This is a genomic window from Klebsiella sp. HMSC25G12 (assembly GCF_001807705.1).
In the GTDB taxonomy this organism is placed as follows: domain Bacteria; phylum Pseudomonadota; class Gammaproteobacteria; order Enterobacterales; family Enterobacteriaceae; genus Klebsiella; species Klebsiella variicola.
In genome coordinates this window covers 1-115,099 of the sequence record NZ_KV789804.1, presented here as the reverse complement: position 1 = coordinate 115,099, position 115,099 = coordinate 1, and the positions used below count along the sequence as shown (strand labels likewise).

General features: G+C 57.7%; 105 protein-coding genes, 1 tRNA gene and 1 pseudogene (1 of these 107 cut by a window edge). 34 read left to right on the top strand and 73 right to left on the bottom strand.

The window, feature by feature from the left end:
* A protein-coding gene (rsuA, locus tag HMPREF3096_RS03130) for a 16S rRNA pseudouridine(516) synthase RsuA (RefSeq protein ID WP_023298006.1) crosses the window boundary here: on the bottom strand, positions 1–512 show its 5' portion. The gene continues 208 nt to the left of window position 1, outside the view; only the first 512 of its 720 coding nucleotides appear in the window; it begins with the start codon at positions 510–512; its stop codon lies off the left edge, out of view.
* A gap of 146 nt (positions 513–658) precedes the next feature.
* Here rsuA and HMPREF3096_RS03125 point away from each other — a divergent pair, with 146 nt between their 5' ends.
* Positions 659–2,416 (top strand): DEAD/DEAH box helicase, encoded by a 1,758-nt coding sequence (locus HMPREF3096_RS03125; protein ID WP_070544287.1) that lies wholly within the window; start codon positions 659–661, stop codon positions 2,414–2,416.
* A gap of 136 nt (positions 2,417–2,552) precedes the next feature.
* On the top strand, positions 2,553–2,837 hold the full coding sequence (gene rplY / locus HMPREF3096_RS03120) for a 50S ribosomal protein L25 (protein ID WP_008804000.1): 285 nt from the start codon (positions 2,553–2,555) through the stop codon (positions 2,835–2,837).
* A gap of 58 nt (positions 2,838–2,895) precedes the next feature.
* Here rplY and HMPREF3096_RS03115 read toward each other — a convergent pair whose 3' ends face one another.
* On the bottom strand, positions 2,896–3,783 hold the full coding sequence (locus HMPREF3096_RS03115; protein ID WP_008803999.1) for a LysR family transcriptional regulator: 888 nt from the start codon (positions 3,781–3,783) through the stop codon (positions 2,896–2,898).
* Positions 3,784–3,886: 103 nt separating this feature from the next.
* On the opposite strand from HMPREF3096_RS03115, the gene HMPREF3096_RS03110 reads away from it, so the two are divergent.
* Positions 3,887–5,173 (top strand): serine hydrolase domain-containing protein, encoded by a 1,287-nt coding sequence (locus HMPREF3096_RS03110; protein ID WP_012541013.1) that lies wholly within the window; start codon positions 3,887–3,889, stop codon positions 5,171–5,173.
* Positions 5,174–5,193: 20 nt separating this feature from the next.
* Here HMPREF3096_RS03110 and HMPREF3096_RS03105 read toward each other — a convergent pair whose 3' ends face one another.
* Complete coding sequence (locus HMPREF3096_RS03105; RefSeq protein ID WP_038421545.1) at positions 5,194–5,790, bottom strand: NUDIX domain-containing protein; 597 nt, start codon at positions 5,788–5,790, stop codon at positions 5,194–5,196.
* 81 nt (positions 5,791–5,871) lie between these two features.
* On the opposite strand from HMPREF3096_RS03105, the gene HMPREF3096_RS03100 reads away from it, so the two are divergent.
* Positions 5,872–6,633 (top strand): DeoR/GlpR family DNA-binding transcription regulator, encoded by a 762-nt coding sequence (locus HMPREF3096_RS03100; RefSeq protein WP_023323040.1) that lies wholly within the window; start codon positions 5,872–5,874, stop codon positions 6,631–6,633.
* A gap of 19 nt (positions 6,634–6,652) precedes the next feature.
* Here HMPREF3096_RS03100 and yejK read toward each other — a convergent pair whose 3' ends face one another.
* Positions 6,653–7,660 carry a nucleoid-associated protein YejK gene (gene yejK / locus HMPREF3096_RS03095; RefSeq protein WP_008803995.1) on the bottom strand — a complete coding sequence of 336 codons (1,008 nt, stop codon included), beginning with the start codon at positions 7,658–7,660 and terminating at the stop codon, positions 6,653–6,655.
* Between the two features lie 186 nt (positions 7,661–7,846).
* Here yejK and HMPREF3096_RS03090 point away from each other — a divergent pair, with 186 nt between their 5' ends.
* The 4 genes and pseudogenes from HMPREF3096_RS03090 to HMPREF3096_RS31830 form a co-directional block, all read left to right on the top strand.
* Positions 7,847–8,074, top strand: a complete 228-nt coding sequence (locus HMPREF3096_RS03090; protein WP_004195346.1) for a YejL family protein — start codon at positions 7,847–7,849, stop codon at positions 8,072–8,074.
* 18 nt (positions 8,075–8,092) lie between these two features.
* Complete coding sequence (gene yejM / locus HMPREF3096_RS03085; RefSeq protein WP_008803994.1) at positions 8,093–9,853, top strand: LPS biosynthesis-modulating metalloenzyme YejM; 1,761 nt, start codon at positions 8,093–8,095, stop codon at positions 9,851–9,853.
* Positions 9,854–9,929: 76 nt separating this feature from the next.
* Positions 9,930–10,006, top strand: a tRNA-Pro gene (locus tag HMPREF3096_RS03080).
* A gap of 188 nt (positions 10,007–10,194) precedes the next feature.
* Positions 10,195–10,290: pseudogene (locus tag HMPREF3096_RS31830) on the top strand (AraC family transcriptional regulator); the annotation flags it as partial.
* 12 nt (positions 10,291–10,302) lie between these two features.
* Here HMPREF3096_RS31830 and HMPREF3096_RS03075 read toward each other — a convergent pair.
* The 6 genes from HMPREF3096_RS03075 to HMPREF3096_RS03050 form a co-directional block, all read right to left on the bottom strand.
* The gene (locus HMPREF3096_RS03075) at positions 10,303–11,091 is read right to left on the bottom strand and encodes a pyrroline-5-carboxylate reductase family protein (protein ID WP_070544286.1); all 789 of its coding nucleotides are present in this window, start codon (positions 11,089–11,091) and stop codon (positions 10,303–10,305) included.
* Positions 11,092–11,298: 207 nt separating this feature from the next.
* Positions 11,299–11,838 carry an L-2-amino-thiazoline-4-carboxylic acid hydrolase gene (locus HMPREF3096_RS03070; RefSeq protein ID WP_070544284.1) on the bottom strand — a complete coding sequence of 180 codons (540 nt, stop codon included), beginning with the start codon at positions 11,836–11,838 and terminating at the stop codon, positions 11,299–11,301.
* Between the two features lie 4 nt (positions 11,839–11,842).
* Complete coding sequence (locus HMPREF3096_RS03065; RefSeq protein WP_022065447.1) at positions 11,843–12,685, bottom strand: transporter substrate-binding domain-containing protein; 843 nt, start codon at positions 12,683–12,685, stop codon at positions 11,843–11,845.
* Entirely contained in the window at positions 12,675–13,427 is a 753-nt protein-coding gene (locus HMPREF3096_RS03060; protein WP_046881765.1) for an amino acid ABC transporter permease, read from the bottom strand. Before HMPREF3096_RS03060 ends, HMPREF3096_RS03065 begins: the two co-directional genes overlap by 11 nt.
* Positions 13,428–13,436: 9 nt before the next feature.
* Positions 13,437–14,135: an amino acid ABC transporter permease gene (locus HMPREF3096_RS03055; RefSeq protein WP_070544281.1), complete on the bottom strand. Its 699-nt coding sequence runs from the start codon at positions 14,133–14,135 to the stop codon at positions 13,437–13,439.
* 8 nt (positions 14,136–14,143) lie between these two features.
* A complete protein-coding gene (locus tag HMPREF3096_RS03050; protein ID WP_008803988.1) occupies positions 14,144–14,884 on the bottom strand; it encodes an amino acid ABC transporter ATP-binding protein in 741 nt (246 codons plus the stop codon).
* Between the two features lie 333 nt (positions 14,885–15,217).
* Between HMPREF3096_RS03050 and HMPREF3096_RS03045 the strand changes: the two genes are divergently transcribed.
* The 4 genes from HMPREF3096_RS03045 (at position 15,218) to eco (ending at position 17,810) form a co-directional block, all read left to right on the top strand.
* The gene (locus tag HMPREF3096_RS03045; RefSeq protein ID WP_004102265.1) at positions 15,218–15,427 is read left to right on the top strand and encodes a YdgH/BhsA/McbA-like domain containing protein; all 210 of its coding nucleotides are present in this window, start codon (positions 15,218–15,220) and stop codon (positions 15,425–15,427) included.
* Between the two features lie 70 nt (positions 15,428–15,497).
* A complete protein-coding gene (locus tag HMPREF3096_RS03040) occupies positions 15,498–15,686 on the top strand; it encodes a hypothetical protein (RefSeq protein WP_008803987.1) in 189 nt (62 codons plus the stop codon).
* 348 nt (positions 15,687–16,034) lie between these two features.
* Positions 16,035–17,144, top strand: coding sequence for an AI-2E family transporter (locus HMPREF3096_RS03035; RefSeq protein WP_012967534.1), 1,110 nt, complete (start codon positions 16,035–16,037; stop codon positions 17,142–17,144).
* 174 nt (positions 17,145–17,318) lie between these two features.
* Complete coding sequence (gene eco, locus HMPREF3096_RS03030) at positions 17,319–17,810, top strand: serine protease inhibitor ecotin (RefSeq protein WP_046881768.1); 492 nt, start codon at positions 17,319–17,321, stop codon at positions 17,808–17,810.
* A gap of 65 nt (positions 17,811–17,875) precedes the next feature.
* Here the strand turns inward: eco and mqo are convergent, their stop codons facing one another.
* Positions 17,876–19,510 carry a malate dehydrogenase (quinone) gene (gene mqo, locus HMPREF3096_RS03025; protein ID WP_012541003.1) on the bottom strand — a complete coding sequence of 545 codons (1,635 nt, stop codon included), beginning with the start codon at positions 19,508–19,510 and terminating at the stop codon, positions 17,876–17,878.
* 358 nt (positions 19,511–19,868) lie between these two features.
* Here mqo and HMPREF3096_RS03020 point away from each other — a divergent pair, with 358 nt between their 5' ends.
* Positions 19,869–21,029 carry a SulP family inorganic anion transporter gene (locus tag HMPREF3096_RS03020; RefSeq protein ID WP_072125767.1) on the top strand — a complete coding sequence of 387 codons (1,161 nt, stop codon included), beginning with the start codon at positions 19,869–19,871 and terminating at the stop codon, positions 21,027–21,029.
* On the opposite strand, the gene mgtE is transcribed toward HMPREF3096_RS03020, so the two are convergent.
* From mgtE to HMPREF3096_RS02990, 6 genes are all read right to left on the bottom strand, one after another.
* On the bottom strand, positions 20,992–22,428 hold the full coding sequence (mgtE, locus tag HMPREF3096_RS03015; protein WP_012541001.1) for a magnesium transporter: 1,437 nt from the start codon (positions 22,426–22,428) through the stop codon (positions 20,992–20,994). The genes HMPREF3096_RS03020 and mgtE overlap by 38 nt on opposite strands.
* 155 nt (positions 22,429–22,583) lie before the next feature.
* Complete coding sequence (locus HMPREF3096_RS03010) at positions 22,584–24,227, bottom strand: multidrug ABC transporter permease/ATP-binding protein (RefSeq protein WP_008803981.1); 1,644 nt, start codon at positions 24,225–24,227, stop codon at positions 22,584–22,586.
* 74 nt (positions 24,228–24,301) lie between these two features.
* Positions 24,302–24,955 carry a DNA oxidative demethylase AlkB gene (alkB, locus tag HMPREF3096_RS03005; protein ID WP_008803980.1) on the bottom strand — a complete coding sequence of 218 codons (654 nt, stop codon included), beginning with the start codon at positions 24,953–24,955 and terminating at the stop codon, positions 24,302–24,304.
* Complete coding sequence (gene ada / locus HMPREF3096_RS03000; protein WP_008803979.1) at positions 24,955–26,019, bottom strand: bifunctional DNA-binding transcriptional regulator/O6-methylguanine-DNA methyltransferase Ada; 1,065 nt, start codon at positions 26,017–26,019, stop codon at positions 24,955–24,957. The genes alkB and ada overlap by 1 nt, the downstream gene beginning before the upstream one ends.
* Positions 26,020–26,092: 73 nt before the next feature.
* The gene (gene apbE, locus HMPREF3096_RS02995; protein WP_008803978.1) at positions 26,093–27,145 is read right to left on the bottom strand and encodes an FAD:protein FMN transferase ApbE; all 1,053 of its coding nucleotides are present in this window, start codon (positions 27,143–27,145) and stop codon (positions 26,093–26,095) included.
* Between the two features lie 103 nt (positions 27,146–27,248).
* On the bottom strand, positions 27,249–28,340 hold the full coding sequence (locus HMPREF3096_RS02990) for a porin OmpC (protein ID WP_008803977.1): 1,092 nt from the start codon (positions 28,338–28,340) through the stop codon (positions 27,249–27,251).
* A gap of 770 nt (positions 28,341–29,110) precedes the next feature.
* Between HMPREF3096_RS02990 and rcsD the strand changes: the two genes are divergently transcribed.
* Both rcsD and rcsB read left to right on the top strand, forming a co-directional pair.
* Positions 29,111–31,768: a phosphotransferase RcsD gene (gene rcsD, locus HMPREF3096_RS02985; RefSeq protein ID WP_022064826.1), complete on the top strand. Its 2,658-nt coding sequence runs from the start codon at positions 29,111–29,113 to the stop codon at positions 31,766–31,768.
* A 15-nt stretch (positions 31,769–31,783) separates the two neighbouring features.
* On the top strand, positions 31,784–32,434 hold the full coding sequence (gene rcsB / locus HMPREF3096_RS02980) for a response regulator transcription factor RcsB (RefSeq protein ID WP_004201684.1): 651 nt from the start codon (positions 31,784–31,786) through the stop codon (positions 32,432–32,434).
* A gap of 45 nt (positions 32,435–32,479) precedes the next feature.
* Here the strand turns inward: rcsB and rcsC are convergent, their stop codons facing one another.
* Positions 32,480–35,320 (bottom strand): two-component system sensor histidine kinase RcsC, encoded by a 2,841-nt coding sequence (gene rcsC / locus HMPREF3096_RS02975; protein WP_012967528.1) that lies wholly within the window; start codon positions 35,318–35,320, stop codon positions 32,480–32,482.
* A 131-nt stretch (positions 35,321–35,451) separates the two neighbouring features.
* The gene (gene gyrA, locus HMPREF3096_RS02970) at positions 35,452–38,085 is read right to left on the bottom strand and encodes a DNA topoisomerase (ATP-hydrolyzing) subunit A (RefSeq protein ID WP_012967527.1); all 2,634 of its coding nucleotides are present in this window, start codon (positions 38,083–38,085) and stop codon (positions 35,452–35,454) included.
* A 146-nt stretch (positions 38,086–38,231) separates the two neighbouring features.
* On the opposite strand from gyrA, the gene ubiG reads away from it, so the two are divergent.
* The 4 genes from ubiG to yfaE all read left to right on the top strand — a co-directional run bounded on the left by ubiG (position 38,232) and on the right by yfaE (position 43,076).
* Positions 38,232–38,960 (top strand): bifunctional 2-polyprenyl-6-hydroxyphenol methylase/3-demethylubiquinol 3-O-methyltransferase UbiG, encoded by a 729-nt coding sequence (gene ubiG / locus HMPREF3096_RS02965; protein ID WP_008803973.1) that lies wholly within the window; start codon positions 38,232–38,234, stop codon positions 38,958–38,960.
* A 344-nt stretch (positions 38,961–39,304) separates the two neighbouring features.
* Complete coding sequence (gene nrdA, locus HMPREF3096_RS02960) at positions 39,305–41,590, top strand: class 1a ribonucleoside-diphosphate reductase subunit alpha (RefSeq protein WP_032730837.1); 2,286 nt, start codon at positions 39,305–39,307, stop codon at positions 41,588–41,590.
* Between the two features lie 101 nt (positions 41,591–41,691).
* The gene (gene nrdB / locus HMPREF3096_RS02955) at positions 41,692–42,822 is read left to right on the top strand and encodes a class Ia ribonucleoside-diphosphate reductase subunit beta (protein WP_004140835.1); all 1,131 of its coding nucleotides are present in this window, start codon (positions 41,692–41,694) and stop codon (positions 42,820–42,822) included.
* Positions 42,822–43,076: a class I ribonucleotide reductase maintenance protein YfaE gene (gene yfaE, locus HMPREF3096_RS02950; RefSeq protein ID WP_002913017.1), complete on the top strand. Its 255-nt coding sequence runs from the start codon at positions 42,822–42,824 to the stop codon at positions 43,074–43,076. Before nrdB ends, yfaE begins: the two co-directional genes overlap by 1 nt.
* A gap of 93 nt (positions 43,077–43,169) precedes the next feature.
* Here yfaE and glpQ read toward each other — a convergent pair whose 3' ends face one another.
* Both glpQ and glpT read right to left on the bottom strand, forming a co-directional pair.
* Positions 43,170–44,237, bottom strand: coding sequence for a glycerophosphodiester phosphodiesterase (gene glpQ, locus HMPREF3096_RS02945; RefSeq protein WP_032730838.1), 1,068 nt, complete (start codon positions 44,235–44,237; stop codon positions 43,170–43,172).
* 9 nt (positions 44,238–44,246) lie between these two features.
* On the bottom strand, positions 44,247–45,593 hold the full coding sequence (glpT, locus tag HMPREF3096_RS02940; protein ID WP_002913019.1) for a glycerol-3-phosphate transporter: 1,347 nt from the start codon (positions 45,591–45,593) through the stop codon (positions 44,247–44,249).
* Between the two features lie 271 nt (positions 45,594–45,864).
* Between glpT and glpA the strand changes: the two genes are divergently transcribed.
* Genes glpA through glpC form a run of 3 tightly spaced genes read left to right on the top strand, consistent with a single transcriptional unit; the run spans position 45,865 to position 49,911 of the window.
* Entirely contained in the window at positions 45,865–47,487 is a 1,623-nt protein-coding gene (gene glpA / locus HMPREF3096_RS02935; protein WP_032730839.1) for an anaerobic glycerol-3-phosphate dehydrogenase subunit A, read from the top strand.
* Positions 47,477–48,736 carry a glycerol-3-phosphate dehydrogenase subunit GlpB gene (gene glpB / locus HMPREF3096_RS02930; protein ID WP_032730840.1) on the top strand — a complete coding sequence of 420 codons (1,260 nt, stop codon included), beginning with the start codon at positions 47,477–47,479 and terminating at the stop codon, positions 48,734–48,736. The genes glpA and glpB overlap by 11 nt, the downstream gene beginning before the upstream one ends.
* Positions 48,733–49,911 carry an anaerobic glycerol-3-phosphate dehydrogenase subunit GlpC gene (glpC, locus tag HMPREF3096_RS02925; protein WP_032730841.1) on the top strand — a complete coding sequence of 393 codons (1,179 nt, stop codon included), beginning with the start codon at positions 48,733–48,735 and terminating at the stop codon, positions 49,909–49,911. Before glpB ends, glpC begins: the two co-directional genes overlap by 4 nt.
* Before the next feature lie 28 nt (positions 49,912–49,939).
* Here the strand turns inward: glpC and yfaU are convergent, their stop codons facing one another.
* The 7 genes from yfaU to HMPREF3096_RS02890 all read right to left on the bottom strand — a co-directional run bounded on the left by yfaU (position 49,940) and on the right by HMPREF3096_RS02890 (position 57,342).
* Positions 49,940–50,743 (bottom strand): 2-keto-3-deoxy-L-rhamnonate aldolase, encoded by an 804-nt coding sequence (gene yfaU, locus HMPREF3096_RS02920; protein ID WP_012540990.1) that lies wholly within the window; start codon positions 50,741–50,743, stop codon positions 49,940–49,942.
* 14 nt (positions 50,744–50,757) lie between these two features.
* The gene (locus HMPREF3096_RS02915) at positions 50,758–52,047 is read right to left on the bottom strand and encodes an MFS transporter (protein ID WP_032691232.1); all 1,290 of its coding nucleotides are present in this window, start codon (positions 52,045–52,047) and stop codon (positions 50,758–50,760) included.
* Positions 52,048–52,089: 42 nt separating this feature from the next.
* Complete coding sequence (rhmD, locus tag HMPREF3096_RS02910; RefSeq protein ID WP_008803964.1) at positions 52,090–53,295, bottom strand: L-rhamnonate dehydratase; 1,206 nt, start codon at positions 53,293–53,295, stop codon at positions 52,090–52,092.
* A 10-nt stretch (positions 53,296–53,305) separates the two neighbouring features.
* Positions 53,306–54,091 carry an IclR family transcriptional regulator gene (locus HMPREF3096_RS02905; protein ID WP_008803963.1) on the bottom strand — a complete coding sequence of 262 codons (786 nt, stop codon included), beginning with the start codon at positions 54,089–54,091 and terminating at the stop codon, positions 53,306–53,308.
* Between the two features lie 205 nt (positions 54,092–54,296).
* A complete protein-coding gene (locus HMPREF3096_RS02900; protein WP_032730843.1) occupies positions 54,297–55,493 on the bottom strand; it encodes a nicotinamide mononucleotide deamidase-related protein YfaY in 1,197 nt (398 codons plus the stop codon).
* Positions 55,494–55,595: 102 nt separating this feature from the next.
* Positions 55,596–56,138, bottom strand: a complete 543-nt coding sequence (locus HMPREF3096_RS02895) for a YfaZ family outer membrane protein (protein ID WP_004201712.1) — start codon at positions 56,136–56,138, stop codon at positions 55,596–55,598.
* Between the two features lie 274 nt (positions 56,139–56,412).
* Complete coding sequence (locus tag HMPREF3096_RS02890) at positions 56,413–57,342, bottom strand: Rpn family recombination-promoting nuclease/putative transposase (protein ID WP_032730845.1); 930 nt, start codon at positions 57,340–57,342, stop codon at positions 56,413–56,415.
* 137 nt (positions 57,343–57,479) lie between these two features.
* Here HMPREF3096_RS02890 and nudI point away from each other — a divergent pair, with 137 nt between their 5' ends.
* A complete protein-coding gene (gene nudI / locus HMPREF3096_RS02885) occupies positions 57,480–57,905 on the top strand; it encodes a nucleoside triphosphatase NudI (RefSeq protein WP_023298028.1) in 426 nt (141 codons plus the stop codon).
* A 55-nt stretch (positions 57,906–57,960) separates the two neighbouring features.
* Here nudI and menE read toward each other — a convergent pair whose 3' ends face one another.
* From menE to HMPREF3096_RS02850, 7 genes are all read right to left on the bottom strand, one after another.
* Positions 57,961–59,337: an o-succinylbenzoate--CoA ligase gene (gene menE, locus HMPREF3096_RS02880; RefSeq protein WP_032730847.1), complete on the bottom strand. Its 1,377-nt coding sequence runs from the start codon at positions 59,335–59,337 to the stop codon at positions 57,961–57,963.
* Positions 59,334–60,299 (bottom strand): o-succinylbenzoate synthase, encoded by a 966-nt coding sequence (gene menC, locus HMPREF3096_RS02875; protein ID WP_032730848.1) that lies wholly within the window; start codon positions 60,297–60,299, stop codon positions 59,334–59,336. Before menC ends, menE begins: the two co-directional genes overlap by 4 nt.
* Positions 60,299–61,156, bottom strand: coding sequence for a 1,4-dihydroxy-2-naphthoyl-CoA synthase (menB, locus tag HMPREF3096_RS02870; protein ID WP_032730849.1), 858 nt, complete (start codon positions 61,154–61,156; stop codon positions 60,299–60,301). Before menB ends, menC begins: the two co-directional genes overlap by 1 nt.
* A gap of 14 nt (positions 61,157–61,170) precedes the next feature.
* Positions 61,171–61,929 carry a 2-succinyl-6-hydroxy-2,4-cyclohexadiene-1-carboxylate synthase gene (menH, locus tag HMPREF3096_RS02865; protein ID WP_032730850.1) on the bottom strand — a complete coding sequence of 253 codons (759 nt, stop codon included), beginning with the start codon at positions 61,927–61,929 and terminating at the stop codon, positions 61,171–61,173.
* On the bottom strand, positions 61,926–63,596 hold the full coding sequence (menD, locus tag HMPREF3096_RS02860; RefSeq protein WP_032730851.1) for a 2-succinyl-5-enolpyruvyl-6-hydroxy-3-cyclohexene-1-carboxylic-acid synthase: 1,671 nt from the start codon (positions 63,594–63,596) through the stop codon (positions 61,926–61,928). The genes menH and menD overlap by 4 nt, the downstream gene beginning before the upstream one ends.
* 82 nt (positions 63,597–63,678) lie before the next feature.
* Positions 63,679–64,968 carry an isochorismate synthase MenF gene (menF, locus tag HMPREF3096_RS02855; protein WP_032730852.1) on the bottom strand — a complete coding sequence of 430 codons (1,290 nt, stop codon included), beginning with the start codon at positions 64,966–64,968 and terminating at the stop codon, positions 63,679–63,681.
* Positions 64,969–65,103: 135 nt separating this feature from the next.
* The gene (locus HMPREF3096_RS02850; protein WP_032730853.1) at positions 65,104–65,565 is read right to left on the bottom strand and encodes a GNAT family N-acetyltransferase; all 462 of its coding nucleotides are present in this window, start codon (positions 65,563–65,565) and stop codon (positions 65,104–65,106) included.
* A gap of 57 nt (positions 65,566–65,622) precedes the next feature.
* Here HMPREF3096_RS02850 and rnz point away from each other — a divergent pair, with 57 nt between their 5' ends.
* Complete coding sequence (gene rnz / locus HMPREF3096_RS02845; protein ID WP_012967513.1) at positions 65,623–66,543, top strand: ribonuclease Z; 921 nt, start codon at positions 65,623–65,625, stop codon at positions 66,541–66,543.
* 54 nt (positions 66,544–66,597) lie between these two features.
* Here the strand turns inward: rnz and nuoN are convergent, their stop codons facing one another.
* From nuoN to HMPREF3096_RS02775, 14 genes are all read right to left on the bottom strand, one after another.
* Positions 66,598–68,055 carry an NADH-quinone oxidoreductase subunit NuoN gene (gene nuoN / locus HMPREF3096_RS02840; protein WP_008803951.1) on the bottom strand — a complete coding sequence of 486 codons (1,458 nt, stop codon included), beginning with the start codon at positions 68,053–68,055 and terminating at the stop codon, positions 66,598–66,600.
* A gap of 6 nt (positions 68,056–68,061) precedes the next feature.
* The gene (nuoM, locus tag HMPREF3096_RS02835) at positions 68,062–69,591 is read right to left on the bottom strand and encodes an NADH-quinone oxidoreductase subunit M (protein WP_008803950.1); all 1,530 of its coding nucleotides are present in this window, start codon (positions 69,589–69,591) and stop codon (positions 68,062–68,064) included.
* A gap of 301 nt (positions 69,592–69,892) precedes the next feature.
* Positions 69,893–71,734, bottom strand: a complete 1,842-nt coding sequence (gene nuoL / locus HMPREF3096_RS02830) for an NADH-quinone oxidoreductase subunit L (RefSeq protein WP_023340571.1) — start codon at positions 71,732–71,734, stop codon at positions 69,893–69,895.
* On the bottom strand, positions 71,731–72,033 hold the full coding sequence (gene nuoK / locus HMPREF3096_RS02825; RefSeq protein ID WP_002913148.1) for an NADH-quinone oxidoreductase subunit NuoK: 303 nt from the start codon (positions 72,031–72,033) through the stop codon (positions 71,731–71,733). The genes nuoL and nuoK overlap by 4 nt, the downstream gene beginning before the upstream one ends.
* Positions 72,030–72,584, bottom strand: coding sequence for an NADH-quinone oxidoreductase subunit J (nuoJ, locus tag HMPREF3096_RS02820; RefSeq protein ID WP_004201743.1), 555 nt, complete (start codon positions 72,582–72,584; stop codon positions 72,030–72,032). Before nuoJ ends, nuoK begins: the two co-directional genes overlap by 4 nt.
* A gap of 10 nt (positions 72,585–72,594) precedes the next feature.
* Positions 72,595–73,137, bottom strand: a complete 543-nt coding sequence (nuoI, locus tag HMPREF3096_RS02815) for an NADH-quinone oxidoreductase subunit NuoI (protein WP_008803948.1) — start codon at positions 73,135–73,137, stop codon at positions 72,595–72,597.
* Positions 73,138–73,151: 14 nt separating this feature from the next.
* Positions 73,152–74,129, bottom strand: coding sequence for an NADH-quinone oxidoreductase subunit NuoH (gene nuoH, locus HMPREF3096_RS02810; protein WP_002913156.1), 978 nt, complete (start codon positions 74,127–74,129; stop codon positions 73,152–73,154).
* The gene (gene nuoG / locus HMPREF3096_RS02805) at positions 74,126–76,852 is read right to left on the bottom strand and encodes an NADH-quinone oxidoreductase subunit NuoG (protein WP_008803947.1); all 2,727 of its coding nucleotides are present in this window, start codon (positions 76,850–76,852) and stop codon (positions 74,126–74,128) included. Before nuoG ends, nuoH begins: the two co-directional genes overlap by 4 nt.
* A gap of 31 nt (positions 76,853–76,883) precedes the next feature.
* On the bottom strand, positions 76,884–78,221 hold the full coding sequence (gene nuoF, locus HMPREF3096_RS02800; protein ID WP_002913158.1) for an NADH-quinone oxidoreductase subunit NuoF: 1,338 nt from the start codon (positions 78,219–78,221) through the stop codon (positions 76,884–76,886).
* Entirely contained in the window at positions 78,218–78,718 is a 501-nt protein-coding gene (nuoE, locus tag HMPREF3096_RS02795; protein ID WP_002913160.1) for an NADH-quinone oxidoreductase subunit NuoE, read from the bottom strand. Before nuoE ends, nuoF begins: the two co-directional genes overlap by 4 nt.
* A gap of 2 nt (positions 78,719–78,720) precedes the next feature.
* Positions 78,721–80,529: an NADH-quinone oxidoreductase subunit C/D gene (nuoC, locus tag HMPREF3096_RS02790; protein ID WP_008803946.1), complete on the bottom strand. Its 1,809-nt coding sequence runs from the start codon at positions 80,527–80,529 to the stop codon at positions 78,721–78,723.
* An 87-nt stretch (positions 80,530–80,616) separates the two neighbouring features.
* Entirely contained in the window at positions 80,617–81,291 is a 675-nt protein-coding gene (gene nuoB, locus HMPREF3096_RS02785; protein ID WP_002913178.1) for an NADH-quinone oxidoreductase subunit NuoB, read from the bottom strand.
* A gap of 15 nt (positions 81,292–81,306) precedes the next feature.
* Positions 81,307–81,753, bottom strand: coding sequence for an NADH-quinone oxidoreductase subunit NuoA (nuoA, locus tag HMPREF3096_RS02780; protein WP_002913181.1), 447 nt, complete (start codon positions 81,751–81,753; stop codon positions 81,307–81,309).
* A gap of 649 nt (positions 81,754–82,402) precedes the next feature.
* A complete protein-coding gene (locus HMPREF3096_RS02775) occupies positions 82,403–83,329 on the bottom strand; it encodes a LysR family transcriptional regulator (protein ID WP_008803945.1) in 927 nt (308 codons plus the stop codon).
* 876 nt (positions 83,330–84,205) lie between these two features.
* Between HMPREF3096_RS02775 and alaA the strand changes: the two genes are divergently transcribed.
* Both alaA and yfbR read left to right on the top strand, forming a co-directional pair.
* Positions 84,206–85,423, top strand: coding sequence for an alanine transaminase AlaA (alaA, locus tag HMPREF3096_RS02770; protein ID WP_008803944.1), 1,218 nt, complete (start codon positions 84,206–84,208; stop codon positions 85,421–85,423).
* An 81-nt stretch (positions 85,424–85,504) separates the two neighbouring features.
* Positions 85,505–86,104, top strand: coding sequence for a 5'-deoxynucleotidase (yfbR, locus tag HMPREF3096_RS02765; protein WP_002913188.1), 600 nt, complete (start codon positions 85,505–85,507; stop codon positions 86,102–86,104).
* Between the two features lie 45 nt (positions 86,105–86,149).
* Here yfbR and HMPREF3096_RS02760 read toward each other — a convergent pair whose 3' ends face one another.
* The 4 genes from HMPREF3096_RS02760 to yfbV form a co-directional block, all read right to left on the bottom strand.
* A complete protein-coding gene (locus tag HMPREF3096_RS02760) occupies positions 86,150–87,982 on the bottom strand; it encodes an SLC13 family permease (protein ID WP_008803943.1) in 1,833 nt (610 codons plus the stop codon).
* Positions 87,983–88,058: 76 nt separating this feature from the next.
* Entirely contained in the window at positions 88,059–88,718 is a 660-nt protein-coding gene (locus HMPREF3096_RS02755) for a sugar phosphatase (RefSeq protein ID WP_008803942.1), read from the bottom strand.
* A gap of 11 nt (positions 88,719–88,729) precedes the next feature.
* The gene (locus HMPREF3096_RS02750; RefSeq protein ID WP_012540982.1) at positions 88,730–89,224 is read right to left on the bottom strand and encodes a YfbU family protein; all 495 of its coding nucleotides are present in this window, start codon (positions 89,222–89,224) and stop codon (positions 88,730–88,732) included.
* Between the two features lie 87 nt (positions 89,225–89,311).
* On the bottom strand, positions 89,312–89,767 hold the full coding sequence (gene yfbV, locus HMPREF3096_RS02745) for a terminus macrodomain insulation protein YfbV (RefSeq protein ID WP_002913194.1): 456 nt from the start codon (positions 89,765–89,767) through the stop codon (positions 89,312–89,314).
* A 338-nt stretch (positions 89,768–90,105) separates the two neighbouring features.
* Between yfbV and ackA the strand changes: the two genes are divergently transcribed.
* Positions 90,106–91,308, top strand: coding sequence for an acetate kinase (ackA, locus tag HMPREF3096_RS02740; protein WP_032730855.1), 1,203 nt, complete (start codon positions 90,106–90,108; stop codon positions 91,306–91,308).
* A 200-nt stretch (positions 91,309–91,508) separates the two neighbouring features.
* Complete coding sequence (pta, locus tag HMPREF3096_RS02735; RefSeq protein ID WP_012967509.1) at positions 91,509–93,656, top strand: phosphate acetyltransferase; 2,148 nt, start codon at positions 91,509–91,511, stop codon at positions 93,654–93,656.
* Between the two features lie 90 nt (positions 93,657–93,746).
* Here the strand turns inward: pta and yfcD are convergent, their stop codons facing one another.
* From yfcD to yfcF, 3 genes are read right to left on the bottom strand one after another with little or no spacing between them, the layout of a single operon-like run.
* Positions 93,747–94,292: an NUDIX hydrolase YfcD gene (gene yfcD, locus HMPREF3096_RS02730; RefSeq protein WP_012540981.1), complete on the bottom strand. Its 546-nt coding sequence runs from the start codon at positions 94,290–94,292 to the stop codon at positions 93,747–93,749.
* 57 nt (positions 94,293–94,349) lie between these two features.
* Entirely contained in the window at positions 94,350–94,901 is a 552-nt protein-coding gene (gene yfcE, locus HMPREF3096_RS02725) for a phosphodiesterase (protein WP_012967508.1), read from the bottom strand.
* Between the two features lie 56 nt (positions 94,902–94,957).
* Positions 94,958–95,602 carry a glutathione transferase gene (yfcF, locus tag HMPREF3096_RS02720; protein WP_016161591.1) on the bottom strand — a complete coding sequence of 215 codons (645 nt, stop codon included), beginning with the start codon at positions 95,600–95,602 and terminating at the stop codon, positions 94,958–94,960.
* Between the two features lie 190 nt (positions 95,603–95,792).
* Here yfcF and yfcG point away from each other — a divergent pair, with 190 nt between their 5' ends.
* From yfcG to HMPREF3096_RS02705, 3 genes are all read left to right on the top strand, one after another.
* The gene (gene yfcG, locus HMPREF3096_RS02715) at positions 95,793–96,422 is read left to right on the top strand and encodes a GSH-dependent disulfide bond oxidoreductase (protein ID WP_008803935.1); all 630 of its coding nucleotides are present in this window, start codon (positions 95,793–95,795) and stop codon (positions 96,420–96,422) included.
* A 65-nt stretch (positions 96,423–96,487) separates the two neighbouring features.
* Positions 96,488–96,850 (top strand): dihydroneopterin triphosphate 2'-epimerase, encoded by a 363-nt coding sequence (gene folX, locus HMPREF3096_RS02710; protein WP_002913200.1) that lies wholly within the window; start codon positions 96,488–96,490, stop codon positions 96,848–96,850.
* An 18-nt stretch (positions 96,851–96,868) separates the two neighbouring features.
* Positions 96,869–97,762: a TIGR01777 family oxidoreductase gene (locus HMPREF3096_RS02705; RefSeq protein WP_022066031.1), complete on the top strand. Its 894-nt coding sequence runs from the start codon at positions 96,869–96,871 to the stop codon at positions 97,760–97,762.
* Here HMPREF3096_RS02705 and HMPREF3096_RS30765 read toward each other — a convergent pair.
* The gene (locus tag HMPREF3096_RS30765; RefSeq protein WP_004217247.1) at positions 97,742–97,858 is read right to left on the bottom strand and encodes a hypothetical protein; all 117 of its coding nucleotides are present in this window, start codon (positions 97,856–97,858) and stop codon (positions 97,742–97,744) included. The genes HMPREF3096_RS02705 and HMPREF3096_RS30765 overlap by 21 nt on opposite strands.
* Positions 97,859–97,977: 119 nt before the next feature.
* Between HMPREF3096_RS30765 and HMPREF3096_RS02700 the strand changes: the two genes are divergently transcribed.
* A complete protein-coding gene (locus HMPREF3096_RS02700; protein ID WP_022066030.1) occupies positions 97,978–98,505 on the top strand; it encodes a GNAT family N-acetyltransferase in 528 nt (175 codons plus the stop codon).
* A 5-nt stretch (positions 98,506–98,510) separates the two neighbouring features.
* Here HMPREF3096_RS02700 and hisP read toward each other — a convergent pair whose 3' ends face one another.
* From hisP to argT, 5 genes are all read right to left on the bottom strand, one after another.
* Positions 98,511–99,284 (bottom strand): histidine ABC transporter ATP-binding protein HisP, encoded by a 774-nt coding sequence (gene hisP, locus HMPREF3096_RS02695; RefSeq protein ID WP_008803931.1) that lies wholly within the window; start codon positions 99,282–99,284, stop codon positions 98,511–98,513.
* Positions 99,285–99,291: 7 nt separating this feature from the next.
* Positions 99,292–100,008 (bottom strand): histidine ABC transporter permease HisM, encoded by a 717-nt coding sequence (gene hisM / locus HMPREF3096_RS02690; protein ID WP_002913207.1) that lies wholly within the window; start codon positions 100,006–100,008, stop codon positions 99,292–99,294.
* Positions 100,005–100,691, bottom strand: coding sequence for a histidine ABC transporter permease HisQ (locus tag HMPREF3096_RS02685; RefSeq protein WP_004201769.1), 687 nt, complete (start codon positions 100,689–100,691; stop codon positions 100,005–100,007). Before HMPREF3096_RS02685 ends, hisM begins: the two co-directional genes overlap by 4 nt.
* Before the next feature lie 64 nt (positions 100,692–100,755).
* Complete coding sequence (gene hisJ, locus HMPREF3096_RS02680) at positions 100,756–101,538, bottom strand: histidine ABC transporter substrate-binding protein HisJ (protein WP_002913209.1); 783 nt, start codon at positions 101,536–101,538, stop codon at positions 100,756–100,758.
* A 267-nt stretch (positions 101,539–101,805) separates the two neighbouring features.
* Positions 101,806–102,588, bottom strand: coding sequence for a lysine/arginine/ornithine ABC transporter substrate-binding protein ArgT (argT, locus tag HMPREF3096_RS02675; RefSeq protein WP_008803930.1), 783 nt, complete (start codon positions 102,586–102,588; stop codon positions 101,806–101,808).
* 45 nt (positions 102,589–102,633) lie between these two features.
* On the opposite strand from argT, the gene HMPREF3096_RS30760 reads away from it, so the two are divergent.
* Positions 102,634–102,795 carry a hypothetical protein gene (locus HMPREF3096_RS30760; protein WP_012540975.1) on the top strand — a complete coding sequence of 54 codons (162 nt, stop codon included), beginning with the start codon at positions 102,634–102,636 and terminating at the stop codon, positions 102,793–102,795.
* 65 nt (positions 102,796–102,860) lie between these two features.
* On the opposite strand, the gene HMPREF3096_RS02670 is transcribed toward HMPREF3096_RS30760, so the two are convergent.
* The 10 genes from HMPREF3096_RS02670 to pdxB all read right to left on the bottom strand — a co-directional run bounded on the left by HMPREF3096_RS02670 (position 102,861) and on the right by pdxB (position 112,683).
* A complete protein-coding gene (locus tag HMPREF3096_RS02670) occupies positions 102,861–103,445 on the bottom strand; it encodes a UbiX family flavin prenyltransferase (RefSeq protein ID WP_008803929.1) in 585 nt (194 codons plus the stop codon).
* 134 nt (positions 103,446–103,579) lie between these two features.
* Positions 103,580–105,097 carry an amidophosphoribosyltransferase gene (gene purF, locus HMPREF3096_RS02665; protein ID WP_002913213.1) on the bottom strand — a complete coding sequence of 506 codons (1,518 nt, stop codon included), beginning with the start codon at positions 105,095–105,097 and terminating at the stop codon, positions 103,580–103,582.
* Positions 105,098–105,130: 33 nt separating this feature from the next.
* Positions 105,131–105,619 (bottom strand): colicin V production protein, encoded by a 489-nt coding sequence (cvpA, locus tag HMPREF3096_RS02660; RefSeq protein WP_002913214.1) that lies wholly within the window; start codon positions 105,617–105,619, stop codon positions 105,131–105,133.
* Between the two features lie 216 nt (positions 105,620–105,835).
* Positions 105,836–106,531, bottom strand: a complete 696-nt coding sequence (gene dedD, locus HMPREF3096_RS02655) for a cell division protein DedD (protein WP_008803928.1) — start codon at positions 106,529–106,531, stop codon at positions 105,836–105,838.
* Positions 106,521–107,789: a bifunctional tetrahydrofolate synthase/dihydrofolate synthase gene (folC, locus tag HMPREF3096_RS02650; RefSeq protein WP_032730857.1), complete on the bottom strand. Its 1,269-nt coding sequence runs from the start codon at positions 107,787–107,789 to the stop codon at positions 106,521–106,523. The genes dedD and folC overlap by 11 nt, the downstream gene beginning before the upstream one ends.
* A gap of 75 nt (positions 107,790–107,864) precedes the next feature.
* Positions 107,865–108,785: an acetyl-CoA carboxylase, carboxyltransferase subunit beta gene (gene accD, locus HMPREF3096_RS02645; RefSeq protein WP_002913220.1), complete on the bottom strand. Its 921-nt coding sequence runs from the start codon at positions 108,783–108,785 to the stop codon at positions 107,865–107,867.
* Between the two features lie 186 nt (positions 108,786–108,971).
* Positions 108,972–109,631 (bottom strand): DedA family protein, encoded by a 660-nt coding sequence (locus HMPREF3096_RS02640; RefSeq protein WP_008803926.1) that lies wholly within the window; start codon positions 109,629–109,631, stop codon positions 108,972–108,974.
* 26 nt (positions 109,632–109,657) lie between these two features.
* Positions 109,658–110,470 (bottom strand): tRNA pseudouridine(38-40) synthase TruA, encoded by an 813-nt coding sequence (truA, locus tag HMPREF3096_RS02635; protein ID WP_032730858.1) that lies wholly within the window; start codon positions 110,468–110,470, stop codon positions 109,658–109,660.
* A complete protein-coding gene (locus tag HMPREF3096_RS02630; RefSeq protein ID WP_008803924.1) occupies positions 110,470–111,483 on the bottom strand; it encodes an aspartate-semialdehyde dehydrogenase in 1,014 nt (337 codons plus the stop codon). Before HMPREF3096_RS02630 ends, truA begins: the two co-directional genes overlap by 1 nt.
* A 63-nt stretch (positions 111,484–111,546) precedes the next feature.
* Positions 111,547–112,683 (bottom strand): 4-phosphoerythronate dehydrogenase PdxB, encoded by a 1,137-nt coding sequence (gene pdxB / locus HMPREF3096_RS02625; protein WP_008803923.1) that lies wholly within the window; start codon positions 112,681–112,683, stop codon positions 111,547–111,549.
* Between the two features lie 110 nt (positions 112,684–112,793).
* Between pdxB and flk the strand changes: the two genes are divergently transcribed.
* Complete coding sequence (flk, locus tag HMPREF3096_RS02620; RefSeq protein ID WP_048293507.1) at positions 112,794–113,774, top strand: flagella biosynthesis regulator Flk; 981 nt, start codon at positions 112,794–112,796, stop codon at positions 113,772–113,774.
* Between the two features lie 58 nt (positions 113,775–113,832).
* Here the strand turns inward: flk and HMPREF3096_RS02615 are convergent.
* Positions 113,833–115,099, bottom strand: a 1,267-nt coding sequence (locus HMPREF3096_RS02615; RefSeq protein ID WP_070544299.1) for a carbohydrate porin, incomplete at its 5' end; no start/stop codon positions are given.

Sequence of the window (115,099 nt, the reverse complement as noted above, 5' to 3'; positions counted from 1 at the left end):
GGGGTGATCACTTCCAGCACTGCCGGCTTAGTGAGATCTTTTTCATTGTGCAACTGGACGCCTTTGGCAAACAGCTCTGCGGTCCCTTCCGCCAGCGGGCTTTCCAGCTCCACCAGGTAGGTTTTTTCACAATGGTGGCGCGGCGAGGTAATGCGGTGCGACCACTGGCCGTCATCGGTCATCAGCACCAGCCCGGTGGTGTCGATATCCAGGCGCCCGGCGGCGTGCAGCTTGTGCGCCACCGGCTCATCGAGGAAATAAAGGATAGTCGGATGATCGGGATCGTCGGTGGAACAGACGTAACCCTGCGGCTTGTTCAGCATAAAATAACGGGGGCCGTTCTGCTGGGTCAGCGTATTGCCATCATATTCCACCTCGTGCTCTGGCTGGAGCTTAAAAGAGGCATCTTTCACAATGTCGCCGTCCACGGTAACACGGCTGCCGCGGATTTCACGCCCGGCAATAGCCCGGCTGACGCCAAGCTGCTGAGCGATAAACTTATCAAGTCGCATGAATTTTTTTAGCCTGTAATAGTGCTGGAGCGGGCAACTCGCCCGAAAAAGAAGAATTTCACTGGCTAGTATAACGGGCTCTTAACACCACTCAAGGGAAAAGATTCATGGCATACTATTCGCGAGTTAATTAGCCCCGTGAATTCATGACTTTTACATTACGCCCCTACCAACAAGAAGCCGTCGATGCCACCCTCGCCTGGTTTCGTCGCCATACCGAGCCATCGACCATTGTCCTGCCCACCGGCGCGGGCAAAAGCCTGGTGATTGCCGAGCTTGCCCGGCTGGCCCGCGGCCGCGTGCTGGTGCTGGCCCACGTCAAAGAGCTGGTGGCGCAGAACCATGCGAAATACTGCGCCCTTGGCCTCGAGGCGGATATCTTTGCCGCTGGTCTGCAGCGTAAAGAAAGCCACGGCAAAGTGGTGTTCGGCAGCGTGCAGTCGGTGGCGCGCAACCTCGATCAGTTTCACAGTGAATTTTCGCTGCTCATCGTCGATGAATGCCACCGTATTAGCGATGACGACGACAGCCAGTATCAACAGATCATAAGCCACCTGCGGCAGGTGAATCCTCAGCTCCGGCTGCTCGGCCTGACGGCTACCCCGTTCCGCCTCGGCAAGGGTTGGATCTATCAGTTTCACTACCACGGCATGGTACGTGGCGATGAGAAAGCACTGTTTCGCGACTGCATCTATGAGCTGCCGCTGCGCTATATGATTAAGCACGGCTACCTGACGCCACCGGAACGCCTTGATATGCCGGTGGTGCAGTACGATTTCAGCCGTCTGCAGGCGCAAAGCAACGGCCTGTTCAGCGAAGCCGATCTTAACCACGAACTGAAAAAACAGCAGCGCATAACACCGCATATCGTCAGCCAGATCGTGGAGTTCGCCGAAAGCCGTAAAGGGGTGATGATCTTCGCCGCCACCGTGGAACACGCCCGGGAAGTGACCGGTCTGCTGCCGGCGGCGCAAGCCGCGCTGATCACCGGGGAAACGCCTGGACCAGAGCGGGATCGCATTATCGAGGCGTTTAAAGCGCAGGAGTATCGCTATCTGGTGAACGTCGCGGTGTTGACCACCGGCTTCGACGCCCCGCACGTTGACCTGATCGCCATCCTCCGCCCCACCGAGTCGGTGAGTCTTTACCAACAGATCGTTGGCCGCGGCCTGCGCCTGGCGCCGGGCAAAACCGACTGCCTGATCCTCGACTACGCCGGCAACCCGCATGACCTGTACGCCCCGGAAGTGGGGACGCCGAAGGGGAAAAGCGACAACGTACCGGTGCAGGTCTTCTGCCCGGCCTGCGGTTTCGCCAACACCTTCTGGGGCAAAACCACCGCCGACGGCACCTTGATTGAGCATTTTGGCCGCCGCTGCCAGGGCTGGTTTGAAGATGATGACGGCCACCGCGAACAGTGCGACTTCCGCTTTCGCTTCAAAAACTGCCCGCAGTGCAACGCGGAAAACGATATCGCCGCCCGCCGCTGCCGCGAGTGCGACACGATTTTGGTCGACCCGGACGATATGCTGAAGGCGGCGCTGAAGCTAAAGGACGCGCTGGTGCTGCGCTGCAGCGGCATGGCTATGCAGCACGGTAGCGACGAGAAAGGCCCGTGGCTGAAAATCACCTACTATGATGAGGACGGCGCCGACGTGAGTGAGCGCTTCCGTCTGCAAACGCCCGCCCAGCGTACCGCCTTTGAGCAGTTGTTTATCCGCCCGCATACCCGTACGCCGGGCGTGCCGTTACGCTGGATAACCCCGGCGGATATCATTGCCCAGCAGGCGCTGCTGCGCCATCCTGACTTTGTCGTCGCCCGAATGAAGGGGCAATACTGGCAGGTGCGGGAAAAAGTATTCGATTATCAGGGCCGTTTCCGTCGCGCCAATGAGCTGCGTTAATCCGCCAAAAACTGAGGTTTTGATTGCCGCTGTGCCGATTGGCGGCTATAATGCCGCCCGCTTTTGCATTCGCAAAGCAGATAATCTGCCTGCAGCTGGGTCGCCTGTTGCAGGCTTTATATATAGAGAGACATCAATGTTTACTATCAACGCAGAAGTACGTAAAGAGCAGGGTAAGGGTGCGAGCCGCCGCCTGCGCGCAGCTAACAAGTTCCCGGCAATCATCTACGGTGGCGAAGCTGCTCCGGTTGCTATCGAACTGGATCACGACAAACTGTGGAACATGCAGGATAAAGCTGAATTTTACGGCGAAGTTGTGACCCTCGTTATCGATGGCAAAGAAGAGAAAGTTAAAGTTCAGGCTGTTCAGCGTCACGCGTTCAAGCCGAAACTGACCCACATCGACTTCGTTCGCGCGTAATCGCCGATAGCAAGTTGTATGGCAAACGCCCTGGTGTCTTCTGACCCGGGGCGTTTTGTTATCGGCGCCGCCAAAGTTCCGGCGCCTCGTCCACGAGGTCGCTCAGCATCCGGTGCTTATTCATGCCGGGCAGCCAGAGCATCACCATGGTCACGTTCAGTCCCTGACTGCCGACCTCGGTAGCTATTTCAGCAACCCCCTGCCACTCGCCTGGCCGTAAATGTTCCGGTAAAAACCCCCAGCCCATCCCCTGCTCCATCGCATGGCGCAGCAGCGCGATTTCATTCATATACAGCGTATGGCCGGATATCTGTAGCCGGCGGGCGATCTGATCGTCACTGCGCCGGTGCATCACCAGCTGTGGCGTTAGCGATAAATTCAGCAATGTCAGCGGCCGTGCGGCGTCAGTAAACAATCCTTGCGCGGCGTAAAAACGTAAATCAACGGTGCCCAGCGCCCGCCACTCCATTTCGCTGCCCAGCGTACGATTATTAGCCTGGCAAATGGCCATATCCGCGATGCCCTCGCTCAGCGCCTGCTCGGCTTCGCGCCGCGAGGCGCTCCAGCAGCTTAAACGGATCTGCCGCCGGGCAAGCGTATCAGCCAGCAAACAGAGAAATTCACGCGGCACGAAGGGATCGTACACCAGACGTAACGCCTGCCAGGCCGTTTGCGGCAGCGTTTGCGCAAAAGACTCGAAAGCCTGCGCCTGACGCAACAGCAGGTGTGCCTGGCGAAAAAGCTGCTCGCCTTCGGCGGTTAGCGTCAGGCTACGCCCTTCACGGCTGAACAGCCGGTAGCCCAGCGCATCTTCCAGATAGTCCAGCAGATCGCGAAGCGTGGTCCGGTCTTTAGCTAAACGAATGGCCGCCTGCGACAGGCTGCCAGTTTCGGCGATGGTGGCGAAGGCCTCAATCTGTGCGAAAGAATACTGCAGGGTTTTCATCCCTCTCTCCCTTGCGGGGGAAAATCCCCCCTATGCTGATTTTAGCCTTCGCGAGCCGATTTATATACTGCGCAGCGAATCTATGGCAAACGAGGAAATAAAAATGATAAAAAAACCACTGGCTCTGGCGTTAATTTTGGCGGCGCTGCCGGCAGCGGCGATGGCGCAAAACTGCGGCGACCTGACGCTGGATGTCTGCCCCACCCCTTACGACCAAACGCTACCCGCGGCCAAAGACATGCTCACCTGGGATCAGGCGTCACGCGTCGTTGGCTTTCGTAACGACTATCGCAATTATGCCGGAGACGTCTTCCGCCACGGCGCAGCGGTCCCGCTGGAGCGTGCTGAAAAGCCACTGACCCACGCCAGCTATACCCTCAACGGCCACACCTGGACGCTACAGGATTACCTGAAGCGCGAGAACGTCAGCGGCATGCTGGTGCTGAAAGATGGCAAAGTCGCCTGGAAATACCTTGGCAACGGCAACACCGATACCACGCTGTGGACCTCTCGCTCGGTGGGGAAATCGGTGGTTTCGACGCTGGTGGGCATCGCCATTCAGCAGGGGAAAATCCACTCCCTCGATGACCTGATTACCGTTTATGAACCCGAACTAAAAGGCACCGCCTGGGACGGTGTAACGCTCAGGCAACTCATTCAACATACCAGCGGCGTGGACTGGAATGAAGATTACACCAATCCGCAGTCGCACTTTGCCCGCCTGACCCAGTGTGAAGCGCAGCCCGGCGCCTATGATTGCGTACGTAAAATTGTGTCGACGCTGTCGCGTAAACACCCGGCAGGCGAGCAGTGGTCCTACTCTTCCGGCGGCGCCTGGTTGCTGGGCGATGTGCTGGAACGCGCGACCGGTATGTCGCTGGCCGCCTGGCTTGAGCAGTCGCTGTGGCAGCCTGCGGGTATGGCCCACGATGGCGTATGGCATGCTTATCAGCAAGGGAAGCATGATGTTGGCGCCCACGGCTTTAACGCCACCCTCGAAGACTGGGGCCGCTTTGGCGAGTTTGTCGCCCGCGATGGTCGGTTAAGCAACGGCAAACAGCTGGTGCCCGCAGGTTGGTTCGACCAGGCCGCAAGCTGGACAAAAGCGCTGAACTCGGTTTCAGCAGCGCATCCGCAAGGTATCTACGGCTATCAGTGGTGGAACAACGCCATTCCGGCCAATGCGCAACACGTACAGCCGACGCCGCAGGAAGGACTGCAGGGCTCGCTGTGGGCGCTGGGGATCTATGGCCAGGTGATCATGGTGAACCGCGCGGAACATCTGGTGATCGTCCAGTGGTCGACCTGGCCGCAGGCGGAACCGTCCTTCAACGCCCAGCCGCTGGAAGCGGCGCTGATGTACAGCGCCATTGCCCGCGAATTGCGCTAATCTCCCCTGCTCCTTGCCGCTTAGCCGGCGAGGAGCGTATCGGCATTCAGCGCCAGATGCTGCAACAGCATTATCGTTTTCGCATCCATGATCTCGCCATCGCGAATAGCCTGCAGCGCCCGCGCCAGCGGCCACTCCAGCACTTCAATATCCTCACCTTCTGCCGCCAACCCGCCGCCGTCGCCCCGACGGTCATCGGCCTGATATTCCGCGATAAAAAAGTAGAGCTTCTCGGTCACGGAGCCTGGACTCATAAAGACAGTGAAGACGGGTTCGACACGCGTCACGCGAAAGCCGGTCTCCTCTTCCGCTTCGGCAACGATCCGCGCCTCCGGAGAGGCGTTATCCAGCAGCCCGGCGGCAGCCTCAATCAGATACCCATCGTGACCGTGGATAAATACCGGAAATCGGAACTGGCGCGTCAGGACCACCGTCCGCTTCTCACGGTTATAGAGTAAAATGACCGCGCCGTTGCCGCGATCATAGGCTTCCCGGCTCTGCTCCTGCCAGCAACCGTCCCGGCGCAGCAGTTCAAAAGTATATTTTTTCAGGGTGTACCAGTTGTCAGAGAGCAGCGTCTCGCGAACGTGGCGGACGTGCGGTGCGTGAGTTTGCATGTTATATCCCCTTTGAGATGACAGCCGGCACCATAACATGCATAATCAGGCACAAACAAGATCATTCGTGAAGGAAAAATCATGCTCGCCAGTCAGAGAAAACAGCAGATCCTCCAGATCCTCACCGAGGAAAAACAGGTGATGTCCGGGGAGCTAAGCCAGCGGTTCAACGTCTCCGAGGACTCCATTCGCCGCGATCTGCGCGAGCTGGCGGCGGAAGGAAAACTGCAGCGGGTCCACGGCGGCGCACTGCCGGTTTCTGCCGCTATTGCGCCTATTGAAACGCGCAAAAGCGTGCAGATCGCCTCCAAGCAGGCGGTCGCCCGCGCCGCCGCCGCGCTGATCCAGCCAGGACAGGTGGTGATTGTCGATGGCGGCACCACCACTGCGGCAATGATCGGCTTTTTACCTGCGGAACTGAACTGTACGGTGGTCACCCACAGCCCCGGCATCGCCGTGGCGCTGGTGGACCACCCGAGAATCGAGGTGATCCTGCTCGGGGGCAAAGTGTTTAAACATTCGGTCGTCGCTGTGGGCGCCGAGACGCTGGCGGGTATGGCGCGGATCAATGCCGATCTGTTCTTTATGGGGGTGACCGGCATCCACCCGCGGGCAGGTTTCACTACCGGTGATTATGAAGAAGCGGGCATCAAACGCGCACTGGCGGCCAGAGCGGCGGAAACCGTGGTGATGGCGTCCCGGGAGAAGCTCAACGCCGCGTCAGCCTTTGCCATCGGCGAACTGAACCTCGCCAGTACGCTTATCGTCGACGGTGAACCCGACGCCGCGCTGCGCCAGCAGCTGGTGCAGTGCGGCGTGGAGATCATCCCCGTTCAGCGATAGCGCCGACAGGGCATGGGGTTTAATTGCCGCCGGACGTCCGGCGCTGCAGCTGGTCGCGCAGGTTCGGCGGGGTGCCCTTAATGGTCAGGGTATCGGTGGCGGGATCCCAGAATACGCGTTCACCTAACAGCATGGCGTCGAAGTTAATGGTCAATCCGCCGCCGCTGCCGGCAAACTTGGTCAGCTGGCGTAAGGTGCTGCGATCCGCCGGGAAGCTCTCTTCCAGCTCATAGCCCTGCGCGGCAGTGAATTCCTGGAAGCTCTTTTCGCTGACGCCGGCGAGCTCTTTGGACAGCGACTCCAGCTCAATCTCTTCCCCGGCCTGCAGCTGTTCGTTACAGTACGCGTAGACCTGCTGACGCACATTCTGTCGCTCGGATTTATCAAGCTGAGCATCGGCGGCGAAGTCATCCACCGCCTGCAGCAGGCCGCGGTTCTGCGCTTTGGCGTTAAGCCCTTCGCTGGCGCCGAGGAAATCCATAAAGAAATCGGCCACTTTGCGCCCTACCCGCCCTTTCAGGAAGGTCAGATAGCGGGTCGACTCCGGGTTGGTTTCCCACTCGGTTAAATCGATGCGCGCGACAATATCAGCATGGTTAATATCCAGGTAATGGGTCGAGCGGATATCCAGCTCCTCGTTGACGCGCATACTGCTCAGGTTATTGAGCACCGCCACCAGCAGATACTCGACCGCCAGGTAACGATACTGGCAGAAGAGGACAATGCCCCCTTCGGCGAACGGGTATTTCGCCAGTTCATCGCGCAGACGACCAGTCGCCGCGCGGCTGAACGCCAGAAACTCTTCTTCCCCCTGACGCTGCAGACGCAGCGCCTGCGCCAGTTCACTCTCTTCATTGAACAGGCCATAGGCTTTGCTTTTGGCGCTATAGACCCGGTGCAGTTCAGCCATCATCTCGACGACCGTCGCATTCGGCTCCAGCAGTGACTCGCGCAGCACCAGCTCCAGATTTTGTTCATCACGTTTGATTAACTGATGCAGGGCAATCTGGTCGATATCCAGACTCATGTTAAACTCTCCTTTTAGACCGGGCGGTATTCAACCACCGCCGGGTTGCCGACGCAACTGGCGCCACACATTTCGACGTTGTTACCGACGATCGGTGCGCTTTTGCGTCGCGGCGAAAAAATGCGGAAAAAAAGCTGCTGCTACGGTAATATGTTGCCCTTTCACGAACAAACAGATTTTGAGTTTATGCCGCAAATTTCCCGCTATAGCGATCAACAGGTCGAACAGTTGCTCAGTGAGCTGACGAACGTCCTGGAATCACACAAAGCCCCGGTTGACCTTTCACTGATGGTGTTAGGCAATATGGTGACCAACCTGATCAACAGTAGCGTCGCGCCGGCGCAGCGTCAGGCCATCGCCCGTTCTTTCGCGCAGGCTTTGCAGTCTTCCATTAACGACGATCCGGCGCATTAAGGATAACAGCAACAGTATATGGTGACTCTACGTCAGCCCTACCGAGAAAAAGTCTCCCAGATGGTCAGCTGGGGGCACTGGTTCGCCCTGTTCAACATGTTGTTGGCCATGGTGCTCGGCAGCCGCTATCTTTTTGTCGCCGACTGGCCGACGACGCTTGCCGGACGGCTTTTTTCGTACGTCAGTCTCGTCGGACACTTCAGCTTCCTGGTGTTTACCAGCTATGTGCTGATCCTCTTCCCGTTGACCTTTATCGTGGTCTCGCAGCGCCTGATGCGCTTCCTGTCGGTGATCCTTGCCACCGCCGGGATGACGCTGCTGCTGATAGATAGCGAGGTCTTCACCCGCTTCCATCTTCACTTAAACCCGGTCGTCTGGGAGCTGGTCATCAACCCTGACCAGAATGAGATGGCGCGCGACTGGCAGCTGATGTTTATCAGCGTCCCGGTCATCTTTTTGATTGAAATGCTCTTCGCCACCTGGAGCTGGCAGAAACTGCGCAGCCTGACGCGCCGCCGTCATTACGCCCGCCCGGTCGCCTGGTTCTTCTTTCTGTCGTTTATCAGCAGCCACCTGGTCTATATCTGGGCGGATGCCAACTTCTATCGCCCGATCACGATGCAGCGAGCGAATCTGCCGCTCTCTTATCCGATGACCGCCCGCCGTTTCCTCGAGAAACATGGCCTGCTCGACGCCCAGGATTATCAGCGTCGTCTGGTGGAGCAAGGGGCGCCGGAGGCGGTATCGGTCCAGTATCCGCTCAGCAACCTGCGCTACCGTGATCTCGGCGCGGGCTACAACGTGCTGCTGATCACCGTCGACAACCTGAACTATTCGCGGTTTGAAAAGACCATGCCGGCGCTGGCGGCGTTCGCCAAAGAGAACGTCAATTTTACCCAGCATATGAGTTCGGGTAATACCGCCGACAGCGGCCTGTTTGGCCTGTTTTACGGTATTTCACCAGGCTATATGGACGGTGTCCTCTCGGCGCGTATTCCCGCCGCGTTGATCACCGCCCTCAACCAGCAGGGCTATCAGCTGGGCCTGTTCTCCTCCGATGGGTTTAGCAGCCCGCTTTATCGCCAGGCGCTGCTCTCCGACTTCTCGCTACCGAGCGCGAAGACTCAGAGCGACGAGCAGACGGCCAATCAGTGGATCGGCTGGCTGGACCGTTACGCGCAGGATGAGAATCGCTGGTTCTCGTGGATCTCGCTCAACGGTACGACCCTCGACGACACGCAGCAACAGGGCTTTGTCCGCCGTTACAGCAAGGCGGCAGGTGATGTTGACGCCCAGATTGATCGGGTGCTGACCGCGCTACGCGCAGCCGGCAAGCTCGACAACACGGTGGTGATTATCACTGGCGGCCACGGCAAGCCGCTTAACGTCAAACACGACTCGTTCGACTGGTCGCGCGAGCAGTTGCAGGTGCCGCTGGTTATTCACTGGCCGGGCACGCCGGCGCAGGAAATTGCCACGCTGACCGATAACAAAGATGTGATGACCACGCTGATGCAGCGCCTGCTCCATGTTTCGACGCCAGCCAATGAGTACTCGCAGGGTGAAGATCTGTTCAGCGCCGCACGACGTCGGAACTGGGTCACCGCGGCCAACGGCGATACGCTGGCCATTACCACCCCGACCATCACCGTGGTCCTCAACCATAACGGCACCTATACCACCTGGAGCCGCGACGGCGAGAAAATTAAAGATCAGAAACCGCAGCTCAGCCTGTTGCTGCAGGTCCTGACTGACGAAAAACGCTTTATCGCTAACTGATTGATTAATTATGAATCAATCGCGCGCGACCCGCTTGCATTCGCTCGGGGAACGGGTAATATTGTTCCCCACGCGTCGGCACGTAGCGCAGCCTGGTAGCGCACCGTCATGGGGTGTCGGGGGTCGGAGGTTCAAATCCTCTCGTGCCGACCAAATCATTCACCGGTAAGTTTTGTTAACGACCGGTAACCCTACAGAAACCCGCACTCTCTCCGAGTTTGCGGGTTTTTTGTTGCCTGTTTTCCGTCGAATTTAAACGGGATCTTCAGGCATATTCCCCCTGGCATGTCGAATGACCAATGCCTGAACTTGTCCTGCTCCCCGTGGATTAATAGACGACGTTAGCGATCCGGCTGGGCGACCGTTCTCATGCAGCCTTAAGCCGTGCCTTTAAGCGCATCGCCGGAAAAGCGCCGGGTGCTGCACGGCCAGTGGCGGGAAGAAGGGGTTTAGCGCTGTCCCAGTTCACGGGTACGCCTGACCGCCGCCAGTACGCTGCGCTGAAGGCCTGCGGCAAAGTCACTGTTGTTCAGCTCATACAGAGCGTGGATCCCGACTCCCGCCGGTGAATTATTGATATCCAGAAGCTGACGCGGATGCTTCTGGCTTTGGCGCAGCATCTTGACCGCGCCGAGGAGGTTCTCCAGCACCACCTCCGTCGCCTGAGGCCGCGACAGCCCCGCCAGTACGCCGGCATCGGTAAGGGTCTCAATAAAGTAGTAAATATAGTTAGGCCCCGCGACGCCAAAACCGGTAAAGACATCGATCAACCGCTCTGGCAGATACAGCACTTTGCCAAAACCGCGCAGAAACGGCTCGATCTCAGCCGCGCTGGCGTGGGCGTTTAAGGTCACGCCGCTATAGCCAAATCCGGTATCGGTCAGAGTATTGGGGATCGTCCTGGCAATCGGCGTTGTCTCACCAAACAGGGAGGCCAGCGTTTCCAGGGTCACTCCCGCGATCAGAGAAACCACCGTCGTTGAGCCGTTTAGCTGGGCGCGCACGCGGCTCGCCACCGCCGCCAGATCGTCCTGCGGACGGATCCCCAGCACCAATAAAGAGGCCTCGCTTAAGCCACCGTCGCCCGACAACCGATAGCGGGAGTGCAGAGCCTCGATTCGCGTGCTGTCGATATCCTCCAGCGAGATCGCGTCCGCCCGCAGCGTACCGTTGCTTAATGATGCGCGAATAATCGCCTCCGTCATCTGTCCGGCACCAATAAAATGGACCTTTGCCATAGTTTTACTCCTTATTCAAAACGCTATTCGTCGTGACCAACACCGAAGCGCCGGCCTTGTCGCGCCGGGTCGGCAACACGAATCCCCGTTCCGTCAGTGGGATAAATCCGTCCGTCAACGTCGCCGTCAACCGTGGTGAGCTTTTGCCCGCTCAGTGCCTGAATCGCCGCTTCTGGCTGATTAATAAACTGGTTGCGTGGCCCCCACTTAAGGTTGCCATTCCGCCTCATGCGACTCTGACTGATAAAAACGCAGCCGACAGGCGACATCACCGCGAGCCAGCGCGGTCTGCACCTCTAAACGCAGCCCCGGAAACGCGTCAGTTAACGCATGATCCCCTTCCATGCAGATATCGCATAGCGTCTCAATTTCGCTGGCGCCCCGCCCCTGCTGCCGCCAGCAGTTGACGTAAGGACAGTAGTGAAACAGGACGATAAATTCGGCCCGGCTGGCGCTAACGGGCTCCATCTCATAAACCTGAGATTCCAGACCGCGGGTAAACAGCCCGGCAAACTCCTGCAAATCCTGGCGATCGCGCATTTGCTCACGCAGCTTATGCCCGATATCGCGGCCATAGTGGCGTATGGCTTCACGCGCAAAATCATCCGCGATATGTCGTTGTCGGCTTTCGTCCAACAGGTAACCGATGGTAGCCGCGCGTTTTTCAGTAATGGCGCGCAGCGCCAGGGTCACCTCATCGTTTAAGGTGGCGGCGTTATGCGCCGGTTCCGAGCTTATTTGCGTCATGCGTTTATTCCCAGTCGGTATTCACTTTGACGTCGCTGGCGCCCGGCAGGGCATACACATCTTCGGCGTACCATTTCCGTGAGAGCTCAGCGAGCGTGCCGTCCTTTTTCAGGGCAACCAACTGCGCATCAATCGCTTTGATCAACTGCGGGTCGGTATTTTTTTTATACAAATAGACGTTAGGAAACAGGCCGACGGAATCCGAAGCTTTCAGATTGAGATTTAGCGCCTTATTTAACGCCAGTAGCGCACCAATGGGATAAATCGCCGCATCGTATTCCCCGGAAGCGACCGCTTTAAAGATATCGGCGGCGGACTGCTCGCCGTTGGGCTGCAGGTTAATTTGTTGGCCTGGATGTTTTTTGTTGTAGTTTTCAATCACCGTATAACGGGCGTCGGAGGTATGAATCGGCACCAGCTTTTTCTTACCGCTGGCGAGATCGCCAAGGTTATGAATATCGTTCTCATCGTTACGTACAATCAGGCGTAAATCGCTGATCCCGGTCGGCTCGCCGGAGTGGTCATATTTTTCCGCCCGCTCTTTGGTGAGATAAAAGTGATCCGCCGCAAGGGTATACGCGCCGGTCGACAGGCCGACGATCATCGCGTCGCGCGAGACCGCATTAAAATGAAACGTATAGTCGGTTAACCGCTGGTCCAGCACCTTTAACAGATCGCCATCGTAGCCGGTAATATTGTTGTTATCGTCAACAAAGCTAAAGGGAAAACCGTTAGCGTTAACGACAACCTCAATCGTCTTCGCGTGCGGACTTTTTTCAACCGCCTGTGCGGCGTTAATTCCCATTGCCAACGTCAGCGCACTCACCAGTAAAATTTTATTTTTCAAAATACCTTCCCCAAAATGATAACCGTGGAACACTCTTTTTTACGTTTCCTTGCCAGCGGGCGCTCAGAAACCGTTCTACACTGCGCAATGCTCTGGCAATTGCCAGGCACAGCACGATATAAATCACCAGCACGACGCAATAGGCTTCGACAAAATGAAACCCGCGCGCGGCGGCGATATTGGCTTTCGCCATCAGATCAATAACGGTGATGGTGTAAACCAGCGAGGTGTCTTTAATCAGATCGATCAGCACGCTGGTGAAGTTCGGCAGTGCGGATACTGCCGCCTGCGGAAAAATAATGCGTCGGAACTGCGTGAACCCGCTTAGCCCAATTGACCATGCGGCCTCGCGCTGCCCCTTATCAACCGCGTTCCAACCTGCGCGAAAGGTTTCGGCGAAATACGCGCTGAAAATCAGCGATAGCGCGGTGACCGCCGCCACCAGTGGCGAGAGTTTATAGTGGTACATATTATCCTGCGGGCCGCCAAACAGCCCGGCGGCTATCCACGGCCAGACGTAAAAAAAGAAATACAGCATCACCAGTACCGGGACCGAACGGCTAAAGGAGAGAAATACCTTCGCCCCCCATTGAACCCCGGGAACCTGACGAATAATCACCCACGCCAGCGCCGCGCCCAGCAGAGTGGAAAAGAGTAAGGACAATAACGTTATCACCAGGGTAACCGGCAGCGCGCTTAAAATAAACGTAAAATTGTCCCGAATGAACGCCAGGCTAAACATGTTAATCTATCACTCCAGCAGGAACTGATACTTCTTTTCAATACGAGTGGTAAAATAGAGAATAATACTATTCAGCACCCAGTAAACGATAATAACACTAATAAACGCCGCAACCTGTTTAGCCCCATAGCTATTTTGCGAAATCTTTTGTGCACGGCCAAAAATATCTACAATACCAATAATATTGACCAGTGAGGTCATCTTCACGAGGTTAATTAAAAGATTACCAAAAACGGGAATGGCAATAATGAGCCCCTGGGGAAAAATAATCCGCAGCATTCCCTTATGCCAGGGAATATTGAGGCTGATGATGGCCTCTTTCTGGCCGGTATCCACCGCACGCCACGCGGAGCGCATCATTTCTGCAAAATAGGGACTGATGCTGACCGAAATAGACAACACCGCAAAGGTGGTATCGCTAATCCATAGCGGCGGCAGCGCCAGCGCAGTCAAAATTAATTTCCCGCCGAAGAAAAACAGCAGGATCAGCAGCGCCAGGGGGGCGCCACGCAGAATGTCGATATACCCGTTTGCCACCGCGCTGAGCGGCTTAAAGCGACTAAACTGCAGCAGCACAATCAGCAGCGCGATCGTCAAACCAAGCAGCAGCGATGCCAGCGTTATCCCGAGGGTCACGGGTAAATTTTCCAGCAGTTTCGGCAATATTCCGGCGATATCCTGCCAGTTAAAGAGCGGGTTATTGTTCATCATTAGCCTCAGGCATGATAGTGCAGTTGCGCCAGAAACGCCCGGGTTCGCCCCTGCTGTGCTGCGCCAAATATCTGTTCCGCCGGGCCCTGCTCAACGATTTCGCCGTTTTCCATAAATACCACCCGGGAAGCGACCTGGCGGGCGAACGCCATTTCATGGGTCACGATAATCATCGTCTGACCCGCAGCGGCAATCGTCTGAATAAGCTCCAGCACTTCACCAACTTTTTCCGGATCCAGCGCGGAAGTCGGCTCATCCAGCAGCAGAACGGCGGGGTTAATTGCCAGCGCCCGCGCAATCCCGATACGCTGCTTTTGGCCGCCGGAGAGACTGTGCGGATAGCTGTCTTTTTTATGCAATAACCCCACCTGCTTTAAGAGTTGTTCAGCAATATCCTGCGCCTCCTGACGCGGGCGCTTTTGAGCGTAAATCAGGCCTTCGGTAATATTCTGCAGTGCGGTCAGATTATGAAAGAGATTCCACGATTGAAAAACCATGGCGGTTTTCGCCCGTAGCTTTTCAATCTCCTTTTTGCCCGCTTTTGCGCAATCCAGCGCCACATCATCTATTCTTATTTGCCCGCTATCGGCAGGCTCCAGGAAATTAAGCGTACGTAATAGCGTGGTTTTCCCTGAGCCGCTGGGGCCAATAATGCAAATAATCTCGCCGGAATGAATACTGAGCGAGACCTCTTTTAGCACTCTTTCACCGGAGAAGCTTTTACTGATCTTATTAATAGTTATCATAATTAAATATTCGTGGATAATTTTTATTTGCCGCACGCCGGCGCTTATTGCTGCCTAAAAACTATATTGCTGCAGTTCAGATGATAGCAAACAAGAAAATCATCTATCGAAAGTTAAAAAATAACTTTTTATATATTTGTTATGACAATGAGGCTGAATTGTAATTTAGCTTTCTTAACAAAACTGGATGGCGATACTTGACAATAATTATTCAAATTTACTGAACAATGAGAGCAAATTGTTTCGATTTTAATCATCCGACCGTCAGCCTATCATTTATCACATCGGGGCAACAACGCTCCAACACTGACAAAACACTTAAGGAATACGACCATGAAATCCATCAAAACTTTCGTTGCAGTTGCCGCACTCTCTATGATCTCTTTCGGTACTTTTGCTCAGAGCATCAGCGCCAGCGCTTCCACCCTGGACCGCGCAGAAGCCAAAATTGCCGCGCAGGCCGCAGAGCAAGGCGCGTCTTACAAAATCACCAGCGCTCAATTCAATAACCGCGTACATATGACCGCTGAGCTGACGAAATAAAATCGCCACATTGCCGGGCCGCCGGAAGAAACAGGCGACAGCGACAGCACGATGAAATAAGGAACTGAACATGAAAAATATCGGCGTAGTCACCGCACTGCTGTTGGCCGCTACACTTTCGTCCGGCGTGATGGCCGCAGAGAAGAGCCAGACGCATCCGGAGGCGGGTTCCAATATCGATACATCGATGCATCAGAATCATATTGATGTCAGCCATGCCTTTGATAAAGAGAGCCTGACCGCAGGCAATCTTCAGTAAGACACTGCATAAGGCGCGCGTGGAAATATCCGCTGCGCGCTTTTTTTCTGCCCGTTTGACCATGGATTATCCGCCATAACCTCCGCTTTTGCCGTATCGATATACTGCGCTTCTACACCTCGTTGCTTCCTGACAGCACATTTTGCAGATAACACTGCTTTCATCATGCGTACCGGACAGGCATTGAAAGCAGAAGTTGTCTGTTTTACTCAATAGCGTCCGCAGGGTTTTCTGCCAGGGTTTTTATCCACTTTTTCCCCTCTGTTATAGAGTACGACTATCCTGATGGTAAATTACGTCGTAGCATCTATCATTCGACTGTATAACTCATAAGCAGGAGCGGATGACATGAGAGTTAATGGACTTACCAAAGGATTTTTCATCCTTATCGTCTTTATTGTAACCCTGGCCTTTTTTGATGTTCTCTCACCCTATTATTCCGCCATCCTCTGGGCCGCGATCCTTGCGGTGATTTTTAATCCGGTCAAAAACAAGATTCGCACTCGCCTCGGCGAGCGCAATGGCCTCGCGGCGCTGCTGACCATCGTCATCATCTGCCTTATCGTTTTTACGCCGCTGGCGATCATCCTCTCGTCGCTGGCCTACGAGCTGAACGTGGTGTATAGCAAACTTCAGCATAACGACACTCAGTTCCCGACGGTGGTCGCCAGTCTGTTTGCTCACCTCCCCGGCTGGGCCAGAGGTTTCCTTGCCGAGCACAACCTCGATAGCGCGCAGCAGATCCAGCAGCAGCTCTCCGATGTTGCGCTGAAAAGCGGCCAGTATCTGGCCGGCAGCGCGTTTCTGATTGGTAAAGGCACCTTTGGCTTTACCGTCAGCTTCGGCATTATGCTGTACCTGCTGTTCTTCCTGCTAAAGGATGGGCCTTACCTGGTGCTGTTGACTCTCGAATCTCTGCCGTTATCGAGCTATGTGAAGCAGCACCTGTTCGCTAAATTCGCCGCGGTCGCCCGCGCCACGGTAAAAGGCACCGTGGCCGTGGCGCTGGCGCAGGGGGCGCTCGGCGGCTTTGCCTTCTGGGTTGCCGGTCTGGACGGCAGCATTCTGTGGGGTGCGCTGATGGCGTTCCTGTCGCTTATCCCGGCGGTAGGCTCGGCCATTATCTGGGTGCCGGCGGCGATTTACCTCTTCGCCACCGGGCAGCTGTGGCAGGGCGCCTTTATCGTCGGCTTCTTTGTGATTGTGATTGGCCTGGTGGATAACATTCTGCGTCCGCTGCTGGTGGGCAAGGATACCAAAATGCCGGACTACCTGATCCTTATCGCCACGCTGGGCGGCATGGAGATCTACGGTATCAACGGATTCGTTATCGGGCCGCTGATTGCCGCCTTGTTTATCGCTTGCTGGAACCTGCTGTCGGGACGAGAGCATGCCGGTAATACCGATGAAATAGATGAAGAGTTCATTGAGGAAGCGAAAAATAGTCGTAATGAATAATTTCACCGGCAGGCCTCTGCCGGCCTGCCAGCGCCCCTGTTGCGCTCTGCGCGGCCGACATCTTACCAGTAGATAACACTATTCATTTTGCAAAAATTGGTAAATAAATCTTAACATTTAGCCAGGTGATGATAGGCTATCTCTGTCAGGAACGAAAATAAAGGATGATCAACCGTGAAAAAAATCACTACGCTAGCCGTTTCTCTGCTGACCGCCGCCTGCATGTCCGCTGGCGCCCAGGCCGCAGAACAGCCGCTGGAAAAAGTCGCGCCGTTCCCGAAAGCGGAAAAAGGCATGAAGCGTCAGGTTATTCAGCTGCCGCAGCAGCAGGATGAGTCAGCGCTGAAGGTTGAGCTGATAATCGGCCAGACGCTGGAAGTTGACTGCAACCACCATCGTTTAGGCGGGAAGCTGGAAAGCAAAACCCTGGAAGGCTGGGGCTATGACTACTATGTCTTTGATAAGCTGAGCGGCCCGGTCTCTACCATGATGGCCTGCCCGGATGGCAAGAAAGAGAAGAAATTTGTCACTGCCGGTCTCGGCGATGATGCCATGCTGCGCTACAACAGCAAGCTGCCGATTGTCGTGTACGCGCCGACCAATGTCGATGTGAAATATCGCATCTGGCGCGCCGACGAAACCATCGGTAACGCCGCCGTCCGCTAAGTCGACCCATCAAACCGACAAAAAAAACGGCAGCCCGCAGGCTGCCGTTTTTGTCAGAGCGTTTGTCAGAGCGCGATATCCGCCATCGGCTTACCACCGCTCAGCGGCTTCAGCTCCGCCTGCGGGGCTTCATCCGCCACCGCGGCCGGCTCATATTTCAGCTCCAGCACTTCACTGGTCCACGCCAGCGCTTTCTCAATCTCCGCCGGGTTGCCGTCAAGGCGAATACCGTAGGTCGGGATGATGGCCTTCAGCCTGGCCTGCCATTCCGGCGAATTGACTTTGTCTTTAAACACTTTTTCCATTAGCTGCAGCATGATAGGCGCCGCGGTGGAGGCGCCTGGCGATGCGCCGAGCAGCGCCGCGACAGTGCCTTCGTCATCGCTCACCACTTCAGTACCGAGGCGCAGTACCCCGCCCTTCTTCGCATCGCGCTTGATAATCTGCACGCGCTGACCGGCCTGCCACAACCGCCAGTCCTCTTTCCGCGCTTCCGGATAGTACTCGCACAGCGCCGCCAGGCGATCTTTATCTTTCTGCATCACCTGGCTAATCAGGTATTTCACCAGATCGAAGTTGTCCAGACCGACGTTGAGCATCGGCAGAATATTCGAGGTATTCGTCGAGGCCAGCAGATCCCACAATGAACCGTTCTTCAGGAAGCGGGTCGAGAAGGTGGCGAACGGCCCGAACAGCACCACGCGTTTACCGTCGATAATACGGGTATCAATGTGCGGCACCGACATCGGCGGCGCGCCCACTTCGGCCTGGCCGTAAACCTTCGCCAGATGGTGGTTCACCACCTCCGGATTTTCGCAGACCAGGAACTGGCCGCCGACCGGGAAGCCCGCATACTCTTTGGCCTGTGGAATGCCGGTTTCCTGCAGCAGCGTCAACGCCGCGCCGCCGGCGCCGATAAAGATGAATTTCGCTTTAATGACCCGCTTCTGACGACGGTTGTCGGCATCCGCGAGAGTGACCGTCCAGCTCTTGTCGGCGTTGCGCTTGAAGCGACGCACCACGGTACCCAACTGCAGGGAGAAATTATCATGCTTTTGCAGGCCGGCGATCAGCTGGCGGGTAATTTCGCCATAGTTGACGTCGGTTCCCACTTCAGTACGGGTGGCGGCCACCTTTTGCTGCGGATCGCGGCCTTCCATTACCAGCGGCGCCCAGGCTTTGATCTGCTGATGGTCTTCAGAATAGCGAATACCGCGGAACAGTTCGCTCTGCTGCAGCGCCGCATAGCGCGCGCGCAGGAAGTTGACGTTATCTTCGCCCCACACAAAGCTCATGTGCGGCACGCTGTTAATGAAAGATTTTGGTTTGTTCAGGACGCCGCGCGTCACCTGATGCGCCCAGAACTGACGCGAGATATGGAAGGCTTCGTTGATGTCGACCGCTTTGTCGATATTGATGCCGTTGGCGGTCTGCGGCGTGTAGTTCAGCTCCATTAGCGCCGCGTGGCCGGTACCCGCATTGTTCCACCCGTTTGAGCTCTCTTCCGCCACGCTGGACATCTGCTCAACCATGGTAATAGACCAGTCTGGCTCAAGCTCCTGCAGCCAGGTTCCCAGTGTGGCGCTCATAATGCCGCCGCCAATCAACAATACATCTGTCTCTTGCTCATGGCGGGTGTTGGTCCGAGTGCTGTTGGGACCAACCGCCTGTGAGCGTGGTACGGCCATCTTTTTATTCATCGGATTTGAGCCTTACTTTACTCGCTGTTTTTATTTAGCGCAGGTGATACGATTCTCACCACTCACGTTACCACCGAAGCTCAAAAATTTAAATATTGTTTAAATTTTAAGTTCTGTTTTGAGATCCGTTATAAAAATGTTTAATAAATGTATACACCAAATCACTTTTTGTACTGGTAGCCTTGGGGATTCCGCGCTATCATCCTCGGTTTTGTGACAGACCGCACGGAAGCAGGGCCTGCCACCGCTCCCTCTTTTTTATAAGCTGCGAACTTTTTTTATGCCCCCAGTTTCTGACCCCGCCGCTTCCGGCAATCTGCGCCCCATCCTCCGCTCCCCGTCGTTACTGACGCGCGAAGTGCTGGCCGGCGTGCTTACCGCCCTGGCGTTAATCCCTGAAGTTATTTCGTTTTCGGTCATTGCCGGTGTTGACCCGCAGGTCAGCCTGGTTGCCTCGGTGGTGCTTTGCCTGGCGATGTCGGTCCTCGGCGGGCGCCCGGCAATGGTGACGGCTGCTGCCGGGTCGGTGGCGCTGGTCATTGGCCCAATGGTGCATCAGTACGGCGTGGGCTACATTCTGCCGGCGGTCATTCTGGCGGGTATGATTCAAATTTTGTTTGGTCTGTGCGGCATGGCGCGCCTGATGCGTTTTATTCCCCCGGCAGTGATGACCGGGTTCGTCAATGCCCTCGGGATCCTGATTTTCTTTGCTCAGGTACCGCACTTCTGGAGTCGCCAGCCGCTGATCGTCGGCCTGTTCGTCCTGACGCTGCTTATCGTCCTCTGGGCGCCGCGCTTCATTAAGGCCGTCCCGGCGCCACTGATCGCCATTGTCGCGCTCACTCTCTATACCGTCACCACTGGCCAGCAGTTGCCCACCGTCGGCGATGAAGGCTCGATGAGCGGCGGCCTGCCGGGATTCACTGCCCTGACCGTCCCCCTGAACCTGGCGACACTGCAGATTATCTGGCCGTGCGCCCTCAGTATCGCCTTTGTCGGTCTGATGGAGTCCCTGCTGACGGCTAAGCTGGTGGACGATCTCACCCATACTCCGTCGAACAAATCGCGGGAAAGCGCCGGGCTGGGTATCGCTAATATCCTTGCCGGCTGTTATGGCGGTATCGCCGGCTGCGCGATGATCGGCCAGACCATCGTTAACGTGGAGATGGGCAGAGCCCGCAGCCGTCTCTCAACGGTGATCGCCGGTCTGGTGCTGCTCCTGCTGGTGACAGCGCTCAGCCAGGTGATGGCGCAGATCCCGATGGCGGTGCTGGCAGGGGTGATGGTGATTGTGGCGGTGAAAACCTTTAGCTGGCATAGTATTCGCCCGGGCGAACTGGTGCGTAATCCGTGGCCGGAAACGCTGGTGATGCTGGTGACCGTCGCCGCAACGGTGGGAACCAGCAATCTGGCGATCGGCGTGCTGGCGGGGATCGTCGCCATGGCGCTCATCCCCCGCCGCCTGCGCACGAAGGCGCAGGCTACATCAGAAACAGCGTCGCCAGACCAAGGAAAATAAAGAAGCCGCCGGTGTCGGTGATAGCGGTGATCATCACGCTGGAGCCGACCGCCGGGTCGCGCCCCAGCTTCACCATAACCATCGGGATTATCACGCCCATCATCGCCGCCATCAGCAGGTTGAGCATCATGGCCAGCGTCATCACCCCACCGAGCTGCGGATCGTCATACAGCCACCAGGTAATGGCCCCCATAATCCCGCCCCATACCAGGCCGTTAATCAGGGCGACGCCCATTTCACGCAGGATCAGGAAGGTAAAGCTGCCGGGCTGGATCTGCTGTAGCGCCATCGCCCGGACGATCATGGTGATCGTCTGGTTGCCGGTATTGCCGCCGATCCCGGCGACGATCGGCATCAGCGAGGCCAGCGCCACCAGCTGTGAAATGGTGTGTTCGAAGCCGTCGATGACCCTGGAAGCGATAAACGCCGTACACAGGTTGACCGCCAGCCACGCCCAGCGCGTTTTCACCGCCTTGCTGACCGGGGCGAAGACATCCTCTTCATCGCTCAGGCCCCCCATCCGGCGCAGATCGTTATCGGTTTCTTCATAGACCACATCGACGATCTCATCGATGGTCAGTCGCCCGATCAGCTTACCATCGGCATCAATGACGGCGGCGCTGAGCAAGTCATCACGTTCGAAGGTGCGCGCCACCTTCTCCGCCTCTTCGTGCGGCTGAAAGGTGACCGGATCGCCCTCCATCACCTCCCCTACCCGCTTCTGCGCATCGTTGAGCAGAATGGTCTGCAGCTCCAGCTCGCCGAGCAGCAGCTTGTTACGGGTGGTGACGAACAGCTTATCGGTGTTTTCCGGCATTTTACCCAGACGCCGCAGATAGCGCTGCACCGCTGCCAGCGTGGCCTCCGGTCGCACCGTAATGACCTCAAACTCCATGATCGACCCGACGCTGTTGTCGGCGTAGCGCATAATCTGGCGAATACGGGCACGCTTCTCGGCCGGCAGGGTCGCCAGCAGCCGTCCGGTCAGGTTGCGCGGCAGATGCTGCAGCAGGTAAACCTGTTCATCGATATCCAGCGGCTGCATCGCCTGCAGCAGCTCGGGGTCGCTCATCTTGTCGATCAGGTCGCCCCAGACGTTTTCTGAGGCTTCCAGCAGCACTTCGCCACGTTTATCGTCAGGCACCAGGCACCACAGCGCGGTGCGGGCGTCATAGGGGAGCGCTTCCAGCGCATCGGCGAGATCCGGCGGCGGCAGATGCGAGACCAGGATCTCGACTTCCGCCAGGTCATCGGCCAGCGTGCCTTCATCATAGCGTTCGGCCAGCGTCAGTTTGCCCAGCAGCGCGGAGGTCACTGCTTTATCGGTGCTCAAGAGCCAAATCAGACGGGCGCGCTCTTCGTCACGTAAGCGGGCGCTTTTTTTATGCAAAACGGACATCGATCGGGCAATCCTTTTGAGAATAGTGAGCCGGCCTGCGGGCCGGAAGCCTTAAGCATAGCGCGAGGAGGGGGAAATAATAACCGCCAGCAATGTAGTCGCTGAAAATTTCAGCGGCGCGGCACCCGGCTTTTCCCCCGGGCTCGCGGCGAGCATCAGGCCGTACGGGCCACCGCATCGCGGGAAGCCTGCGCCCGCTCCTCCCCGGTGAGCTCGGACAGCTGGCCGGCACGCATCTCCAGCAGGCGATCGGCGTGCTGGAAATAGTGATCGTCATGGCTGATGGCGAACACGGTTTTCCCCATCTGCTGCATCAGCGGCAGCAGCACCTGATAGAACTCGCGGCGGAAATGCGGATCCTGATCCGCCGCCCATTCATCCAGCAGAATGATGTCCCGGGACTCGGCCAGCGCCAGCAGGAGCGCCACGCGCTTCTTCTGCCCTTTCGACAGCCGGAGGTCGGCGATTTTCCCGTTCTCCAGCTGCAGCTTGTGGGCCATTTGCAGGCGCTCCAGCCACGTTGCCACCAGCGCCGGATCGGCCTCCTCTCCCTGCGGCCCGAGCAGGCGGTCAAACAGCCAGACGTCGGTAAACACCGCGGAGAACAGTTTGCGATACTCCTCCGGTTTATCCGCCGCCAGCGGCTGGCCGTCCACGAGGATCTGACCGGAAACCGGCTGATACAGGCCGGTCAGGAGCATCGCCAGGGTTGACTTGCCGCTGCCGTTGCCGCCGATCAGAAACACCAGCTCGCCGCGTTTCAGCGTCAGGTTAAGCGGCCCTACCGCAAAGCGCTGGTCCGGATAATGGAAAGTGACATCGCGCAACTCCAGCGTCTGCCAGTCAGGATGCGCCTGCAGCCGGGGAAATTCGGCTTGATATGGGGCGAGAGAGAACTGGCGCAGCTTGTTAAACGCCACCTGGGCGCTGAGCAAGGTGGGCAGCGCGCCGACGGCGGAGAGCAGCGGCGTGCGCAGAAACAGCAGCGTCAGGGAATAGGTCGCCGCCACGGCGGTATCGGCCCAGCCGAGGCTGTTGGCCATCCAGAACACCAGCCCGATGGCGCCAAGCATCATAATATTCGACCAGTTAACCGCGCTGAGATGGAAGGTATCGGCGCGAACGATATGGTGCCGATACTCCCGGGCGTCCGGGAGGTAGAGCTGATTAAACACATACTCCGCGCGTTCGCGATTGAGGGTCAGCTCTTTGCGCCCCTCCAGCACCGTCTGGTAGTCGTGATACAGCTTATCTTCCGTTTCGCGCAGGCTGGCCATATGTTTGTACACCCGCGACACCAGCACAAAACCGCCCCAGATGGTGAGCGCCATCCACAGCGCCGTCACCAGCATCATTTTGCCTGACAGCCAGGCCAGATAGGCGGCAGAGCCGAAGGTCAGAATGATCCCCTGCACCAGCTCCGGCAGGCGCACAAAGGCGATGGTGATGTTACGGATATCGCTGGTCAGCCCGGCAAGCAGCGACGCGCTGCCGATCTTCTCCACCTGTTCAATCTGAGTATCGAGGATGCGTTTAACAAATTCGCCGCGCAGGCGATAAACAAAATGGTGGCCGAGGGTGGTCAGCGCCAGCTGGGAGCCCAGCGTCACCGCCATCAGCAGCCCCAGCAGGCCAAGAAACTCCGGCAGGACCCGCAGCGAGGTATCGACAGCGGTAATCAGGCGCAGATTAATGAAGGCGATTAAGCCGATACCCAGCGCGGCGCTGAGCAGACTGAGGGCAATCACGCCGAGAAACGGCCAACGATACTGACGCCAGACGAGAGAGAGAAGTTCCATAACAGGCTATCCGGAAAAGCAAAACAGCCAGCAGTTTAAACGGCTCGCCGATGACATCAAGAATAATTCTTATTTTAATACTGGCGACTGCCCGCCTGCCGAAAAGTGAGGTTGTAACGACAGTCGCCCGTTTCGGGGTGATGACCCGCTTTCAGCGGCTGAATACCATGATAAAACAGACGCGACTCGCCGCCCCAGACCACCACATCGCCATGCTCCAGCAGCAGCCGCTGTAGCGGGTCGCTGCGTTGCAACCCGCCAAACTGAAAGATGGCCGGCAGACCCAGCGAGACCGAGACGATCGGCGCCCGCAGATCCTGTTCATCTTTATCCTGATGCAACGACAGTTTTGCGCCCGGCTGATAGCGGTTAATCAGACAGGCGTCGGGGGAAAAGTTCGGATAGCCGCCGGCCGCGGCTGCCGCCAGCGCCAGTTCGCGGAATACGGCAGGCATCGGCGGCCAGGTTTGATCGGTTAACGGGTCGACCGGGTCGTACAGGTAGCCGTGGCGATCGGTGGTCCAGCCCAGCGCGCCGCAGTTGGTCATGGCGACCGACATGGTGTATCCGCCCGGCGTGACCATCTGGCGAAATGGCGACTGGCGGGCGACATCGGCAATCGCCTGCAGCAGCGCCGGGGCGCGCTCGCGGGCGAAGCGTCGGAGCACCACCGCACCGGGTGCCAGCGGCTCCTGCCACGGTGGCGTATCGCTAAACAGATCGAGCATTATTCCTCCTCGTATTGGGCCTCGCGCGCCAGCAGCTGCGCTTTCCGCGCCGTTCCCCAGCGATAACCGGACAGCGCGCCGCCCTCCCGTACCACCCGATGGCAGGGAACGATCACCGCCAGCGAATTCGCCGCGCAGGCGCCAGCCACCGCTCTTGCTGCTCGTGGCAGACCAATATGCTCTGCCACCTGGCGGTAGCTGCGGGTCTCGCCCGCCGGGATCTGCCGCAGCGCCTGCCAGACCTGCAACTGAAAGGCGGTGCCCTGCAGATCCAGCGGCAGCGATACCGGCCGCCGGCTGTCGTCGAGGTGGGCGAAAACCTCGGCCATTTGGCGACGGAACTCAGGGGTGCCCTGGCGCAACTCGGCGTTGGGAAAGCGCTGGCGCAGGTCGTCGAGCAATGCCGTATCGTTATCGCCCGGCAGAACGGCGCAAACGCCACGCTCACTCTGCGCCACCAGACAGCGGCCCAGCGCGCAGTCGCCCGTGGTCCAGGTCACCACGGTGGCGGCGCCGCCACGGCGAAACTGACGGGCGGTCATACCTAATGCCGCATCGGCCTGACGATAATAGCTGCTGCTGTCGGGAAAACCGGCCGCCAGCGCGGCGCGGGTCACCGTGTTCCCCTGCTCCAGCGCTTCCCGCAGACGTCGGGCGCGCCACGCCTGTTGCCACGCTTTGGGGGTCATACCGGTGACGGATTTAAACAAACGGTGGAAATGAAACGGGCTGACCGCCAGCTCACGAGCCAGCGCCTCAAGGGTCAGGGGCGCGTCCTGCTCCAGCAACCGGCAGGCCTGCGCCACTTTGTCGACCCTTTGCTGCTGCGGATCGTCTTTATCCGGCTGGCAGCGTTTGCAGGGGCGGAACCCCGCCGCCACGGCAGCGGCGACGTCGGCAAAAAAGCGCACGTTTTCCCGCCGCGCACGACGCGAGCGGCAGGAAGGGCGGCAGCAGATACCGGTGGTCAGTACCGCAAAGACAAACTGACCATCGGCCCGGGTATCACGTTCGCAGACCGCCTGCCAGCGGCGGTCATCGGTATCGGCAACTATCGGTTTCATGACGAGGCTCCTGCTGTAAGTGTATCCTCAGTCTGCGGCGACGCCCGCAGCAAAAAACCCGCAATCTTGCTTTTTAATTTTTCTCGCCGACGAGGAAGGTGCGAAACTGTGGCGACATCCAGGTTTTAAACCCCTCGCCCTCTTTGACGATCATATAGACTGCCAGCCCCTGCTCGCGCACCACCTGCTGCGCTTTTTCCGGCCCGAGGACCATCAGTCCGGTATCCCAGCCATCCGCCTCCAGCGCCGTTGGCGCAATGACGGTGACGGAGACCAGCTTATGGCTTATCGGCTGCCCGGTCTGCGGATCGATGACGTGCGAGATACGTTTGCCGTCGAGTTCATAGTAGTTGCGATAGCTGCCGGAGGTGCTGATGCCGTGACCATTGATGTCGACAATCGCCTGGACGGCGTTTTCCCGGTCAGTCGGTTTCTGGATCGCCACCCGCCAGGGCTTGCCTTCGCCGTTCATCCCGCGGCTCACCAGCGCCCCGCCTACCGACACCAGATAGCGGGAGATCCCCTCCTGCTCCATCAATCGCGCGAGGTGATCGGCAGCATAGCCCTCCCCCACCGTGGAGAGATCGACAAACAGATCGGGGATATCTTTTTGCAGGAATTGCCTGCCGCTCTGATTGATAACCTGCAGATGCTGCAGGCCGGTGCGCGCCTTCGCCGCGGCTATCGCCTGGGCATCCGGGGTGGTGACCGGCTGTTTATCCGGGCCAAAGCCCCACAGATTGACCAGCGGCCCCACGGTAATATCCATCGCGCCGTGCGTTTTGGCGCCAATCCGCAGCGACAGCGTCACGATGTCCGCCATCGCTTCGCTCACTGGCCAGGGCCGGGTATCCGCCGCGTGGTTGAAACGCATCAGCGCCGAGTCGTTTTTCCAGGTCGAGAGCAGGCGATCGTCGGCGTCCAGCTGGGCCTGAACCTTGGCGCGCAACGCCTCAGCCTTTGCCTCATCCACGCCAATGACGCTGACCCGCCAGAAGGTGCCCATGGTTTTGCCATCCAGCACGGTGGCCGTCGAAGCTGGGGTCGCAGGGGTGGTGGCTGAATCGCAGCCAGAGAGCAGTACGCAGGCGCCCAGCAGTGCGGCGCGAAAGAAAGTCATGTCCATTAGTCGAGGCTCCTCTTACCAGGGCGACAAGAGTATACCAGCGAGGTTAAACCAGACATAAAAAAAGGCGCCAGAGGCGCCTTTTTCTTGTGCAGCTTGCGACTTAGAACTGGTAAACCAGGCCCAGTGCAACCACGTCGTCGGTAGAAACACCGGCGTTACGGGTGAAGCTGTTGTCGTCCAGCAGGTTGATTTTGTAGTCAACATAGGTGGACATGTTTTTGTTGAAGTAGTAGGTCGCGCCAACATCAACATATTTCAGGAGGTCCTGGTCGCCGTAGCCTTCCAGATCCTTACCTTTAGACTGCAGGTAAGCCACGGACGGACGCAGACCGAAGTCGAACTGGTACTGAGCAACCACTTCGAAGTTCTGTGCTTTGTTAGCAAAGCCCAGGGAACCGGCGCGGGTCGCGTTGTAGGTCTGGGTGTACTGAGTGGCCAGGTAGATGTTGTTCGCGTCGTATTTCAGACCACCGGTGTAGGTTTCAGCGTTGTCGCCGTTACCCAGAACCAGGTTGTTCTGATCGTCGGTACGTTTAGAGTGAGAGTACGCGAAACCAGCGCTGATGCCATCAAAGATGTCATAAGTTACAGAAGTACCGTAGCCGTCGCCGTTCTGTTTCTGCGCGCCACGACCGTTGTTGGTCGCGCCTTCGCCGCTGACGCTGCCGTTTTTACCCTGGTACTGCAGAGCAAAGTTCAGGCCGTCAACCAGACCGAAGAAGTCAGAGTTACGGTAGGTTGCAACGCCGTTAGCACGGGACTGCAGGAAGTTGTCAGAACCGTAGGTGTCGCCGCCGAATTCCGGCAGAACGTCGGTCCAGGACGTTACGTCGTATACCACGCCGTAGTTACGACCGTAGTCGAAAGAACCCGCGTCGCCAAATTTCAGACCGGCGAATGCCAGACGAGTCCATGCCTGATCGCTGGAGCTTTCAGTGTTGTTCGCCTGAACGTTGTATTCCCACTGGCCGTAACCAGTCAGCTGGTCGTTGATCTGAGTTTCGCCTTTAACGCCTACACGCATGTAGGTCTGGTCGCCGTCTACGCTCTTGTCGTCAGAGAAGTAGTGCAGACCATCGATTTTACCGTACAGGTCTAATTTGTTGCCATCTTTGTTATAAATTTCAGCCGCATTTGCTGCGCCTGCTACCAGCAGAGCCGGTACCAGGAGGGACAGTACTTTAACTTTCATGTTATTAACCCTCTGTTTGTTATATGCCTTTTATTATGCCACTGCTTACTGATTACCCTTCTAATCAGTCGGCTATTTCATTGTGCTGCAAAATGCAGAATAATCCAACAAGAATATGATACTAAAACTTCTAAGATGTTTCAAAATGCCCACAAGATGTTTCAATTTGTAAAAATGGCGGAACTTTTTGCACCACAAAATGGTCTGGGAAATACGCACTAATAATCAAAAAAATATTTATTGATTCACAATCAATCACATACACACAAATAACTCTATAGCACTGAATGGTAAAACAAAACTATCATTGGTGACTAAAATAACAGTCGCTATCATCATTAACTTTATTTATTACCGTCATTCAGTTCTGAATGTCTGTTTACCCCTATTTCAACCGGATGCCTCGCATCCGGTTTTTTTTACCCTTCTTTACACAACTTTAATTTATCTGTGCTACGGCAAAAAATTCCCTAACGACTATTAATCAATCAATTAGCCTGTCAATTGCCCTTATTCAGCCAATGTCTTGTTATTTCGTGCGATTCTTCCGCCTGTACTTTGTCAATATCGCGACTGGTCAGCGTTGTTGGCGCGGTTTCATTGGCGCTTCGATTCTAAGATAATTCCTGGAGAGTATCGCGCCGCTGGCACCATTCTGTAGTATGGATTTACGCCATTAGCCTTTATACTGCCTGCAGCATCTGCTTTGTTGCCAGTTACTCTGGCGCTACATCCTGTTTACAAACAATGATGAGTCGTTCAGCCACAAGATGACCCCGAAAAAATTCTCCCTGATCCCCGGCAACATCAGCCGCTTCTTCATTTTGATGGTTATTGTCCTGCTGGCGACGATGGGGGTGATGATTCAAAGTGCCGTCAATGCCTGGCTGAAAGAGAAGAGCTATCAGGTGGTTGATGTCTCCCACGCCTTGCACCAGCGCATTGACACCTGGCGCTATGCCACCTGGCAGATCTACGACAATATCGCCGCGACCTCGGCTAACGCTGCGAGCGGTGGCTTGCAGGAGACGCGTTTAAAACAGGACGTCTACTACCTTGAGAAGCCCCGGCGTAAAACCGAAGCGCTGATTTTTGGCTCCCACGATAGCTCGACCCTCGAGATGACGCAGAAAATGTCCGATTATCTCGATATTTTGTGGGGTGCGGAAACCATCCCATGGTCGATGTACTATCTCAATGGTCTGGACAATAGCCTGATTTTGGTCTCAACCCTGCCGTTGAAGGACCTCTCCTCAAGCTTTAAAGAGTCAACGATCAGTAGCGTCGTGGAATCCCGGCGCGCGGAGATGCTGCTGCAGGCCAATACCCTTGATGAGCGCGAGACCTTCTCGCCGCTGCGCCATCTCGCCTGGCAGAACGCGCACTACTTTACGTTACGCACCACCTTCAACCAGCCTGGACATCTGGCCACGGTGGTCGCTTTCGACCTGCCGATTAACGATCTGATCCCGCCAGGCATGGCGTTGGACAGCTTCCGTATCGAGCCAGACCCGTCGCAAAACATTGCCACCAATCCTGACAAAGAGACGACCGACCATATCGGGATCACCTTTAACGGCATGCAGATCGACATCGCCACCGATATCAGCACTACCGGTATGCAGTTGCTCTGGACGGTACCGCTGAGCAGCATGCTGCTGGCCGCCCTGCAGAATATTCTTCTGCCGCTGCTGCTCAACATTGGCCTGCTGGCGCTAGCGCTGTTTGGTTTTACCACCTTTCGTCACTTTAAAGGACGCAGCAATCCGTCTGGCGCCGGGCTCCCTTCCGCCGCCAACAGCGAACTGCGTCTGCTACGCGCTATAAATGAAGAAATTGTTTCTTTGCTGCCGCTGGGGCTGCTGGTTCACGATCAGGAAGCCAACCGAACCCTTATCAGCAACCCTATTGCCGACCATCTGCTTCCGCACCTGAATCTGCAGAACATCACCAATATGGCGGACCAGCATCAGGGGGTGATTCAGGCCACCGTCAATAATGAGCAGTATGAAATCCGCCAGTATCGCAGCCAGGTAGCCCCGCGCACGCAGATCCTGATTATCCGAGACCAGGACCGCGAAGTGCTGGTCAATAAAAAGCTCAAGCAGGCCCAGCGCTTGTATGAGAAAAACCAGCAGGGGCGGGCGGCCTTTATGCAGCATATTGGCAGCGCCCTGAAGCAGCCCGCGCTGAACCTGGCGGCAGAGGCGGCGGCGCTCAGCAGTACAGAGAACCGAACGCTGGCGCAGCATGCCGATGAGCTGGTCAAACTGATCGATGACATTCAGCTCGCCAATCTGCTGGAAAGCGACACCTGGAAAACCAGCCAGGCGCTGTTCTCGGTTCAGGAACTGATCGATGACGTTGTACCGGAAGTTCTGCCGGCGATGAAGCGCAAGGGTCTGCAGCTGCTGATCAATAACGCACTTCCTGCCGGTGAGCAGCGCTACGGTGACCGTGAAGCCCTGCGACGCACACTGGTACTGTTAATCCAGTATTCCATCACCACCACGCCTATCGGCAAGATCACCCTCGACGTTTGCCAGGACGAGTCGGCCAGCGATCGTTTGACCTTCCGTATTCTGGATACTGGCAACGGCGTCTCGGCAAACGAGATCGACAATTTGCACTTCCCGTATCTCAACGAGACCCAGAGCGATCTGTACGGCAAGGCGAACGCCCTCACCTTCTGGCTGTGCGACCGCATGACGCGCAAACTGGGTGGGCAGTTGACCATCAAAGCGCGGGAGTCGCTGGGAACGCGTTATACCCTGCACCTGAAAATGCCGGCCAGCGAAGAGGCGCCAGAGGCGGGCGAACATCTGCTGGATGACGTTATCGTCCTGCTGGATGTGACTTCCAGTGAAGTGCGGCGGATTGTCACACGCCAGCTGGAGAGCTGGGGGGCGTCCTGCATCACGCCGGACGATCGGGCGACAAGTCAAGCGTTCGATCTGTATTTAACGGATAATCCGTCTAATCTTACTGCTTCGGGCTTGCTTTTAAGCGATGATGAGGTCGGGATACGCAAGATCGGCCCGGGACAACTGCGGGTCAACTTTAATATTAGCACGGCGATGCAGGAGGCTATCCTGCAGCTTATTGAGCAGCAGCTGGCGGAGGAGGCGGTTCAGCCCGCCACCTCAGGAAACGAGAGTAACGCCGAACTCCATGCCAGCGGCTATTACGCACTGTTTGCCGATACGGTACCGGATGATGTTCAGAGATTGTATACTGAAATCGAAGCGGGCGATTTTGCTGCTCTGGCGCAAACCGCCCACCGCCTCAAAGGGGCATTTGCTATGCTTAATCTGATACCCGGCAAGCAGTTATGTGAAACGCTTGAGCATCTGATTCGCGAAAAGGATGCGCAAGGCATAGAAAAATATATCAGCGACATTGACGCTTACGTCAAGAGCTTGCTGTAGAAGGTAGCCTTATACATGAACACTATGAACGTAATTATTGCCGATGACCATCCGATCGTACTGTTCGGTATTCGTAAGTCACTTGAGCAAATTGAGTGGGTGAACGTCGTTGGCGAGTTTGAAGACTCCACGGCCCTTATCAACAATCTTCCGAAGCTGGACGCCCATGTGCTGATCACCGATCTGTCCATGCCCGGTGATAAATACGGCGACGGGATCACGCTGATTAAATACATCAAGCGCCACTTCCCGGATCTGTCGATCATTGTTCTGACCATGAACAACAACCCGGCGATCCTCAGCGCGGTGCTGGATTTGGATATCGAAGGGATCGTTCTCAAGCAAGGAGCGCCGACCGACCTGCCAAAAGCGCTGGCCGCGCTGCAGAAAGGGAAGAAATTCACACCGGAAAGCGTCTCTCGTCTGCTGGAAAAAATCAGCGCCAGCGGCTATGGCGATAAACGCCTGTCGCCGAAAGAGAGCGAAGTGCTGCGTCTGTTCGCTGAAGGCTTCCTGGTGACCGAGATCGCTAAAAAGCTCAACCGCAGCATCAAAACCATCAGTAGCCAGAAGAAGTCGGCAATGATGAAGCTGGGCGTGGAAAACGACATTGCGCTGCTGAACTACCTCTCCTCCGTCTCGCTAAGTTCGACGGATAAAGAGTAATCCCTTTGTTTTCTCCGTCTCGCCCCGGCGAGACGGAGCTCCCCGTTATTCCCGCCCGTTACGTACCCGCGCCGCATACACCGTCAGCGTTTGCTTCAGCACGTCGAGGGTGACCGGCTTGGACAGGCAGCTGTCCATCCCCGATTCAAGACAGCGCTGCTTCTCTTCCGCCAGGGCATTGGCGGTGACGCCGATCACCGGCAGCGTCAGGCCAAGCTGACGAATGCGCTGCGTCAGACGATAACCATCCATATTGGGCATGTTGACGTCGCTGAGCACGATATCGATATGCTGTTTGCTAAGCACGTTGAGCGCGTCGACCCCGTCGTTAGCGGTCACGCACTGGTAGCCGAGCGATCCCAGCTGATCCGCCAGCAGACGGCGGTTAATCGGGTGATCGTCGACCACGAGGATCATCATGTCGTCGTTATTACCGATCTGCGCGTCCGGCGCCATCAGCGCCCGGCTATTCTCCGCGCTGGCGAGGGCGACGTGGAAAATACGCCCCAGCAGCGGCAGCAGTTCATGCGGCGTCGTCACGCTATGCAGCCACTCTCCGGCCGCTCGCTCCTGCGGGATGCCGATATGGCGGCGGCAGAAGATGACCATCGCACTCCCCTGCCAGCCCCTCTGCGCTTCATCGTCAGTCAGTAAGACATCGTCGGCGTCCGGCGTTTCTCCGGCATGGCGGCGTACCGTCAGGCCGTGATAGCTGAGCAGCGACGTGACGAACATCGCCAGCGAGGTATTATGGATTGCCAGCCAGCAGGTCTTGCCTGCGAAACCGTCCGCCGTCACCTGCGGTGTGTTCTGCACGCCATACAGCGGGATACGGATGGTGAAACGGCTGCCCATCCCCGGCTCCGTTTCCACGGCGATATCGCCATCCATCATGCTGATCAGCTTTTCACAGATCGCCAGGCCAAGGCCGGTGCCCTGGAAGTTTCGCTGCACGCCGGTCCCCACCTGGAAGAAGGGGTCGAACAGGCGCAACACCTCTTTCGCCGGGATCCCCTCCCCGGTATCGCGGACGCTGATCTGCAGATAATCCCCCGCACACTGGACGTGCAGGATAATACAGCCGGTGTCGGTGAACTTAATCGCATTGCTCAGCAGGTTAGAGATCACCTGCTGCAGGCGCATCGGGTCGCCGGACATCTGCTCCGGGACATCCGGCTCGATAAAACAGTACAGACCCAGCTGCTTGCGTACCACCAGCGGCAGATAGTTAGCAGAGATATGGTTCATCACTTCGCGCGGGGAAAACTCCCGCGGCTCGATCTTCAACTGCTCAGACTCGATTTTCGAGAAATCGAGAATATCGCTGATGATTTTCAGCAGCAGGCTGGAAGAGTTGTTCATCGCCGTCACCAGGCGATCAACGCCCTTCGGCAGGGCCTTAGTCTGCAGCAGATCGAGGTTACCGATGATGCCGTATAGCGGGGTACGCAGCTCATGGCTGACGGTCGCAAGGAACATCGATTTCGACTGGCTGGCCTGTTCAGCCGCCTGGGCCATCTCCTGCAGCGACTCCTCCATTTTCACGCGGGCGGAAACGTCCACCAGCACGCAAATGGCGACGTTTTCATTGCGATAACGCGAATGGACAAAGCTAATCTGCAGGTTGGTATGGTTGCTGGTCAGCACATCGACAAAGTTGACCTGCTGGCCGCAGATAATCTGCGTCAGCCGCTGGCGATCCTCATGGGTCAGCATATTCAGGTAGTTGTGCGCCAGCTCGTTACTGAGAATATTGGTCCCGTCGACGGTGCGCAGAATACAGATCCCCACCGGGGCTGAGGCCACGATTTTGCGGTTGAACTGTTCATGCTCTTCCAGTCGCTGCGCATCATTTTCCGCCGGGATAAAAATGCGCCGCTCATACATTCGCGCCAGCGCAAACAGCATTGCTCCGGTCAGAATATTGAGAATGATGGCGTTGATGATGAGCATGCGGATCCGCTCCAGCACCTGGTCCACCGAAACGGAATAGACGATACTTAAGGAGGACGGCGCCAGGCTTTTTTTCAGCACCAGCTCGCGAAAGCCTGCGCTGTAGCCAAACCACATCCGCTCCTGCATCCACTTCGCTTCGCTCTGGATTTTGCCTTCCGCGCCGGCCAGCGAGATCAGCGGCTGGCCGTTATCGTCAAAAATCGTCACGCTCATCGGCAAACTGCCTGGCGTGAAGAAGCTCTCCATACGGATGGTCTGCTCCACGCCGAGCATCGCCTGCAGACGGTTGGCCATATAGACCGGGGTCAGGGCATAAAAGTAGCCCACGCCGGGGCGCACGCCCTGGCTTATCCAGAACAGGTTGTTGCCGCGCTCGTTTTGCGGCGCGTTGCGATATTGCTCAATGCGCTGATGCAGGACTTTCAGCGCCTGATCGCGCTCAATCGGCACGTCCCGTAGGCCAAAGTTGGCCATGCAAAGGTTATCGCTGCCAATGAGAAAGATGCGGTTAAGGTCGTAGGCAGCGGTAAAATTATCCCGCCAGTAGCGCATAAACCACGCCAGTGATTGCAGCGAATTACGCCAGGTGCTGCTCATCGCGCTGCAGTCGGAATCTGGGTACAGGGGTTCAAAGTTGGGCACCGCGATATCGCCGTTTTGCCCTTGCGCTACCGCGTCCCCTGCCGACAAGCGGTTACCGGCGACGTACTTCAGCTCTTTAATCACGTCCGCCGTACGCTGAATATAGCGCTGGGCCTGATCGGCGTTGAGATTGAGCTCCTGATGGATCTCGGCTTCCCGCTCGTGCAGGGCATTGACGATATAGAACACAGAGACAAACGCAATCAGCAGCCACAGTAATACCGCCAGCGCTCTGAACAGATAACGTGAAACCTTCAGGGTTGTATGAAACGAGGCAAGATATTTCAATGTGGCGATGCTCGGCCGTCAGGGACTCAACAGAATGGGGTTAAAGTAGCGGTAAACCGGCTTTGCCGCAATCTTAATGCAAAAAGGGCCGGGAGAATACCCGGCCCTTTCAGAACATTTACCTGGGACGATTACTCTTCGTCTTCGGCGATGTCGTCATCGGTATCCGCTTCCGGGGCGATATCGTCATCGCCTTCCGCTACGCTACCGTCGATGGCATCCAGTTCTTCGTCGTCCACCGGCTCTGCCACGCGCTGCAGACCCACCACGTTTTCATCTTCCGCGGTGCGGATGAGGATCACACCCTGGGTGTTACGGCCCACGATGCTCACTTCGGAAACGCGGGTACGAACCAGCGTCCCGGCGTCGGTGATCATCATGATCTGATCGCAGTCATCCACCTGCACGGCGCCCACAACGGAGCCGTTACGCTCGGTGACTTTGATCGAGATAACGCCCTGAGTGGCACGCGATTTGGTCGGATACTCCGCCGCTGCGGTACGTTTACCGTAACCGTTTTGCGTTACCGTCAGGATCGCGCCTTCGCCGCGCGGAATAATCAGCGAGACGACGCTGTCGTTTTCCGCCAGCTTGATGCCGCGTACGCCGGTGGCGGTACGGCCCATGGCGCGAACGGCGTCTTCTTTGAAGCGCACAACCTTACCGGCCGCGGAGAACAGCATCACTTCGTCCTGACCAGAGGTCAGATCGACGCCGATCAGCTCATCGCCTTCGTTCAGATTGACCGCGATGATACCGGCGGAACGCGGACGGCTGAACTCGGTCAGCGCGGTTTTCTTCACGGTACCGCTGGCGGTCGCCATAAAGACGTTGACGCCCTCTTCGTACTCGCGGACCGGCAGGATGGCGGTGATACGCTCATCGGCTTCCAGCGGCAGCAGGTTGACGATCGGACGACCGCGCGCGCCGCGACTGGCTTCCGGCAGCTGATAGACCTTCATCCAGTACAGACGGCCACGGCTCGAGAAGCAGAGGATGGTGTCATGGGTGTTAGCCACCAGCAGGCGGTCGATAAAGTCTTCTTCTTTAATGCGCGCTGCTGACTTGCCTTTACCGCCACGACGCTGTGCTTCATAGTCGGTCAGCGGCTGATACTTCACATAGCCCTGATGCGACAGGGTGACCACCACATCTTCCTGGTTGATCAGATCTTCGATGTTAATATCAGCGCTGTTGGCAGTGATTTCGGTACGACGTTCGTCGCCGAACTGGTCGCGGATCAGTTCCAGCTCTTCGCGAATCACTTCCATCAGACGGTCGGCGCTGCCGAGAATGTGCAGCAGTTCCGCGATCTGCTCCAGCAGCTCTTTATATTCGTCGAGCAGTTTTTCATGCTCAAGGCCGGTCAGTTTCTGCAGACGCAGATCCAGAATCGCCTGAGCCTGCTGCTCGGTCAGGTAGTATTTACCGTCGCGCACGCCGAACTCTGGCTCCAGCCATTCCGGACGCGCGGCGTCATCACCGGCGCGCTCCAGCATCGCCGCAACGTTACCGAGATCCCACGCCTGGGCAACCAGCGCCACTTTCGCTTCTGCCGGGGTCGGCGCGCGACGGATCAGTTCGATAATCGGGTCGATGTTGGCCAGCGCAACGGCCAGCGCTTCGAGGATATGCGCCCGGTCGCGCGCTTTGCGCAGTTCGAAAATCGTACGACGGGTCACCACTTCACGGCGGTGGCGTACAAACGCGGCGATGATGTCCTTCAGGTTCATGATCTTCGGCTGACCATGGTGCAGAGCAACCATGTTGATGCCGAAGGAGACCTGCAGCTGGGTCTGGGAATAGAGGTTGTTGAGCACCACTTCCCCTACCGCATCGCGCTTCACTTCAATCACGATGCGCATCCCGTCTTTATCAGACTCGTCACGCAGCGCGCTGATGCCTTCCACGCGTTTTTCTTTGACCAGCTCGGCGATTTTCTCAATCAGGCGCGCTTTGTTCACCTGATACGGAATTTCGTGCACGATGATGGTTTCGCGGCCGGATTTCGCGTCCACTTCCACTTCCGCGCGCGCGCGGATGTACACTTTACCGCGACCGGTGCGGTAAGCCTCTTCAATGCCACGACGGCCATTAATAATGGCGGCGGTCGGGAAATCAGGGCCTGGAATATGCGCCATCAACCCTTCAATGCTGATGTCTTCATCGTCAACATACGCCAGACAGCCGTTGATCACTTCCGTCAGGTTATGCGGCGGTATATTGGTCGCCATCCCTACGGCGATCCCGGAGGCGCCGTTCACCAGCAGGTTAGGAATTTTGGTCGGCATGACGTCCGGAATACGCTCCGTACCGTCATAGTTGTCGACGAAATCGACCGTCTCTTTTTCAAGATCGGCCATCAGCTCATGAGCGATTTTCGCCAGACGAATTTCGGTATAACGCATCGCCGCGGCGGAGTCGCCGTCGATGGAACCGAAGTTACCCTGGCCGTCCACCAGCATGTAACGCAGCGAGAACGGCTGCGCCATACGAACGATGGTGTCGTATACCGCGGAGTCGCCGTGCGGGTGGTATTTACCGATTACGTCACCAACGACACGGGCTGATTTTTTATAGGCTTTGTTCCAGTCATTGCCCAATACGTTCATGGCGTAAAGTACGCGACGGTGTACCGGCTTCAGGCCATCTCGGACATCCGGCAGCGCACGGCCAACAATGACCGACATCGCATAATCCAGATAAGAGTTCTTAAGCTCTTCCTCAATGTTGACCGGTGTAATTTCTCTCGCAAGGTCGCTCATCTAACCGCTATCCCTCTACTGTATCCCGGATTCAAAGGTCGCAAATTATAACACAGCCGCGCTAATAGAGGTAAAGCAATACGGTTTATTCATGGCGCGCTGCTGATATACTCGCAGGTCTGAACAGAAAAGGAGTAAAAGCGCCCATGAATGCCGAAAAAACGTCGGTAGCCCCTAACGTCGATCATGCTGAAATCGCCAAATTCGAAGCCGTCGCCTCGCGCTGGTGGGATCTGGAGGGCGAGTTCAAACCGCTCCACCGCATCAACCCGCTGCGGCTGGGCTATATCGCCGAACGCTCCGGCGGCCTGTTCGGTAAAAAAGTCCTCGATGTCGGCTGCGGCGGCGGCATTCTCGCCGAGAGCATGGCGCGCGAAGGTGCGACGGTCACCGGACTGGACATGGGCGCCGAACCGCTGCAGGTCGCGAAGCTGCACGCCCTGGAGAGCGGTATTCAGGTGGACTATGTTCAGGAAACGGTTGAGGAACATGCCGCGAAGCATCCGCAGCAGTATGACGTCGTGACCTGCATGGAGATGCTGGAGCACGTGCCCGACCCGCAGTCGGTGGTGCATGCCTGCGCGCGGCTGGTGAAGCCCGGCGGCCAGGTCTTCTTCTCCACCATCAACCGCAACGGCAAGGCCTGGCTGATGGCGGTGGTCGGTGCGGAATATGTCATGAAGATGGTGCCTAAGGGCACTCATGATGTGAAGAAGTTTATCAAACCGGCCGAGCTGCTGAGCTGGGTAGATCAGACTACTCTGAAAGAGCAGCATATCATCGGTCTGCATTACAATCCGCTGACCAACACCTTCAAGTTAGCGCCGGGGGTTGATGTTAACTATATGTTGCATACGACCGCCAAACAGGACTGAGGTCAGCACCTGCGCTTATGATGATTGCGCGGCATCAAGCCGCGTGATTATTTCTTCCGATGAAGAAATCAGCACTCGATCAAATTTTCATTTTTTTTTCTGTTTTATTGACTTCTTCTCCAGGCCTTATGCGACGTGGACTTGCGGATTATTACCCTTCCGCAACCTCAATTTAACGTCAAAATCAACCCTTGTACTCAAAAGATTCCTTACTAAAATACTCACCATATAGCGTTTCTTTTATCGACAACCCCCTACATATAGTATTTATCCACAGAGTTAGTCACAACGGCCTTCTGTGGATAAACGGGGGATATTTTCTTTCACGGACAGGTAAAATCCACATGAATCAGAGTCTGCTGGTGACAAAGCGCGACGGGACCACCGAGCGCATCAATCTCGACAAAATCCATCGCGTACTGGATTGGGCGGCAGAAGGACTGAATAACGTTTCGATTTCCCAGGTAGAGCTGCGCTCTCATATCCAGTTCTATGACGGCATCAAAACCGCGGACATCCACGAAACCATTATTAAAGCCGCTGCGGATTTGATCTCCCGCGACGCGCCGGATTACCAGTACCTCGCCGCGCGTCTGGCGATTTTCCATTTGCGTAAAAAAGCCTTCGGCCAGTTTGAGCCGCCGGCGCTCTACGATCACGTGGTGAAGATGGTCGAGAAGGGTAAATACGATCATCATCTGCTGGAAGACTACACGGAAGAAGAGTTCCAGCAGATGGACGGTTTCCTCGACCACTGGCGCGACATGAACTTCTCCTACGCAGCCGTTAAGCAGCTGGAAGGCAAGTATCTGGTACAAAACCGCGTTACCGGCGAAATTTATGAGAGCGCACAGTTCCTCTATATTCTGGTCGCCGCGTGTCTGTTCTCGAACTACCCGCGCGAAACCCGTCTGGACTACATTAAGCGTTTCTACGACGCGGTATCGACCTTTAAAATCTCGCTGCCGACGCCAATCATGTCCGGCGTGCGCACCCCAACCCGTCAGTTCAGCTCCTGCGTGCTGATCGAGTGCGGCGACAGCCTGGATTCCATCAACGCCACCTCCAGCGCGATTGTGAAATACGTTTCCCAGCGCGCCGGGATCGGCATCAACGCCGGGCGCATTCGCGCGCTGGGCAGCCCGATCCGCGGCGGCGAAGCCTTCCACACCGGTTGCATTCCGTTCTACAAACATTTCCAGACCGCGGTGAAATCCTGCTCGCAGGGCGGCGTTCGCGGCGGCGCGGCGACCCTCTTCTACCCAATGTGGCATCTGGAAGTGGAAAGCCTGCTGGTGCTGAAAAACAACCGCGGTACCGACGCCAACCGCGTTCGTCATATGGACTACGGCGTACAGATCAACAAGCTGATGTACACCCGTCTGCTGAAGGGCGGCGACATTACCCTGTTCAGCCCTTCCGATGTCCCGGGCCTGTATGACGCCTTCTTTGCCGATCAGGACGAGTTTGAGCGCCTGTACACCCAGTACGAGCAGGACGACAGCATTCGCAAGCAGCGTATTAAAGCCGTTGAGCTGTTCTCGCTGATGATGCAGGAACGCGCCTCTACCGGCCGCATCTACATCCAGAACGTCGACCACTGCAACACCCACAGCCCGTTCGATCCGGTAGTCGCCCCGGTGCGTCAGTCTAACCTGTGCCTGGAGATCGCCCTGCCGACCAAACCGCTGGAAGACGTCAACGACGAAAACGGCGAAATCGCGCTGTGCACCCTGTCGGCCTTCAACCTCGGCGCGATTGACAGCCTCGACGAGCTGGAAGAGCTGGCGGTGCTGGCGGTGCGTGCCCTGGATGCACTGCTGGACTATCAGGATTACCCGATCCCGGCCGCCAAACGCGGCGCGATGGGGCGTCGTACGCTGGGCATCGGCGTGATCAACTTCGCTTACTATCTGGCGAAGCATGGCAAACGCTACTCCGACGGCAGCGCCAACAACCTGACGCACAAAACCTTCGAAGCGATTCAGTACTACCTGCTGAAGGCCTCCAACGAGCTGGCTATCGAGCAGGCCGCCTGCCCGTGGTTCAATGAAACCACCTATGCGCAGGGTATCCTGCCGATCGATACCTATAAGAAAGACCTGGACGGCATCGTCAGCGAATCTCTGCACTTCGACTGGGAAGCATTGCGCGAATCCATTAAAACCCACGGTCTGCGTAACTCCACGCTCTCCGCACTGATGCCGTCCGAGACCTCGTCGCAGATCTCCAACGCCACCAACGGCATTGAGCCGCCGCGCGGCCACGTCAGTATCAAAGCGTCCAAGGACGGTATCCTGCGCCAGGTGGTGCCGGATTACGAAAATCTGCAGAACGCCTATGAGCTGCTGTGGGAAATGCCGAACAACGACGGTTATCTGCAGCTGGTGGGTATCATGCAGAAGTTTATCGACCAGTCGATCTCTGCCAACACCAACTACGATCCGACGCGCTTCCCGTCCGGAAAAGTGCCGATGCAGCAGTTGCTCAAAGACCTGCTCAACGCCTATAAATTCGGTGTCAAAACGCTGTACTATCACAACACCCGTGATGGCGCAGAAGACGCTCAGGATGACCTGGCCCCGTCCATCCAGGACGACGGCTGCGAAAGCGGCGCTTGTAAGATCTAAGTTATTTTTGCCGGGTGGCGCGATGCTTACCCGGCCTACGATTGTGTAGGCCCGGCCAATGCAGTACCGCCGGGCAATACATTTCAACAGGACTCACTTCAATGGCATACACCACTTTTTCACAGACGAAAAACGATCAGCTGCTGGAACCGATGTTTTTTGGCCAGCCGGTTAACGTGGCCCGCTACGATCAGCAAAAATATGACATCTTTGAAAAGCTGATTGAAAAGCAGCTCTCCTTCTTCTGGCGTCCGGAAGAGGTTGACGTTTCCCGCGATCGCATCGACTACCAGGCGCTGCCGGAACATGAAAAACATATTTTCATCAGCAACCTGAAGTACCAGACGCTGCTCGATTCCATCCAGGGCCGCAGCCCGAACGTCGCGCTGCTGCCGCTGATCTCCATCCCGGAGCTGGAAACCTGGGTGGAAACCTGGGCCTTCTCCGAGACCATCCACTCACGCTCCTACACCCATATCATCCGCAACATCGTCAACGATCCGGCGACCGTGTTCGACGATATCGTGACCAACGAGCAGATCCAGAAACGTGCGGAAGGCATCTCTCACTATTACGATTCGCTGATCGAAATGACCAGCTACTGGCATCTTCTGGGTGAAGGCACCCACACCGTCAACGGTAAAACCGTGACCGTGAATCTGCGCGAGCTGAAAAAGAAACTCTATTTGTGTCTGATGAGCGTTAACGCCCTGGAAGCGATCCGCTTCTACGTTAGCTTCGCCTGCTCCTTCGCTTTCGCCGAGCGCAAGCTGATGGAAGGTAACGCCAAAATTATCCGCCTGATCGCTCGCGATGAAGCGCTGCACCTGACCGGCACCCAGCATATGCTGAACCTGCTGCGCTCCGGCAGCGACGATCCGGAGATGGCGGAAATCGCCGAAGAGTGCAAGCAGGAGTGCTATGACCTGTTCGTGCTGGCGGCGCAGCAGGAGAAAGAGTGGGCGGACTATCTGTTCCGCGACGGCTCAATGATCGGCCTGAACAAAGATATTCTCTGCCAGTACGTCGAGTACATCACCAATATCCGCATGCAGGCGGTGGGCCTCGATCTGCCATTCCAGACCCGCTCCAACCCAATCCCATGGATCAACACCTGGCTGGTCTCCGATAACGTCCAGGTGGCGCCGCAGGAAGTGGAAGTCAGCTCGTATCTCGTCGGCCAGATCGATTCTGAAGTCGATGCCGACGACCTGAGCAATTTCCAGCTGTAATGAAGCGGATTTTCCTGAAAATCTCTGACACTCGCCTTGAGTGTCAGGATGAACACCCTTCTTTGCTGGCGGCGCTGGAGTCGCATAATATCGATGTGGAATATCAGTGCCGCGAAGGCTATTGCGGTTCCTGCCGCACGCGTCTGGTTTCCGGCCAGGTTGACTGGCTGACCGAGCCGCTGGCCTTTATCCAGCCGGGGGAAATTTTGCCCTGCTGCTGCCGGGCGAAAGGCGATATTGAGATCGAGATGTAAGTGTTGTCGATGTGTGCGGCCTGATGCCCTCACCCCGGCCCTCTCCCATAGGGAGAGGGGGAAAACATAAAAGGGCCTTACGGCCCTTTTGTTTTATTTCGCGTCCAGGAACTGCACCGCTTTATCCGGGAAATCGGTAAACAAGCCGTCGACGCCCGCCTGGTGATACAGCAGGTCATAGAGCTGATTAACGTTAGTGGCGTACTCCGGCAACTGATCCGCGCGCACGGTGTACGGATGCACCTGCAGATGGCTGGCATGCGCCTCTTTCACCATCGCCGTCAGCTTCACCGCGCCCGGCTTCGAGCCTTCCGCCACCAGCATATGGTAATCCGGGCCAATACCGTCGGCGTACTGCGCAATCTGCGCCATCGCACCCGGCTGGAACATCCAGTCGTAGCTGTAGTTCACCCATTTGCCATCTGCCTGTTTCTGCTGGGTTTCATTCCAGTCGGTATAGGCGATGAGCTGCACCAGATTGAGATCCATGCCCATCTTCGGTTCCAGCTCATTTTTGATACGTTTGAGCTCGTTGGCGTCAAAGCACTGCAGATAAACCTTATCCTGCTTGCTGGTATAGCCATATTCCTTCAGCACTTTCAGCGTGCTGGCGGCAATATCTTTGCCTTCCTGATGGTGGAACCACGGCGCTTTGATTTCCGGGTAGATACCGATATTTTTACCCGTCGAATGGTTCAGCCCCTGGACAAACTCAATCTCTTCTTCAAAGGTATGAATGCGGAAATCGGATTTGCCCATCGGGAAACGCCCGGGATAGGTTTGCACGTTCTTACCATTTTTCGGCTCAAAACCTTCGGTAAACTTCAACGACTTAATCTCGGCCAGGGTAAAGTCAATAGCGTAAAAACGACCGTCTTGACGCGCCCGCTGCGGGAAACGCTGCGCAATGTCAGTCACCCGATCGAGATAATGGTCGTGCAACACCACCAGCCGGTCGTCTTTGGTCATCACCAGATCTTGCTCAAGGTAATCCGCCCCCTGAGCGTAAGCCATCGCTTTCGCCGGCAGGGTATGTTCCGGCAGATACCCGCTGGCGCCGCGGTGGGCGATGACCATTTTCTCCGCTGCGACAGCGCTGAAGCACAGCGCCGAACTGGCCAAAATCATGCCGCTCATTAGCGCGGTGAGTTTCATGTTCATCGTCGCTCCTTAGGCTTGTTTCAGTTGTTGATGATGACGACGCTCGCCAAGCATCACGATAACCAGCAGGATAACCGCCAGCACGCTGCCGCCGATCATCACCATGAAGCCGCCGTCCCAGCCGAAGAAATCGACGGTGTAGCCGACGATGGCGCTCGCCGCCACGGAACCGCCAAGATAGCCGAACAGGCCGGTGAAGCCCGCGGCGGTACCGGCGGCTTTTTTCGGCGCCAGCTCGAGGGCATGCAGACCGATCAGCATCACCGGGCCGTAGATCAGGAAGCCGATAATAATCATACAGGCCATATCGACGCCCGGATTGCCCGGCGGATTGAGCCAGTAAACGACAGTGGCGATGGTCACCAGGGTCATAAAGAACACGCCGGTCGCGCCGCGGTTGCCTTTAAACACTTTGTCCGACATCCAGCCGCACAGCAGGGTGCCAGGGATCCCCGCGTACTCGTACAGGAAGTAGGCCCAGGAGGATTTATCCAGCGCGAAGTGTTTGACCTCTTTCAGGTAGGTCGGCGACCAGTCCAGAATGCCGTAGCGCAGCAGATAAACGAAGACGTTAGCGATAGCGATGTACCACAGCAGCTTGTTCGGCAGAATGTACTGCATAAAGATCTGCTTCGCCGTCAGCTCTTCTTCGTGCTTTTCACTATAGTCATCCGGATAGTCGTTTTTATACTCTTCGATCGGCGGCAGACCGCAGGACTGCGGGGTATCGCGCATCATCGCGAAGGCAAAAATCGCCAGCAGGATCGCGCCGAAAGCCGGCATATACAGCGCCGCGTGCCAGTCGTTAAACCACGCCATCCCCAGCAGGAACAGCAGCGGCGGAATACCGCCGCCGACGTTATGCGCGCAGTTCCACACCGAGACAATCCCACCGCGCTCTTTCTGCGACCACCAGTGCACCATGGTCCGGCCGCACGGCGGCCAGCCCATCCCCTGGAACCATCCGCAAAGAAACAGCAATACGAACATGATCATGATGCTGGAAGTCGCCCACGGTACAAAGCCCATCACCAGCATCACCAGCGCGGCGAGGATCAAGCCGGCCGGCAGGAAAATGCGCGGATTCGAGCGGTCAGAGACCGAGCCCATGATGAATTTCGAAAATCCGTAGGCGATGGAGATGCCGGAAAGGGCGAAACCGAGGTCGCCACGGGAGAAGCCCTGCTCAATCAGATAAGGCATCGCCAGGGCAAAGTTCTTACGAACCAGATAGTAAGCGGCATAACCAAAAAAGATGCCAATGAAAATCTGCCAGCGTAATCGACGATACAGCGGGTCGATCTCCGCTGCTGGCAAACGCGCTTTATGCGCGGCGGGTTTAAAAATACTTAACATATCAGCCTCCGTGGCCCTTGCTGTTTTCTACTGACGTCACGACAAAATCCCAGATTAATCACCAACTTCAAATATGGTCGCGATGGTAGGCAATACGTAGAGTTGATACTGTGAAACATCGCACAATTTGTTACAGAAATATGACAAAACGTTCTAATGTGAGCACGAAATCACATAACACGCTCAAATAACGCGCGAATATGCTCGAAATCAAACAATAACCTTATGAATTGTGGCTAAATGGCATTAAACGAAAGCAGAGGAGCTGAAGATGACGGGACGTCTTGATAGCGAGGTCATTATCATCGGCGGCGGAGCAACCGGCGCCGGTATCGCCCGCGACTGCGCCCGGCGCGGATTACGAACGCTGCTCATTGAGCGCCATGATATCGCCACCGGGGCCACCGGCCGTAATCATGGACTGCTGCACAGCGGCGCCCGCTATGCGGTGACCGACAACGAATCCGCCCGCGAATGCATCAGTGAGAACCGCATCCTGCGCCGCATCGCCCGCCACTGCATTGAACCGACCAATGGGCTGTTTATCACCCTGCCTGAAGATGACATGGCCTGGCAGCAAACCTTTATCGACGCCTGTCGGCAGGCTGGCATAGAGGCCACGCCGCTCTCGCCGCAGGACGCGCTGCGCCAGGAGCCCGCCGTCAACCCGACGCTGCTGGGCGCAGTGCAGGTCCCGGACGGCACCATCGACCCGTTTCGCCTCACCGCAGCCAATATGCTCGACGCCCGCGAACACGGCGCGCAGATCCTTACCGGCTGCGAAGTAACAAGCCTGCTGCGCCAGAGCGATCGCGTCTGTGGCGTCCAGGTATACGACCGCCAACTTCACCAGGCCCGCACGCTGTACGCCGGGGTGGTGGTTAACGCCGCCGGGATCTGGGGGCAGCGCATTGCGCAATATGCCGACCTGCGCATCACCATGTTCCCGGCGAAGGGATCGCTGTTGATCCTTGACCACCGGATTAACAACCTGGTGATCAACCGCTGCCGTAAGCCGGCCGACGCCGATATTCTGGTGCCCGGGGATACCATCTCGCTGATCGGCACCACCTCAATGCATATTCCTTATGACGACATTGACGACAACCGGGTAACGACGGCGGAAGTCGATACCCTGCTGCGCGAAGGCGAAAAGCTGGCGCCGATCATGGGCCGCACCCGGATCCTCCGCGCCTACTCCGGCGTCCGCCCGCTGGTGGCCAGCGATAACGATCCCAGCGGGCGCAGCGTCAGCCGCGGCATCGTCCTGCTCGACCATGCCCAGCGTGACGGTATGGAAGGCTTCATTACTATCACCGGCGGCAAGCTGATGACCTATCGCCTGATGGCCGAGTGGGCCACCGACGCCGTCTGTCGTAAGCTGGGAAACACCACCCCCTGTAGCACGGCCGAGACCCCGCTGCCCGGTTCACAGGAGCCAACGGAAAGTACCCTGCAAAAAATTATCTCCCTCCCCACCCCGCTGCGCGGCTCGGCCGTCTACCGTCACGGCGATCGCACTCCGGCCTGGCTTGGCGATAGCCGCCAGCACCGTAGCCTGGTCTGCGAATGCGAAGCCGTTACCGCTGGCGAAGTGAAATACGCGGTGGAAAATCTGGCGGTCAACACCCTCCTCGACCTGCGCCGCCGCACCCGGATTGGCATGGGCACCTGCCAGGGGGAACTCTGCGCCTGCCGCGCTGCCGGAATGTTGCAGCGCTTTAACGTCACCACCCCCGCGCAGTCGTTGACCCAGCTCTCGGCGTTTCTCAATGAACGCTGGAAGGGCGTGCAGCCCATCGCCTGGGGCGACGCACTGCGCGAAAGCGAATTCACCCGCTGGGTCTACCTCGGCCTGTGCGGACTGCCACAGGAGCACCAGGATGAAGTTTGATTGCGCAATTGTCGGCGGCGGGCTCGCCGGCCTGTTGTGCGGGCTGGCGCTGAATCAGTACGGCCTGCGCAGCGTCATTATCAGCCGCGGGCAGAGCGCGCTGCATTTTTCCTCCGCGTCGTTAGACCTGCTCTCGGCGCTGCCGAACGGCGATAACGTTACTGACGTCGCACAAGGTCTGCAGCAACTCGCTGAACAGCTTCCTGAACACCCTTATTCCCGGCTCGGCGCCGGGGCGGTACTCGAATACGCGACACAGACCGAAGCCCTGCTGGCCGCCTGCGGCGCGAACATGCAAGGCGAAGCGCGCCAACCTCATCTGCGGGTGACCCCGCTGGGGACGTTGCGACCGGCGTGGCTGTCGCCGGAAGAGGTTCCGCTGGCACCCTTCGCGCAGCAACACGTATGCCTGGTAGGGATTAGCGGTTTTGCTGATTTTCAGCCGCATCTCGCCGCCGCCGCGCTCGGTCAACACGGAGTTACCGCCGCGGCGGTGGAAATCGAGTTACCGGTGCTGGATGTGCTGCGTGACAACCCCACCGAGTTTCGCGCCGCTAACATCGCCCGCGTGCTGGATGATGAGAATCTATGGCCGGCCCTGCATGCAGCGCTGCTGCCGCTGGCACAGCAGCATGACCTGCTGATCATGCCCGCCTGTTTTGGCCTCGCCGACGATCGCCTGTACCGCTGGCTGCAGACGCGTCTGCCCTGCCCGCTGCGTCTGCTGCCGACGCTGCCGCCTTCGGTGCCGGGGATGCGTTTACATTCTCAGCTGCAACGCCAGTTCATTCGTGAGGGCGGCACCTGGCTTGCTGGCGATGAAGTGGTGAAAATCAGCCATCAGCAGGGCGCCGTCGAGGCCGTCTGGACGCGAAATCACGGCGATGTCGCGCTGCGTCCGCGTTTCACCGTGCTGGCCAGCGGCAGCTTTTTCAGCAACGGTCTTGTCGCCACTCGCGATAGCGTGCGCGAGCCGATCCTCGGCCTCGATCTGCAGCAGACCCTGCCACGGGAAAGCTGGTACCAGCGCGATTTCTTCGTCTCACAACCGTGGCAGCGCTTCGGCGTGAAAACCGATGCCCTGCTGCGCCCCGTGCTGGGCGGGCAGCCGTTCCATAATCTGTTCGCCATTGGCTCATTGATCGGCGGGTTCGATGCCATTCAGCTCGGCTGTGGCGGCGGCGTCTGCGCCGTCACCGCGCTGCACGCCGCCAGACAGATCCACGCCCTTGCCGGAGACCGGCCATGAACGATACCCGTTTTGAAAGCTGCATTAAGTGCACGGTCTGTACCACCACCTGCCCGGTAAGTCGGGTCAATCCACGCTATCCCGGCCCGAAACAGGCGGGGCCGGACGGCGAACGTCTGCGTCTGAAGGATGGCGCGCTGTACGACGAGGCGCTGAAGTACTGCATTAACTGCAAGCGCTGCGAGGTTGCCTGCCCGTCGGATGTGAAAATTGGCGATATCATTCAGCGCGCCCGGGCACAGTACGGCCAGCAAAAGCCGACCCTGCGCGACGCCATCCTCAGCCATACCGACCTGATGGGCACCCTTTCCACTCCCTTTGCCCCCCTGGTCAACGCCACGACCGGTTTAAAACCGGTGCGCCGCCTGCTCGACGCGGCGCTTAAAATCGACCACCGGCGCACACTACCGAAATATGGCTTCGGCACCTTCCGCCGCGCTTACCGCCAGCTCGCGGCCAGACAGGCGCAGTACCCTGAGCAGGTGGTCTTCTTTCATGGCTGCTACGTCAACTATAACCATCCGCAGCTGGGTAAGGATCTGATCCGCGTCGTCAACGCGCTGGGTACCGGCGTGCAGTTGTTATCGAAGGAAAAATGCTGCGGCGTGCCGCTGATCGCCAACGGCTTTTTCGACAAGGCGCGTAAACAGGCGCAGAGTAACGTCGCTGCGATGCGGGAAAACACGCTGCCGATCATTGCCACCTCCTCGACCTGCACCTTTACGCTACGTGATGAATACCCTCATCTCCTCGATGTCGACAACAGCGATCTTCGCGATCGGGTCGAGCTGGCCACCCGCTGGATCTGGAAACAGCTGGATGCCGGCAAGACGCTACCGCTGCGCCGGCTACCGCTGAAGGTGGTCTATCACACCCCGTGTCATATGGAAAAGATGGGCTGGTCGCTGTATACCCTCGAGCTGCTGCGGCTGATCCCCGGCCTGCAGCTGGAGGTGCTGGATTCACAGTGCTGCGGCATCGCGGGCACCTACGGGTTTAAAACTGAGAATTATGCGGTATCCCAGGCTATCGGCGCCCCGCTGTTCCGCCAGATTGAGGAGAGCGGCGCCGACATCGTCGTGACCGACTGCGAGACCTGCAAGTGGCAGATTGAGATGTCCACCCGCAAACGCTGCGAGTATCCGCTGACGGTACTGGCGCAAGCGCTCGCCTGAGCCCAGCGCCAGCCTCCGCCATCAATAGTTAATAGCTCGCTTTCTCCTGCGGCTGGGCGCAGGTGGGTTTGAACATCGCCAGCCGGCGGTCCAGCGCCTGGGTATACAGCATGGTGTCCACCCCGACGGCGACGAAGTTGGCCCCCCAGGCAAGACATTTTTCTGCCATCGCCGGGTCGACCGCCAGAAATCCGGCCGCTTTCCCCGCCGCGCGAATGCGCCGGATGCTCTGCTCGATCACCCGCTGCACGTCAGGATGGCCGGCATCGTCCGGGTGACCCAGTGAAGCGGAAAGATCCGCCGGACCGATAAACACCCCGTCAATGCCGTCCACCTCAAGAATCGCGTCCAGATTCTCCAGCGCGGTTCGGCTCTCGACCTGTATCAGCAGACAGAGTTCGTCATTCGCCTCCGCCATATAATTCTCTATCCTTCCCCAGCGCGCCGCTCTCGCCACGCCAGCGCCAACACCGCGGCTACCGATGGGCGGATAACGGGTCGCTGAGACCACCTCCCGCGCCTGCTCGGCGGTATCGACCATCGGCACCAGCAACGTTCTGGCGCCAATATCCAGCACCTGTTTTATCAGGCTGCGGTTGCCCTCGACCGGACGAATGACCGGCTGGCTGGCGTAGGGAGCAATCGCCTGCAGCTGATGATAAAGGTCCTGAATGGTGTTCGGCGCATGCTCGCCGTCGATCAGCAGCCAGTCGTATCCCGAGGTCGCGGCGATCTCGGCCATGTAGGAGGAGGTGGAGCTCAGCCACAGGCCGATTTGCGTCTCACCGCGTAATAATCCCCGTTTGAAGGGGTTAGATAACAGTGCGTTCATAGCGATTCCTTTATTCAATGCTGTACGCTGCCGCGCTGGGGTACCGCGCGGGTAAGGCTCAATGAAAAGATAATGACCACCCCGACAATGGCGACGCCGGCCAGGGTTAACAGTCCGGCGGCGCTGCTGGCGAACAAAGTTTCGGCCTGCACGCGCACGATCGGCGCCAGAAAGCCGCCGATGGCGCCAAACAGGTTAACAAAGCCAATCCCGGCGGCCAGGGCCGTGCCGGACAGCAGCTGCGTCGGCATCGTCCAGAAGACCGGCTGCACGGCAATCACCCCAACCGCCGCCACGCACAGCGCGATGATAGCCAGCACCGGCGCCACCAGTCCGGACACCGCAATCCCGACCGCCGCCGCCAGCAGCGTCAGGGCGGCAATATTGCGCCGCTCGCCGGTGCGATCGGAGTAGCGAGGGATAAGCCAGGTGCCAAACAGCGCTGCCACCCACGGGATAGCCGTCACCACCGAGGCAACGAAGCCGACTTTGGTGCCCAGCAGCGCAGCAACCTGGGTGGGCAGGAAGAAAATCAGACCATAGACCGCCACCTGAATGGTCAGATAAATCAGCGCCAGCTGCCAGACCCGCCCGTTACGCAGCGCATCGGACAGGCGCGAGGCAATCTTTTTCTCCTCCTCGCGCGCCAGCTCGCTTATCAGCGCCTGTTTCTCCTCCATGCTCAGGAAGCGGGCATGCTGCGGCGAATCGTCCAGCCAGAAGAAGGTGAACGCTCCCGCGGCGACGGCGAGCAGGCCTTCAATGACAAACATCCAGAACCAGCCGGGATGGCCCATCAACCCATGCATCTCCAGCAGCGCACCGGATAAAGGCGATCCCAGCGTCAGGGCCAGCGGCGCCCCCATATAAAACAGCCCCATAATGCTGGCGCGGTTTTGCTGGGGAAACCACTGCGAAGTGAGGTAGATCATTCCGGGAAAGAAGCCCGCCTCCGCCGCGCCCAGCAGGGTACGTACCAGCAGGAATTTCGCTTCCGTATCCGCCCACGCCATCGCCGCCGACAGCACGCCCCACAGGAGCGTGGTGCAGCCGATCCATTTTCTGGCGCCAAATTTGCGCATCAGCAGATTGGCCGGCACCCCGAGGAAGGCATAGACCACAAAGAAGATACCGGCCCCCAGCGCGTAGGCCTCATTGCTGAGCCCGGTATCCAGTTGGTAGGTCTCTTTGGCGAAACCGATATTCGAACGGTCAAGAAACGCCAGCACGTACAGCGCCAGCATAAAGGGGATTAAGCGGGCGCGGTTTTTCTTCACCACGCTCTCCAGCAGAGTGTTGCTCATCATAATATCCTCAGGCGCGGGCCGCCGGGCAGCCCGACGCAATCAGTGTTGATAAGGACGCTTCAGGTTGCAGTCGCGATTGAGCTCGACGCCAAAGCCGGGTTTATCCAGGACCGATTTATGAATGCGCCCTCTCTCCGGCACCGGCTCGCCGAGCAGGATCGGGTCGAACTGCGGACGCAGCGTGGCGCAGTCCGGGCTGGTCATCAGAAACTCGCTGAACGGCGTGTTGGTGAAGGTGATCACCGCATGATGGGAGTAAACCGACGAGCCGTGGGGCACCACCAGCTGCCCGCGCGCTTTGGCGATGGCCGCGATCTCCACCAGGGTGGTTAAGCCGCCGCACCAGCCGACGTCGGGCTGCATAATATCGATGCCGGTTTCCGACAGGGTGCGGAAGGACTGCAGTGTGCCGTGGTGCTCGCCGCTGGTCACCATCATCCCGGCCGGCGCCTGGCGCTTCAGCTCGCGATAGCCTTCATACTGCTGCGGCGGCAGGCACTCTTCGATCCACTTGAGGTTATAAGGGGCGCAGGCATGGGCAAGTTTGGTGGCATAGTTAACGTCCTGGCTCATCCAACAGTCCAGCATTAACCAGAAATCCGGGCCGCACTTTTCACGCATATCCGCCACCATGGCGACGTCTTTGCGGATCCCGGCGTCGCCATCGTGCGGCCCCCAGTGGGTGGGCATTTTGCCGCCGATAAAGCCCATCTCCTGCGCCAGGTCCGGACGCGCGCCGGTGGCATAGAACTGGATTTCGTCGCGCACTGCCCCGCCCAACAGTTTGTAGACCGGCAGGCCAACCACTTTCCCGAACAGATCCCACAGCGCCAGGTCGACACAGGAGAGGGTATTCATTACCAGGCCGCCGGATCCCGCGTAGTAAAGGGTGGCGTTAAGCATCTGGTCATGGATCAGTTTGATATCGCTGACGCATTTGCCTTCGATAAAGCGGTTGAGATGTTTTTCCACGATAAAGCAGCCCATCTCCCCGGCCGTCGACACCGCAAAGCCGGTCTGTCCGTTGTCGGCTTCCACTTCCACAATCAGCGTCCCCAGCACGTTGATGCCAAAAGACTGGCGGGACTGCTCATACTCTTTATATTTGCTCATCGGGGTGGCGATATGATCGTCAATCCAGTGGTTAGCCCCCTGGTCGTGGTAATCACCGCCGCCGGCGCCCTGCTCTGCTGTGGCGCCGCCGGTAAACCAGGCGCGGACGTGTTTAATTTTCGGTAGGGTCATGATGTTCTCCTTATGATGAGGCGAGTTGTTCGAAGGGGCTTTTCCACCCCAGCAGACGGGAAATATCTTTCGCGCAGGCAATCGCCTTACCGGCCAGATAATCGCGATTGTCTTCATTGATTTGCAGACGGGTGCCCACCACCGAGATGGCGGCGGTCAGGTCGTTATTGGCGTTAAACACCGGCGCGGCCACGCAGCGCACGTCCGGATAGTCCTCGCCATTATCAAAGCTCCAGCCCCGAGCGCGAATGCGCCCCAGCTCCTCCCGCAGCTGTTGAGCATCGGTGATGGTCGTTGGCGTGGCCCGCTCCCACTGCAGGTCGTCGATAATCGACGCCTGAACGCTGGCGGGCTGCCAGGCCAGCAAACATTTGCCGATCCCGGAGCGATAAAGCGACAGGCTCTTGCCTTCGTGCGAACGCACGCTAATGGTGGCGGGAGACTCAATTTTAAGAATGTAGTAGGCGTTACCCTGATCGATGATGCCCAGATGGCAAAGCAGGCCGCACTCGTCCATCAGCCGGGTGAGGCGCGGACGCGCCAGCTCGCGCAGATCCATTTTGCTCAGCGCCTGCCCGGCCAGCTCCACCAGCTTGGTCCACAGGCAGTAGTTATCCTGATTATCCATACTGATGAAGCGCTGCTTTTTTAGCTCGCCCAGCAGCAGATAAACCGTGCTTTTCGGGATCCCCAGTTCGGCAATGATGGTGGCTGCGCTGCAGGGGCCAATCCGGCTGATTAAATTGAGGATCTCAATCGCGCGGGTCAGCGCCGGGACTTTTGTTGATTCCAACATACTGGACTCCAATCCTGAATACTGGAATCAGTGTTGCGATTGTGCGGGCGGTAAAGTGTGAGCGATATCGCGGGGCAATCGTTTTCTCGTATGCTGGACCATCCGCTGCAGATTATTGCGACTTAACGCACAGAATTTTTTCAGGAGAGTACAACAGGCTGGACAACCGGCGCCCGGGAGAAGCCCGCGCGCCGGGGGAAACGACTTACAGCGAGAGGGAATCCACCACGTTAATCCAGCCATGTTCGCTGGCCAGCGGTTGACCATTCAGCCAGCGACGCAGCATGTTTAATGCCATCATGGCGCAGACTTCCTGGCGTACCGCCAGGCTGTGGCGGGTGACGCTGAACTTCACCCGCAGCGCGAAGGTGCCGTCCGGGGTGGCCAGGGCCACGTTAAGATGATCGTTCTCCTGGCCGCTCACCGCCAGGGCCAGGCCGGCAAAATGGTTTATGCGCCGCTCGGCCGCCCAGCGAGCCGCCTGCGCCAGCGTCTCCTCCTGCGCCGGGACCACTTCGCTGGCCAGCAGCGGCGCGCCGGCGCGGGACAGCTGGAGCGCCAGCAGGCCGCCGGTAAACTGCTCGCTGAGCGTCAGGCTCAGCTGCCGCTCCTGCAGGCAGCGCGCAATCTGCGCCGGTAACCCTTCCGTGCCTTCGAAAATCAGACTGTCGCCAGCCACCTTGCGGACTTCCGGCCACAGGGCCAGCATGGCGTCACGCTGGTCAGCCGGTCCGGTTAGCTTGAGTTCGATAATCGGCATCGCCGAACGGTAACCCATCACCACGCCAGGCGGTAACGTCAGCGGATTGAGGCTTTGCGCCAGCTCGCTCTCCGAGCGGCCAAAGGTGGTCAAACGCAGGCATACCGGCGGCTCCGGCAGCGTAAAGCGCTGACGCAGACGCGGTAAAATCTCCTGCTCGACCATCACCTTAAATTCAGAAGGTACACCGGGGGTGAAAAACATCAGGCAGCGGTTGAGCTGAACGGCAAAGCCACAGGCCGTGCCGACCGGGTTATTGATCATTTCGGCGCTGGCGGGGATTTCCGCCTGCTTGCGGTTACTTTCCGCCATCGGCCGGCCGCGCTCGGCAAAGAAACGGGTCATGGTTTCCAGCCACTCCGGATGCAAAATAAGCCCTTCGCCTTTCGCGGTGGCGGCGGCCAGCGCGCTCAGATCGTCGCTGGTCGGCCCTAGGCCGCCGTTAACGATCAGCACATCCGCCTGTTCGCTGCGTTCGCGCAGAATCGCCACCAGCGCATCAAGATCGTCGCCAACGGTATGGCGGCGCGTTAACGGTAACCCCTGATTAAAAAAGAAATCCGCCAGCCATGCCGCATTGGTATCAACGATTTGACCATGCAACACTTCATCGCCAGTGGACAGCATTTCCACATTCAACATTGCTCACTCCTTGCCTGCCAGGTGGCAAATACTATAACGCAAAGCGGGATGCTGACGAGGAGGAAAATCTGGCGCGGCAAGAAGATACCGCGCCGGAGGAGATTAGAAGCTGGCGCTGGCGCCGATGTACGGGCCGTCGGCGATGGTGTTATCGCGGTTGCCATCTTTGCCCGCCAGGTTCAGATAGCGATAGCCTGCCTGGATGCTGAGCGGACGCATGATGGTCCAGCTGGCGCCGACGTTGGCTTCCTGATAGCTGTCAATGCCGCTGGAGAGGGAATCCGGCGAGTAGTAGTAGTCGCCGTACAGGCGGAAGCTGTCGCCGATTTTCCACTGCAGGCCGCCGCCGACCGCTGCCGCATAACCTTCATCGCCCTGTTTCGGGTTGGTGTATACGCCTTTACCGCCCACGGTCGCGAGGAACGGCCCCAGCGGAATATTGAGCCCCAGGCCTAAACCCGCGGCGTCGCCGTCGTTATCGCTATGCAGCCAGTTACCGGAAACGGCCAGGCCAGTAGACTCCGTGCCAAACCCGACGCCAAGATTGGTGTAATGCTCGCCTGCTTCACCGGTAACGCTGATCGCATGGGCCGCGGAAGAAACCAGCATGACGCCAGCCAGCGCCATAAAAATGCTTTTTTTCATTATTTACTCTATCCAGAAAATTAAAATCAAAGAAGTCCCGAAAAAACCTGAAAATTCTACTGCGCACCCGTCAGGAATCAATGACCTGGCGAAATGAATTTTCACAAGAGTGTAACCAGTTGCGTTTTTTTATGGCATCGGGCGTTGTCGGAATAACGAACCGCCCGTTCAGCGCCATGAATATTCATGTTTATTATGATTAACGCTGACACATTGACGAAAACAGAGAACTGACGCCGCACGATCGGCGCGGCGCGGGTGGATAAGGGAATAATTAATGCTGCAGCCGGGCCAGACATTCCGGGGCGAGGCCGGTCAGTTTCGCCACCAGCGACAGGTCAAGCCCGTTAGCGAGCATCGCCCGGGCAATACGCTCCGCGGTCTGCTGCTCACCTTGCTCCAGACCTTGTTGCAGACCTTGCTTTAACCCTTGCTGATGGCCGCGTTGTTCCAGAAACTGGGCAATATTCATGAGCGTCTCCTTGTGCGACCGCCGGGGAACGCTTTGCGCAAGATGGCGCAAAAAAGCGACCGGATCGGCGGCGTTTCCTGCCTGTAACAGATAATGCAGCAGCGTCTTTAGCTGCCTGCGGCTAGTGTATCCCAGAGCTAACAGGCTGACCAGCTGCTCGTGCAGGTCCATCATGTCGCGCTGGCGGATATGCTTCTGCAGCAGCTCCAGCATCGCCACACGCCGGTGGCGCATGATTTCATCATCCGGGGTGGTGGTGATATCGATTAAGGGAAAATCATCACCATAGATCCGCCGCGCAACGTCCGGATCGGCAAAGCCTGCCAGCCAGCACATCGGGTACGGCCAGGGCGAAACGCGGCCATGATAAAACAGCAGGGGGATAACCAGCGGCAGCTGCGTATGCCCCTTATCCAGATGACGTTGCATCGCGGCGATGGCATAGCGCATCAGGCGAAAGGCCATATGGCGGTCCGCCGAGCTTTGGTGCTCAATCAACAGATAGATATAGCCCTCCCCCGCCTGCGTTTGCAGCGAGTAAAGGATATCGGAATGACTCGCTCGTAGCTCATCGTCAATAAAGCTCCCGGATTCCAGTTGCAGCGTATTCAGGTTGCATAACGCGCTCAGCGGTCCGGGGAGATGAATGTCAAGGAAGTCCTTTGCCGTCGCCCGGTGCGACAACAGGTGTTTAAATACGGCGTCATGCGGGGAATGGGGCGCCCTGTCCATGGCGAAACTCCATGCGATTATTTTCACCTAACTTAACACCCAACAGGACCAGGGCCGCATTTCGCTTGCGGTTTACCGAGGCGGCTCGCAAACTATTTCATCGGCATACCGCCCCATCCCTCTGAAGGAGAAAAACCGTGCGTCAAAGGACGATTGTTTGCCCGCTTATCCAGAATGAAGGCCATTATCTGCTCTGCAAAATGGCCGCCGACCGCGGGGTTTTCCCCGGGCAATGGGCCTTATCCGGCGGCGGCGTGGAGCCAGGGGAGCGTATTGAAGAGGCGCTGCGGCGGGAAATACGCGAAGAGCTTGGCGAAAAACTCATCCTTACCCATATCGCGCCGTGGAGCTTTCGCGATGATACCCGCGTCAAAACTTACCCGGATGGTCGGCAGGAAACGATCTATATGATCTACCTGATCTTCGACTGCGTCAGCGCCAATCGCGACGTGACGATCAACGAGGAGTTTGACGATTACGCCTGGGTCAAAGCAGAAGATCTCAAAAACTACGATCTCAATGCCGCCACCCGCGTTACGCTCAGCCAGAAAGGGCTACTTTAGTCCAGCATACCACGTTCAACCCACCCGGCGTTATGCCGCGGGATATGGCGGGTGGCTACGATACGGTCGCATACGTCTGCTGTCTGGCCCATTCGCGCAGCGCCTGACGGGAAATCTTAATCCCACCGTTCTTTAACGTGTCCGGCAGCCGTAGCCAACGCACTGGCTGCTGGAAGCGCGCTAACCGCTCAGCGCTCCATGTCGCCAGCGCGCTCAACTCGCAGCCGTCATCGCATTCCACCACCGCGACCGGGCGTTGACCATATTCGACATCATCCAGCGGTACAATAAACACCTGTTGTACCGCTGGATATGCGAGTATCACGCGCTCGACCTCTTCCGGTTGAATACCTTCGCCGCCGCTAAAAAAAAGATTATCCAGTCGCCCAACAACCGTCAGCCGACCATTGTGTAATTCCCCGCGATCGCGTGTTGCAAACCAGCCTTCATCATTGGTTAATGGCAATAACTGACCGTCGCGCCAGTAACCCGCCGCCATACTCGACGCCCGCAGCCAGATCTCGCCGGCGACAATTTTCACCTCCCGCCCCGGCAGCGGTTCGCCCACATCCGCCGCGCCGTCGGCCGCTTTGGCACAGACCGTGGAAGCGAACTCGGTGAGGCCGTAGCCGCAGAAACTGCGTATTCCCTGCGCGAGTGCACGCTCAGTCAATTCGACCGGGATCGCTGCGCCGCCGAGCAGCACCGCCTTGAGGGAATGCGCAGCATCATCATTCAGCAGGCGCCACAGCTGAGTCGGCACCAGCGAAGCATGGGTACAGCCCTGCAGCATCTGCGCCAGCGGTTGCTTGTCGCGCACCGTCATTCGCGCGCCGGCCAGCAGCCAGCGCCAGATGATCCCCTGCCCGGAGACATGAAACAACGGCAGCGACAGTAGCCAGTCGTCTTCTGCGGCAAACGGCATCAGCGCCAGCACGCCAGCGGCGCTGGCCAGATGGGCGCTGGCGCTATGTACCGCCGCTTTCGGCAGGCCGGTTGAGCCGGAGGTTAACGTCATCGACACCAGCCGTTCGCCATGCCAGCAAACGGCATGGACGCCTTCGGCCGCCTGCAGAGTTAACTCCGGTAAATCCCCCGGCAGCGCAGCACCATTCAGCACCAGCTGATGCTGGACGTTTAACGCAGGCAGCAGTTCCTGCAGCAACACCTCTGGCAGCTGCGGATTCAGCGGCAGCACCCGCGCCCCGCACTGCAGCAATGCCAGCCAGGCGAGTAGCGTCTCCGGCTGGTTGTAGGCCCGGAGCGCCACGCCCTGACCTTCCATAACGCCCTGCGCGGCAAAGCCGGCCGCCAGCGCGTCAACCCGCGCGCATAGCTCACGCCAGGTCAGCAGCCGATCGTTCAGGCGTAACGCCTGCGCCTCACCGCGTAACTGGCGCCAGTGGCGCCATGGCCAGTCGGAAAACATCACAGCAGCGGCTCCAGCGCATCAATGTTGATCATCGGCAGCGTACTTTCCGGCCACGGCCGTACCAGTTGCGCGCTCATCAGCGCCAGCGTATCGAGTCCGGGGATGGTCTGCGGCGTCAGCCAGGCGGCAACCCGCGCCAGCTGGGTTAACCCGAGGCTGGACTCGATTGACGAGCTAATCACCGCGCTCAGCCCCAGGGCGTGTGCCGCGGCGACCTGTTGCTGAACCTTTTGCACACTGCCGGTCAGCGTCGGTTTGATCACCACCGCGCGCACGCCGGGCTCCGCGACAAAGCGGAAATCCGCCTCGCGCAGGCTTTCATCCCAGGCGATAGCGATCCCCGTCTCGCAGCTAAAGGCCCGCGAGTCCTCCCGCGTTTTGCAGGGTTCCTCAAGAAAGGCAATGCGCTGGCGATATGCGGGATTGACGTATTTGGCGAACTGCTGCGCTTTAAGCGGCGTCCACGCCCGGTTGGCATCCAGCCGCAGCTGGAGATCGGGGATGGCTTCCAGTAGCAGATTAACCACCATGCCGTCGCGTACCGCCTCCCACAGCCCCACTTTCACCTTAGCGACTTTCTCGCCGGGCATTGCCGCCAGTTTGGCGAACAGCTCATCCGGATCGCCGGAACAGAGCGGCGCCGCGCGATAATCCGCGGCCAGCGGTAGTTCGCCGTAAAGCTCCGCCTGCGCGCAGCTAATACCAAAAGCGACAGAAGGCAGTGTGGGAAGCGGCGGTTCCGCGCCGTCGCGCCAGGCCTGCGCCCACGCCAGCAGCGCCGTTTGCGCCTCTTCCAGCGTCTCGTCACTGAATCCCGGCAGGGGAGAAATTTCCCCCCAGCCCTCCCGTTCATCCTCCTGCAGGTGGATGAACAGCCCGTCGCGGGTTTTTAACCGCCGTTCGCGCAGAACCACGCCCGCGTCCATCGGGATCTGCCAGCGGTAAACCTGCGAAACGCGCATTATGGATTCCGTTTAAATTTGCTGAAGTCCGGCTGACGTTTCTGGTTGAAGGCGTTGCGGCCTTCCTGCCCTTCTTCCGTCATGTAGAACAGCATGGTGGCGTTACCCGCCAGCTCCTGCAGACCGGCCTGGCCATCGCAGTCGGCGTTCAGCGCCGCTTTCAGGCAACGCAGCGCCATCGGGCTGTTTTGCAGCATTTCACGGCACCAGCGCACGGTCTCTTTTTCCAGATCAGCCAGCGGGACTATAGTGTTTACCAGCCCCATGTCCAGCGCCTGCTGAGCATCATACTGACGGCACAGGAACCAGATTTCGCGCGCCTTTTTCTGCCCGACGATACGCGCCATATAGGAGGCGCCCCAGCCGCCGTCAAACGAACCGACTTTAGGCCCGGTCTGGCCGAAGATGGCATTGTCCGCCGCGATGGTCAGATCGCACATCATATGCAGCACGTGGCCGCCGCCGATAGAGTAGCCGGCTACCATCGCCACCACCGGTTTCGGGCAGGTGCGGATCTGGCGCTGGAAGTCGAGCACGTTAAGGTGGTGAACGCCGGAGTCGTCCTGATAGCCGCCGTAGTCGCCGCGAACTTTCTGGTCGCCGCCGGCGCAGAAGGCTTTCTCACCTTCACCGGTCAGGACAATCACCCCGATATTGTCGTCATAGCGGGCATCCGCCAGCGCCTGAATCATCTCTTTGACGGTCAGCGGGCGGAAGGCGTTGCGTACCTGTGGGCGGTTGATGGTGATTTTGGCAATGCCGTCGGCCGATTTGTGATAGCGAATATCGGTATAGCCTTCGGAACAATCGTGCCATTCCACAGGGGCATAGAGCATTGCTTCATCAAGAGAGATCATAGAATGTCCTTCAGTTAACTTGCCAGAATCTGCGCCAGACAAGCAATCACCGCGGCGGGGTTGTCCCGGTGCGCGTTGTGTCCGGCATGGTGAATGATATGGGTATCGGCAGCGAGCGCTTGCGCGATGGCGCGAAACTTCGCGTCGCGTTCGCCACACAGGTAGTGAAAAGGAAAATCGCGCGCCTGCAGAGGCGCGCGCAGATCGGCCTGCCCGGCAAGGGAGGTTGCCTGCAGCATCGCCGCCAGCGTGGCGCCGTTATTGCGGCTACGTAAGGCGACCAATGACTCGCGCTGCGCGGCATCCAGTGAGGCAAAAACCGGCTGCTGATACCAGTCGGCAAAGACCTGCGCCAACGGATCGCGGCGAAAACGTTCTGCCCAGGCGCGGTCATTGCTGCGCCGCGCCTGCCGCGCTTCTGCATCCTGCAGGCCAGGATGGCCGCCTTCAACGACCAGGCCGCGCAGGCCCGCACGCGGCTGACAGGCGAAGTTCATCGCCACCCGGCCGCCCAGTGAGTAGCCAATCAGCCAGTAGTTAAGGATGTTGTAACTATTAAGCGTAGCCAGCAGCAGAGTATTGACCCCGGCAAAGTCCTGTACCGCGATATCCGCGGAGCCGCCGTGGCCCGGCAGATCGAGATACAGACGCGGCCAGGCGGGAAAAGCGTCGCCCACTTCACGCCACTCGTCGCGGTCGCCGGAAAACCCGTGCAGAAACACCAGCCAGGGATAACCTGACTGGCCGTTGTCGACCGCGGCGCTGAGGGTCACAGGCGGCTTACCTGCGCCAGCAGCTGCTGGAGAGTCTGCGTGCCGTCAGTCTCGTTGACCGCCAGCTCAATCACCGTCGCCCCCGCCCTGCGCCAGGCACCCGCCAGCGCCTCATCCAGCGACTGCCAGTCATCGGGACGATGATAGGCCAGGCCGAACATCGCCGCCGCGTGGCTGAAATCCACGTCCTGCGGCATTAAATAGAACTGGCGGCGCTCGTCCTGCGGCGTCGGCAGCATAGAGAAAATCTGTCCGCCGTTGTTATTCACCACGATCAGCACCAGCGGCGCCGACGCCTGGCGCAGCAGGGCCAGCGAGTTGAGATCGTATAAGGTCGACAGATCGCCGACGATCGCCAGTGTCGGCCGCGCACTGGCGCGCTGCACGCCGGCGGCGGTGGCGATTAAACCATCAATCCCGCTGGCGCCGCGGTTGCTGTAAACCGGATACCCGGCCGGTAGCTGCGCCAGGGCGTCGATCAGGCGCACCACCAGACTGTTACCGACAAACAGTTGCCCCTGCTCCGGCAGATAGCGCCGAATACGCTGCGCCAGCTGCGCTTCGCCAAAAGGCTCATTGCTGGCAACCGCCGCCTGCCACGCCTGCCCGGCAAGCTGTGGGATCACCGTCGCCCACGGCTGACGTTTTTCCGCCGGATGCAGCTCAAGCCAGCGCTCAACGCTGGCGAGCAGACGGCGGCCGCGGTGCTGCGCCGGGTCGAGGCGGCCTGGCAGATTATCCACCAGCCAGTATTCATCCGGCTCGCAGGTCGCCTGCCACTGGAGGACGCGTTTACCGGTCAGGCTGCTGCCGAGCTGCACCACGATCTGCGCCTGCGCCAGTTCGCTGACCGCTTTACCGTTGCCCAGCCACAGGTCGGCGCACGGCAACGGCTGCCCGGTCTGCGACAGGACATCGCCGATCAGCGGCCAGCCGAGAGTTTGCGCCCACTCAGCCACTTTTTTCCCTTCCGCGGCGCTCATTCTCCCCGCCACGACGACGCCGCGTTTTTGCCGCCAGAAGAACCAGTCGCGCTGCTTCTCGCTCTCTAACTGCAGCGCCTGACGCAGCCAGGGTTTATCGCTCTGCCACCAGTTGCCGAGCTGCTGCTGCCACTCCACGCCGGTCTCATCCATATCGCCATACAGCGGTTCGGCGAACGGACAGTTGATATGCACCCCGCCGGCGTGCAGCGCCCCCAGCGCCTGGTCGATGGTTGAGACCAGCCAGCGGGCAGGAATATCCTGCGAGGGACGCGGCAGAGAAATCGTCTGCGACGGATGGGAGGCAAACATTCCGGGCTGGCGGATCGCCTGGTTCGCGCCGCAGTCGATCAGCTCCGGTGGACGGTCGGCGGTCAACAGGATCAGCTTTTCGCCGGTGAGGCCCGCCTCAATCAGCGCCGGATAGAGGTTTGCGGTGGCGGTCCCGGAGGTGACTATCACCGCCACCGGCTGCCGGCTGGCCTTCGCCAGGCCGAGCGCCAGGTGGCCGAGGCCGCGTTCGTCGAAATGGGTATGATGGATAAAGGCGCGGTTTTCCGCCGCCGCCAGGGTTAAGGGTGTCGAGCGCGAACCCGGCGCGATGCAGATATGCTGCACGCCATGGCGCGTTAAAGCTTCCAGGATCACCGCCGCCCAGCGTCGGTTAAATGCGCTTACTGACATGAAATTGTCCGGTATCAAATATTGATGCTAAGTATAGATAAGGCAAAGTGACGACGTTTTGATATGCATCGTCATTCCCGCCTTATGGACACAGCAGCGAGCGCAGCCCGGCCGCTTTGTTGTCAATCTCCTGCCACTCCTGCTGCGCATCGGAGCCGCTGACGATCCCCGCTCCGGCATACAACCGCAGGGTGTCGTGGTCCACTTTCGCCGAACGCAGCGCCACGCAAAACTCGCTTTGCGCCAGCGACAGATAGCCGGCGGACCCGGCATACCATTCGCGGGCAAAGGGTTCATGGCGCTGAATGAATGCCAGCGCCGCCCGACGCGGCAGGCCGGCCACTGCGGCGGTGGGCTGCAGCTGTAGCAGACAGCGGCTGTCGTCAGGCGCCGCCAGCTCGGTCCAGATGCAGCGCCTGAGATGCTGCACCTTACGCAGCCTCACCACCTGCGGCGGCAGGACGTCCAGCGTCGAGGCCTCACTCTGCAGGCGCTGGCAGATATCCTCTACCACCAGCATGTTTTCCCGCTGGTTTTTGTCATCTTTCATCAACCAGTCGGCCAGTTGCTGCGCCTTCGCGTCTTCCTGATGGTTCGCGACGGTCCCTGCCAGCGCTTCGGTGCGCAGCAGCGCGCCGCGCCGGCGCCACAGCCGTTCCGGCGTGGAGCCGAAAAATGCCTGCCGGGCATTAAACGCCATCAGGAAATGAAAACAGTTAAGATTGCTGCGGCGGCTGGCCGCCATGATGCTCACGGCGTCCAGCGGCGCGGCAAACTGCAGGTCGGTTGCCCGCGCCAGTACCACTTTATCCATTTCACCGGCGCTAATCGCCTTAGTCGCCCGCGCAATCATTGCCTGCCATTGAGAATAGTCGGATGAGTGGCGCTCGCTCAGTAGCGGCGGGATAGCGCCAGGGGTCGCCTGAGTGGTGGTCAGACTGGCGAGAAACGCGCGGGCCGTCGCGGCATCCTCACGCAGGGAGATATCACTATGCAGCACCAGCCGCAGCACGGCCCTGCCGCCGCACCGGCGCCACTCCAGACGCGGCAGCACCAGGCTGCCCTGCTGCGGTTCAAACGCGTTCAGGCCACCGATGCGCAGATCCTGCCGCCCGGTCTGGCATAAAAAGCGGTTCGCCGCGTCGAGCGAGGAAAAGGTTTTTACCGCCCCCAGCGCCGCCAGTTCCTCATCGCCATTGCGCTGCTGCCAGTAGAACTGCGGCCACTGCGGTTGCTGGCCGCACCATAGTAGCGGATCGAAGGCATCATTCAGCGGAAAGGCAATATCGATAATTCGCGTGCCGGGCGAGTCTGGAAAAGACTCACCCAGGCCGTCTTGCAAACGGGCCAGCGCAGTGGAAACAGACAGCACGCAAACCTCCACGGTAGTAAAACCCCACATTATAAGGGGTTCGACGGCGGAATAGCAGTACCCATGACGAGGGAGCGGGTTTTATCTTACCCGCTCGCCGGGCCAAAGCAGCGTGTGGACGAGGGTGCAGAGGGGTCAGATAGCGCGCTTTTCTCGCGCCATGCCAATGTGGGGGATGCCATCCTCATCATAGACCTCGGTCACCGGCGTAAAACCGAAGTGGGCGTAAAAGGATTGCAGGTGCGCCTGCGCCCCGAGGTAAATTGCCTTTTGCGGCCAGTACTGCTGACAACTGGCCAGCGCCTGCTCCATCAGCTGATAGCCGAGCTTCTCACCGCGGGCGGCGGGGCTAACGATAACCCGGCCAATCACCACCGGCGCAAACTCCTCTTCGCTTTTGAGGATCCGCGCGTAGGCCAGCAGTTCGCCATCGCGCCAGCCGAGCAGATGGCGATTTTCACCGACCAAATCATCGCCGTCGACATCCTGATAGGCGCACTGCTGCTCCACGACAAAAACTTCACTGCGCAATTTCAGCAGCGCATACAGCTGGGGAACGGTGAGTTCACTATGGTGGAGATCCTGCCAGGTCATCATCTGTAGCTCCTTATTGATATACTGATACTTTGCGACTCGCCCTGAGGACACTGGACGATGGAATTAACTTTTTTAGGAACATCCGCCGGGGTGCCGACCCGTACGCGTAATATGACGTCGATAATACTGAATTTGCAACAGCCGACCCGCGCCGAAATGTGGTTGTTTGACTGCGGTGAAGGGACCCAGCATCAGTTTCTTCGCACGCCCTATCACCCCGGCAAACTGAATAAAATTTTCATCACTCATCTGCACGGCGACCACCTGTTCGGCCTGCCCGGCCTGTTGTGCAGCCGCTCGATGCAGGGGAACTCTCTGCCCCTCACCCTCTACGGGCCAAAAGGGCTCAAAGAGTTTGTTGAGACCGCGCTGCGTCTGAGCGGTTCGTGGACCGACTATCCGCTCACCATCATCGAAGTCGGCCCTGGTCTGGTGTTCGACGAAGAGGGCTATCGGGTCACTGCGTACCCGCTCAGTCATCCGGTGGAGTGCTACGGCTACCGCATCGAACAGCATGACAAACCCGGAACGCTAGATGCCGCCCAACTGATTGCCGATGGCGTGCGTCCGGGGCCGCTGTTCCATCAGCTCAAGCTCGGCCAGCGCGTTGAGCTGGAAGATGGCCGGGTCATTGACGGCAGCCGCTATCTGGGGCCAGCGACGCCGGGTAAAACGCTGGCCATCTTTGGCGATACCGCCCCCTGCCCGCAGGCGCTGGAGATGGCTCGCGGGGCGGATGTGATGGTCCACGAAACCACCCTTGAGCAGGCGATGGCGGAGAAAGCCAATAGCCGCGGCCACTCCTCAAGCCAGCAGACCGCGGCGCTTGCCAAAGAAGCGGGGGTCGGCACGCTAATCGCTACCCACTTTAGCTCGCGCTACGATGCCGAAGGCTGTCTGAAGATGCTGGCGGAATGCCGGGAGATTTTCGCCAATACGCTATTGGCGGAAGACTTTATGGTCTACAAGATGGCGTAAAATCCGGGCATAAAAAAACCGCCATCCCGGCGGTTTTTTTATTTATAGCGCAGATTACATCAGCGGCGTCGCCAGCTGCACGATGCTAATCAGCGGCTGCGGCCAGATACCAAGCACCAGCACCAGCAGGGCAGAGATCAGCACCACGATACCGCCAGCGCTGTACTGCCAGTTCGACGGCGCATCGCGGTTCAGTTGCTCGGGTGCGCTCAGGTACAGGCTGACTGCCACTCGCAGATAGTAGTAGAGACCAATCGCTGAGCCGACAACCACTGCGGCAACCAGCCACCACAGGTGCGCATGCACACCGACGGCCAGCACGTAGAACTTACCGATAAAGCCGAGGGTCATCGGAATACCGGCCAGCGACAGCATCATCACCGTCATGACCGCTGACAGGATCGGACGGTGCCAGAACAGGCCGCGGTAGGAGAACAGCGAGTCCGCATCCGGACCGCGGTACGGGCTGGACATCAGGCTGACCACGCCGAACGCACCAAGGCTGCTGAACAGATAACCGGCCAGGTAGACGCCAACGGCTTCCATCGACATTTCGCCGCTCTGCAGGGCGATTAACGCCACCAGCAGATAGCCGAGGTGGGAGATGGAAGAGTAGCCGAGCAGACGCTTAATGTTGGTCTGGCTCAGCGCCATCAGGTTACCGAAGATGATAGAGGCGAAGGCGATCAGGCCCAGCACCACGCGTACCGCTTCGCTGTTGCCCACTGGCATGTACAGGAACAGACGCATCACCACACCGAAGATGGCGATCTTGCTGGCGGTCGCCAGGAAGGTGGAGACCGGCGCAGGCGCGCCCTGGTAAACGTCCGGCGTCCACAGATGGAACGGCACCAGCGACAGTTTAAAGCCAAGACCGACGATCATCAGACCGAGGCCCGCCAGCAGCAGCGGCTCGTGCAGCGTATTGTCCGCCAGGCTTTTACCCAGCGCGAGGAAGGACAGGTTGCCGGAGTTCGCATACACCAGCGCCATACCGAACAGCAGGAAAGACGAGGCTGCAGCGGAGAGGATAGTGTATTTGATGCTCGCTTCCAGCGAACGCTTCTGGCGGAAGGCGTAGCCGACCAGGCCGAACAGCGGTAGCGAAATCAGTTCGATACCGAGGAACAGCGCCGCCAGATGATTCGCACCGGCCAGCAGAATGCCGCCCAGCGCGGCGATCAGCACCAGCAGGTAGAACTCTTCTTTGTTGTCCTTGTAACCCTCAAGCCACGGGTAGGCGAAAGTACAGGTCGCGAGGCTCGCCAGCAGCACCAGCCCGGTGTAGAGCATGGCGTAGCCGTCAACGCGGATCATCGGCGTGACGTCCATCGCCCCGTTCTGACCAACAAACCAGAGCGAGACCAGCGCGGCGTTAAGTCCGAGAACCGACAGCGTGGCATTGAGAAAATGATTGCGTCGCCACGCAATGGAGAGCATCACAACCACCACCGTCAAGCCGACGATCAGCAGCGGTAGCAGTGCGATCAGTTGTTGTGGAGTTATTGTCATGGCGAATTACGGCCTTGTAGTAGAAACAGAATTAACAAACCACTGCTGAATGTTGCTCATCGCAGCATGCGAGGTGTCGAGGATCGGCTGCGGGAAGAAGCCCAACAGCACCAGCAGCACCACCAGCAGCAGGATGATAGACAGTTCACGCAGGGACATCCCCGGCAGCGCTTTCGCCGCGATTTCGCTTTTCGCTTTACCGAAGTAGGCGCGATGCAGCATCGACAGCGAATAAACGGAAGCGAATACCAGACCAAAGGTCGAGATAACGGTGATCACCGGCACCACTTTATAGCTGCCAAACAGGATCATAAATTCGCCGACAAAGTTACCGGTGCCCGGCATCCCCAGGGTGGCGACAGCGAAGAACATCGACATCGCCGGCAGCCATTTAATTTTGCTCCACAAACCGCCCATCTGACGCATATCGCGGGTGTGCAGACGTTCGTACAGCTGGCCGCACAGAATAAACAGACCCGCCGCGGACAGACCGTGGGCGATCATCTGGATCACCGCCCCCTGATAAGCCAGCTGGCTGCCGGTGTAGATAGCAATCAGCACGAAGCCCATGTGGGAAACGGAGGTATAAGCGATCAGACGTTTGATATCGGTCTGGGCGAAGGCCATCCACGCGCCGTAGAAGATACCGATCACGCCCAGCCACATGGCGATGGGCGCAAACTCGGCGGAGGCGTTCGGGAACAGCGGCAGCGCAAAGCGCAGCAGACCGTAGGCCGCGGTTTTCAGCAAGATGCCCGCGAGGTCGACGGAACCGGCAGTTGGCGCCTGGGAGTGGGCGTCCGGCAGCCAGCCGTGCAGCGGTACCACCGGCATTTTCACCGCGAAGGCGATGAAGAAGCCCAGCATCAGCAGGTATTCCACGCCGTGGGACATCGGCGTTTTCAGCAGATCTTCATAGTTGAAGGTCCACACGCCGGTCGCGTTGAAGTGGACGAAGGCCAGCGCCAGAATGGCGATCAGCATCACCAGACCGCTCGCCTGGGTATAAATGAAGAACTTGGTGGCCGCCGTGATACGCGTTTTACCGTCAGAGGCTTTGTGGCCCCACAGCGCGATCAGGAAGTACATCGGCACCAACATCATTTCCCAGAAGAAGAAGAACAGGAACATGTCGATGGCGAGGAACACGCCGATGACGCCGCCCAGGATCCACATCAGGTTGAGGTGGAAGAAGCCCTGGTATTTTTCGATTTCACGCCACGAACAGAGTACCGCCAGCACGCCGAGGAGACCGGTCAGCACCACCATCAGCAGCGACAGGCCGTCGATCGCCAGATGGATGCTAATGCCGAAGCGTGGGATCCACGGCAGCACGAATTCCGACTGCCATTGCGGAATACCCGCGGATTGCGTCAGAGAATAGCCGCCCTGCATCCACAGCTGCAGGCCAAGCGCCAGCGTCAGTCCCATGGTAATCAGCGCGATCCAGCGCGGCACTTTCACGCCAAAGCGTTCGGTCTGCCAGCACAGGAAGCCGCCGATAAAGGGGATTAATATCAACCAAGGCAATAACATGGTGATTTTTATTCCTTATTTAAGTCCGGTTCAGGCTATCTTACTCGTCATAGCGAACGTCGGCTGTGCTCACAATCCTCACGCATTTTAATACGCTCCGGTTGCTCCGCGCAGGCGGTGTCCACTCTGACTTCGCCGATAACGCCTGTCCTTTACGACCTGATTTTCAACGAATTCTCACAGAAAATTCACTTCGGATTGAGGCTTGTTTTGTCGGGTGACGCTAACGCTTACCCGACCTACGGTCCCGTAGGCCCGGCAAGCACCGCGCCGCCGGGCAAAACAATCCCAATCCTCAAACTCAACGCAATACCATCAGCAGCGCCAGCACCACCACCGCGCCGATGCTCATTGATGCCACATACCAGCGCAGATAACCGTTCTCGCTCACCAGCAGACCTTTGCCTGCGAAGCGGGACAGAATCGCCGGGATATTCATCAACGCATTCAGCGGATCGCTCTTCAGCAGCCAGGCAATCCCGAGGAAAGGTTTCACGAACACCTTGTCGTATAACCAGTCGAAGCCCCAGGCATGGAACCACCAGGTACCGAAGAAGCGGCCAGGCGCGCTATTGGCGATGGAAGTCACCAGGGTACGTTTACCCAGCCACAGCCATGCAGCGATCAGGATGCCGGCAATCGCAATAATCCCGGAGGCAATTTCCAGGGTCATGACACTACCGTGGGCAAGCTCAGTGGTCTGCGGCAGTACGCCCTCCAGCGGCGGCACAATCAGCGCGCCAACAAAGGTGGACAGCACCAGCAGCACGATCAGCGGCAGATGATGGGTAATCCCCTTCCCTGCATGCGCGTGAATTTGCTCTTTACCGTGGAACACGATGAAAATCATACGGAAGGTGTACAGCGAGGTCATAAAGGCGCCGACCAGGCCCGCTACCATCAGATTGATATGGCCGTTGGCCATCGCGCCCGCCAGAATCTCATCCTTACTGAAAAAGCCTGCGGTGATAAGCGGCAGAGCGGACAGCGCCGCGCCCCCCACCAGGAAGCAGACATACACCAGCGGAATGGATTTGCGCAGGCCGCCCATCTTGAAGATGTTCTGTTCGTGATGGCAGGCCAGAATGACCGAGCCAGACGACAGGAACAACAGCGCTTTAAAGAACGCGTGGGTCATCAGGTGGAAAATCGCCGCGTCCCATGCCTGCACGCCCAGCGCGAGGAACATGTAGCCAATCTGACTCATGGTCGAGTAAGCCAGCACACGTTTGATGTCGGTCTGCACCAGCGCGGCGAAGCCCGCCAGCACCAGCGTTACCGCACCAACGATACCCACCAGATGCAGCACTTCCGGCGTCATCAGGAACAGGCCGTGGGTACGGGCAATCAGGTACACGCCCGCGGTCACCATGGTGGCCGCGTGGATCAGCGCGGAGACCGGCGTCGGGCCCGCCATCGCATCGGCAAGCCACGTTTGCAGCGGCAGCTGAGCGGATTTACCGACCGCGCCGCCGAGCAGCATCAGCGTCGCCCACTGCAGCGTGGTGCTGCCGTTAGCGAAGTGCTGCGGCGCCAGCTCAACCATTTCACGGAAGTTCAGGGTACCCAGTTCGTTATAAAGAATGAACAGCGCGAAGGCGAGGAACACGTCGCCGACGCGGGTGACCACGAAGGCTTTCATCGCTGCGGCATTGTTCTTCGGATCGGTATAGTAGAAGCCGATCAGCAGGTAAGAACAGAGACCCACGCCTTCCCAACCCAGGTACATCAACAGCAGGTTATCGGCCAGCACCAGAACGACCATGCTGGCGATAAACAGGTTGGTGTAAGCGAAGAAGCGAGAGTAGCCCTCTTCGCCGCGCATGTACCAGGAGGCGAACATGTGGATCAGGAAGCCGACGCCGGTCACCACAGAGAGCATGGTCAGCGACAGGCCATCCAGCACCAGGTTGAAGCCGATGTTGAAATCACCGACCGACATCCAGTTCCACAGCGGTACGCTGACCGCCTGTTTGCCGTTAGCGAAAAAATCGACGCCAACGTACGCGGTGACCAGCGCCGCCAGGCCTACCGACCCCATGCCAACGGTGGCGGAAAGGTTTTCCGACCAGCGCCCGCGGGAGAAGGCCAGCAGCACAAAGCCAATCAATGGCAAAAGAATGGTTAAGGCAAGCATGTTCATCCACGCAACTCACTTACTGAATCGATGTTCAGGTTCTGGCGGCGACGATGGAGCTGCAGCAGCAGCGCCAGGCCGATACTCGCTTCCGCAGCCGCGAGGCTGATGGCGAGGATATACATTATCTGACCATCTGCCTGGCCCCAGTAGCTACCCGCTACCACAAAGGCCAGCGCGGCGGCGTTAATCATGATTTCCAGGCTAATCAACATAAACAGCAGATTGCGGCGGATCACCAGCCCCGTCAGACCAAGCACAAACAGGATGGCCGCGAGGATCAGTCCATGTGTTAAGGGGATCATGCGTGTTCCTCCGTTTTTCTTTTGTCGCTGTCGTTCACGCGGTTGCTCAGCACCTCGCCGGCACGCTCTTCGCGGCCGATGTGGAAGGCGACCACCAGGCCCGCCAGCAGCAGCATGGAGGCCAGCTCCACCGCCAGGACGTACGGCCCAAACAGCGCAATACCCACTTCTTTGGCGTTGATCGCCGCGCCGTCGATACCCTGGTCGTTAATACCCAGGATGGCGTAAACGATAACCACCAGCAGCACCGCGGAAAGGATGGCCGGGCCAATCCAGATCCCCGGCTGCAGCCATTTGCGTTCCTGTTCGATCTCGCTGCCGCCCAGGTTGAGCATCATCACCACAAAGACGAACAGCACCATAATGGCCCCGGCGTAGACGATGATTTCCAGCGCACCAGCAAAGTAAGCGCCCAGCGAAAAGAACACCCCGGCAATCGCCAGCAGCGAAATAATCAGGTACAGCAGCGCATGTACCGGATTGGTGTGGGTGACGACCCGCAAGGTTGCGAGGATGGCTATCAGGCCACAGATATAAAAAGCGAATTCCATTGCCCTCTCCTTACGGTAACAGGCTCTTGACGTCGATTGGCTTAGCTTCGTTTTCCGCTTCACCTTTATCTTTGCCGTCGATTGCCATACCCGCCATCCGGTAGAAGTTATATTCCGGGTATTTACCCGGACCGGAAATCAGCAGATCCTCTTTTTCGTACACCAGATCCTGACGCTTGTATTCACCCAGTTCGAAGTCCGGGGTCAACTGGATCGCCGTGGTCGGGCACGCTTCTTCGCACAGGCCGCAGAAAATGCAGCGTGAGAAGTTGATGCGGAAGAACTCCGGATACCAGCGGCCGTCTTTGGTCTCTGCTTTCTGCAGCGAGATACAGCCCACCGGGCAGGCTACCGCACACAGGTTACAGGCAACGCAGCGCTCTGCACCGTCCGGATCGCGGGTCAGCACGATGCGGCCGCGGTAGCGCGGCGGCAGATAGACCGGCTCTTCCGGATACATCCGGGTTTCACGTTTGGCGAAGGCATGCAGGCCAATCATCCAGATACTACGGACCTGGGTGCCGAACCCCACCAATAATTCTTTTAAGGTCATGTTCAATTCACCCCTTATTGCGCCTGCCAGAGAATGACAGCCGCCGTTACCAACAAGTTGACCAGCGTTAACGGCAGGCATACCTTCCAGCCAAAGGACATTACCTGGTCATAGCGCGGACGCGGTAATGATGCGCGGATCAAAATGAACATCATCATGAAGAACGCAGTTTTCAGCGCGAACCAGATGAAAGGTGGTAACCACGGGCCATTCCAGCCGCCGAAGAACAGCGTGACGATCAGCGCTGAAACGGTGACGATACCGATGTATTCACCGACGAAGAACAGACCGAATTTCATGCCGGAATATTCAATGTGGTAACCATCGGCCAGTTCCTGCTCCGCTTCCGGCTGGTCGAACGGGTGACGGTGACACACCGCCACGCCGGCGATGGCGAAAGTGACGAAGCCGAAGAACTGCGGAATGACGTTCCACAGATGCGCCTGGTTGTTGACGATATCGGTCATATTGAATGACCCCGCCTGCGCCACCACGCCCATCAGGGAGAGACCGAGAAACACTTCGTAGCTCAGGGTCTGCGCGGAAGCACGCATCGCCCCCAGCAGCGAGTATTTGTTGTTGCTCGACCAGCCGGCGAACAGCACCGCATAGACCGCCAGGCCTGCCATCATCAGGAAGAACAGGATGCCGATGTTCAGGTCAGCCACCACCCACGTCGGGCTGACCGGCACGATAGCAAAGGCCAGCAGCAGCGAGGTAAAGGCGATAACCGGCGCCAGAGTAAAGATCACGCGATCGGAGAAGCGCGGGATCCAGTCCTCTTTGAAGAACATCTTGATCATGTCGGCGACCAGCTGCAGCGAACCGCCCCAGCCGACGCGGTTAGGTCCGTAGCGGTTCTGGAACAAGCCGAGCAGACGACGCTCGCCGAAGCTCATGAACGCGCCGCAGGTGACGACCACCAGCAGAATGACCACGGCCTTCAGGATGCTTAACAGAATGTCGATAAGATCCGGCGTTAACCAGCTCATGCTTTCGCCTCCTGCAGTGAATCAATACGCGATCCGGTCAGCACCGGCGCAATGCCCGGCATGCCCATCGGTAAGCCAACCTGTCCTGCGGTCAGGCCTTCAGAGATAACCAGCGGCAGACGCAGGGTCTGGCCTTCCACGCTAAAGGAGAGCATTGCCCCCGCGTTAACGCCCAGCTTCGCGGCATCCGCCGGATTCAGCTTGATGTACGGCTCAGGCATCCGGCTCTCGAACACCGGCGCGCGCTGTGACAGCTCATCGCTACCAAACAGGTGGTAATACGGCGCGATACGCCATTTGCCCTCTTCCGCCTGGAAGCTGGCCGGCACCGCGGTGAAATACTCCAGCCCGTTGGCGGACGCTTCAAACAGTCGAACACCCGGATCGCCGTGGCGCAGTTTCCCGCCCACTTCATCCTGGAACTTGTTCCATGCCTGCGGGGAGTTCCAGCCCGGCGCCCAGGCGAACGGGATCTGCGAACGCGGGGCGGACGGCTGGTTGTTCCCTTCCATGGAGAAGGCGAACATGGTGTCTTTATCCTGCGGCTGACGCGGCTCGTGCACGCTGATGTTGGCGCGCATCGCCGTGCGGCCGCTGTAGCGGTGTGGTTCACGCGCCAGCTTCTGACCGCGGATGCGGAAGGTCGCATCCGGCGCGGCATCTTTAATGCCCGCCAGCTGCGGCAGCGCGGCAATCGCCGCATCGATGACGTGGTCCAGCTGCGTCCAGTCAACCTGACGGTTGTTGACGGTGCTGTGCAGCGAATGCAGCCAGCGCCAGCTCTCCAGCATCACGGTTTTCGCATCGTAGTAAGCCGGATCGTAAACCTGGAAGAAACGCTGGGCGCGGCCTTCGTTGTTCACCACAGTCCCGTCGCTTTCCGCAAAGCTTGCGGCAGAGAGCACCAGGTGCGCTTTGTCCATAATCGCGGTGCGCTGATGGTCAACCACCATCACCAGCGGGGCTTTCGCCAGCGCAGCGTCAACGCGCGCGGCGGAAGCATGACGGTGAAGGTCGTTTTCCAGCACGATAACCGCGTCGGCGGCGCCGCTTTCCAGTTCGTCCAGCGCCTCTTCAAGCGAGCCGCCGCCGATCATGCCCAGACCGACGCTGTTCACCGCGCGGGCGACCATGGTCACGCCGACGTCGGCGCCGCGGCCTTTCAGGGCTTTTGCGACGTTAGCGGCGGCCTGGATGATCTCCATGCTGCCAGCGTTGGTTCCGGAGATAATCAGTGGTTTTTTCGCTCCGGCCAGCGCCTGGACAATCACGTCAACCTTACCCTTCAGGTCCTGGCTCAGGCCATCAACCGCCGGCGCGCTGTCATCCAGCGCATGGGCGATAGCGAAGCCCAGACGCGCCTGATCTTCCACCGGCGCGCGGTAGGTCCACGCGGCAATGTCATCCAGGCGGGTGTCATCGATGTTGGTGACGAATAACGGGTGCTTGGCGCGCTGCCCGATGTTGAGGATCGCGGCGATCTGCCAGTCGGCTACTTTCTGCGCCGCTGCCATTTCGCGTGCTTTCCCTTTCACCGCCTGGCGGACTGCCAGGGCCACGCGCGCGCCGGTCTGGGTAATGTCTTCGCCCAGCACCAGTACCGCATCGTAGGATTCGATATCGCGCAGGCTTGGGGTATGGACCCCACCTTCACGCAGCACTTTCAGCATCATCTGCAGGCGCGCTTGTTCGCCTTTGGCGATGCCGGTATAGAAGTTGTCGGCGCCCACCAGCTCACGCAGCGCAAAGTTGCTTTCGATGCTGGCGCGCGGGGAGCCAATACCGATCACTTTCTTCGACTGGCGCAGGATATCTGCCGCGCCCTGCATCGCCTGCTCGGCGTTGAGAGTGATCAGATCGTCGCCGCGGCGCTGCACCGGCTGACGCGGACGGTCTTTCAGGTTGACATAGCCATAGCCGAAGCGACCGCGGTCGCAGAGGAAGTAGCGGTTAACGGTCCCGTTATAGCGGTTTTCGATACGACGCAGCTCGCCATAGCGTTCGCCCGGGCTGATGTTGCAGCCGATGGAACACTGCTGGCAGATGCTCGGCGCAAACTGCATGTCCCACTTACGGTTGTAACGCTCGGAGTGCGTTTTGTCGGTGAAGACGCCGGTCGGGCAGACTTCCACCAGGTTGCCGGAGAACTCGCTTTCCAGGGTGCCATCTTCCGGGCGACCGAAGTAGACGTTGTCGTGCGCGCCATAGACGCCCAGGTCGGTGCCGTCGGCATAATCTTTGTAGTAGCGCACGCAGCGGTAACAGGCGATGCAGCGGTTCATTTCGTGCGAAATAAACGGCCCCAGATCCTGATTGCGGTGGGTACGCTTGGTGAAACGATAGCGGCGGAAACTATGGCCGGTCATCACCGTCATATCCTGCAGGTGGCAGTTGCCCCCTTCTTCACAGACCGGGCAGTCGTGCGGGTGGTTAGTCATCAACCACTCCACCACGCTTTCGCGGAACTGCTTCGCTTCGCCGTCGTCAATAGAAATAAAGGTGCCGTCGGATGCCGGAGTCATACAGGACATCACCAGGCGACCACGCGTGTCTTCCGCGTTCTGATATTGCTTCACCGCACACTGGCGGCAAGCACCGACGCTCCCTAGCGCCGGGTGCCAGCAAAAGTAGGGAATATCAAGACCAAGAGAGAGACAAGCCTCTAGCAGGTTGTCCGCCCCGTTGACCTCGTATTCTTTGCCGTCTACATGAATCGTAGCCATTTGCGTGCTTCCAAAAATAAAAAACCTTTGATTACCAGCGCGTCTTAAGCAGGTTCGGCTGAATCCCGTTGATTGCATGGGTATTGCTGAACTGCTGCTTAATGCCAGCCTCGAATTCTTCGCGGAAATATTTAATCGCGCTCTGTAGCGGTTCGACTGCGCCCGGCGCGTGCGCGCAGAAGGTTTTACCCGGGCCCAGGAATCGACACAGTTGCTCAAGCGTTTCGATATCGCCAGGCTGGCCTTCGCCGCGCTCCAGGGCGCGCAGGATCTTCACGCTCCACGGCAGACCATCACGGCACGGCGTACACCAGCCGCAGGACTCGCGGGCAAAGAACTCTTCGAGGTTACGCACCAGCGAGACCATATTGATCTCATGGTCAACGGCCATCGCCAGCGAGGTGCCCAGACGGCTGCCCGCTTTACCAATGCTTTCGAACTCCATCGGCAGGTCAAGATGCGCTTCGGTCAGGAAGTCGGTCCCTGCCCCACCCGGCTGCCAGGCTTTAAACTTCAGGCCATCGCGCATGCCGCCGGCGTAATCTTCGAGGATCTCACGCGCGGTGGTGCCGAACGGCAGCTCCCAGACGCCCGGATTCTTCACCCGGCCGGAGAAGCCCATCAGCTTGGTGCCAGCATCTTTGCTGGTGGAAATGTTCTGGTACCACTCGACGCCGTTGGCGAGGATCGCCGGCACGTTGCACAGGGTTTCCACGTTGTTGACGCAAGTCGGCTTGCCCCACACGCCGGAGCTCGCCGGGAACGGCGGCTTGGAGCGCGGGTTAGCACGCCGGCCTTCCAGGGAGTTGATCAGCGCCGTCTCTTCACCGCAGATATAGCGCCCTGCCCCGGTGTGGACAAACAGTTCGAAGTCAAACCCGGTGCCAAGGATGTTTTTCCCCAACAGGCCCGCTTCAGTGGCTTCGGCAATCGCACGACGCAGATGCTGGGCCGCTTCGATATATTCGCCGCGCAGGAAGATGTAGCCGCGGTACGCTTTCAGCGCAAACGCGGAGATCAGCATGCCTTCCACCAGCAGGTGCGGCAGCTGCTCCATCAGCAGACGGTCTTTATAGGTGCCCGGCTCCATTTCATCGGCGTTACACAGCAGGTAACGGATGTTCATGGATTCGTCTTTCGGCATCAGGCTCCACTTCAGACCCGTGGAGAAGCCCGCGCCGCCGCGCCCTTTCAGGCCAGCGTCTTTTACCGCCGTGACAATCTCATCCGGCGCCATCCCGGTCAGGGCTTTACGTGCCCCTTCGTAACCGTTTTTGCTGCGATATTCGTCCAGCCATACCGGCTGCTTGTCGTCGCGCAGACGCCAGGTGAGCGGATGCGTTTCCGCAGTACGAATTACGGTTTTCATTTGTACTGCTCCAGCAGGTCAGGAATTGCCTCCGGCGTCAGATGACTGTGAGTATCCTCATCAATCATCATGGTCGGTCCCTTGTCGCAGTTGCCCAGGCAACAGGTCGGCAGCAGCGTGAAGCGGCCATCGAAGGTGGTCTGCCCTGGCTTGATATTGAGCTTCTTCTCAATCGCAGCCTGAATACCTTGATAACCGGTGATATGGCACACCACGCTGTCGCAGTAGCGGATCACGTGACGGCCAACCGGCTGACGGAAAATCTGGCTGTAAAATGTTGCCACGCCTTCGACGTCGCTGGCCGGGATCCCCAGCACATCGGCGATCGCATAGATCGCCCCATCCGGCACCCAGCCGCGCTGTTTTTGGACAATTTTCAGCGCTTCGATGGACGCCGCACGCGGGTCTTCGTAGTGGTGCTTCTCGTGCTCAATAGCCTCACGCTCAGCCGCACTCAGCTCAAAAGCCTCGGTTTGTGGTTGTTGATTCTCGTGCATAATTAGCGGTCCACGTCTGACATAACAAAATCGATACTACCCAGATAGACGATCAGGTCGGATACCAGGCTGCCGCGGATCGCCGACGGGATCTGCTGCAGATGCGCAAAGCTCGGCGTACGCACGCGGGTACGGTAGCTCATGGTGCTGCCGTCGCTGGTCAGGTAGTAACTGTTAATCCCTTTGGTCGCCTCAATCATCTGGAAGGATTCGTTGGCCGGCATCACCGGGCCCCACGATACCTGCAGGAAGTGGGTGATCAGGGTTTCGATATGCTGCAGCGTGCGCTCTTTCGGCGGCGGCGTGGTCAGCGGGTGATCCGCTTTGAACGGGCCTTCCGGCATGTTATCGAGGCACTGCTGAAGAATGCGCAGGCTCTGGCGCAGCTCTTCGACTTTCAGCATCACGCGGGTGTAGCAGTCAGAGACGCCGCCCCCGGTCGGGACTTCGAAGTCGAAGTTTTCATAGCCAGAATAAGGACGCCATTTACGCACGTCGAAGCCGATACCGGTGGCGCGCAGGCCTGCGCCGGTGGTGCCCCACTCCAGCGCCTCTTTGGCGGTATAGGCTGCCACGCCGACGGAACGGCCTTTCAGAATAGTGTTGCGCAGCGCGGCTTTCTCGTAAGAATCCAGACGCTTCGGCATCCACTCGAGGAATTCCCGCAGCAGGCGATCCCAGCCACGCGGCAGATCGTGCGCGACACCGCCGATGCGGAACCACGCCGGGTGCATACGGAACCCGGTAATCGCTTCCACCAGATCGTAAATTTTCTGCCGATCGGTAAAGGCGAAGAAGACCGGCGTCATCGCGCCGACGTCCTGAATAAAGGTCGAGATATACAGCAGGTGGCTGTTGATGCGGAACAGTTCGGAGAGCATCACGCGGATCACATTCACGCGATCCGGCACGGTGATCCCGGCCAGTTTTTCCACCGCCAGCACGTACGGCATCTCGTTGACGCAGCCGCCGAGGTATTCAATACGGTCGGTATACGGGATGTAGCTGTGCCAGGACTGACGCTCGCCCATCTTCTCGGCGCCGCGGTGGTGATAACCGATGTCCGGTACGCAGTCGACGATCTCTTCGCCATCCAGCTGCAGAATAATACGGAATGCACCGTGGGCAGACGGGTGGTTCGGACCGAGGTTGAGGAACATGAAGTCCTCGTTGTCGGTGCTGCGCTTCATGCCCCACTCTTCCGGTTTGAAGGTCAACGCTTCCATCTCCAGATCCTGCTTGGCTTTGGTCAGCTCAAACGGATCGAATTCGGTAGCGCGCGCCGGATAGTCTTTACGCAGCGGGTGGCCTTCCCAGGTCGGCGGCATCATGATACGGCGCAGGTTCGGGTGGCCATCGAAGGTCATGCCAAACATTTCCCAGGTTTCACGCTCATACCAGTTGGCGTTGGGGAACAGTTTGGTGAAAGTCGGCAGATGCAGATCATTTTCAGACAGCGCCACCTTGAGCATGATGTCGCGGTTGCGGTCGATAGAAATCAGATGATAGAAAACGGAAAAATCCGCGGCGGGCAGGCCATCGCGGTGGGTGCGCAGACGTTCGTCCATGCCGTGCAGGTCAAACAACATCACGTAAGGCTTCGGCAATTTCTTCAGGAAATCACCCACCTCAAGCAGTTGCTCACGCTTCACCCACACCACCGGTACGCCGGTGCGGGTTGGCTGAACGGTAAAGGCATCCGGCCCAAAGCGGTTGCGCAGTTCGCCGATCACCGGGTCATCAAGGTGATCGCGGGTTTGCCAGGCTGGTGCGGCGTCATGCGCGGTTAAATCGGTCATATTGTTCACCATTGCAAAAGGTCCGTGGTGACTGCCGGGCGAGACTTCGCGTTGTTGTAGATTGATTTGCGAAGTGGTACTCCCGCCCGCAGGCGCAAATTAAATCTCGTCCGGCGTCCGCAGATTGGTCACTGCAATACGTTCGCCGCGTTTACGCTCGCGTTCCGACTGCATATTGGCGCGATAAACGCCCTGATCGCCAACCACCCATGAGAGCGGACGACGTTCTTTACCAATGGACTCCTGCAGCAGCATCAGCGCCTGCATATAGGCCTCTGGACGCGGCGGGCAGCCCGGGATGTACACATCGACCGGAATGAATTTATCCACGCCCTGGACGACGGAATAGATGTCGTACATGCCGCCGGAGTTAGCGCAGGCGCCCATGGAGATCACCCACTTCGGCTCCAGCATCTGATCGTACAGACGCTGAATAACCGGCGCCATTTTGGTAAAGCAGGTTCCAGCGACCACCATCAGGTCCGCCTGACGCGGAGAGGCGCGCAGAACTTCTGCCCCAAAACGCGCAACGTCATGCACCGCAGTGAATGACGTCACCATTTCCACATAACAGCAAGAAAGGCCGAAGTTATACGGCCAAATTGAGTTCTTACGGCCCCAGTTCACCATGTCATGCAGCGCGTGCTCGAGTTTCCCCATATACACGCTTTTATTGACTTCCTGCTCCAGGGGGTCGGTGACGATCTCCTGTTTCTGCAGGGGGTAACGGTCGTTCTCACCGTTAGGATCTATGCGGGTGAGCGTATAATCCATCTTATTGCCTCGCTTTTACTGCATATGACGGTTAGTGGGACTGTCTGTTTCCGGGTTAACCAGCGTGCGACGGGAACGCGCAGGCGTCCAGTCCAGTGCGCCGATGCGAACGAGATAAACCAGACCAGCCAGTAGCACTAAAATGAAAATTGCGGCTTCCACAAAGCCGACCCAGCCGCTCTCGCGGATAGAAGTCGACCATGCGTAGAGATACAGGGCTTCCACGTCGAAGATAACGAAGAACATGGCAACCAGATAAAACTTCGCAGAAAGACGTAAGCGGGCCGAACCAACGGAGTCAATCCCCGATTCAAACGGCGTGTTTTTGCTACGCGCGCGCGCGCGACCGCCAAGGTACCAGCCGCCGACGAGCATGAGGCAGCACAGGCCGATAGCGATGATGAGAAATATAGCGAATGCCCAATGATGAGCGATGACTTCAGTGGATGTTGACATACGCATTGCTTAACCAAAAAAGTGTAGCGCCAAAACCCTCTGCTCTTACTGGCAGATGAACGCCACAGCGTTTCACGGGAGGAATAAAAAAAACCGTGCAAAAAAGCGTCCCTGGTTGATGTGAGAAGCCCAGATGCCGTGGCTTTTTACCCCTTTCTTTAACCTTTTGTCAACTTTAACAAAAGTTTTCATAACATTAATTTACATTGGAATCTTTTCATTAACATTAAATGCCCTTTTATGCGAAATAACCTTGCATACTGTTCGGTTTTAGTGTTGTTGAATCGTGTCCGTTTCCGTCGTAAATCAAAAATCCCTTCTATTTTGACAGGATTTAGCCTCGATTCCTCCCCCCAAAGAGGGGTATTTTCTTGATCTGTGACACGGTTTTGTTAATTACCCCAGGAAATCGGCAACAATCCGTCCGGTTTTTTAACATTAGCAGGAAGTGTTGAAAGTGCAGGGAAAAGTCGACAAGGTGAGCGCCCGGTCACGCCAATACGCTGATTTTTCAGGAAAGAAATAAAAAAAACTTTCAAAACATCAATAATAGTGCAAAAAAAAGAGCCACCAGGCGGGAAACCCTCCCCTGAGGCTCTTTTTGCTCACTTACATTCTGTTACCAGTTTTTGTGATCTTTGTTAGAAAATTGCCCTCACAAAATGAAGGTGTTATCTCCCTCTTGCGGAGTAAGTGCCGGCCCCGTTCGCCAGGGGTCGCTCTCCTGACTCAGTGACTGAAAAATCACCTGCGGCAGCTCGCTCACCGTCTGCGGATTGCAACTGACCACATACCGGGTATCCGGCAGGCCAGGCAATCCATCGCTGATGCCAGCCACGCGCAAATCGGGGCTCATCATTTCGACGGGTCGCGCGGTGACGCCCAGCCCGGCTTTGACCGCCGCTTTCACCCCGGAGAGAGACGAAGCGCCATGGGCCAGATGCCATGGGACGCGGGCCGCCTCCAGCGCGGCAATAATATCCTGGCGGAATGGACCTGGCTCTTCGAGCAGGATCAGGGGAATAGACTCCCCTTTCGCCAGCACATATTCCGCCGCACAGTACCAGAGGGTCGGTGACGTTCTCAGGATGAAAGAGGTAAAGCCGGGAGGCTGATGGGTGGTCAGCGCCAGATCCACCCGCCCCTCGGCCAGCATCGCCATGATGGCGGCATGGGGATGCACTTTGATCTCCAGCGTCATTCTGGGATAGAAGCAGCCGATGCGGTTTAATAAAAACGGCAGGATGGTATCGGCCGTTTCTTCCGACGCGCCGATGGTCAATCCACCTTGCAGGCTGCCATACATCAGCGACATGCAGGCTTCATCGTTAAAACGCAGGATCTTGCGGGCATAGCCCAGTAGCTGGATGCCTTGCTCAGTCAGCAGTTTATTACGCCCGTGACGGGCGAAAAGCTCTTTGCCGACCAGCTGCTCCAGGCGTTGCATTTGCTGGCTGACCGCGGACTGGGTACGACACACTGCGGCGGCGGCGGCGGCGAAGGTGTTCAAATCAGCGACCGCCACAAAGGTGCGCAGCAGATCGAGATCAAGGTTGAGTATCGGACGTGTTGTATTAATCATCTTTCTTCACTTACAGGTGGCTAACGCTGACCTGCCTTGTTGATGCTTTACGCCAGGTTTCCGGCTATTCCCTGAGCCTCGTGCTCACCGTCAGATGGCGGATAAACAACTGGACGAACGTTATTACATGCCAAAGTACTCGTCTGGGCAAATGCGCAGAACCACGGAGTAATATATTGTTCGTATTTCTCATTGTTATTTATTACCACGGCCAGCCAGGTGTCATGCGTCGCTCCGGAAAAGCGGCCAGTGGTGGTGAGAAAGTCTCTCTTCCACCGCGCGTTCACACAGGGAAGAATGAACAATAAAATCCTGTAATAACAATATATTAAACATCAATCCAACCGGAGTGCTTACCGGCTATCACTGATATTAACGGCGATATTCTAACCGATTCCCGCCCTTTTTATAAGCCTAAATAAGGATTAACTCAGATAATTTTAAATTTTTTTCAACGTTTTATATAAATTAACAAACCTCAGATTATTACCTGTCAAAAATAATAATAATGCCCCCGCGGACTGTTTTTTATTGATATTATTTAACATCAAAATTACAAATCAGTCCCTATTGTATTAAGGATAGCGTTGTTTAGTCTGCCAACATTCTTCGTTCGCCCCTTCGTCACACAAACAAACCAGATAAATGATGGCAAAAAAGGCATATGGTCTACATATACGACCAAAAAAAGCATCATAAGCAGGTATAACCTACAACCTAAAACCGTAAGCGGCAGATAAATCAATTACGCTTAAAATCCTGCGTTAGCAAAATCTTCTCCTGCAAAGCCTTCAAAACAGCGGGGATGCGGAGTACATTGTTCCGTGCTGACTTCCACGGCAGGGAGTGGCGATAACAGCTAAAAGGTCAAGATTCATGTCCCCCATCGAAAAATCCAGCAAGTTAGAGAACGTCTGTTACGACATCCGTGGCCCGGTTCTGAAAGAAGCGAAACGTCTTGAGGAAGAAGGCAATAAAGTTCTGAAACTGAACATCGGCAACCCGGCGCCATTCGGCTTCGAGGCCCCTGACGAGATCCTCGTCGACGTCATCCGCAATCTGCCTACTGCCCAGGGTTACTGCGATTCGAAAGGGTTGTATTCGGCGCGCAAAGCCATCATGCAGCATTACCAGGCCCGGGGAATGCGTGATGTCACGGTAGAAGATATTTACATCGGCAACGGCGTGTCCGAACTGATTGTGCAGGCGATGCAGGCGCTGTTAAACAGCGGCGATGAGATGCTGGTTCCCGCGCCGGACTACCCACTGTGGACAGCGGCGGTGTCGCTTTCCAGTGGCAAAGCGGTCCACTATCTGTGTGACGAATCCGCTGACTGGTTCCCGGATCTTGACGATATCCGCGCCAAAATCACGCCGCGCACCCGCGGGATCGTGATCATTAACCCCAACAACCCCACCGGCGCGGTCTATTCCAAAGAACTGCTGCAGGAGATCGTCGAGATCGCCCGGCAGCATAACCTGATTATTTTCGCCGATGAGATCTACGATAAGATCCTCTACGACGAAGCCCAGCATCACTCAATTGCTGCTCTGGCGCCGGATCTGCTGACCGTGACCTTTAACGGACTGTCGAAAACCTACCGTGTTGCCGGCTTCCGTCAGGGGTGGATGGTGCTGAATGGCCCGAAAAAACACGCGAAGGGCTATATCGAAGGCCTGGAGATGCTGGCGTCGATGCGTCTGTGCGCCAACGTGCCGGCACAGCATGCTATCCAGACGGCGCTGGGCGGCTACCAGAGTATCAGCGAATTCATCATTCCCGGCGGGCGCCTGTATGAACAACGCAACCGCGCCTGGGAGCTGATCAACGATATTCCGGGTGTCTCCTGCATGAAGCCAAAAGGCGCGTTGTATATGTTCCCGAAAATCGATGCCAAACGCTTCAATATTCACGACGACCAGAAAATGGTGCTCGACTTCCTGTTGCAGGAGAAAGTCCTGCTGGTGCAGGGTACCGCGTTCAACTGGCCGTGGCCGGATCATGTGCGCATTGTGACGCTGCCTCGTGAAGACGACCTGGAGATGGCGATCTCCCGCTTTGGCCGCTTCCTCTCCGGCTACCACCAGCTTTAATCGCTACGCCGCCGGCATTTGCATCCGGCGGCGATCCCTGCGCACAATGGAACCCGATGTTGTCACTGATTAAGGGTTCCTATGAGTCAGAGTCATTTCTTTGCCCACCTCTCCCGCCTGAAACTGATTAACCGCTGGCCGCTGATGCGCAACGTGCGCACCGAAAATGTCTCCGAACACAGTCTGCAGGTGGCGATGGTCGCCCATGCGCTGGCGGCAATTAAAAACCGTAAATTTGGCGGCCAGGTCAACGCCGAACGTATCGCCCTGCTGGCGATGTACCATGACGCCTCCGAAGTATTAACTGGCGACCTCCCTACCCCGGTGAAATATTTCAACTCCCAGATTGCCCAGGAATATAAGGCGATTGAGAAAATTGCTCAGCAAAAGCTGGTGGATATGGTCCCTGACGAGCTGCGCGATATTTTCGAGCCGCTGATTGATGAGCATCACTACAGTGAGGAAGAGCAGTCGATCGTTAAACAGGCTGACGCCCTCTGCGCCTACCTGAAGTGCCTCGAAGAGCTGTCTGCGGGTAACAACGAATTTCTGCTGGCCAAAGGCCGTCTGGAAAAGACGCTGGCGTCGCGGCGTAGCGCGGAGATGGATTACTTTATGCAGGTGTTTGTCCCGAGCTTCCAGCTGTCGCTGGATGAAATAAGCCAGGATTCGCCGCTGTAATTTTTCAGGCCGGGCAGCGGTTGCGCCCTACCCGGCCTGACCCCCTTAGAACGGAAACAGTACCGGGATCAGCAGCACGCAGACCACCATCACCAGTACGGTGAAGGGCACGCCAATCTTCACAAAGTCGCTGAAGGAATACTTACCCGGGCCAAGCACCAGGGTGTTGACCGGCGAGGAAACCGGAGTCATAAACGCCGCCGAAGCCGCCATCGCCACCACCATGGCGAAGGGATAGGGCGACACCCCCATCGACTTCGCTGCTGCCAGGGCTATGGGCGCCATCAGGACCGCGGTCGCGGTATTAGAGATGAACAGACCTATCGCCGCGCACATTACAAACAGGCAGCCGAGCATCAGATAAGGCCCCTCGCTTCCGGCGACGTCCATCAGTCCCTTGACCACCAGATCTACCCCGCCGGTTTTCTGCAACGCCAGGGCAAACGGCATCATCCCGACAATCAAAATAATGCTTGGCCAGTGGATCGCCTTATAGGCGCTTTCGGCGTTGATGCAGCGGAATTTGCCCATCAGCAGGCAGGCGATGATCGCGGCAATCGGGTTGGGAATTTCATCGGTGAGCATCAGGGCTACCATCAGCACCAGACAGAAAATCGCGTGTGGAGCCTGGCTGTGCGCCGGCGAAGCGTCATCCACTTCAACCGGCATATTGAGCACCACGAAATCCCGCCCACGCTTCGCCAGCAGGGCAATTTGCCGCCAGTTGCCGACCACCAGCAGGATATCGCCGAGCTGCAGCGGCTCATCGACCACGGAACCATCCATCGCCTCGCCATCGCGCTTCATGCCGACGATATTGAGACCAAACCGGGTGCGGAACGCTATCTCACGCACCGTTTTCCCAATCATCTCCGAATCCGGGATCAGCGACACCTCCGCCATGCCCACATCCAGCGCCTGATCGGCAAAATATTCGCCGCGCAGCACCATCGGCTCGAGCATCTGCTCACCACAGAACTGGCGTAAGTCGACATCGGAGGCGGACATATCGATCAGCAGGACGTCGCGGGCGCGGAATTCCGATACCCCGTTGACGTTAACAATCACCCGACGGAACCGCCGCCAGCGTTCGACGCCGATGACGTTGGCACAGTACCGCTCACGCAGTTTTAAATCATCAAGACGCTGGCCGATCATCGGCGAACCAGGACGGATCGCCAGCCGGCGGGCGCGGCCAGTGAGGTGATATTCGCGGATCAGATCGCGGAAGGTGCTTCTTTTACGGCCATCACGCGCGGATTCGCCATTCTCTGTCTTCAGCATAAAGCGCACCGCCAGCATATAGACGATGCCCAGGATCAGCACCACCAGGCCAATCGGCGTGACGCTGAAAAAACTGAAGCCGTGCAGCCCTTCGCGCAGCAGTTCACTGTTGACGACCAGGTTGGGGGGCGTTGCGACCAGGGTCATCATCCCGCTGATAAGTCCGGCAAAGCTCAGCGGCATCATCAGCCGCGAGGGAGAGGTATTCATCCGCGCCGACACGCTGAGCACTACCGGAATGAAAATGGCGACCACCCCGGTTGAACTCATAAACGCACCCAGCCCGGCGACGGTGAGCATCAGGTAAACCAGCATCTTGGTTTCGCTGTTGCCCGCCACACTCACCAGCCACGCCCCCATCTTGGTGGCCACCCCGGTACGCACCAGGCCATCACCGATAATAAACAGGGCGGCAATCAGGATCACGTTAGGATCGCTGAACCCGGAAAAGGCTTCATTCAGCGTCAGCGTGCCGCTGAGGACGAAGGCGACAATGACCATCAGGGCGATAGCATCCATGCGCACCTTGCCGGTAGCAAACAGCACAACCGCGATAGCCAGAAGGGATAAAACCCAAATCAATTCACCGTTCACAACGTTTCCTTGTCACAAGTGGGAGTCGACATAGTGGCATAAAAAAGCCCCGGCAACGCGGGGCGAAATCATACGTTTACGCTTTAAGACGCACATTAACATAGCCGTCCGCCTGGCGTTCGATCACCAGATCGTCCAGGCTACTCAGCACGAGGTCGGCTTCATCCAGTCGAGGGGCATCGGCAGGCACGTTGACCGCGATGGTGCGACACCCCGCCGCCAGGCCGGAGAGCAACCCCGCTGGCGCATCTTCTACCACCGCGCACTGATCGGCCGGTAGTCCCAGCCGCTCGGCGCCCAGCAGATAGGCGTCCGGCGCCGGTTTTCCGTGTTTTACCTGCTCAGCGGTGATGAAGACCTCCGGCATCGGCAGGCCTGCCGCGCGATGACGCGCGTGGGCAACCGGCACCGACCCGGAAGTGACAATCGCCCATGGGATCCCAGCCTCATTGAGGGTACTCAGCAGGGTTAACGCCCCCGGCAGAGCGACAATGCCCTCGATATCAGTGGCTTCAATCTGCTCGAGGAAGCGGAATTCGGCCTGGATATCCTCCTCGCTACGACCCGGCATAAAATGGCGAATAGAGGTAATGGCCTGCTTGCCGTGAATAAAACTGAGAATTTCATCATGGTCAATGGCGAAACGATCGCCCCACTTACACCATGAACGCTCCACCACCGGCAAGGAATCCACCAGCGTCCCGTCTAAATCGAACAGGAAACCTTTACACTGCACGGGCACCTCCCTCAGGCATTGATAATTTGGTTAATTTCATTACTGCTCAGGTGATACTGGCGCGGACAGGCGTGCCAGACGCTCAGCATCCGCTGATATTTCTCCCACATCGGGGTCTGCGAGTTAAAGCCATGAGTGCCGGCGTCAAAATGGCTGTAGCGGCCTTCAATATTGACCATAAAGCGTACATAGCCGAGAAAACGCGCTTCGGTGGCGGCATCAAATCCGAGGAAGGTAACCCGACGCTCGTCGATACCCGCCGCGTCTTTCAGGTTGGTCCAGGAGACATGTAGCGCGTGGTACATCTCCATGATATCGATAACGGTACGGCAGGTTTCTTCCGTCAGCTGGCCAAACTCGCGGTCCAGTTCGCGCATCTGCAGCCCATACCCACGCTCAATGATGGTCTGCAGACGACGGTAGCGTTCCGCATTGTCCGGGTCGAGCATCGTCATCATTTTGTACTGATTGGATAAAATCAGACGCTGCGCATTGGTCATTTCCATGTTGTGACTCCTGTAGCACGGTAGGGCGTGAAATAAAGAAGGCGCATAAATCATGCGCCTTCTTTTATATGCGTTTTCCGTAGTGAATTACAAATCATCAAGGAAAGTTTTATCCAGTTGTTTGAAGGCGCGCTTAAGCGTGTCAGCCAGCGCCTGATAATCGGGCTTGCCTTCGACCGGCGCCAGCGCCTGCCCCGCCTCCTGCAGTTTGCCGCGCACTTCGTAAAACCAGTTAAGAATGGAGGGCGGCAGCGGCGTCACCGAACGCTTACCCAACCACCATAATCCCTGCATCGGCAGGCTCAGGGCAAACAGCGCGGTGGCGACAGCGGGACCCAGCTGGCCGCCCAGGGCTATCTGCCAGCACAGCGTAAAAATGGCGATCGGCGGCATGATACGGATAGCATAGCGGGTGGCACGAATAATGCGGTTTTCGATAAACACCGGCGCGAGGCGCTTGTCGAGAGGCCAGGTCTTTGCGTAATGCTGCCCGCGGTTGAACAAGCTAAAGAAGCTAACGGGGCGTTTCTCAGGGGTCGACATGGCTTTACCTCAACTTTACATATAAAACTTAAAAAATTCGTGCAAAACACCAACTATGCATGACATCGTTCAAAAGATTTTGGCAAAGGATGCCGCAATCAGGTATCCTGTGCCCGCCTGAAAGGGCGGATAGACTCTTTTGCCAGGCTAGTCAAATTATCGCATATTCTGCCATTGGCTGAAAATTATGCAAAATGGCATAAAATCAAATGTACTTCTCTCATCGTGCCCGAAAACAGAACAAGGCATGATGTTAATCATAAATGTCGAGGTCATCCTGCGCTACGCTAATGACACACTGACGTTTTTTTAGCCACGTATCATAAAAAGGTACTTCCATGTCGAGTAAGTTAGTACTGGTTCTGAACTGCGGTAGCTCCTCTCTGAAATTTGCTATCCTTGATGCCGTTAACGGCGACGAATATCTGTCCGGTTTAGCGGAATGCTTCCACCTGCCGGAAGCCCGTATCAAATGGAAAATTGACGGCGGCAAGCAAGAAGCTGAATTAGGCGCCGGTGCCGCGCACAGTGAAGCACTGAACTTTATCGTTAACACTATTCTGGCACAAAAACCAGAACTGTCTGCTCAGCTGACCGCAATCGGCCACCGTATCGTACACGGCGGTGAAAAATACACCAGCTCCGTGGTGATCGACGAGTCGGTGATTCAGGGTATTAAAGACGCAGCGTCTTTCGCACCGCTGCACAACCCGGCACACCTGATCGGCATCGCTGAAGCGCTGAAATCCTTCCCGCATCTGAAAGACAAAAACGTGGCCGTATTCGATACGGCGTTCCACCAGACCATGCCGGAAGAATCCTATCTCTACGCCCTGCCGTACAGCCTGTACAAAGAGCATGGCGTTCGTCGTTACGGCGCGCACGGCACCAGCCACTTCTATGTGACTCAGGAAGCCGCTAAGATCCTGAACAAGCCGGTGGAAGAGCTGAACATCATCACCTGCCACCTCGGCAACGGTGGTTCTGTTTCCGCTATCCGTAACGGTAAATGCGTTGATACCTCTATGGGGCTGACGCCGCTGGAAGGTCTGGTGATGGGTACCCGCTCCGGCGACATCGACCCGGCAATCATCTTCCATCTGCACGACACCCTGGGCATGAGCGTTGACGCGATCAACAAAATGCTGACCAAAGAGTCCGGCCTGCTGGGTCTGACCGAAGTCACCAGCGACTGCCGCTACGTGGAAGACAACTACCAGGAAAAAGCCGACGCTAAACGCGCGATGGATGTCTACTGCCACCGCCTGGCGAAATACATCGGCTCCTACACCGCGCTGATGGACGGTCGTCTCGACGCCGTTATCTTCACCGGCGGTATCGGTGAAAACGCCGCGATGGTGCGTGAACTGTCGCTGGGCAAACTGGGCGTACTGGGCTTCGAAGTTGACCACGAACGTAACCTGGCTGCCCGTTTCGGCAAGGCTGGCTTCATCAACAAAGAAGGCACCCGTCCTGCCGTGGTTATCCCGACCAATGAAGAACTGGTCATCGCGCAAGACGCCAGCCGTCTGACCGCTTAATTCCACACCGCCAGCCATAACCTTCAATAATTCGAGCTGCAGGAAGGCGGCGACGCAGCAAATCCCCGGTCACGTACACAGCGTACGCGACCGGGGTGAGCAAGTAGAGCCAACGCGCATGCAACTTGAAGTATGACGGGTAGCTGGTGGTGCTGTTTTGTATCCCGCCTGATACTGGCGGTAACGAAAGAGGATATACCGTGTCCCGTACTATCATGTTAATTCCTACCGGTACCAGCGTAGGCCTGACCAGCGTCAGCCTCGGTGTGATCCGTGCTATGGAACGCAAAGGCGTTCGTCTGAGCGTCTTTAAACCAATCGCCCAACCGCGCTCCGGTGGCGATGCGCCAGACCAGACCACCACCATCGTTCGCGCCAGCTCCTCCACGACCACCGCCGCTGAACCGCTGAAGATGAACCACGTTGAATCTCTGCTCTCCAGCAATCAGAAAGATGTGCTGATGGAAGAGATCATCGCCAACTATCACGCGAACACTCAGGACGCGGAAGTAGTACTGGTGGAAGGCCTGGTGCCGACCCGTAAGCATCAGTTCGCGCAGGCGCTGAACTTTGAAATCGCCAAAACGCTGAACGCGGAAATCGTCTTCGTGATGTCGCAGGGCACCGATACGCCAGAGCAGCTGAACGAGCGTATTGAACTGACCCGCAACAGCTTTGGCGGCGCGAAAAACACCAGCATTACCGGCGTTATCGTCAACAAACTGAACGCACCGGTCGACGAGCAGGGCCGTACCCGTCCTGACCTGTCAGAAATCTTCGACGACTCGTCGAAAGCGAAAGTCGTGAAGATCGACCCGGCTCAGCTGCAGAAAGGCAGCTCCCTGCCAGTACTGGGCGCGGTGCCGTGGAGCTTCGATCTGATCGCCACCCGCGCGATCGACATGGCGCATCACCTGAATGCCACCATCATCAACGAAGGCGATATCAACACCCGCCGCGTGAAATCCGTGACCTTCTGCGCGCGCAGCATCCCACACATGCTGGAGCACTTCCGTGCAGGCTCGCTGCTGGTCACCTCGGCAGATCGTCCTGACGTGCTGGTCGCTGCCTGCCTGGCCGCGATGAACGGCGTGGAAATCGGCGCCATCCTGCTGACCGGCGGCTATGAAATGGACGCGCGCATCAGCAAGCTGTGCGAACGTGCCTTCGCCACCGGCCTGCCGGTGTTTATGGTCAATACCAATACCTGGCAGACCTCCCTGAGCCTGCAGAGCTTCAACCTCGAAGTACCGGTTGACGATCACGAGCGCATCGAGAAAGTTCAGGAATACGTGGCCAACTACATCAACGCCGACTGGATCGAATCGCTGACCGCGACCTCCGAGCGCAGCCGCCGTCTCTCCCCGCCAGCCTTCCGCTACCAGCTGACCGAGCTGGCGCGCAAAGCCGGCAAACGCGTTGTCCTGCCGGAAGGCGACGAACCGCGTACGGTGAAAGCCGCCGCTATCTGTGCGGAACGCGGCATCGCCACCTGTGTGCTGCTGGGTAACCCGGATGAGATCAACCGCGTTGCCGCAGCGCAGGGCGTTGAGCTGGGCGCGGGTATCGAAATCGTCGACCCGGAAGTGGTTCGCGAAAGCTACGTGGCTCGCCTGGTCGAACTGCGTAAGAGCAAGGGCATGACCGAAGCCGTCGCTCGCGAGCAGCTGGAAGACAACGTGGTTCTCGGCACCCTGATGCTGGAACAAGACGAAGTCGACGGCCTGGTGTCCGGCGCGGTTCACACCACCGCCAACACCATTCGTCCGCCGCTGCAGCTGATCAAAACCGCACCGGGCAGCTCGCTGGTCTCTTCCGTATTCTTCATGCTGCTGCCGGAACAGGTTTATGTCTACGGCGACTGCGCGATCAACCCGGATCCGACGGCAGAACAGCTGGCGGAAATCGCCATTCAGTCCGCTGACTCCGCCATTGCTTTCGGTATCGAACCGCGCGTAGCGATGCTCTCCTACTCCACCGGTACCTCCGGCGCGGGTAGCGATGTTGAGAAAGTCCGCGAAGCGACCCGTCTGGCGCAGGAAAAACGTCCTGACCTGATGATCGATGGCCCGCTGCAGTACGACGCCGCCGTCATGGCTGACGTGGCGAAATCCAAAGCGCCGAATTCGCCGGTTGCTGGCCGCGCGACCGTGTTCATCTTCCCGGATCTGAACACCGGTAACACCACGTACAAAGCGGTACAGCGCTCTGCCGACCTGATCTCCATCGGGCCGATGCTGCAGGGTATGCGCAAGCCGGTCAACGACCTGTCTCGTGGCGCCCTGGTTGACGATATCGTCTATACCATCGCTCTGACCGCGATCCAGTCAGCTCAGCAGCAGAAGTAATTCCCCGCTGAGATAAAAGCAAAAGGCAGCCAGATGGCTGCCTTTTTTCGTCAGGAGGCGAGCAGCTGTTGCTGCTGCGCGATTGCGGTATTACTCGCCCTCTTCCGCGTCATCATACTCATTACCCGCGTTACGGGTCATCCACAGCGCCAGCGCTTTCAGCGAGTCCGGCGTGAATTCATCGCAGCGGGCGGTGATCTCTTCCGGCGTTAACCAACACACCTCGCTGACCTCTTCTTCCTGCAGCGCAAATGGCCCATGCGAGACGCAGCTGAACAGGCTTCCCCAGACGCGACAGAACTTATCTTCGTAGTAAAACTGACCGTGATCGGCAAACGGTACTCCCGCGATGCCTAACTCTTCTTCGGCCTCGCGACGGGCAGACTCCAGCAGTTGCTCATCGGCCTGAACGACGCCTCCGGCGGTGGCATCCAGCATGCCCGGATGAAAGTCTTTTGTCTCGGTGCGTCGCTGCACCAGAATTTTTCCCATTCCGTCGTGAACGACGATATAGGTCGCCCGGTGACGCAGGCACTGCGCGCGCATCTGCTCGCGGCTGGATTGTGCTATCACCTCATTGTTTTCATTAACAATATCGACCCATTCTGTGCTTGCCAAATGATTCTGTTCCGCCATCAGGAAACCTTACTTTGAAAGCGCTCTCGCGGCGCGTCTATATGATTGAGGGCTAAATTACGGGTAAATTGCGACCTCTGCAATAACCTGATTATCATTGAGTGCTAAAACCTGCAGACGCCCCTGATCCAGCAGCCCATAGCTGGCGGAATATCCCCCTTTCGGGATACTCACTGAGCCAGGGTTAAACAGGTAGATCGCACCGCGTTTTTCCGCAACCGGAATATGAGTATGGCCGTAAGCCAGAACATCGCCAGCGTCCAGCGGCGGCAAATTTTCCGGGCTATAAAGATGGCCATGGGTCAGAAACAGGCGGTAGCGTTCGCTGAGCACCTGTTGCCAGGGCGCGGTCATGGGAAAACGAAGTAGCATCTGATCCACTTCGCTGTCGCAATTGCCGCGAACGGCAATAATGCGCTCCGCCACGCTGTTAAGCCGCTCGGCCACCTCCGCCGGCGCATAGCCTTCCGGCAGCGCATTGCGTGGCCCGTGATTGAGCACATCGCCGAGAATAATAAGCCACCTGGCGCCGCTTTGCGCGAATCGTTCAAGCACGCGTTCCGTAGCGGGCAGCGAACCGTGAATATCGGAGGCAAACATCAGTTTCATAGATTCCATCTCCACTGGTTACAATGCCACTATGATAGCGGAAGCGCGGCGGGCGATCAGCCTGCGCGTTTGGCGGAAAGCGCGGCGTAACGCTGGATTGAGGCCCGTTGCCACTGAAAAGTCGCATAATCGGCCAGCGTCTCCGGCACCTCATCGCCATTGAGAACCAGACGATTGAGCATCAGCGCCAGGTCGGCGTCGGCAATGGACCATTCGCCAAATAAATTTTGCCCGCCGTGGGCCAGTAGCATGGCGGCGGTGGTAAACAGTTTTTCCGCAGATTGCTTGCCTGCCTCGCTGAGGGCCGGCATTTTCACCCCGCCAAACACCACGGCGGTCGATCGCTCTTCACGAATCGGCACCAGATCGCTGCGCAGCCAGGCCTGGATCTGCCGGGCGCGGGCGCGTTTTTGCAGATCATGCGGGTATATACGCTCCCACTCCGGCGGGGCGAAACGCTCATCCAGATACTCGGTAATCGCCGAGGACTCGCTCAGCGCGAAATCATCAACCTCCAGCAGCGGTACGCGACGGGTGGCGGTATAGCCCGTCCAGCCGGCCTGCAGATGTTCGCCGCGGTTCAGGTCGACGGTTTTAAGGCTAAAAGGCAGGCTCTTTTCCTGCAGGGCGACATAGACAGACATCACATACGGTGAGAAAAAATCGGCATCGGACCACAGGGTAATCACAGGCTGGCTCATGGCTTCCTCAAGGATGGTAGACAGGACAATAAGCCAACATAGCCTGGCTTGCCGGGGATGTCACTGCTCGTCCGCGAGTCAGCATCACCTGGCTGCCTCCAGACCGATGCGCCGCTCGCGGATTTCCTCCCGGGTTGCGCAGCTTCACCTATACTCGAACAGTTTGCGACCCACGACGGCGGGAAATATTATGATCGATCTCTACTATGCACCCACCCCAAACGGCCACAAAATCACCCTGTTTCTCGAAGAGGCGCAGCTGGCCTATCGGCTAATTCGGGTCGATATCGGCAAAGGGGAACAGTTTCATCCACAGTTTCTGGCGATTTCGCCGAATAACAAAATCCCGGCGATTGTCGACCATATGCCTGTCGATGGCGGAGCGCCGTTGAGCGTCTTCGAGTCCGGCGCCATCCTGCTCTATCTGGCGGAGAAAAGCGGCAAGCTGCTGAGCGGTGAGCTGCGGGAGCGCTATATTACTCTGCAATGGCTATTCTGGCAGGTCGGCGGTCTTGGGCCGATGCTGGGACAAAATCAGCATTTTGCCCACTCGGCGCCGCAAACGGTGCCCTATGCCATTGAACGTTTTCAGGTGGAAACCCAGCGACTGTACGGGGTTCTCAACCACCGTCTCGAAGCCAGTCCGTGGCTTGGCGGCGACCATTACAGCATCGCCGATATTGCCGCCTGGCCCTGGGTCAACAGCCATGTCCGACAGCGTATCGATCTGGCGAACTATCCGGCGGTGCATAACTGGTATGAGCGCATTAAGCAGCGACCGGCGACCATTGAAGCGATGCTAAAAATTCAGCCTTATTAACCCCCTGCTCGCCCGTCGCGCTTTGTTGTATGATTGCAGAACTTACAACACGGAGGAAGCCTGCAATGTCTCAACCAGACGCCATTATTCGTATTAAGAACCTGCGCCTGCGTACTTTTATTGGAATTAAAGAGGAAGAGATCGCCAACCGCCAGGACGTGGTGGTGAATGTGGCGATTCACTATCCCGCCGATAAGGCGCGCGATAGCGAAGACATCAATGATGCGCTGAACTACCGCACCATTACCAAGCGCATCATCAGCCATCTTGAGAATGGCCGTTTCTCGTTGCTGGAAAAATTAACTCAGGATGTGCTGAATATCGCATGCGAACATCACTGGGTCACATATGCTGAAGTGGAGATCGATAAACTTCATGCGCTACGCTATGCCGACTCGGTGTCGATGACCATGAGCTGGCGGCGATAACGATGTCAGGGAGGTGGTATGAAGATCCTGCTTACGGGTGGCACCGGCCTGATTGGCCGACATCTGATACCCCGGTTGCTGGAGCTGGGGCATAGCGTCACGGTTTCCACGCGGCACCCGGATAGCGCCCGCGCCCGCCTCGATCCGCGCGTCACGCTGTGGCGCGATTTCGAAGGCCATCACCACCTCAATGATATTGATGCCGTTATTAATCTGGCAGGTGAGCCCATAGCTGATAAACGCTGGACGGCCGAGCAGAAACAACGCTTGTGCCATAGCCGCTGGGATCTCACTCAGCGGCTGGTGGGCCTGATCCACGCCAGCGACACGCCTCCCTCCGTGCTGATCAGCGGGTCTGCCACCGGCTACTACGGCGATCTCGGCGAGGTGGTGGTGACCGAAGAAGAACCACCGCACAATGAGTTTACCCATAAGCTTTGCGCCCGCTGGGAGCAAATTGCCTGCGAAGCGCAAAGCGAACGTACCCGCGTCTGCCTGCTGCGCACCGGCGTGGTACTGGCCCCGCGGGGCGGTATTCTCGGCAAAATGACGCCCGCCTTTAAGCTCGGCCTCGGTGGGCCTATCGGCAGCGGCAGACAGTATCTGGCCTGGATCCATATCGACGATATGGTTAACGGCATTCTGTGGCTGCTGGATAACGATCTACGCGGTCCGTTCAATATGGTTTCTCCCTACCCGGTGCATAACGAACAGTTCGCCCACGCCTTGGGTCATGCGCTCAATCGACCAGCCATTTTCCGCGTTCCTGCCGCTGCTATTCGCCTGCTGATGGGTGAGTCTGCCGTCCTGGTGCTCGGTGGCCAGCGCGCGCTGCCTAAGCGTCTGGAAGCCGCTGGATTCGCCTTCCGCTGGTACGATCTGGAAGAAGCGCTAAAGGATGTGCTGAGTTAATGGCTGACACAGGGGAGCATTGGCTCCCCTGATTCCATTCTGCTGGCTCATGCTCCACGCCTGGATGGCCTCCCCCTGGCGCTGCAGCATCGCCATATTCAGGACAACCAGCGCCCTTAATCGCCTGAATTCACCGCCAGCCGGCCGGTTCGCCGATGTTACCTGGCGAAGCAAAGTGCTAAGGTAGGCTTTTCTTTCTGCGTATTGACTGCTTTATGACAACCATCACCACACCACGCCTTTCGCTTACCCGCTTTGTTACCGATGACTGGCCCTTTTTTCTGCGCCTGCGCCAGGATCCGCTGGTGATGCGTTTTATGGGGGAAGTGTTAAGCGAGACGGCGCTACGCAGCGTGTTTGCCAGCCGCTGTGCCGATCCCGGGGTGTTTGTTTTGCGTGATAAACGCGGCGACGCGCTGGGCGATATTGGGCTACGCATCAGTCCGAAAAATCCGCACGAGGCTGACGTCGGCTACGCCCTGTTACCGCAGGCTCAGGGAAGAGGCTATGCCAGCGAAGCGCTGCGCGCGATCTGCGATTATGGTTTCAGCACGCTGGGGGTGCAGGCCATCAATGCCTGGGTGCTGAGTGAAAATCATGGCTCATCGCGCCTGCTGGAGAAGCAAGGCTTTGTGCGCACCCAGGTGCTGGAGAAAGCCTATCATCTGAACGGCATCGATTACGATGACTGGATCTATCGGCTGGAGCGGGAAGTTCACCCGACGCCTACAGACGCCGGGTGAGCCGGTTATTTCAGCGACCCTTTCAGAAACTGCTGCAGGCGCGGGCTTTTCGGCGCGCCAAACAGCGCGTCCGGATGCCCTTCTTCTTCAATTTTGCCCTGATGCAGGAAAATAACATGCGAAGAGACGTGGCGGGCAAAGCCCATTTCGTGGGTCACCACCACCATGGTTTTTCCCTCTTCCGCCAGCTGCTGCATGATACGCAACACTTCGCCCACCAGTTCCGGATCCAGAGCGGACGTTGGCTCATCAAACAGCAGCACTTCCGGCTCCATCGCCAGCGCGCGGGCAATCGAGACACGCTGCTGCTGGCCGCCGGAGAGATGCACCGGGTATTTCGCCTGCTGACGTTCGTCAATCCCGACCTTGGCCAGGTATTTTACCGCGCGATCGCGCGCTTCCTGTTTGCTTAAGCCCAGCACCTGAATCGGCGCCTCCATGACGTTCTCCAGCACCGTCATATGGCTCCACAGATTGAAATGCTGGAACACCATGGTCAGGCGGGTGCGCAGCAGGCGCAGCTGGTTCTTATCAGCCACCTTCAGCTGGCCGTCCTTATCCCGCACCAGGCCAATATTCTGGCCACTGACGACGATCGTGCCTTCGCTCGGTTTTTCAAGGAAGTTAATGCAGCGCAAAAAGGTACTTTTTCCGGAACCCGATGAACCGATGATACTGATAACGTCCCCGGCTTTCGCCTGCAGGGAGACGCCCTTAAGCACCTCGTGTTCCCCATAGCGTTTGTGCAGATCGATAACGTTTAATTTATTGTCGGACATGGCGTTCTCAATGCGTCGAAGAAGGTTTGATATGCTGCAACCAGCGCTTTTCCGCTTTACGGAACAAGCTAATCAGCACATACGAGATAATTAAATAGAGCACCGCGGCGATGCCAAAGGCGGTGAACGGCTGATAGGTCGCGGAGTTAATATCGCGAGCGATTTTCAGCAGATCCGGCACCGTAGCGGTAAACGCCAGCGCGGTGGAGTGCAGCATCAGGATCACTTCGTTACTGTAGGCCGGTAGCGCAATGCGCAGCGCGGAAGGCAGAATAATGCAGCGGTACAGTTTGACGGACGAGAAGCCGTAGGCCCGTGCCGCTTCAATTTCTCCGGCAGGTACTGAGCGGATCGCCCCGGCGAAAATTTCAGTGGTATAGGCGCAGGTATTCAGGGTTAACGCCAGCACCGTGCAGTTTAGCCCGCTGCGGAAAAAAGCGTTCAGCAGCTCCGTGCCTTTGACGATTTCCAGGGTATACATGCCGGAGTAAAAAACCAGCAGTTGTACATACAGCGGCGTGCCGCGAAAGATGTAAGTGAACAACCAGATGGGGAACTGGATAAATTTATTGCTCGAGACGCGGCCAATGGCCAGAAACACCGCCAGAATGCCGCCCATCACCACCGAAGAGATCAGCAACCATAAGGTAATCGCCACGCCGGTAAAGCGATAGCCGTCGGTCCACAGCAGTGATTTCCAGTACTCCTGAATAATTTCAATCACAGGTCAGCCCTCTTCACGCCAACGGTATAGCGGCGTTCGAGCAGCAGCAGTACGCCATTAGAAAGGGTGGTAAACACCAGATAAATCAGGCCGCAGACGATGGCGAAATAGAACGGCTGCCAGGTGCTTTTCCCGGCCAGCTGCGTGGCTTTGACCACATCCTCCAGCCCCAGCAGCGAGACCAGCGCCGTTGCCTTGAGAATAACCTGCCAGTTGTTGCCGATCCCCGGCAGCGCGTAGCGCATCATCGCCGGGAACAGAATACGCCGGAACGTCTGCCCGCCGCTAAAGCCAAAGGCGGTAGCCGCTTCGATATGCCCCTTCGGCACCGCAAGGTAGGCGCCGCGGAAAGTTTCCGTAAAATAGGCGCCATAGATAAAGCCGAGGGTAATAATCCCGGCGATCATCGGATCGATATCAAACTGCGCCATGCCCAGCGCATCGGTGACGCTGTTCAGCGCAATCTGCAGGCCATAGAAAATCAGCAGCATCAGCACCAGATCGGGCACGCCGCGAATCAGTGTGGTATAGCCTTCAAATACCAGCGCCAGAGGACGGTTGCTCGATAACTTTGCGCCAGCGCCCGCCAGCCCTATCAGGACGGCGAGAACGACCGAGCTGAGCGCAAGCTCCAGGGTGACGAGCGCACCCTGCAAAATAACCTGTGAAAACCCATACAGCATGCTGCCTACCCTGTCTGTCATTCACCATTGCGCGCGAAACGCACGCAATGGCGAGGCGTGAGAATTATTCGCCGTATACGTTAAAATCGAAGTATTTTTTCGCCAGTTTGTCGTAGGTGCCGTCCTTACGCATCTCTGCAAACGCCTTATTCAGCGCTTCACGCAGTTCGTTGTCTTCCTTACGCAGCCCCATACCGGTACCGACGCCGAATAGCTTCTCGTCTTTAATCGATGGTCCGCCAAACTGGTAATCTTTACCGATAGGCTGTTTCAGGAACCCTTCGCTGGCCGCGACCTCATCCTGGAACGCGGCGTCGATACGGCCGGCGGTCAGGTCGGAATAGATATTGTCCTGCCCCTGATAGGAGACAATTTCGATACCTTTCGGCGCCCAGTGCTCATTGCCATAGGTTTCCTGAGTCGTCCCCTGCAGCACACCCACGCGCTTACCCTTCAGGGTGGCGAGATCCGGCGTTACCGGGCTGCCTTTTTTCACCACCAGACGCGAATCTGCCGCGTACAGCTTGTCGGTGAAGGCAATTTCCTGCTGGCGCTTTTCGGTAATCGACAGCGAAGACATAATCGCGTCGATTTTCTTCGCTTTTAAGGAGGGGATCAGTGCATCCAGCGGGTTTTCAACAAAGGTACATTGGGTATTAATACGCTTACACAGCTCTTTTGCCAGATCGATATCAAAACCCACCAATTCCCCCTGCGCATTTTTCGATTCGAAGGGGGCATAAGTCGGATCGGTGCCAATACGAATTTTTTGCGGAATGGCGGCAAAGACTGTGGAAACGCTGGAAAGGGCCAGCGCTAAAGAGAGAGACAACGCCAGTTTTTTCATAACTATCCTCGACAGACTGTCATTCTAACGGGTTTATTAGAACTATTTACGCCAGTTATCGTGCCATTATTCGCCCCTTGAGGGCAAAGATTTATGCACCAGAAAGGCCGATTTTTTGCATCAGAAACGCTTAACTATGCATTTTTTAGCCAAAAAACTGGCTGCTTTTGCACTGAAATGATCCACAGCGTTTTTTGTTGCACCGTTCTGGGGCAGGATCACGAGTATGGCGTCAGGCCCACACTATCGTGCGGGCCTGTAGCAGTCTTAGTCGCCGTAAACGTTAAAATCGAAGTATTTCTTCGCCATTTTGTCGTAGGTGCCGTCTTTACGTATCTCGCCCAGCGCTTTATCAAACGCGGCTTTCAGTTCGACGTCGTCCTTACGCAGACCGATACCGGTACCATCGCCAAAGTACTTTTTATCTTTCACCGACGGGCCGGCGAAGGCGAAATCTTTCCCGGCAGGCTGTTTCAGGAAGCCTTCGCTGGCGGCGACTTCATCCTGCAGCGCCGCATCCAGACGGCCAGCAGCGAGATCTGAATAGATCAGATCCTGGTTCTGGTAGGCCACCACGTCAACGCCCTGGCTGCGCCAGCGGTCATTGGCATAGGCTTCCTGAGTAGAACCTTGCAGCACCCCGACGTGCTTGCCTTTCAGCGCCTCCAGCGTCGGCTGGATCGGCGACCCTTTGGCGGCGATCAGACGCGAGTCAGCGGCATAAAGCTTGTCAGAGAAAGCGATCTCTTGCTGACGCTTCTCGGTAATGGAGAGCGAAGAGATGATGGCGTCAATTTTCTTCGCCTTGAGGGAGGGGATCAGGGAGTCAAAATCACTGCCGACCCAGGTACATTTCACCTTAATTCGGGAGCACAGTTCATTGCCTAAATCGATATCAAAACCAACAAAGTCCCCTTTTGCGTCTTTCGACGAAAATGGCGCATAGGTCGCGTCAGTGCCAATGCGAATGCTCTGCGGCAGAGCAGCAAACACGCTGGCTGTGCTGCTCATTCCCACGAGTAAAGAGAGAGCCAGAATCGTCTTCTTCATACAGTACCCTTAAGTGTCGTGTCGTGATGTGGTGCGTTGCTTGTTATGGTGATTGCCGATCAATCCTGCAGTTTTTGTGCCATCTTCCCGGTGCGTGCCGGGAACAGGGTTAAATTTGTTAAAATAAAGTTGCAGGATTGTCTTGGAAGGGAAGATACCAGCATTACTGGCGAAACCGCAGTGCCTCAGCGCAAAAAGACGAAATAAATGTCGAGGATTTGATCGGGACGACAAATTTGCACCACTGCGGCGCAAGCGTACATTGACTGCACTTATTTAGTGCAATCCTGTGCCCCCTGCCAGCGAGTAAACAAGTCTTGAGACAGGCTAATATCGAACTGATCGAGCACCCGGTTGACGGTTTGGTTGATGACATCATCCAGGCTTTGCGGCCGATGATAAAAGGCCGGCACCGGCGGCATTATCACCGCCCCGAGCTCCGCGGCCTGAACCAGCAGTCGCAGATGGCCGAGATGGAACGGGGTCTCCCGCACACAGAGCACCAGCGGACGACGCTCCTTCAGCACGACATCGGCCGCCCGCGTCAATAGGCCATCCGTATAGCTATGGACAATGCCAGAGAGCGTTTTCATTGAGCAGGGTAAAATCACCATACCGGCGGTTTTAAACGAACCGGAAGAGATACTGGCGGCGATATCGCGGGCGTCATGCACCACATCGGCCAGCGCCTGCACGTCGCGCACGCTGAAGTCGGTCTCGAGGGCCAGCGTTTGCCGTGCCGCCTGGCTGAGGATCAGATGGGTCTCAATCTCCGGCACATCCCGCAACACCTGCAGCATCCGCACGCCATAGATAGCGCCGCTGGCGCCAGAAATGCCAATAATCAGTCGTTTCACGTTCTGTTACCCCTTGCGCGTGTGCCGCAGACTTTGCCGGATTATAGCCTGTGGCGCAACTATTGATGCGCAGTTGATGGGCGAAAAAAAGCCCGCCGTCCCTCAGGAGCGGCGGGCCGCGACGCGCGAACGGGTTAACCCTCGTTGTGCATCTCGAGGTTTTCGACTTCGTTCTGCAGCTGGACCGCTTTGGCATCATCGTTACGCAGGGAGTCAAGATAGTCGAGGTACTGCTGGTCGACATCCCGGGTCACATATACGCCGTTGAAGACAGAACATTCAAACTGTTGAATATCCGGGTTCTCCGCGCGCACTGCGTCGATCAGATCGTTGAGATCCTGGAAAATCAGGCCATCGGCGCCGATGATCTGGCGGATCTCATCCACTTCGCGGCCATGGGCGATCAGTTCGTTGGCGGTCGGCATATCGATACCATACACGTTCGGGAAACGAATTTCCGGCGCAGCGGAGGCCAGATACACTTTTTTCGCCCCCGCTTCGCGCGCCATCTCAATGATCTGCTCCGAGGTGGTGCCGCGTACAATGGAATCATCGACCAGCAGCACGTTCTTATCGCGGAATTCCGCACGGTTGGCGTTGAGCTTACGGCGAACAGATTTACGACGCAGCTGCTGACCGGGCATGATAAACGTCCGGCCGACGTAGCGGTTCTTCACAAAGCCCTGACGATAAGGTTTGTCGAGAATGCGGGCGATTTCCAGCGCGATGTCGCAGGAGGTCTCCGGGATCGGGATAACGACGTCAATATCCAGATCTTCCCACTCGCGGGCAATCTTTTCGCCCAGCTTAGTCCCCATGTTGACGCGGGCGCTGTAGACGGAAATTTTGTCAATAAACGAGTCCGGACGGGCAAAATAGACGTACTCGAACAAGCATGGGTTGCTGACCGGATTATCGGCACACTGACGGGTATACAGCTGGCCTTTCTCAGTAATATAGACCGCTTCGCCCGGCGCGACATCGCGCAGGAATTCAAAACCAAGCGTATCAAGCGCCACGCTTTCCGAGGCCACCATATACTCAGTGCGACCGTCGCCAACGTCACGTTTACCCAGCACCAGCGGACGAATGCCGTTAGGGTCGCGGAAGGCCACCATGCCATGACCGATGATCATCGCGACGCACGCGTACGCGCCGCGGATCAGGCGGTTGGTCGCCGCAATCGCAGCGAAGATGTTGTCCGCTTCCAGCGGGTAGTGACGGAAGTTATCCAGCTCACTGGCGAAAATATTGAGGAGGATTTCGGAATCAGAGGTGGTATTGATATGGCGGCGTTTTTCTTCAAACAGCTTTTTACGCAGCTCGTGCGCATTGGTCAGGTTGCCGTTATGCGCCAATGTGATGCCATACGGCGAGTTAACGTAAAACGGCTGCGCCTCGGAGGCGCTGGAGCTGCCCGCCGTAGGATAACGCACGTGGCCAATACCCATATTGCCCTGCATACGCTGCATGTGGCGGGCTTCGAATACGTCGCTTACCAGCCCGTTAGCCTTACGCAACCGGAAGCAGTTGTTGGCATCAATGGTGATGATGCCAGCGGCATCCTGTCCACGGTGCTGGAGCACCGTTAGCGCATCATAAATCGACTGGTTAACCGGCATAACACCGGCGATACCGACAATACCGCACATACGTCTTTTCCTCGTTCAGCAACGACCCAAAGTCTATACTTTAGGCAAGAAACTTGACGAGCTTTGCAGGTATTCAAAAAACCATCTGATGACAGGGGTAAAATAGGGAATAAACTGCGACTGATGCCAGTCATCGCTCTTCGCCATCCCGGTAAAGGTGTCCAGGAAGAACAAGATAGCGGCGATGATCAGCACCCCACGTAGCGCGCCGAAGCAGATCCCCAATACCCTGTCGGTTCCTGACAAACCGGTCTTCTCCACCAGCTGGCCTATCACATAGTTCACGATAGCGCCAACGATGAGCGTCACGATAAACAGCGCCGCAATAGCAATCCCATTTCGAACCCGTTCATCCTCAAAGCCCGTAAACCAGACAGACAGGTCAGCGTAGTAATGGCTGGCGACATAAAACGCGCAACCCCACGTCACTAACGATAAAGCTTCGCGAACAAAGCCGCGGATCAGGCTGACCAGGCAAGAAAGACCCAGCACCGCCATAATGGCGTAATCAATCCAGACCATATACGTCCCACGATTTACGCCCTGTCGTCCAGTTCGGGGCGCATTCTAACAGAAAAAGAAAACGTTTGCGTAGGGATTTCCATGCCCTACAGAAATAAAAATGGCGCTGAAAAAACATTCAACGCCAGACTGCCTTTCGCCTCTTGAGGGCGGCTGAGACAGGGTTTGCGGGGCGTTTCTCCCCGCCACGTTCTCTCCGCATGGCGGAAAAAACAATCAGTTTGGGGTGAAGCCCATCACGACCCCGCTAAGCCCGGAGATCTGCTGTAGATCGCCCAGCTGGCCTTTCAGCTTGTCTTTTGACGCATCCGGGCCGACGAGGATGCGGGTAATTTTACCCTGTACCGGCGTCGAAGGCGACGTATAGACTTTGAACCCCGAGGCCCGCAGTTTACCCACAATCTCATTCACCTTATCGGCGTTCTTCAACGCGCCCAGCTGAACCACATAGGCTTTCCCGGTCGGCGCCGGCAGGGCCGCCTGCTGCTGCGGTGGCTGTTGCTGCTGTGGCTTAGCCGGCGGCGGCGTTGGCGTCGCGGCCTGCTGTTGCGGCTGCGGCTGTGGTTTCGGCTGCGGCTTGGGCTGCGGTTTCGCGGCCACCACCGGCTCCTGAACGTCGTCGAAGCTGTTGCTGTTCACCGGAATACGCGATGGATCTAACGATGGCGCGGCGGCATCACCCGCCCGCACCTCTTCCGCCGCTCCTTCCGGCGGTTGCGAAGGCAACGCCTGGGTCGCCGCTGGCAACATATCCGGTTCATCGCGATCGCCCGGTTTCGGCACCAGCGGGATCGCGGCAAACTCATCCTGGTAATGCTTTTTCTGCCCGTCCAGCAGCCCTGGCAGGATAATCACCCCCAGCGCCACCAGCACGATTGTCCCGACTAAACGGTTCTGAAACTTACTCGCCACCGATTCTCCCCGCGTCTATCTCTTCCATAACCTGCGCTACGGTGTGAAACGAACCACACACCAGCACGGTATCTTCCACTTTAGCGTCAGCCATGGCCGCATGCCACGCCTGCGCCACGCTGGTATAGACTGTGCCGCCACGCAAATGTTCCACCAGCTGCTCCGCCGTCGCGCCGCGCGGGCCTTCCAGCGGCGCGCAGTACCAGGCGTCGACTTCCGGGGCCAGATTGGCCAGCGTACCGGCAATGTCCTTATCATGCAGCATACCAATAACCGCCAGCACGCGTCCCGTTTTCGCTAACGTTTTGAGACGCCCGGCGAGATAGGCCGCCGCGTGCGGGTTATGCGCTACATCGAGGATCACCCGCGGGGCATCGCTGATTATCTGAAAACGGCCCGGCAACATCGCGTCGCGGATCCCATCGCGGAGGATGGCGTCATCCACGGCCAGCCCGCTGGCGCGCAGCGCCGCCACGGCCGTCGCCGCATTCGGCAACGGCACCTGAGGCAACGGCAGGCGGCTTAACGCCCCGGCCGCGTCGCGGAAGGACCACGTATCGTCCTCCACCTCATAGCACCAGTCGACGCCGCGGCGCTGGAGCAGCGCGCCTTTCTCGCTGGCCACGTCGGCAATGGTGTGCGGCATATCCGGCTCACCCACCACCGCCGGTTTACCGGCGCGAAAGATACCCGCTTTTTCCCGGCCGATACTTTCGCGATCCGGCCCCAGCCAGTCGGTATGATCGAGGGCGATGCTGGTGACCACCGCGACGTCGGCATCTACGATATTGGTGGCGTCGAGACGGCCACCCAGCCCGACTTCAAGGATCACCACATCCAGCTGCGCCTGCTTAAACAGCCATAGCGCCGAGAGCGTGCCGTACTCAAAATAGGTCAACGAGATGTCACCGCGCGCGGCTTCGATTTCAGCAAACGAGGCCGTATGCGCGGCCTCCGGCAGTTCCGCTCCCTGAATGCGCACGCGTTCGGTGTAGCGCACCAGATGCGGGGAGCTGTAGACCCCCACTTTATAGCCGGCCGCCATCAGGACGGTTTCCAGCGTGCGGCAGGTGGTGCCTTTGCCATTGGTGCCCGCGACGGTAAAAACAAATGGCGCCGGTTTAACGATATCCATCTGCCCGGCGACCTCGCTGACGCGTGCCAGCCCCAGGTCGATGGTTTTACTGTGCAGATGTTCCAGATAAGAAAGCCACGTAGCCAGGGGCGACGTGGCCTGAGGAATAGGATCTTTTTCCATGATGCCCGTAAGAATTGACGGTTAACGCGTATGAATAAAAAAGGGCAGCGCCGCCAGGCCCTGCCCTCTGCTTTATCAGGCCTCAGGTTCCTGATCCGGTGCCGGCGGCACCACCACGCCTTCATGAGGCGCTTCCGAAACGGCAACCGGCGCCGGCAGGTTCATCAGCTTCGCCAGAATGCTGGCCAGCTTGAGACGCATTTCCGGGCGGCGAACGATCATATCGATCGCCCCTTTTTCAATCAGAAACTCGCTGCGCTGGAATCCCGGCGGCAGCTTCTCGCGTACGGTCTGCTCAATTACGCGAGGACCGGCAAAGCCGATCAGCGCTTTCGGCTCGGCAATGTTCAGATCGCCCAGCATCGCAAAGCTCGCCGATACGCCGCCCATGGTCGGGTCGGTCAGCACGGAGATATACGGCAACCCGCGCTCCTGCATTTTCGCCAGTGCGGCGGAGGTTTTCGCCATCTGCATCAGCGACATCAGCGCTTCCTGCATACGGGCGCCGCCGGAGGCGGAGAAGCAGATCAGCGGGCAGTTGTCTTCCAGCGCCTGCTCCACGGCGCGCACAAAGCGTGCGCCGACGACGGACCCCATCGAGCCCCCCATAAAGGAGAACTCAAAGGCGGCGGCAACCACCGGCATCGCGTAGAGCGTACCTTTCATTACCACCAGCGCGTCTTTCTCGCCCGTCTCTTTCTGAGCGGACGCCAGGCGGTCTTTGTATTTTTTTGAATCGCGGAACTTCAGCACATCTTTTGGCTCAAGTTCGCTACCCAGTTCTACCAGAGAACCTTCATCCAACAGGCTATGCAGGCGATTACGCGCCGACATGCGCATATGGTGATCGCACTTAGGACAAACCTCCAGGTTGCGCTCCAGCTCGGCGCGGTAGAGTACCTGACCGCAGCTATCGCACTTGGTCCATACACCCTCAGGAATGCTCGCCTTGCGGGTGGGAGTGATGTTGCTTTTAATTCGTTCAATCCAGCTCATTGATAACCTTTCTGCCTGAACCTGGTCGATGCCAGTTTTGTCGTAAGGGGCGCATAATGCCATTTTTGCCTCTTACAGACCATGAATGTTGCACATTAAATCATATCATCCCGGAACATGGGATAAAAAAGTGGTCAAACCGCTGCGCGCGACGATCATGCTCGGTCACGCGCAGCGCAGGGCGAACTACTTCGCCTGCTTTGACGCCGCCCGCTTATGGCGGATGATCTCAATCACACCCGGCAGGACGGAGAGGACGATGATCGCCACGATCAGCAGCTTCAGGTTCTCCTGCACCACCGGCAGATCGCCAAACAGATAGCCGGCGTAGGTGAACAGCAGCACCCACAGCAGCGCCCCGACCACGTTATAGGCTGCAAAATGACGATAGGACATATGCCCCATTCCCGCCACAAACGGCGCGAAGGTTCGGACTATCGGCACAAAGCGCGCCAGGATAATGGTTTTTCCGCCGTGACGTTCATAGAAGCTATGGGTTTTATCCAGATAGCTACGACGGAAAATCTTCGAGTTCGGATTACTAAACAGCTTCTCGCCGAACAGTCGGCCAATGGTGTAGTTGACCGCATCGCCGACGATGGCTGCGATGACCATCAGCAGTACCATCAGGTGAACATTGAGATCGTTCGTCGGCAGCGCCGAGAGCGCGCCCGCGACGAACAGCAAGGAATCGCCCGGCAGGAATGGCGTCACCACCAGCCCGGTTTCGCAGAACAGAATCAAAAACAGAATGGCATAAACCCAGACGCCGTACTGGGCAACCAGTTCGGCAAGGTGCACATCAATATGCAGGATGAAATCAATTAAAAAGTGAATCAAGTCCATGTTTGTCTTTACCCTTAATGACTCTATTAGTCCGCCAGAAACAGCGGGCCCATTGGCAGCACCGGTAAATCATAGTGGGCCGGGTAATCCACCGACACCAGATACAACCCTTCCGCTTTTGCCGTTGCCGCAGCAAGCGTCCTGTCTTTTGCTGCCAGCAGTTCTGCCATCCAGCTCTCTGGCTGGTTTCCGGCCCCGACTTCCATCAGGCTGCCCACAATATTCCTGACCATATGATGTACAAAGGCATTCGCTTTGATATCCACCACCACATACGCGCCGTAGCGGGTAACGTTAATATGCATCACATTCCGCCATGGGGTACGCGACTGGCACTGTACCGCGCGAAACGAGGTAAAGTCATTCTCGCCCAGCAGATACTGCGCAGCGCGCTGCATGCGCTCGGCGTCAAGCGGCTGGTGAAAATGCGTCACGCCATGACTTAGCACCGCCGGGCGCAGGCGATGATTATAGATGACGTAGCGATAACGGCGCGCCGTGGCGCTGAACCGGGCGTGAAAATCCGCCGGCACATGTTTAACCCAACGCACCGCGATGTCACCAGGTAAATTCGCATTTACCCCCAGCGTCCAGGCGGCATCTTTACGCTGCGCCCGGGTTTCGAAATGCACCACCTGGCCGGTGCCATGGACACCGGCGTCGGTGCGGCCAGCGCAAAAGACGGTAATCGGTTCGTTCGCCACCTGCGAGAGCGCCTTTTCCAGCTTCTCCTGCACACTGCGCACTTCGTTTTGCCGTTGCCAGCCGTAATATTTGCTACCGTCGTACTCGATGCCCAGCGCGATTTTAAAGATCGGCTGTTGCTCCATCTCAGACATCAGTACAGGTACTCCTCAATCAGCTTCTCGGCGATTTTCACCGCCATCAGCGCCCCGCCGAAGCGCACGTTATCCGCGACGGACCAGAACTGAATCTGCTCCGGCATGCCGTAATCGTTATGCACGCAGCCGATGGAGAGACGAGCGTTGCCGGAGGCATCGCCAACCTGGGTCGGGAATTCTCCCTCTTCAGAAAGTTCGATATCCTCACCGCGGGTAAAGGCGTCACGCGCCTCTTCCGCCGCCAGCGGACGCATCGCTTCAAAGTTCACCATCTGCGCATGGCCGTAGAAGACCGGCGACTGGACCACGTTGGCGGAGATCATCAGCCCGTCATCCTGAAGAATTTTGCGCGCTTCATCGACGATACGGCGCTCTTCGCGCACGCTACCTTCCCGATCCGGCAGCAGCGGCAGCATGTTGAACGCCAGCTGGCGGCCAAAGAAATCGTCTTCATCGATGGGGATGCCGTTCAGCAGCTTGGCGCTCTGCCCTGCCAGTGCATCCACCGCTTTTTTCCCCTGCCCCGAGGCGGAGAGCAGGTTGGTGACGCTGATCCGCGATAGTCCCCCCTGGTCGATAAGCGGCTTGAGCGCCGTCAGCAGCTGGCTGGTCAGGCTATTGGGCACTGCAATCAGATTGCGGTTGCGGTAATCGCCTAACACGAACGGGTTCACGTCCGGCACCACCAGCGGTACGTCTGGCTCCAGCGCAAACAGGCCGCTGAGATCGATAACCAGACACCCGGCGTTGGTGGCGTCTTCAATATACGCCGCGCTGGCTTCGGCGCCGGCGGCGAAGAAAGCCAACTGGGCCTGGGTCCAGTCAAACTCGGCAGCGTCTTTGACGATCACTGACTTGCCACCAAAACGCAGATGTTCGCCCGCGCTTTCATTGCGCGCCAGAGCAAAAATCTCCCCCACCGGGAACTGGCGTTCAGCAAGAGTTTCGAGCAGGGCTTCGCCTACGGCGCCCGTTGCGCCCAGTACGGCAATATTCCAGCCTTCAGACATGGTGGTTTACTCCAGAAATAAAGCGGCCCTGCCGGAGTATCCGGCAGGGGCATTAAGAAGACATTAACGAACAGGATGATGCACAGCGTTAAAACCGAGCTGGCGCAATAGCGTCGCCGCCTGCGCATCGCTGCACTGTACGTATAGCGAAGACCATTCGCGGCGTTCCTGATAGTTTTTACGCAGCTTGTCAAATTCACCGGCGACGCCGGCCACCTTCCGCAGCGGCGCATCATCGCGGCGCACATCATACACCAAGTGGACCAGCCTTTTCAGCGTCGGCTGATCGAGCGGCCCATGCAGGGTGATGCGGCCAAATTCCGGCGCTGGCAACAGGGTATCCAGCGCCACCTGCTGCGGATGGCCGATAAAGGCGCTGTAGGCTTCAAAAACCTGCGTTGTCCCGCGCGCTTTCCCTTCGAGGGTGTAGCCGGCGATATGCGCGGTACCGATATCCACTCGCTTAAGAAGCTCTACGTTAAGATCCGGCTCAGGCTCCCAGACGTCCAGCACTACGCTCAGCGGCTGTCCAGCTTCCAGCCGTTTCAGCAGCGCAGCGTTATCTACCACCGGTCCGCGGCAGGCGTTGATCAAAATCGTTCCTGGCTTCAGACGGCTAATCAGCGACTCATCCGCCAGATGCTGGGTTTTATATGGCCCTTCTTTATACAGTGGGGTATGGAAGGTGAGGACATCAGCTTCCTGAACCAGCGCATCGAGGGAGCGGAAATCGCCTTCGTCTCCGCGATCGGCGCGCGGCGGATCGCAGAGCAGCGTTTTGATCCCCAGCGCTTCCAGCCGTTTTTGCAGTCGTCCACCGACGTTGCCGACGCCGACGATCCCGACGGTACGATCGCGCAGCGCGAAACCGTCGCGTTCGGCCAGCATCAGTAGCGATGAAAAGACATACTCCACCACCGCAATGGCGTTGCAGCCGGGCGCCGCGGAGAAACCAATCCCTGCCTGCTGCAGCCACGCCTGATCGACGTGATCGGTGCCAGCGGTAGCGGTGCCGACGAACTTAACGGCCTTACCGGAGAGCAATGCTTCATTGACCCGGGTGACCGAGCGTACCATTAAGGCATCCGCATCGGTCAGGGCCTCAGCCGGGACCGGACGCCCCGGAACCGCTTGCACATCGCCTAAACGGCTAAAAAGCTCACGGGCATAGGGCATATTTTCATCAACGAGGATTTTCACAGTTCAGTACCTGTCTGAGAACGAGAGTTAACCGGGGAAGTGTGCCATAATCTGGCCGCCAGGCATACTCATCACCTGGTTTCAGCACCGCGATATCGAAAGGATGAATCATGACGCACCCCCTTGCAGATATGCCAGACCGCCCTCCGGGGCGAGGTCCATCAGGCACTGCCGCCACCGGCGAACCTTCGCTTTCCATGCAGCAACGCACCGTCCTGGAGCGACTGATCACGCGCCTGGTGGCGCTGACCTCGCAGCAGAATGCGGAAGTGTGGGCCTGCGTCAAGCATGATCTCGGACTGAAAGGCGACACGCCGCTGCTGGCCTGCCATTTCAGCGCCGCGGAGGCCAGTCTCAATCAGCGTTTAGCCGCCGCTCAGGACAATCATCATCATCGTCAGACGCTGGCGCAGCTCAGCGATCTGCTGGGTCAGGGCAATAACCGTCAGGCGGTCAGCGATTATATTCGTCAACATTATGGGCAAACGGCGCTGCATGCGCTAAGCCAGCCGCAGCTGGAGAACATTCTGCACCTGCTGCAGCGCGGCCAGCTATCGATCCCGCAACCGCAGCAGCGCCCGCCGACCCTGCGCCCGCTGTTGCCGGCCGAGCACAACACGCTCAATCAGCTGGTGACTAAGCTGGCGGCTGCCACCGGCGAACCGAGCAAACTGATTTGGCAATCCATGCTGGAACTTTGCGGCGTCAAATCCGGAGAGCTTATCCCGGCGACGCACTTCACGCCGCTTTCATACTGGCTGCAGGCGCGGCAAACGCTGAGTGCGCAAAGCGCGCCCACGCTCACCTCGCTGCAGGGTGCGCTCAAGCAGCCGCTGGAGGCCGCAGAATGGCAAAAGATTGTCGACTTTGCTCGTCGCAGCTGGCAGGTCACCCCGCAGACGACGCTGAGCCCAGCGCAGATCCTGGCGCTGTTGAATAAGGTGTTTGTGCTGCGGGTAGCCCGCGCCCAGGAGACGCTGGCCATCCCGCAGGAAAAGGCCGCGCCGAAACGAGCGTGGGCCGCTAAGCCGTGGCAGCTGGCGCTGGGCGGTGTGCTGATCCTGCTCCTTCTGCTGTGGTGGCTGCTGTAGCCCACGCCTTAGGAAAGCGCGCCCGCCTCATGCGGGCGCTCGTTAAGTGATTTGCCGGTTACCACCACACCTCGGCCTGAACGCCAACCATAAACTCATCTTTGCTGTCGTCGTTGAACGCAAACTGCGACAACTGGTTATCGAGAATATTGATATACGTTCCATAGAAGCGAATTTCAGGACGTGACCCCAGCAGGCTCGGCCCAACCTTCAGCGCATGGTACAGCGTCGTTTTATACGCTGACTCCTGCAGATCGTCGCCCTGACGGGTGTTGTTTTTCTGGGTAAACCACCCCAGCTCGATCCCGGTCTGGTTCCAGGTGTCCCATATCCACGCCGGGCGGATCACCGCGCGCAGGCTGTCGAAATCGCTGTGCGCTCCGCTTTCATAGCTATACACATCATTGCCATGGGCCCACACCAGCGAATTGGCCATGATAATGCGATCGGCGAGATACATTTCCCCCTGCGAGATCAGACGCCAGGCCACGCCGTTGGTATGATCGCCATAGTAATAGCGTCCGCTGGCCATGGAGTTACTGGCGCCGGAGAAGTTGGCGAAACTGCTGGCGTACGAGTTGTTCGCCACCTGCAGCGTAAATTCGTTAAAGCCCTTGCGCTCCAGCTCCTGACGAATAATGGCGGTGGCCATCCAGGTATCTTTGAACCGGAAGTAGCTGTTGTTATCCTCGTTTCTCTCCTGCTCGTCATTTTTATTTGCGAACGCATATTTGCCCATTAGCGACAGAGACCCCGACTGCCACAGGGGAATATTGCGATAGCGCAGGTCGACTGAGTTGGTGTTCATCTGAGTGGTTTGTGTGAAATCTCGTGAATATACGTCGACGTCGTTCCTGCTGATGGACGCATCCAGCTGGCCAACCCCCAGCGCCCAGTTCTGGATCCCGACCCCGGCCGCAACGTCGGTGGTCAGTGACTTCCAGTCCAGCATCTGAATTTCATACTCGGGCAGTTTATGTTTGCCGACCCAGAAATCCGCCTCTGGCGCGAACGGCAGAAAACCTTTGGTGGTCAGGTAAATATCACTAAACTGCAAAATGCTGTCGGTATCCTGGCCAGCAAACCAGGCGTCGTTATACTGCTCGCCGACGTTACCGTCGTACGTCACAACGGCATTCGCCGTTTTGCCATCCTGGTTATAGACCCGCTGATTCAATGTTAAGTCGAACCAGCCACTCATTTCATTACCGAAACGACCCAGCGAGCCGGGGGCGTAGGTCTGCGACGATCCGTGATTTGATGTTCCCCAGCCGGAACGGAAGTACCCCTGGTAGGGCTTTGTTGAATAAATCAGATTTCGGGTA

Bases quoted from the DNA above. Each gene is read 5' to 3' on its own strand.
- truA (WP_032730858.1), bottom strand. From the start codon at position 110,470: ATGTCTGAGATGGAGCAACAGCCGATCTTTAAAATCGCGCTGGGCATC.
- folX (WP_002913200.1), top strand. From the start codon at position 96,488: ATGTCTCAACCAGACGCCATTATTCGTATTAAGAACCTGCGCCTGCGT.
- HMPREF3096_RS03115 (WP_008803999.1), bottom strand. From the start codon at position 3,783: ATGAAAACCCTGCAGTATTCTTTCGCACAGATTGAGGCCTTCGCCACC.
- nuoM (WP_008803950.1), bottom strand. From the start codon at position 69,591: ATGTTATTGCCTTGGTTGATATTAATCCCCTTTATCGGCGGCTTCCTG.
- nuoL (WP_023340571.1), bottom strand. From the start codon at position 71,734: ATGAACATGCTTGCCTTAACCATTCTTTTGCCATTGATTGGCTTTGTG.
- menD (WP_032730851.1), bottom strand. From the start codon at position 63,596: ATGTCAGTAAGCGCATTTAACCGACGCTGGGCGGCGGTGATCCTGGAA.
- HMPREF3096_RS02705 (WP_022066031.1), top strand. From the start codon at position 96,869: ATGAAGATCCTGCTTACGGGTGGCACCGGCCTGATTGGCCGACATCTG.
- yejK (WP_008803995.1), bottom strand. From the start codon at position 7,660: ATGAGTCTGGATATCGACCAGATTGCCCTGCATCAGTTAATCAAACGT.
- yfbR (WP_002913188.1), top strand. From the start codon at position 85,505: ATGAGTCAGAGTCATTTCTTTGCCCACCTCTCCCGCCTGAAACTGATT.
- alkB (WP_008803980.1), bottom strand. From the start codon at position 24,955: ATGCTCGATCTGTTTAGCGATACGCCACCGTGGCAGGAGCCGCTGGCA.
- mqo (WP_012541003.1), bottom strand. From the start codon at position 19,510: ATGAATAAAAAGATGGCCGTACCACGCTCACAGGCGGTTGGTCCCAAC.
- HMPREF3096_RS02915 (WP_032691232.1), bottom strand. From the start codon at position 52,047: ATGAGCAACACTCTGCTGGAGAGCGTGGTGAAGAAAAACCGCGCCCGC.
- HMPREF3096_RS02895 (WP_004201712.1), bottom strand. From the start codon at position 56,138: ATGAAAAAAAGCATTTTTATGGCGCTGGCTGGCGTCATGCTGGTTTCT.
- HMPREF3096_RS02905 (WP_008803963.1), bottom strand. From the start codon at position 54,091: ATGTTGGAATCAACAAAAGTCCCGGCGCTGACCCGCGCGATTGAGATC.
- nuoN (WP_008803951.1), bottom strand. From the start codon at position 68,055: ATGACAATAACTCCACAACAACTGATCGCACTGCTACCGCTGCTGATC.
- yfcF (WP_016161591.1), bottom strand. From the start codon at position 95,602: ATGAGCCAGCCTGTGATTACCCTGTGGTCCGATGCCGATTTTTTCTCA.
- purF (WP_002913213.1), bottom strand. From the start codon at position 105,097: ATGTGCGGTATTGTCGGTATCGCCGGTGTTATGCCGGTTAACCAGTCG.
- HMPREF3096_RS03040 (WP_008803987.1), top strand. From the start codon at position 15,498: ATGAAAAATATCGGCGTAGTCACCGCACTGCTGTTGGCCGCTACACTT.
- alaA (WP_008803944.1), top strand. From the start codon at position 84,206: ATGTCCCCCATCGAAAAATCCAGCAAGTTAGAGAACGTCTGTTACGAC.
- nuoH (WP_002913156.1), bottom strand. From the start codon at position 74,129: ATGAGCTGGTTAACGCCGGATCTTATCGACATTCTGTTAAGCATCCTG.
- HMPREF3096_RS03060 (WP_046881765.1), bottom strand. From the start codon at position 13,427: ATGTTTAGCCTGGCGTTCATTCGGGACAATTTTACGTTTATTTTAAGC.
- HMPREF3096_RS03125 (WP_070544287.1), top strand. From the start codon at position 659: ATGACTTTTACATTACGCCCCTACCAACAAGAAGCCGTCGATGCCACC.
- HMPREF3096_RS03075 (WP_070544286.1), bottom strand. From the start codon at position 11,091: ATGGCAAAGGTCCATTTTATTGGTGCCGGACAGATGACGGAGGCGATT.
- HMPREF3096_RS02685 (WP_004201769.1), bottom strand. From the start codon at position 100,691: ATGCTGTATGGGTTTTCACAGGTTATTTTGCAGGGTGCGCTCGTCACC.
- HMPREF3096_RS03105 (WP_038421545.1), bottom strand. From the start codon at position 5,790: ATGCAAACTCACGCACCGCACGTCCGCCACGTTCGCGAGACGCTGCTC.
- glpB (WP_032730840.1), top strand. From the start codon at position 47,477: ATGAAGTTTGATTGCGCAATTGTCGGCGGCGGGCTCGCCGGCCTGTTG.
- HMPREF3096_RS03055 (WP_070544281.1), bottom strand. From the start codon at position 14,135: ATGAACAATAACCCGCTCTTTAACTGGCAGGATATCGCCGGAATATTG.
- nuoE (WP_002913160.1), bottom strand. From the start codon at position 78,718: ATGCACGAGAATCAACAACCACAAACCGAGGCTTTTGAGCTGAGTGCG.
- HMPREF3096_RS30760 (WP_012540975.1), top strand. From the start codon at position 102,634: ATGGTGATTGCCGATCAATCCTGCAGTTTTTGTGCCATCTTCCCGGTG.
- glpC (WP_032730841.1), top strand. From the start codon at position 48,733: ATGAACGATACCCGTTTTGAAAGCTGCATTAAGTGCACGGTCTGTACC.
- yfaU (WP_012540990.1), bottom strand. From the start codon at position 50,743: ATGAACGCACTGTTATCTAACCCCTTCAAACGGGGATTATTACGCGGT.
- nuoA (WP_002913181.1), bottom strand. From the start codon at position 81,753: ATGCGTATGTCAACATCCACTGAAGTCATCGCTCATCATTGGGCATTC.
- flk (WP_048293507.1), top strand. From the start codon at position 112,794: ATGACGCACCCCCTTGCAGATATGCCAGACCGCCCTCCGGGGCGAGGT.
- nuoG (WP_008803947.1), bottom strand. From the start codon at position 76,852: ATGGCTACGATTCATGTAGACGGCAAAGAATACGAGGTCAACGGGGCG.
- HMPREF3096_RS03070 (WP_070544284.1), bottom strand. From the start codon at position 11,838: ATGACGCAAATAAGCTCGGAACCGGCGCATAACGCCGCCACCTTAAAC.
- yfcD (WP_012540981.1), bottom strand. From the start codon at position 94,292: ATGGCGGAACAGAATCATTTGGCAAGCACAGAATGGGTCGATATTGTT.
- HMPREF3096_RS30765 (WP_004217247.1), bottom strand. From the start codon at position 97,858: ATGGCGATGCTGCAGCGCCAGGGGGAGGCCATCCAGGCGTGGAGCATG.
- HMPREF3096_RS03010 (WP_008803981.1), bottom strand. From the start codon at position 24,227: ATGGAACTTCTCTCTCTCGTCTGGCGTCAGTATCGTTGGCCGTTTCTC.
- glpA (WP_032730839.1), top strand. From the start codon at position 45,865: ATGACGGGACGTCTTGATAGCGAGGTCATTATCATCGGCGGCGGAGCA.
- accD (WP_002913220.1), bottom strand. From the start codon at position 108,785: ATGAGCTGGATTGAACGAATTAAAAGCAACATCACTCCCACCCGCAAG.
- nuoF (WP_002913158.1), bottom strand. From the start codon at position 78,221: ATGAAAACCGTAATTCGTACTGCGGAAACGCATCCGCTCACCTGGCGT.
- HMPREF3096_RS02850 (WP_032730853.1), bottom strand. From the start codon at position 65,565: ATGATGACCTGGCAGGATCTCCACCATAGTGAACTCACCGTTCCCCAG.
- nrdB (WP_004140835.1), top strand. From the start codon at position 41,692: ATGGCATACACCACTTTTTCACAGACGAAAAACGATCAGCTGCTGGAA.
- hisP (WP_008803931.1), bottom strand. From the start codon at position 99,284: ATGTCCGACAATAAATTAAACGTTATCGATCTGCACAAACGCTATGGG.
- folC (WP_032730857.1), bottom strand. From the start codon at position 107,789: ATGGAAAAAGATCCTATTCCTCAGGCCACGTCGCCCCTGGCTACGTGG.
- menB (WP_032730849.1), bottom strand. From the start codon at position 61,156: ATGATCTCTCTTGATGAAGCAATGCTCTATGCCCCTGTGGAATGGCAC.
- menC (WP_032730848.1), bottom strand. From the start codon at position 60,299: ATGCGCGTTTCGCAGGTTTACCGCTGGCAGATCCCGATGGACGCGGGC.
- HMPREF3096_RS02990 (WP_008803977.1), bottom strand. From the start codon at position 28,340: ATGAAAGTTAAAGTACTGTCCCTCCTGGTACCGGCTCTGCTGGTAGCA.
- nuoB (WP_002913178.1), bottom strand. From the start codon at position 81,291: ATGGATTATACGCTCACCCGCATAGATCCTAACGGTGAGAACGACCGT.
- nuoC (WP_008803946.1), bottom strand. From the start codon at position 80,529: ATGGTGAACAATATGACCGATTTAACCGCGCATGACGCCGCACCAGCC.
- nuoK (WP_002913148.1), bottom strand. From the start codon at position 72,033: ATGATCCCCTTAACACATGGACTGATCCTCGCGGCCATCCTGTTTGTG.
- HMPREF3096_RS02640 (WP_008803926.1), bottom strand. From the start codon at position 109,631: ATGGACTTGATTCACTTTTTAATTGATTTCATCCTGCATATTGATGTG.
- HMPREF3096_RS03100 (WP_023323040.1), top strand. From the start codon at position 5,872: ATGCTCGCCAGTCAGAGAAAACAGCAGATCCTCCAGATCCTCACCGAG.
- HMPREF3096_RS02775 (WP_008803945.1), bottom strand. From the start codon at position 83,329: ATGATTAATACAACACGTCCGATACTCAACCTTGATCTCGATCTGCTG.
- glpT (WP_002913019.1), bottom strand. From the start codon at position 45,593: ATGTTAAGTATTTTTAAACCCGCCGCGCATAAAGCGCGTTTGCCAGCA.
- mgtE (WP_012541001.1), bottom strand. From the start codon at position 22,428: ATGTCCGTTTTGCATAAAAAAAGCGCCCGCTTACGTGACGAAGAGCGC.
- rcsD (WP_022064826.1), top strand. From the start codon at position 29,111: ATGACCCCGAAAAAATTCTCCCTGATCCCCGGCAACATCAGCCGCTTC.
- HMPREF3096_RS03045 (WP_004102265.1), top strand. From the start codon at position 15,218: ATGAAATCCATCAAAACTTTCGTTGCAGTTGCCGCACTCTCTATGATC.
- rnz (WP_012967513.1), top strand. From the start codon at position 65,623: ATGGAATTAACTTTTTTAGGAACATCCGCCGGGGTGCCGACCCGTACG.
- rhmD (WP_008803964.1), bottom strand. From the start codon at position 53,295: ATGACCCTACCGAAAATTAAACACGTCCGCGCCTGGTTTACCGGCGGC.
- HMPREF3096_RS03050 (WP_008803988.1), bottom strand. From the start codon at position 14,884: ATGATAACTATTAATAAGATCAGTAAAAGCTTCTCCGGTGAAAGAGTG.
- rcsB (WP_004201684.1), top strand. From the start codon at position 31,784: ATGAACACTATGAACGTAATTATTGCCGATGACCATCCGATCGTACTG.
- rplY (WP_008804000.1), top strand. From the start codon at position 2,553: ATGTTTACTATCAACGCAGAAGTACGTAAAGAGCAGGGTAAGGGTGCG.
- ubiG (WP_008803973.1), top strand. From the start codon at position 38,232: ATGAATGCCGAAAAAACGTCGGTAGCCCCTAACGTCGATCATGCTGAA.
- HMPREF3096_RS02630 (WP_008803924.1), bottom strand. From the start codon at position 111,483: ATGTCTGAAGGCTGGAATATTGCCGTACTGGGCGCAACGGGCGCCGTA.
- HMPREF3096_RS02700 (WP_022066030.1), top strand. From the start codon at position 97,978: ATGACAACCATCACCACACCACGCCTTTCGCTTACCCGCTTTGTTACC.
- yfcG (WP_008803935.1), top strand. From the start codon at position 95,793: ATGATCGATCTCTACTATGCACCCACCCCAAACGGCCACAAAATCACC.
- argT (WP_008803930.1), bottom strand. From the start codon at position 102,588: ATGAAGAAGACGATTCTGGCTCTCTCTTTACTCGTGGGAATGAGCAGC.
- HMPREF3096_RS02900 (WP_032730843.1), bottom strand. From the start codon at position 55,493: ATGTTGAATGTGGAAATGCTGTCCACTGGCGATGAAGTGTTGCATGGT.
- HMPREF3096_RS03090 (WP_004195346.1), top strand. From the start codon at position 7,847: ATGCCGCAAATTTCCCGCTATAGCGATCAACAGGTCGAACAGTTGCTC.
- HMPREF3096_RS02750 (WP_012540982.1), bottom strand. From the start codon at position 89,224: ATGGAAATGACCAATGCGCAGCGTCTGATTTTATCCAATCAGTACAAA.
- gyrA (WP_012967527.1), bottom strand. From the start codon at position 38,085: ATGAGCGACCTTGCGAGAGAAATTACACCGGTCAACATTGAGGAAGAG.
- apbE (WP_008803978.1), bottom strand. From the start codon at position 27,145: ATGGACATGACTTTCTTTCGCGCCGCACTGCTGGGCGCCTGCGTACTG.
- ada (WP_008803979.1), bottom strand. From the start codon at position 26,019: ATGAAACCGATAGTTGCCGATACCGATGACCGCCGCTGGCAGGCGGTC.
- yfbV (WP_002913194.1), bottom strand. From the start codon at position 89,767: ATGTCGACCCCTGAGAAACGCCCCGTTAGCTTCTTTAGCTTGTTCAAC.
- nrdA (WP_032730837.1), top strand. From the start codon at position 39,305: ATGAATCAGAGTCTGCTGGTGACAAAGCGCGACGGGACCACCGAGCGC.
- nuoJ (WP_004201743.1), bottom strand. From the start codon at position 72,584: ATGGAATTCGCTTTTTATATCTGTGGCCTGATAGCCATCCTCGCAACC.
- glpQ (WP_032730838.1), bottom strand. From the start codon at position 44,237: ATGAACATGAAACTCACCGCGCTAATGAGCGGCATGATTTTGGCCAGT.
- yfaE (WP_002913017.1), top strand. From the start codon at position 42,822: ATGAAGCGGATTTTCCTGAAAATCTCTGACACTCGCCTTGAGTGTCAG.
- HMPREF3096_RS03110 (WP_012541013.1), top strand. From the start codon at position 3,887: ATGATAAAAAAACCACTGGCTCTGGCGTTAATTTTGGCGGCGCTGCCG.
- HMPREF3096_RS02890 (WP_032730845.1), bottom strand. From the start codon at position 57,342: ATGGACAGGGCGCCCCATTCCCCGCATGACGCCGTATTTAAACACCTG.
- nuoI (WP_008803948.1), bottom strand. From the start codon at position 73,137: ATGACCTTAAAAGAATTATTGGTGGGGTTCGGCACCCAGGTCCGTAGT.
- ackA (WP_032730855.1), top strand. From the start codon at position 90,106: ATGTCGAGTAAGTTAGTACTGGTTCTGAACTGCGGTAGCTCCTCTCTG.
- HMPREF3096_RS03035 (WP_012967534.1), top strand. From the start codon at position 16,035: ATGAGAGTTAATGGACTTACCAAAGGATTTTTCATCCTTATCGTCTTT.
- yfcE (WP_012967508.1), bottom strand. From the start codon at position 94,901: ATGAAACTGATGTTTGCCTCCGATATTCACGGTTCGCTGCCCGCTACG.
- yejM (WP_008803994.1), top strand. From the start codon at position 8,093: ATGGTGACTCTACGTCAGCCCTACCGAGAAAAAGTCTCCCAGATGGTC.
- hisJ (WP_002913209.1), bottom strand. From the start codon at position 101,538: ATGAAAAAACTGGCGTTGTCTCTCTCTTTAGCGCTGGCCCTTTCCAGC.
- cvpA (WP_002913214.1), bottom strand. From the start codon at position 105,619: ATGGTCTGGATTGATTACGCCATTATGGCGGTGCTGGGTCTTTCTTGC.